Genomic DNA, 110,051 nt, shown 5'->3' with positions numbered 1-110,051 from the left:
GTTCAACGCATTGTGATGGCCGGGCATGGGCAGCAGGAGATTTTCAAGATAGGTCGCCTGCGCGGTCTTGCGATCGCGCAACAAGATATTGAAGCGCGAGACGCCGCCTTCCAAATTCACGTCGAGCAGCCGGACGTCGGCCTGCGGGTTTTCGCCGTAGGTGATCACGCGCCGATCTTCGATCTTGCCCACGAGCTCCTGCACCGTCGGATGATCGAGGCACATCACCGCAAAGCCGTAAAACGGAATATTCTCGATGAAGGCGCGAAACGCGTCCTTGATCGCGTCGAAGGTATGAAAGTGATCGAGATGCTCGGGGTCGATATTCGTCACGATCGCAATATCGGCCGGAAGCTTTAAGAAAGTGCCGTCGCTTTCGTCGGCCTCGACCACCATCCAGTCGCCGGCGCCGAGCCGCGCATTGGTGCCATAGGCGTTGATGATGCCGCCATTGATGACGGTGGGGTCCAGTCCGCCGGCGTCGAGCAGCGTCGCGACCAGAGAGGTCGTCGTCGTCTTGCCATGCGTGCCGGCGATGGCGACGCATTGCTTGAGGCGCATCAGCTCAGCAAGCATTTCCGCCCGGCGCACGACGGGCAGACGCTTCTCGCGCGCCGCCGCAAGCTCGGGATTGTCGCGCTTGATGGCGGTCGAGACGACGACCACCGCCGCCTCGCCCAAATTCTTGGCGTCATGACCGACGAAGACAGCGGCGCCCTTTTCCGAAAGCCGCTTGACGTTGGCGTTCTCGGTCGCGTCGGAGCCCTGCACCTTGTAACCGAGATTGAGCAGCACCTCGGCGATGCCGGACATGCCGATGCCGCCGATGCCGACGAAATGAATGGGGCCGAGATCGCGCGGCAGTTTCATGAGCAGCTCCGTTACGCGCGGCTTTGCGCCACGCTCAAAATAAGGTCGGCAAGTCTTTCGGCGGCGTCCGGAACGCCGACGCGCTTGGCCGCCTCGGCCCGCTGTGCGAGCGCCTCGGGCGATTCCATGAGCTCAGCCAGGCGCGCCGTCAGAAAGGCGGGCGAAAAGTCCGCCTGCCTGACCGTCTCCGCCGCGCCGGCCTGTTCGATAAAGGCGGCGTTGGCCGCCTGATCGCCGTCGAGCGAGTGCGGCAGCGGCACGAACAGCGCCGGGCGGCCAATGACCGCAAGCTCCGAGACCGTCGAGGCGCCGGAGCGCGAGATGACGAAATGCGCCTGCGCGATGCGCAAGGGGAGATCCTTGAAGAAAGGCGCGATGTCGACAGCGACGCCGGCGCTCCGGTAGATCGCCTCGACGCGGGCGATGTCTTCCGCGCGGGTCTGCTGCACGAGACGAAGGCGCGATCGAATATTATCGGGCAACGCCGCAATCGCTTCGGGCACGATATCCGCCATCACGCGCGCGCCCTGCGAGCCGCCGGTGACGAGAAGACGAAACGCGCCGTCATCGAATGACGGATAGGGGATGTTCGCGGCGTCGAGCACCGCCGGGCGGACCGGGTTGCCGGTGACGACGATCTTGCCCTGCAGCGGCGCGGGCGCAGCGAGATTGGGCAGGCCGGCGGCGATCCTGTCGACATGGCCGGCGAGGAAGCGGTTGGCCTTCCCCATAATGGCGTTCGACTCATGCAAGACCGTTGGGATCTTGAGGAAGGCCGCGGCGAGCAGCGGCGGCACGGTCGGATAGCCGCCGAAGCCGATGACCGCCCTGGGCTTCAGCGATCGAAACACTTTCGCCGCCTGCGCCGTTCCATAGGCGAGGCGCGCCACCGCTTGCGCCTTGGCGATGAACGAGCCGCCGCGCGGCGTCGCGGACGGGATGCAATGCATCGCGCGGGCCGGAAAGCTCCCGCCATAGGCGAGCGCGCGCTCGTCGGTGACAAGCTCCACGGGAACGCCGCGCGCGGCAAGCGCATGGGCGAGCGCCTCGGCTGGAAAGAGATGGCCGCCGGTGCCGCCGGCGGCGAGAAGGATCGGGCTTTCCGTCATGTCACGCAGCTGCTGGAACAGGTTGGCCGCTGGCGGCGACCTCGGTCAGGACGCGGGTGCGCGGGCGCTTACGCGTGACGGCAAGCAGAAAACCCATGCCGAGCGACAGCGAAATGAGCGACGAGCCGCCATAGGAGACGAAGGGCAAAGTCATGCCCTTCGCCGGCATGAGGTGCACGTTCACCGCCATATTGATGCAGCTTTGCAGGCCGAACAGCATGACGAGCCCGGCGGTCGCGAAGCGGCAGAACGGGTCTTCGTTACGCGCCGCGAGGAAGAGGCCGCGCACCACGATGAAGGCGAAGACGAGCGCCAGCGCGATGCAGACGAGGACGCCGAACTCCTCGCCAATCACGGCGAAGATGAAGTCGGTGTGCGAGTCCGGCAGGATGCGCTTCACCGTGCCTTCGCCCGGCCCCTTGCCGAACCACGAGCCGGCGATGAAGCTTTCGAGCGCGGTCTCGGACTGGAAATTGGCCGGCACGCCCGCGACAGGCGGCGGCGGCTCCAGAAAGGCCTCGATGCGCGCATGCACATGCGGCACGAATTTATACGCGAGCAGCGCCGCAAGCAGCGCCACGCCGCCCAATCCGACGACCCAGATCACATGCAGGCCGGCCATGAAGAACAGCGCGCCCCAGACAATTGAAACGAGCATGGTCTGGCCGAAGTCCGGCTGCAGCACGAGCGGGCCGATCGTCAACGGAAAGAGCAGCAGCGCGATGAGATTGCCGGGCACGTCCTTGCGACGCGCGCCCTCCGAAAAGGCCCAGGCGACGACGACGACGAAGGCGGGCTTCAAGAACTCCGAGGGCTGAATGCCGAAGATCCAGCGTTTGGCGCCCTTCACCTCCTGCCCGAAGAACAGCGTGCCGACGACAAGCGCCAGTGAGACGATGAAGACGACGAGCGCCGCGCGGCGCACGAGCCGCGGCGAGAGGAACGACGCGCCGATCATGACGGCGAGCGCCGGCAAAAGATAGGCCACCTGCCGGTTGACGAAGTGGAAGGTCGGCAGATGCAGACGCTCCGCCACCGGCGGGCTGCCGGCCATCGCAAAGACGAGACCCGCGATGATGAGCAGGCCGATGCCCGCAAGCAGCCATCGGTCGATCGTCCACGCCCAGTCCGAGAATGCGGTTCGCTCGGCGCGCGAAATCATTTACGTTCCTCCTCTGGCGGAGAGTTTCGTCGGCAATCCCTGAACATGCTTGCGGAACGCGTCGCCGCGCGCCTCGAAATTGGGGAACTGGTCGTAGGACGCGCAAGCCGGCGACAGCAGCACGATCGGCTCGGCGGCGTCGCCCGCGAGCGCGTCGCAGGCGGCGCGGAAAGTTGCGACGTCGAGCGTCTCGCAATGCTCATAGGGAAGAGCCCCCTCGAGCGTGCGCGCGAAATCGTCGCTCGCGGCCCCGATGAGATACGCCTTGCGGATTCTCGAGAAATAGTCGCGCAGCGGTTCGATGCCGCCTTCCTTCGGCTTGCCGCCGATAATCCAATAGATGTCGGCGAAGCTCGCGAGCGCCTTCTCTGCGGCGTCGGCGTTGGTCGCCTTGGAATCGTTGACGAAGAGCGCGCGCTCGATGCGCCCGACCTCCTCCATGCGATGCGGAAGACCGGGGTAGCTTTGCAAGCCGCGCGCGATCTCCTCGTCTTCGAGGCCGCATTCCCAGCCGGCCGCGGCCGCGAAAGCCGCGTTCTGCGCATTATGCGCGCCGCGCAACGCCCGCGCGCCGGTCAACACGCCGAGAAGCTCGGCCTCCTCCGGCGGGTGACCCTGTTCGCGGAAATAGACCTCGCCTTTCTCGGCATAGAAACCCCAATCGAGCGCGCGGGCGCCGGAGACCGGGACGACGCGCTGACCCTCGCGCGCATTGGCGGCGAGGCGCGCGCCGATCGCATGGGTGTAAGCGTCGTCGACGCCGACGAGCGCGACTTCTGCGCCCGCGACGAGTCGCTCCTTTACGGCGGCGTAATTTTCCATCGTCCCGTGCCGGTCGATGTGATCGGGCGTCAGATTGATCAGAATGCCGATCGTCGGATTGAGCGAGGGCGTGAGATCGATCTGGAAGGACGAGCACTCGATGACGTGAATGCGCTCATCCGACGGCGGCTCCAGATCGAGGATCGGCACGCCGATGTTGCCGCCGAGCTGCACGTCTCGACCCGCTTCGCGCAAGATATGCGCGATCAACGCGGTCGTGGTGGATTTGCCATTGGTGCCGGTGATGGCGACGAAAGGCGAGCCGCCGGCGTGCGCCGCCCGCTCGCGGCAAAAAAGCTCGATGTCGCCGATGATCTCTACGCGGGCGGCGAGCGCGAGCGGCACGGTCCAATGCGGCTCCGGATGGGTCAAAGGGACGCCCGGCGTCAGGATGAGCGCGGAAAAGCGCGACCAGTCGCTCTGCGAGAGATCTTCGAGCGGCACGCCCTGCGCGACGGCTTTCAGCCGCCCGGCCTCGCCGTCGTCCCAGGCGCAAACTTGGGCGCCGCCGGCGATCAGCGCCTTGGCGGTGGAAAGCCCCGAGCCGCCGAGGCCGAACAGGGCGACAGTCTTGCCCTTGAAGGTCGTGACCGGCGTCATGCTCACCTCAGCTTCAGCGTGGCGAGGCCGATGAGGGCCAGCACGAATGCGATGATCCAGAAGCGGATGACGATCTGCGGCTCCTTCCAGCCCTTCTGTTCGAAGTGATGATGGATCGGCGCCATGAGGAAGATGCGCTTGCCAGTGGTCTTGTAATAGGCGACCTGGATGATGACCGAAGCGCCCTCGAGCACGAACAGGCCGCCGACGATCGCGAGCACGAATTCCTGCTTCACGGCCACCGCCACCGTGCCGAGCAGACCGCCGAGCGCGAGCGAGCCGGTGTCGCCCATGAAGATCTGCGCCGGCGGCGCGTTGTACCAGAGGAATCCGAGCCCCGCGCCGACAAAGGCCGCGCAGACGATCGTCAATTCGCCGACGCCCGCCACGTAATTGACGCCGAGATAGTTCGAGAAAATCGAATTGCCGACGAGATAGGCGAAGATCGCGAAAGTGCCGACCGCGATCATCGACGGCACGATCGCCAATCCGTCGAGACCGTCGGTAAGATTGACGCAATTGCCGGCGGCGACGATGACGAAGGCGCCGAAAACGAGGAAAAACATTCCCAACGAGCCGATGTAGCCCTTCACCATGGGAATGGCGAGCTTCGACATATTCTCGCCGCCGACCTTGGTGAGGAAATAGCAGGCGACGCCCGCGATAAGGAATTCGAGCGCGAGGCGCGCCTTCCCGGAAAAGCCGGCGTGCGACTGTTTGGTCACTTTCAGGTAATCGTCGTAGAAGCCGATCGCGCCGAAGGACACGGTGACGAAGAGAACGATCCAGACATAGGCGTTGCTGAGCTTCGCCCAGAGCAGCGTCGCGACGATGAGGCCGGAGAGGATCATGAGCCCGCCCATCGTCGGCGTGCCCTTCTTGGTCACGAGATGCGATTGCGGCCCATCGGTGCGGATCGGCTGTCCCTTCCCCTGCCGCACGCGCAGCGCCGCTATGGTCTCAGGCGCAAAGAAGAAGACGCAAAAAAGCGCGGTCGCCGCCGCCATGGCGGCGCGGAAGGTGATGTAGCGGAAGACGTTGAGCGGACTGAAATAGGGTGACAGTTCCGCAAGCAGCGTGAGCATAGATCTTACTTCCTCAGCTGGCCGTCTCGGCCGCGAATTTCTCTTTCAACGCCGCGACGATTCGCGAGATGCGCGACCCGTTGGAGCCTTTGACCATGACGACGTCGCCCGGCCGAATTGCGGCGACCGCCGCCTCCTCCAGTTCGAGCGGCGTGGCGCGATGGGCGCCGCGAAGCCGCTCCGGCGCCGCGTAATACAGCCGCGACATCAACGGGCCCGCCGTGAACAACAGATCGACCTTGGCGCGTTCAACATCTTCGGCGAGGCCGGCGTGCAGTTCGCCCGCCTGCGGGCCAAGCTCCAACATGTCGCCCAGCACGGCGATGCGGCGGCCGCCCGGGCTCGGCGTCGTCGAGCACAGCAGATCGAGCGCCGCGCGCATGGAGGTCGGATTGGCGTTATAGCTTTCATCGATGAGGGTGAAGACGCCGTCGCCCGTATCGAGCGTCTCGCGCTGTCCGCGGCCCGCCGTCGGCGTGAATTCCACGAAGGCCTCGGCGGCCTTTGCGACGTCGATGTCGAAGGCGACCGCAACGAGCAGAGCGGCGAGCGAATTCAGCGCCACATGCTTGCCAGGGGCGCCGATGCGATAGACGAGTCTGTTGCCGAGAATATCAGCGGTGATTTCATACGCGTCGCCGACGCTCCTGTAATCGAGGAGCCGCGCCTGCGCGCCTTCGGATTCGCCGAAATCGAAGATATGGCCGGCATAGGGAGACGCCGCCTCGGCGAGCCGCGCATAATGGTCGTCGTCGCGGTTGATGATGGCGACGCCGCCCTCGAGCCCAGTGAAAATTTCCGCCTTCGCGTCGGCGATGCCTTCGACGGAATCGAAGAATTCGAGATGGACGGGCGCGACGCGCGTAATCACGGCCACATGCGGGCGCACCTGGGCGACGAGGCCGGCGATTTCGCCCGCATGGTTCATGCCCAGTTCGAACACGCCGTAGCGCGTCGAGGCCGGCATGCGCGCAAGAGTCAGTGGCACGCCCCACTGATTATTATAGGAGGCGACAGAGGCATGGGCGCCGCCGAAACGCGACAGCATGAGGCGCGTCATGTCTTTTGTGGAGGTCTTTCCGACCGAGCCGGTGATGGCGGCGATGAAAGCGGCGGTGCGGTCGCGCGCGCGCATGCCGAGGAATTCGAGCGAGCGCTGCACGTCCTTCACGACGAAGAGCGGTCCGACGCCGGCGAGATCCAGCGCATGCGCTTCGTCGATGACGGCGGCGGCGGCGCCCTTCTCGAAGGCTGCGCGCACGAACTCATGGCCGTCGCGCGCCTCGCCGCGAATGGCGACGAATAGATCGCCCGGCTGCAGCGTGCGCGTGTCGATCGAGACGCCCGTCGCCTCGCGCGCCAGCGCGCCGCTGACGCGGGCCTGAAGGGCGCCGACCAGCGCGAGTCCCGACCAAAGGGGTTCCTGCCTCATGAACCATGCTCCTGCAGCGCCTTTACGACCGCCTCGTGATCTGAAAAGGGCAATATGCGATTGCCGACAATCTGGCCAGTCTCGTGGCCCTTGCCGGCGACGACAAGCGCGTCCCCGGCGCAAAGATCGGCGACGGCTCTGGAAATGGCCTCGCCCCGGTCGGCAATTTCGATGATCTTCGCCGGCCCTGCGCCGCGCGCGCCCGCGATGATTTCGGCGCGGATCGCCCCCGGCTCCTCGCTGCGCGGATTATCGTCCGTGACGATGGCGACATCGGCGCCGCGCGCGGCGATCTCGCCCATCAGCGGCCGCTTGCCCTTGTCGCGATCACCGCCGCAGCCGAAGACGACGATGAGCCGCCCGGGCGCCAGGGGACGCACTGTCGCGAGCACCTTTTCCAACGCGTCGGGCTTGTGGGCGTAATCGACGAAGACGGGCGCGCCATGGCGCGCGCCAATGAGTTCGAGACGACCCGGCGCGCCTTTGAGACCTCCGAGCGTCGCGAAGACACGGTCCGGCGCGTCGCCCGCGGCGATGGCGAGACCGGCGGCGACGAGCGCATTGGCGACCTGAAAGGCGCCCGCGAGCGGAAGCTCGACTTTATACGCCGTCCCTGCGTGGGCGAGCGTCAGGCCCGTCGCAAGCGCGCTCGGCCACGCCTCCTTCAAAACGATCGCCTCGCCCTTCCTGCCGACGCTGAAGATTTGCAATCCGCGCGCTTGGCAGACGGAGGCGACGCGCGCGGCGATATCGGCGTCGGCGTCGATGACCGCCGTCTGGTTCGGCTGCAGCAGCGTGTCGAAGAGACGCATCTTCGCCGCGAAATAGTCTTCCATGTCGCGGTGGTGATCGAGATGGTCGCGCGAGAAATTGGTGAAGCCCGCCACGGTCAGGCGCACCCCGTCGAGCCGCCGTTGATCGATGCCGAGCGACGAGGCCTCCATGGCGACATGCGTGACTCCGCGCCTGGCGAGTTCGTCGAGGATCTTATGGAGCTCCACGGGCCCCGGCGTGGTCAGCGCGCCGTAATGGGCGCCTTTCGAATCCACGACGCCCACTGTCCCGAGAGAGGCGGCCTCGTGGCCGAGCGTCGCCCAGATCTGACGCAGAAAGGCGACGACGGAAGTCTTGCCGCTGGTGCCGGTGACGGCGACGATTGTTTGCGGCTGGCGCGGATAGAAGCGCGCCGCCGCCTGTGCGAGCGCCGCGCGCACGTCGGCGACGACGAGGAGCGGCAGCGGGCAATCGGCTTCGCGCTGCGCAATAACAACGACGGCGCCGCGCGCCCTGGCGTCCTCTACATAAGAAAGACCATCCCCGGCGTGGCCGGGGATCGCGAAAAAGGCAAAGCTCTCGTCAACGGCGCGGCTGTCCGCCGTGAGGCCGGCGATCTCGAGCTCCGCAAGGGCGGGGTCGAGGTCGTCTCGGGCGAGGAGCTGATCGAGACGCATCAGTGGCCATGGCCTCCGGTCGCAGGGACATTGGCCATGCCATAGCCGAGTTTGGCCAGCAGCGGGAAGGGCAGATGCGGCGGCTCGAAGCGCGGCGTGAGCCCCAGGATCGGGCCGACGCGCTCGATAATCTGTCCCGTAACATGGCCCGAATTATAGGCGGCCGTCGCATAGCCGCCGGTCTCGGGCAGGCCCTGCGGCTCGTCCATGATGGTCAGGAACAGATATTTCGGCTTGTCGGCCGGCGAGACCGCCATGAAGGTCGTGAACAGGCGGTTCTTGGAATAATGGCCGCCGATCACCTTTTCCGCCGTGCCCGTCTTGCCGCCCACGTAATAGCCGTTGACGTCGACCCTCTTCGCGGTGCCAATCTCGGCGTTGAGCCGCATGAGATAGCGCATGGCTTCGCTCGTCTCGGGCTTGATAACCTGAACGGCGTCCTTCATCGCCTCTTCGGGCGTGCGCTTCAGAAAGGTCGGGGTGATGAGATAACCGCCGTTCATCAGGGCGCCGACGGCCATCATCGCCTGCAGCGGCGCGACGGCGAGTCCATGGCCGAAAGCGATCGTCATCGTATTCAGCTCGCCCCAGTTTCTGGGCACGATCGGCTCGGCGCTCTCCGGCAATTCGGTGCGCATGCGCGTGAGCTGCCCCATCTTGCGCAGAAAGGCCTTATGCTTCTCCACGCCCTGCCCCATCGCCATGCGCGCGGTGCCGACGTTGGAGGAATAGGTAAAAACCTCGGGCACCGTGAGCGCGCGGTTCTGCGCGTGATAATCGTGGATCTTGAAGCGCCCGAAGGACAGCGCGCCCCGCGCGTCGAGGCGCGAGTTCAGATTGACCTTGCCCGAGTCGAGCGCCATGGCGATGGTCAGCGCCTTGAATGTCGAGCCCATCTCGTAGACGCCGACATTCATGCGGTTGATGTGGATCGGATCGAGCGCCTCGGTCGGCTTATTGGGATCGTAATCCGGATAGGAGGCGAGCGCGACCAATTCGCCCGTATTGACGTCCATGATCGCGGCGGCGCCGGCCTTGGCCTTGAAATGCTCGACGCCCTTGACGACTTCGTCGCGGAGCGCATGCGTCGCCCGGATGTCGAGAGACAGGGTCACCGGCTGAAGGTCGTCCGGCGTCCCGCCGAAACCGAGATTGTGCAGATCGGCGAGGCCCTGCCCGTCGATATACTTCTCGATGCCGGCGATGCCCTGGTTGTCGACATTGGCGAAGCCCAGCACATGGGCCCCGATCGGACCGTTGGGATAGACGCGCTTGTTTTCGGCGATCAGGCCAACGCCCGGAAGCCCCAGATGGAACACCTCGTCGCGCTGGTGGGGCGAGACTTCGCGCTTCACCCAGACGAAGCCCTTTTTCGAGCCGAGACGTTCGCGCAGCTCCTTGGAATCCACATCGGGCAGGACGGCGGTGAGCAGCTCCGTCGCTTCGTCCTTGTCGACGAGTCGGCGCGGCTCGGCGAAGACCGACATGACCTTGACGTCGCTCGCCAGCACTTCGCCGTTGCGGTCGAGAATGTCCGGGCGCGAGGCTGCGACGGCCTCAGCGGCGGCGCGGCGGGTCGTCGCCGGCTCCGGCTTGAAGCCGAGATAGACGAGCTTGGCGCCGATGACGCCGTAAAGCGCCAAAAAGCCCAGCGCCGCGAGCCGCATGCGCGGCGCGCTCGAGTCGAGGCTCGTCGTAAAGACGCGTCGGATCATCGCCCGCCATTTCGACGGCTTTTCCGCCGCACGGGCCGAGGGCGTCTCCGGCTCCGGCATAGGCGAGGGCTCTGTCATGGCTTTTTCGGCTCCTGGCTCGAAGCGGATGGGCCGGCGCTCGGCGCCTTGGCGGCGGTGACTTTCGGCGTCGCGCTTTTTGCTCTCGCCGGTTCGGATTTCGGCGTCGTCGTCGGCGCGGCGGGAACCGCGGACGGCGTCGCCGAGGCGCTGAGGCCAATCTCGCTGAGCTTGGCTCCGATCGAGTCCGTGCGCGCCTTTTGCGGCAACGCTTGCGCCGGGACGAGCTGCGTCACCTGGAGCGGCTTCATCTCGGGCAGATACTGATCCGCCAGCGGCTGCAGCCGTTCGGGCCGGGTCATATAGGCCCAATCCGCCCGCAATACGGCGATCGCGTCGCGCTCCGCCTTGATTTCGATCTTGGTCTTGGCGATTTGCTCCGCGCGGTAGCTCGTCTGATATTTGATCGAATAGGCGTAAACCGCCGAGCCGACGAGCGCGGTGATCGCGAGGATGTTGAGGAGCCGCAGCATTCAGGCTTTTCCCTTGTCGCGCGCCGGGAGGCGGGCGAGCCGCATGAGTTGGTCGCTTAAGGGCAGCGGCGGCGCGGCGGTGCGCGTCGCATGGCGCAGCTTGGCGGAGCGGGCGCGCGGGTTGGCGGCGATCTCCTCGCGCGCGGGCGCTATCGGCTGGCGCCCTTCGCATATGAAGCTCGCGGGCGGCGGCGCGGCCTCGCCGGGAAGACGGCGGGAGCCGGTCTCGCCGCGTCCGCAACGCGCGGCGAGAAACTGCTTCACGATCCGGTCTTCGAGCGAGTGGAAGGTGACGACGGCGAGGCGCCCGCCTTCGATCAGAACCCGCTCGGCCGCGGCGAGGCCGTCGAGCAATTGGCCAAGCTCGTCGTTGACGGCGATGCGCAGCGCCTGAAAGCTTTTCGTCGCGGGATGAATGTCGCCGGGCCGGCCGGGCGCGACACGCGCAATCAGCTCGGCGAGCGGTTTGGTCGTAAGGAAGGGCGCGAGCTTGCGGTCATGTGCGATGGCGCGGGCGATGCGGCGCGCGGCGCGCTCCTCGCCGTAGAAATAGAAGATGTCGGCGAGAGTCTCTTCGTCGGCCTCATTGACGAGGTCGGCCGCGCTCGAGCCTGTCCCTTCCATGCGCATGTCGAGCGGCCCGTCGCCGCGAAACGAGAAGCCGCGTTCAGCCTCGTCGAACTGCATCGAGGAGACGCCGATGTCGAAGACGACGCCGTCGAGCGGCGAGAACCCTTGCGCGGCGGCGACCCTCTCGAGCTCCGAGAAACGCGCCTCGACGAGCGTCAAGCGACCGCCCGAGGCTTGGACGAGATCGGCGCCGGCGGCGATCGCGGTCGGATCGCGATCGAGCGCCAGCACTTTCGTGTCGTCCGCGGCGAGAATGGCGCGCGTGTACCCGCCGGCGCCGAAGGTCGCGTCCAGATAGCGGCCGCCCGCACGCGGGCGCAGCGCCGCAACCGCCTCAGCGAGCAAGACCGGAACATGCCGGACCACGCCGCTCTGCGCCGGGTCGAGATCCGCGCTGTTGTCGCCGCCCATCGCCCTCATCCTCGCATTCGCCGTCGCCGCCCGCCCGAGGCGCCGCGCCGCGGCCGGGCTATCCTCGGCCCGTCTGGCGGTGGGGGTGCGTCGCGGCGAAATCGTCTGGCGGGCCATGTTTGTTCTAAGCAAAGGGCTCAAGCGGCGGCGCGCCGCAGCGCCTGCCTGAGACGCCGAAAGCCATTAAGCTTTGTTAGTCTTAAGGGAGGGTTTACGCAGGAGCGCCGCGCGCGTCGAACCCAAGACAAAAAAGCAAAAGCCAGCCGGCCTGTAAGCCGGGTTCTGTATGGCGCGCGCCCGGTTTCCCGAGAACGCGCGTGACGGCCATTCCTCTGGGACGGTCGTCGCCGACCGCCTCGAGCAACCAACCCGGACGACATCCCGGAGACGGGTTGAAAACCTCGAAAGAGGCTTTCGGTCGTCCCTATTCGGTTTTGCTCCCGGCGGGGCTTGCCATGCCCTGAGCGTTGCCGTTCAGGCGGTGCGCTCTTACCGCACCCTTTCACCCTTACCGGGCGCGAGGCCCGGCGGTTTGCTTTCTGTGGCGCTTTCCCTGGGGTCGCCCCCGCCGGACGTTATCCGGCGCCGTGTCTCCGTGGAGCCCGGACTTTCCTCTGCATGACGCAGCGGCCGTCCGGCCGACTGGCTTTGATCAGGGATAGGGAGCCCGGCGCGGAAGGTCAAGGCGGCGCACGCTCTCTCCTGTCCGGAAGTTGATGTCGCGCGAAGCGCGATGACCGGGTAATGTGACGCGTTCGCTTTTTCAACGGAGACCTTTCGGATGACCGGACCATTGCGCATCTTCGCAGGCGTCATGCTCGCCGCCCTGCTCCTGGCTGACGCCGCGGCTTACGCGGTTCCGCTGGCGGCGCCCCCGGCGACGGGTCCGGCGGCGACCTTGGCGCGCGGCGGGTTTTATGGCGGCGTCGGCCGTCCGGTCGCAGGCTACCGTGGCGGCTATTATCGGCCGGGCGGCTATTACCGTGGCGGCTACTATGCCGGCTGGCGACGCCCCGCCTATGGTTGGGCCCCTGGCGGCGCGATCGCCGCGGGCGCGGCGATCGGCGTGCTGAGCGCCGCCGCGGCGGCGTCCTATGCGACCTCCGCCGCGCCGGCGGACGGTCTATGCTGGTTTTACACGGACGCAACCTACAGCGCCGGCTTCTGGGATGCCTGCCCCTAGCTCTGCATGAAGCGCGGCAGACGGAGCGGGCCCGCCCCTTTCCATGTCAGCCGCGTCGATTCCCGCAGGCGATCGGAAGCCATTGCGCCGCCGGCAAGGCCCAGGGTGAAGGCGAGATAGGCGAGCAGCATGCCGCCGGTCGAGAACAAGAGCTCCCAACCGGGGGTAAACCGCTTGGGCGTCGCGCCGTAATCAACGACGGCTGCGACCCCCGCCATCGCCGCGGAGTCGCGCAGCAGCGTCGGAAGCGAGCGCGGCGGATTGAACGCGAGCCAGGCCTCGAAGGGGGCGGCCCAGAAGATTGCCGAACCGAGATGCGTGAGAAACCCCACGAGCGTATGCCGACCCGTCGGCAGCTCGACATTGGCCGCCGCATCGCCGTTGAGCCAGTGACTCGTGGCGTTGATCGGCTGCAAGGCCCCCTTCCCCTGCATTTTTGCAAGCGCCATGAGCGCGGCGGATGAGACAAGCGCGGCGACGACCCCCGTCACCACGGCCGACTGGCCGATCCTCGGCACATTGCTGTCTTTTGCTTTGTTCATCTGAACCTCCGGGGCGCCTTCTGTGGCAGATGCAACCGCGCGCGGCGGGCTTCGTTCCGCCGCTTCCGGCGCGTCCCGTTATGCTTTAAGCCCGCCTCATGAGCGTGGCGGAGGATCAATCGACAGGCGCCCGGGTGGTCGATGTGCTGGCGCCCGTCGCCGTTGACGCGCCCTATTCCTATCTGGCTCCGCCCGCCCTCGCGCTTGCGCCTGGCGACAGCGTCAAAATCCCCCTGGGCGCCCGCGAAGCCTATGGCGTCGTCTGGTCTGTGGCCGAGACGCCCGCGCCAGCGCATGCAAATCTCAAGACTGTCGCGGCCCGGCTCGACCGGCCGCCGCTGCCGCAGAGGCTGCGCGACTTCATCGACTGGCTGGCGCGCTACACGCTGACGCCGCGCGGCATGGCGCTGCGGCTCGCAACGCGCGCGGCGGAAGAGGCCGCGCCAGAGGCGCTGCGAACGCTCTACCGCGCAACCGGCCAGGCCCCCGAACGTCTTACCCCGACCCGCGCGCGCGTGCTGGCGGCGGCCGAGGGCGGCATGGCGTTTTCGAAGAAGGCCCTCGCGGAAGCCGCCGGCTGCGGCCCGACCGTGATTGACGCGCTCGTCGACGACGGCGCGCTTGTCGCAATGACGGCGCCGCCGGACCCCGTGGCGGGGGCGCTCGATCCGGCCTATTCCCCGCCCAGTCTCGAACCCGCCCAGTTCGACGCCGCAAAAGCGCTGGTCTCCGCCGTGCGGGCGAAGGCCTACGCGCCCTTCCTGCTCGAGGGCGTCACCGGCTCGGGAAAGACCGAGGTCTATTTCGAGGCCATCGCCGCGGCGCTTGAAGACGGCGGGCAGGCGCTGGTGATGATGCCGGAGATCGCTCTCACCGCGCAATTTCTCGAACGCTTCGCCGCGCGCTTCGGCGAAAAGCCAGCCGAATGGCATTCGGGCGTGAGCGCAAGAAAACGCGCCCGTATCTGGCGCGCGGCCGCGACGGGCGAACTCAGCGTCGTCGCGGGCGCGCGCTCCGCCCTGTTTCTACCCTTCTGCAATCTGCGGCTCATCGTCGTCGATGAGGAACATGAAGCGGCTTATAAGCAGGACGATGGCGTCTGCTACCACGCCCGCGACATGGCCGTCGTGCGCGCGCGTTTCGAGCACGCCGCCATCGTGCTTGCTTCGGCGACACCTTCCATCGAGACGCGCGTCAACGCAGAAAGCGGACGCTATCGCCATCTGCGCCTGCACGCCCGCGCCGGCGCGCGTCCCATGCCGCTGCTCGAGCCGATCGACATGCGGCGCGAAGGGCCGTCGCGGGGCCGCTGGATTGCGCCGCGGCTTGCATCCGCGGTTGCCGAAACGATTGCGCGCGGCGAGCAGACGTTGCTCTTTCTCAATCGCCGCGGCTATGCGCCGCTCACGCTCTGCCGCGACTGCGGGCATCGCTTCCGTTGCCGGCAATGCGACGCCTGGCTCGTCGAGCATCGGTTCCGCCGCGCGCTCGTCTGCCACCATTGCGGCCATGTCGAAAGACGGCCGGACACATGCCCCGAGTGTCACGCGACGGACTCGCTCGCCGCCTGCGGTCCCGGCGTCGAGCGTCTCGCCGAAGAAGCCGCGACGCTTTTTCCCGACGCGCGCGTTCTGGTTCTTTCGTCGGATTTTCCAGGCGGGGCGGAGCGGCTGCGGCGTGAACTCGATGACATCGCCAAGGGCGCCTTCGACATCGTCATCGGGACGCAGCTTGTCGCCAAAGGCCATAATTTTCCGCAGCTCACCCTCGTCGGCGTCGTGGACGCGGATCTGGGTCTGGGCAGCGGCGATCCGCGCGCCGCCGAGCGGACTTTCCAGTTGCTCAATCAGGTGACAGGGCGCGCCGGGCGCGGCGACAAGCCGGGGCGCGCGCTGATTCAGACGTTCCAGCCCGAGCATCCGGTCATCGCCGCCTTGCTCTCGGGCGACGCTGAAAAGTTCTACGCGCAGGAAATCGCCCTACGCCGCCGCGCGGGCCTGCCGCCCTACGGGCGCCTCGCCGCGCTCATCGTTTCCGCAAAGGACGCTGCGACGGCCGAAGCGCACGCCCGCGCGCTGGCGCGCGCCGCCCATGATTTGCCGCCAGCGCCGCGTTATCGCGTCGCCGCGCCGGGCAGCCTGCCGGAGGCGGAGGACATCCTGCTGCTCGGCCCCGCGGAAGCGCCGATTGCGCTCATTCGCGGGCGGTTTCGTTACCGACTGCTGGTCAAGGCGCCGCGTAGCGCCGACGTACAGAGCTTCCTGCGCGATCTGATCGACGCGGCGCCGAAGCCGCGCGGCGGCGTGCGCGTGCAGATCGACGTCGACCCCCAGACGTTCCTGTAGCTCATAATAACTTCAGCTTAACAATAAGATTAACTACAAACCGTCGGATGAGCGCCGGCAAGCGTCAACCACAGCAACCGCAGCTTGATCGGAGTCGTTCGGATATGTTACCGAAGTCTTAATTTATTGTGTGAGGGCTCCGAGCCGTGCGTATTTTCCGGTTTTCCAAGAGCGTCGGCCTTGTCGCCGCCTTCACCCTCCTCCTCGCCAGCGCGCCTGCAAGCGCGGATTTTCTCGACGACCTCTTCGGCGGCGGCGAAAGCGCCGCGCCGCCCCCGGCTCCTGTGCGCGCGAGGCCCCAGCGGAAAGCGCGCGAGGGCTTCTCCATCCGTTCCCTCGACGAGCGCAAGTCTGCGCGCGTCGCGAAGGATAAGAAGGACGAGGACGAAGACGCCGGGCATGGGCCCTATGTTGCGGGATCGCGCCCTGTCAGGGCCGCGCTTTGCGCCTCGCCCGGCGCCGCGAAAGTCGACAACGCGACCGCCTATCTGCGGGACGAAACGCTGCGCGCCGGCGACAGCGTCGTGACCGACGGCGCGATCGTCGTCTTCAAGGGGAACCGCGGATGTCCGCATGGCGCATCCGACTTCGTCTCCGTCGCACGCGCCGATCTGCCCAAAGTAAAACGCAACGCTTTGGCTGCTCTGGAACAGAGCATGCGGTCGCCACAGCGCAGTTTCAGCATCGAGGACGACCAGCCGAAGGTCGCGGGCCACGATCTGCACTGACGCGAAGCGGCGTTCTCCTTCAGTTTACTCGCCTCGTAACGTGCAGTCCTGCGCCGCCTTGCCCTCGGCTTCCGCCTCGGCCGTCTGCCCCTTTCTCTCCTTCTCCTTCGTCTTGCGCAGGGTCGCCTTGTTCTTCGCCGGGCTTTCCTGTTTCGTAGCGCCTGCCTCGTGCAGAGCGATGGCAATCGCCTGCCGCGAGTTCTTGACCTTCGCGCCGGAGCCGGCCGTTTTGAGCTCGCCATGCTTATACTCGTGCATGACGCGGTGGATGGTTTCCTTCTGATCTTTGCTTTCTCTTGGCATGACGAGCGCCTCCAGACCGTGGTGGTCCAGAAATGGCGCGCCGCGGCGCCATGTGAAGCGGCCGGCCGAAGGCGTTGAATCCAGCGGCCGGCGTCGCGCCATGACAAAAATATCCGTCGCTGCGACGCTTCGCTCGACGCGGCCGCGCTCTACCATCACATTCGACGCCTCCGCTTCAAGGAGCGCACCGCCATGGCTGACCCGCGACATCTGGACCGCCTAGAACCGGGAGTCCGCCGCGACCTCGCGGGAAAACTCGACTATGCCCGCTACCTGCAGCTCGACCAGCTCCTGAGCGCGCAGCAACCGCTTTCCTCTCCCCCACACCACGACGAAATGCTGTTTATCATTCAGCATCAGGTCGCCGAGCTGTGGTTCAAGCTCATGCTGCACGAATTGCGCGCCGCCCGCGCGCATATTCGCCACGACGACATCGAGCCCTGCGAGAAGATCCTTTCCCGCGTGAAGGCGACGCAAAAGCAGTTATTCGAACAGTGGTCGGTGCTCGAAACCCTCACCCCCAGCGAATATGTGCAGTTCAGACATTTGCTGGGACCGGCCTCGGGTCTCCAGTCGCGCCAGTTTCGCCTGGTCGAATTCATACTAGGCAATAAGCAGGGCGATATTCTGCAACTCTACGCGCACGACGAAACGTCGCTTATCGAGCTCCGCGCGGAGCTCGAGTCTCCCAGCCTCTATGACGAATTTCTATGTTATCTCCACAGATCGGGGCACGAGGTGCCGAGCGCCAGCATCGCGCGCGATTGGACCAAGCCTCATGAACGAAGCGACGACCTCGTCAAGGTTTTCCAGCGCATCTACGCCGAACCGAGCGCCTATTGGAAAGAATACGCCCTGTGCGAGAAGCTCGTCGACATCGACGAGCATCACCAGCTCTGGCGCTTCCGCCATATGAAGACCGTCGAGCGGATCATCGGCTACAAGCCGGGCACCGGCGGCTCGTCCGGCGTCGCATTCTTGAAAAAAATCGTGGATCTGACTTTCTTTCCCGAGCTTCTCGACGTCAGAACCGCAATCGGAGCGCCGCCATGAAGCCGATCGAGGCGGCCGTCCGCGCACTCGGAGACCGAACATTCGAGGAGCAGGATCTCCGCCGTCATATCGATCCTTTGTTCTCCCGGGTCTTGCACGGAAGGCCGTCTATTTATCTCGCTAACCATTCGCTCGGGCGTCCGCTCGACCGAACGGAAGACGACGTCGAGGAGGGCCTTGGTCTCTGGTACGCCGATCTGGACGCCGCCTGGAATGGATGGGAGGCGGAAATGCTTCGTTTCCGGTCGCGCGTCGCGGACTTGATTCATGCGGCGGGCGCCCACTGCATCGTTCCCAAGACGAGCGCGGGCCAGGGATTGCGCGCTGTCTTGAACCGCCGTGACAAACCCCTGCGGGTGATCGCGTCACGCAGCGAATTCGCTTCGATCGACGTAATTCTCAAAGCCTACCGGGCCCACGGGCGCCTCGCCGTTCATTGGGTCAGCCCGAGCGAAGGACGCCTCTACCGCGCCGAGGATTTCTTGGACGCCTTGCAAAGCGAAGCTGATCTGCTCGTCCTGTCCCTGGTGTTTTTCGACACCGGACAGCTTCTCGATAATGTCGAAACGATTATCGACGCCGCAAGAGAGCGGCGCGTCGAAGTCCTTCTCGACCTCTATCACGCCGCTGGGGCCCTGCCCGTCGACGTCGCCGGTCTTGGCGTCGACTACGCCATCGGCGGCTCGTATAAATATCTGCGGGGCGGACCTGGCGCCGCATGGCTCTATGTCCATCCACGCCGCCTCGACGAAGCGCCGAGGACGCTCGATACGGGGTGGTTCGCATCGGCGACGGCGTCAAGCTTCGAGCGGACTGACACGGTGCGATTCGCACAAGGCGCAAACGGCTGGCTCGAATCGACGCCTGCAATCCTGCCCTTTTATCAGGCGCGGGCGGGGCTGGAATTTACGCTCGCGATGGGAGTCGCGCGCCTGCGCGCCTATTCATTAGCGCAGCAGAAGCTCTTTAACGCTGAACTCAATGACCGCGGCGTCGCCTGCTTTGCGCCACAAAGCCCGCGAGGCGCCTTTGTCGCAGTTCCCCATAATGATGCAACGGCCGCAATCGAACGTCTTGCCGCCGAGGGCGTGGTCGCCGACGCTCGGGAAGGCTTGCTGCGTTTCTGCCCCGACATATTGACGTCGTCACACGAACTCTGCGAGGCGGCGCAACGTATTGCGCGTGTGGTGCGACGTTGAGGAAAGGCGGCGCAGACGATGAAATCAAGTAACATTGCTCTGGGCGAGCGGCGCTGACGCTGACGCCTGTCCCGGTAAAAGAAGGGAGTCGCACGATGAAAACCCAGCCGCAGATCGATTTTCAAGGCATGGATCCCTCCGAGAGCTTCCGGCAGCAAATCGTCAGCCATATCGAGCGGCTCGAAGACCGCTATGGGCGAATGACCTCCTGCCGCGTGGTGGTCAAGGCGCCAGGCGGCCATCATCGGACCGGCGGCCTTTATGAAATAAACATCTACCTCAGCCTGCCTGACGAACGCGAGGTCGCCGTCGAGCGCACGCCGCATCAAGACGAACGCTTTCAGCGCTTCGAATTCGCTCTCGGCGACGCCTTCGACCGGGCAGTGCGCCAACTGCAAGATCAAGTCGCACGCATGCGCGGAAAGGTGAAGCAACACGACGAACCGCTGACGGGCGTGGTCAGACGGCTGATGCGCGAAGAAGGTTACGGATTTCTGGAAAGCGCGGACGGCCGAGAAATTTATTTCCATCGCAACAGCGTCCAGGAGCCTGGCTTCGACCATCTTGAGCCTGGCGTTCGCGTGGGATTCAAGGAGGAAGAGGGAGATGAAGGCCCGCAAGCAAGCCGCGTGTCTCCCCTAGGCGAGCACAGTCCAGAGTAGCTTGACGGCGGGGGCGCCGATCGGGGCGCCTCTCATTATCCTTGTGCGCGCGTTAATACGCTGTCATCCCGCCATCGACTGTCAGCACAGTCCCCGTGATGAACGACGCGTCATCTGATAGAAGAAAAACTGCCGCCTTCGAAATCTCTCCGGCTTCTGCGTATCGCCCCAGCGGATATTTCGCCAAGCGGCGGGCCTGGGCCTCTGGCGTGAGATCGCTCCCGAGCAGCGCCGCTCCCATGCGCGTCGAACCAATCGTGCCCGGCGCAATCGCATTCACACGGATGCCTGATCGAGCGTAATCGATCGCCATCTGGCGGCTGAGAGCGATAATCGCCCCTTTCGAAGCGCAATAGGCCGCCATGTTGGGAACGCCCACCAAACCAGCGATGGACGCGATATTGACAATGGCGCCTCGCCCGCGCGCCTGCATCGAGGGAAGGATCGCCCTGCAGGCATAGAACACACCGTCCAGATTGACGTCCATCACGCGGCGCCATAGTCCGTCATCCGTGTCATGGACGGCCCCGAGAACGGCGACGCCGGCATTATTGACAAGCCCCTCTATAGGACCGAGCGCATCCTCGATTTGCTTCTTAGCGTCCGAAAGCTCCCCACACTTTGAAACGTCCGCGCCGACGCCGAGGGACCGGCCTCCCGCCGCCCGAAGCGCTTGCGCTTCTCGCTCCGCACATGCGCCATCTATGTCAACGATGGCGACCGTGGCGCCCTCGCGCATGAGATCACGCGCAATAGCGAGCCCAAGCCCCGACGCGCCGCCTGTAACCATTACGACTCTGTCGGACAATCCTTTCGTCACGCGCTGCCTTTCGCGAATTCTCTTAAGCTAGATTCGTTAGGTTCGGCTGGCCTGCCCTGAGCCGCGCGAGCTGGATGAAATAAGTGGGATTGAGAAACAGCTCGTCCATTTCTGCAAGCTGGTCGATCGTGAGCCCGCTGCGAACGAGCGCATTCAAATACTGAAAACCATCCTTGGCCCCATAACCCACATGGTGCGCCCCGAGGACGCGTCTGCTGTCGCCATCCAGAATAAGCTTCTGAAAGCCTGACATATGCGGCCGCGCCATTGCGTATAGCATGGTTCGATCGCTTGCCGGCAAGCCGATGTTCAGACCGTCGGGGTTGTCCGGCGGCAGCTTCATAACCACGACGTTCTTGAATTTCTCGCGCGCATCTTCCTCTCCGAGGCCAAGCCAGCTCACCTCGTAATGGGTATGTAAAAAGTCGGGCCAGTCGCGCGGCCGGTAACTGACCTTCTCGCCCATGACCGCGCGCGCCGCATAGGCTCCGCTCTTGCGCGCCTTGAACATCTCCATGGGCGAGCCGATGAGATCGCCCGCAGCAAAAACGCCCGGCGCAGACGTTTGCAGAGCCTCGTCGACAATCACAGCGCCCTTCGCGTCGATCTCGACCCCTAAAGCCTCGACCGCCATTCGTGAGCGCGGTCGCTCGCCGAGCGCATGAAAGACAAAATCCGTCTCGATCTCGATCGGTCCATCCGGCGTCGCGGCGACCACTCGGGCGACACGACGCGCGCTGTCGCCCACAATCTCGACGACATCGGCGCCTTCAATGATCTCGATCCCCTGCTGCAGCATACGCTCGAGGGCGTAGGCGCGCGTCTCCCGATCGGGGATCATATCGAGCGGCCTATTGCGCACCAGCATGATGACGCGGCGGCCCGTCGCATTGAAGAAACAGCCATATTCAACCGCAGTCTTGCCGCCGCCGATCACGACGACGGTTGCGCCTGGTTCGCGATCGAGCGTCTCAACGAGGGTCGCATAATTATGTACGCCGACGAGTTCGCTTCCCGGCGCCTCGAGGGGCGCCGCCTCGGCCCCGAGCGTCAAAACGAGATGTCTGGCTCGAAAGATCTCGCCGCCCGCCTCGACCGTATGTCGATCGAGGATGCGCGCAGGCGCATTGAGGAGGAATTCGATATCGAGCTGCTCCTTGCTTTGATAATTCATCACTGCGTGCGGGCCCGTGCGACCCTTGCGGAACAGGTCGACGACCTCCTTGATCGAGGTCAGCTTTTCGCGCAAATCCGGAAACCACAATTCCCCGGAAAAGCTGCGCGCCAACATCAGCTCAGCTGCGCAGTCTGAAAACACATGATGAGGCACGCAAGCACTATGCGGGCACGCACCCCCGAGAAACGGCCAGCAGTCAATGACGAGCTGGCGCCCGCCCATTGCACGCAAATAGGCGGAGCCAAATCGCCCCGCAGCGCCTCCCCCAATGAAAATCGCATCGAGCGGGCGGGGATCTTCGTCCTTTATGTTTCTGATCGGGCCAACCGCTTGAGGACAGGCAAGCGCGCGTTCGATTTTTTCCTTCCACTGAGCAACCGACAGGGCGTCCGCACGATTCCGCCCTGGCTCAGCCATGAGACCCTCCATCCTCAGAGACCAAGCCGAACGCGGCTGAGCAGCAAGACCAGTTCCGCCTGGCGCGCGCATCCGGTCTTCTCCAAAACCACGCGGAGCTGAGAGCGGACCGTATTGAGAGACACGTTTCCAATAGCGGCCAGCTCATCCAGCGTGGCTCCGGCGGCCAAACCATGCGCGACGCGCGCCTCCTTCGGCGTGAGACGGAAGAGCGTTATGAGCAGCTCGACCGGCGGCGTCCTCGCCTCCTGGAGCGGAGAAAACAGCACGAGCGCGACGCCGGCCGCGAACACGTCCCGGGCCATGCCCGTGACGGGAACGACATTCACAACCATGAGGCCATTCGCCTCCGAGCGGGCCGGAAACGCGCACGCAGCGCCAGGATTGGTCGACGTGACATCCGCAAGCGCCTTTCTCAGCAAGGCGTCGGCTGTCTTGTCTTTCAATCCCAACTGGTCCTTCGCGCGCAGCTGCACGAAGTCCGACAGAGCTTCGGCGAGATGGTTTACTGCGAGCGCGCGACGCTGGCGATCGACGACCGCCGCAGGCAAACCGATGACAGCAAGCGTCTCGCTCGCGACACGCGCCCGCTCCCACTGCAGACGACTCGCGACGAGCGCGCTACGCGCCAAATGGGGATGAAGTTCATTCAGGCGCCGCAAGGTCGACGGCTCGACCGGGCCGCGCGCATAATCGCGCTCGAGCCCAAGCGTCACATTCGCGCCCGAGGCCACGGGCAGGAGCGTCGCCGCGCCCCAGCCATATCCCCGCGGTCGGAGAAAATCGCGATAGATGGGGTCTGCGTCGAGTTCGTCTTGAGAAAACAGCTCCCTTTCTCCAACAAATCCATTTTGCCGCGCGGCGCGAATTCGCGCCCGTCTGCGTCCGCGGCCGACCCAGCCTCCCGCGACATATTCAGCAACGAGTTCCTTTAGGCCTTCAGACGCCATCCAGCGCAGGCCCTCGGAATTTGGATAATAAAGCGCGCCTCCTCTGGCGCCGGCGACATCCGAAAGGCTGTCGAGAACTTTCGTCCATAGCGCCGGCTCAAAAGCGCTCTCGTAAATGAGAGCCAGCAAGTCCTCATCCATAAAGCCTCGTTGAGGGTTACCTCAGAAGCCGCATCCGATCCTAATATGTCCTTCCGCCAAACGTCAAAGGGTCGCGTCCTTGATTGAAGCTGGAACGCTGGCCTTAGCAATTAGAAAGGCAGCCAGATGCAATCCTTTTCTCTTGATCGCTACAATTGCTTCGAGTTCCAACATGGCGGCTGGACGCGCGCCGTCTTCAAGCGCGGCGCAGGCCCTGCGGTCATCGTCATCCATGAACTGCCCGGTCTTCATCCGCTCGTCGTCCGTTTCGGCGATCGCCTCGTCGACACCGGGTTTACATGTTATCTGCCAAGCCTGTTCGGCCACCCCGGACGGCCCGTTTCGTCTGCATATGCGCTTTCTTCCTTCGCCTCGACGCTGTGCTTGCGGCGGGAATTCTCTTTTTGGGCCGCGGATCGCTCGAGCCCGATCGTCGATTGGCTGCGCGCGCTGGCTCGTAAGGCGCATGAGGATTGCGGGGGAAACGGAGTCGGCGCAATCGGCATGTGTCTGACGGGGAACTTCGCCCTCGCCATGACGACCGAACCCAGTGTTGTGGCGCCTGTTCTCGCCGAGCCCTCGCTGCCGCTTCCGCTCGGCGCCGCGCGCCGCGCGGCCCTTGGAGCTTCGCCCGAAGAAATTGCTTGCGTCAAAAAGAGGCTCGCTAATGAGGACCTCTCCATTCTCGGCCTGCGCTTTAAGGATGACCCTTACGTTCCGCAAGAAAGATTCGACGCGCTTCGTCGAACCTTCGGCGATCGCTTCGAAGCGATTGAACTCGACCCGCAAAGCGCAAACCAAGATGCGCCAAAGCCCGCCCACTCCGTTCTCACAATCCATCTGCGCGACGACGATCCCCGCGGCGAGACGCGAATGGCCGAGGCTCGGGTCATTGAATTTTTCAAAGAACGCCTAGGTCAAAGCGCGGTCTAGGCACGAAAGACCGCCGTTCGCTTCACCCATTTGGATGATGATGGTCATGGGTCTAAGCAACTAATCTCAGATAGTGGCGCATCGCCAACGCATTGCCACGCAAACGCTTGCCAGGTTGTGTGGAACTCGGGGAAGATTCAGGACGTTCATCATAGATATTACGTGTCACAGGGGGGCCGGTCAGCTCAAGCGCAAAAAAGAAATTGAAAGGGGAGAGCATGAAGATCGCCGGGAAAGACATTCTCATACCAACCAGCATGGTCGGCAACTACCCGAACCCGCGCTGGTGGGACGCCTCTTTTGCGCGCTATTTCGCGGGAGATCGCGAGCCGCCGGATTCCTTGAGCCGCGAAGCTCTCGAAGACGCCATTGGCTCCATTGCGCTCGATCAGGAACGCGCCGGCCTGGATATCGTCTCAGACGGACGTATCCACGGCGACAACTATGCTGACACGGCGGTCTACCATTATTTCAGGCGACTGGGCTACGACCTGCGCGGCGGCCATCTCGGCTTCCCGATCTACAGCCGTCTGCATACGGGAACGATCGAGCATGAGATCAAGCGCCGCGGCGCGATCATGGTCGAACAGGCGCGGGCGCTGAAACGCGCGACAACCAAGCCAACCAAGGTGCAATACACGGGCGTCCAGGTTTTGGCGCAATGCACGAACGATCTCCATTACAAGAGTTCTCGTGACCGCGCGCTCGCCATTGCGAAGGCGATAAACGAAGATATCCGCGAAGTCGACGCGCTTGGCGTGGATTTCATACAGCTCGATGAGTTCACTTGGCCTTATTTCTTTGAGGACTGGGCGATCGAGGCCTTCAATACGGCCGTCGACGGCGTCAAGAACGCGCGCATCGTGGTGCATGTCTGCTGGGGAAATTGGGGCGGGACGCCAGCCTATTATCCCGACGAGACCGGCAAGCCTGGCGAAATCTATGATCTGGCCAAGCGCAAGACAGACGCCAGGGCCCCGGCCGCGACGCGCTCGATCGTGCCGAAGGCCTATGAAGCGCGCTTCGACGTCCTCAATCTCGAGAACTGCGGCCGCCGGGTCGACGACATGTCCGGCCTCGACGCATTCAAAGAGTTTCCCTTGCCCGACAATGTGGATTTCTGGGCGGGCGTCATCGACGTGAAAAGCACCATCACCGAGACGGCGGCGCAGGTGGCCGACCGGATCAACGCGCTCCTCAAAGTCATACCCGCCGACCGGCTCGGCGTTACGACAGACTGCGGCCTCATCCTCTTGCAACGCTATATTGCGCAGGACAAGCTTCACGCTTTAGTGGAGGGCGTCAAGCTTGTGCGCGAGCAGGCAGGACGCGCCGTCGCCGCGGAGTAGCCAAGATTTGGCGCGTCGCCAGGCGACGCGCCTCTCACGCGGGAACGCCGGCATGCCTGTCTATACGATCGCTTGCCCCGATTGCGGAAACGTCTCCCCGACCTTGGTTCTGGCGGGATGCCAAATGCCGAGCGAATGGGTTTGCGGCGCCTGCGGCGGAAGACGCGCGCAACTTGACGCCTCCAAGCTTGTCCAGGCGCATCCGTGGGAAGAGGGACATGGCGCGAACTGCCTCTGCTGCGCCTCGCCCGCCCCTTACGTTTGCTCCGCCGTCGATTGAATCGGCGTCCGCCGAGAACGATCGAGAATGCATCAAGAATGAAGACGCAGCTTTACGATTACATCATCATCGGCGCAGGATCGGCTGGATGCGTCTTGGCGAGCAGGTTGAGCGAAGACCCTGCGGCTAAAGTTCTCCTACTGGAAGCGGGAGGCGAGTGCCGCTCGCCGATTGCGTCGACGCCGGCGCTTTATGGCGAGCTTCAAGACAGCCCGTACGACTGGGGCGACCGCACTGCGCCACAGACCGGACTGAACGGCCGACGCATCTTCTTGCCGCAAGGTCGGACGCTGGGCGGCTCGAGCGCCATAAACTACATGATTTACATTCGCGGCAACCGCTTCGACTACGACGAATGGGCCGAGCGCGGCGCGGAGGGTTGGTCTTACGAGGAGGTCTTGCCTTACTTTCTCCGTTCGGAAGGCAACAGGTGCCTCTCCGATCGCTTTCACAGCAGCGATGGTCCGTTAATCGTTTCAAGCCACAAGCCCAACCCGCTCGTGGAGCGCTATCTCCGAGCCGGCCAGGAGATCGGGCTTCCTTTCAATCCGGACTTCAACGGATGCTCACAAGATGGGTGCGGGCCGCTGCAAGCCACGCTTGCCGACGGCGCCCGTTGCAGCGTCACTGAAGCCTTTCTTTCCCCGGCGCGTCGGCGACCCAATCTCACGGTCCTCACCCATGCGCGCGCGTTGAAGATACGCCTGGAAGGCCGACGCGCGCTCGGCGTCGACTATCTGCGCCTCGGCGCTGCGGAGAGCGCTCGTGCGGCGAATGAGGTCATTCTATCCGCCGGCGCCGTGCGATCTCCGCAATTGCTCATGCTCTCCGGCATCGGACCGCGCGCCGCGCTCGAAAGCTGCGGCGTCGACGTGCGCGTCGATTTGCCCGGCGTTGGGAAAAGTTTGCAAGATCACCTCCATACGCGCGTCAGATGCGCAATTACGGCGCCGCTGACCTTTGGGGGTCTTCCCGAAGCAGAGAAGGAGACTGCAAGGCGACAATACCATAAGGACCGCAGCGGTCCGCTTGCGTCGAACTTTCTTGAAGCGGGGGCCTTCGTGAAAATCGACAGCTCGGAGACCCGACCGGAGCTTCAGCTTTTCTTTTTGGCTCAACTCGCGCCGGATTTCCCCGAAGCCGGAGCCCTCAACCGTCATGGCCTGACCTTTACTGCCTATATTAATCGTCCCCGTAGTCGTGGCGCCGTCCTGCTGGCGTCTGCTGATCCGCTCGACCGGCCCATTATCGACTTCAACTATCTGAGCGTCGCCGAGGATCTGAGGTGCGCCGTCGCCGGCGTTCGCTGCAATCTCCAGCTCCTTTACGCCAAGGCGTTCGACGATATCCGCGGCGAGGAGATCGCGCCCGGCGCTCACGCGCGAAGCGATGCAGAGATCGAAGCCTTCGTGCGCCGGACGGCTTCGACGACATGGCACCCGGCAGGCTCCTGCAAGATGGGGAAAGACGACATGTCTGTCGTCGACAGCGCGCTTCGCGTCTATGGCGTCGAAGCGCTGCGCGTCGTCGACGCGTCAGTGATGCCGACGATCGTAAGTGGGAACACGAATGCGCCCGTCATTATGATTGCCGAAAAGGCGGCTGATCTTATTAGAAGGGGGATCGTCTAATGCCCGCCTCGCCCCGGCCGATATACACCGACCCCGACAAGCGGCGGAGTCTCGATGAACTTGCCGCGATGGTCCCCAATGGGGCCACCGTTGCAATAGGCGGCGGCTTGTCATCGCGCGCGCCGATGGCGCTTCTGCGCGCGATCTTAAGGCGAGGGATCAAAGGCCTGACGGCGGTCGGGTCAGCGCATGGAATCGACATCGATCTCCTTTGCGCAGGCGGCGCACTTGCGCGCTCAATGGAAAGCTATGTGGGCTTCGAGCAGGATTTTGGATTAGCGCCAAATTTTCGTCGCGCGTGCGAGTCCGGGGCCGTCGAGGCAAGCGATTCATGTTGCTACACTCTGGTTCAGCAGCTCCGCGCCGCGATTGAAGGCCTGCCCTTCATGCCCATCCGGTCTGTTCGCGGCACAGACTTCGTAGCTCTTCATCCCGAATATAAAGTGATGACCTGCCCATTTACGGGAGACGAGTTGCTCCTGGCGCCGGCGATCGAACCCGATGTCGCGCTTATCCACGCGCAATTCGGCGACGCGGCAGGCAATCTTCTGATACAGGGGCCGCCCGTTGCCGACATTCTGTTTGCAAAGGCGTCGAAAGCAGTCGTTGCAACGGTCGAACAAATTATTCCGACAAGCGAATTACGAAGCCTGCCGGGAAAGACCGTCCCTTATTTTTATGTCGCCGCCCTCGCCGAAGTCCCAATGGGCGCTCACCCGACGGCCTGCTATCCGTTTCATGCTTATGACCGGGCTCATATGTCGCTCTATCATCATGCGGCCCGGCAGGGTCCCGCCGCCTTCAAAGCGCATTATCTGGATCTCTATGTCCACGGCGCATCGACCCACGAGGCCTATCTCGATCTCATCGGCGGCGAAACGATTTGCACTCGCCTGCAATCATGGCGTGAAGGCGAAGAGGCCTGGATGCGGCTCTATGACGAAGAGGCGCAGGCATGACGCTATACTGCACGCTCGGCGAGATGATGATAGCGGCGCTCGCGCGCACGATCACAAATGGCGAACTGGTTTTTCACGGCTTCGGCTCTCCGCTGGCCCAGCTCGCCATGCATGTGGCGAAGCGTACGCATGCACCGCAAATGGTTCTCATCGCCGGCGCAACTTATGGCGTCGATCCGCAACCGCCGTTTTTGACGCCGACCACGAACGACTGGGTCGTCGATCGCGGCGCTTCCTGCTCTCTCGACATAGAAGAGCTTTTCGATCTCGCCGCGGCGGGCCGAATGGGACGCATGTTTCTTTCGGGGCTTCAGATCGACAAATGGGGAAACTGTAATGTTACCGCGCTCGGCGGCCGACGCGTCACAATGAAACTGCCTGGCGGCGGCGGCGGCGGCAATCTCTCCTGCGACGCGCAGCATGTGACGCTGTGGACCCCGGCGCACCGCTCTCCCCCTGATGCAGAAGGACGCCGCCGCTTTCGCCTCGTGGAGCGGTGTGATTTCATTACGAGCTTCGGCCATCGCGATTCCGAGGGCCGCCCGCGGGCTGCTTACGGGCATGTGGGCCGAGGGCCGCAATTTCTCGTAACCGAGCTTGGGCTCTTCGATTTCGACGCGGAGGGCCATATGCGGCTGGCGGCGACATACCCGGACGTGTCGGCTGACGAGATTCAAGACAACACAGGCTTCGTGCTGCGGATGTCGGACAGCATTGGCGTCATTGCGCCGCCATGCCGCGCAATCGTGGAGATGATCCGCGCGATGGACCCGCTTCGGATCCACGAGAAGGAGATTCGCGAACAGGATTTGCGGCGTCGCTTCGAGATCCAAGCGCAGAAGGAGAGCGCATGAACGCCCCTGTTGAGCCGACCCGACGATCGCTGCGCGGGAGGCCGAATGTCGTTCCCCTGCCCTATCGCGGCGTCAGCGTCCAACCCTATGACGGCACGATGAGCGAGGACGCGATTATCGGGCGTTTCATGGATCGGGAGGCCTATCGCCGTACAGAATTTATCGTCTTGCGCTCCCCGCGGGGCGAGCATGCCGTCGTCGCCGTCGAATTGATCGACCGCGAGCCTCTGTTTTCGCCCATTCGACACGTGGAGGTTCTGGCGTTGCCCGAAAGCTGCGTGTTTCTGCGCGACCCGGATACGGACTGCGGGAACCCCTCTTCGCTCGCGGCGCTCGCAACTCGCATGGGGGTGGGCCCGGATCGCACCTTGATTTGCGAAGGCAAATTCGACCACGTCAATTTCATTCACCGACCCAAGCCGCTTGTTGTAACCGTCGTGGAGGTTACGCCGCCGGAGCCTCCGAAGCTCTTCGAGCTCGTGCGTCACGTCCTCAGCTACGCTGACTTGCCGCCCATTGTTCCGATCCTGGAGCGAATCGAGTTGAAGGCGCTCGTGCGGGAACGCGCGGCGCCTGCCTTTCTCGTCCCCTGCCGTTCTGGCGGGCTCGATGATCTTGGCGTCCCTGTTCATTATTTGGACGAGCGTCCCGCCGTGCGCCAAGACTGGACGCTGATCGGCTGCGCGCGCAGCCTTCAATTTCACCGCCATTATTACGGCGATGAACCGCCGCGCATTGAAATGTGTCCGCGAGCGATTGCGGGTCGGCGCGAGGAGCCGACGCTTCTAAAATGCTGTCTGCTCGAATTCGACATCGAGCGCGACGGGAGTGTCATGGTGGTTCCCTGGGGCGCCGATCTACCGATGATCGAACGCGCATTGCGCAGCCTCGCCTCTAGTGTCGACGAGGAGCGCCCTGCATGAGCGCGACCGACTCGGCATGGCGCGGCGTCTGGTCCCTCGACGCCATTGTTGACCGAAGGCTTCGGCGCCCGCGCCCAGTCGGCGTGACGATGGTCATCGACACGGGCGTGGGGCTCGCCGCCATGCGCGATATTCTCGACATCTCCGCCGCACATATCGATCACTGGAAATTCGGCTTTGGAACAACCGCGCTCATGCCGCGCGCCTGCCTTGAGGCAAAGCTCGACCTGCTGCGCGCGCATGACATTCTTGCTTATCCGGGGGGCACGCTTCTCGAGGCCGCGGTGGTGCAGGAGCATTGCCGCGTCTTCATGACGCGCGCGGCTGCGCTGGGCTTTGGCGCCGCAGAAATTTCCGAAGGCACAATCAGCTTGCCTGGCGAGCGGCGCCGCCGCATGATCGATTGCGCGCGAAACGCTGGTCTTCAACCGATTACCGAAGTTGGAAGAAAGGATCCGTCGCGCCAGCCGGAGGCCGGCGAACTTGCCGCGCAAATCATTCAGGATCTCGAATGGGGCGCTGGTTGGGTCATTGTCGAAGGCAGGGAGAGCGGTTGCGGCGTCGGCATTTATGATGAGGGCGGAGAGATCCGCGGGCCCTTCCTCGATGAAATCATGCGGCGCGTTGGCGATGCGGGCGCTCGTATCATCTGGGAGGCGCCACTGCGCGCCCAACAAGCCTATCTCGTCTGCCGGTTCGGCGCCAACGTCAGCCTCGGCAATATCCCGCCCGAGGAATGTCTCGCGCTCGAGGCGCTGCGTTGTGGGCTCCGCTATGAAACCTTCGACGCCGTTGCGCGTCGCTCTAAAGAAGCCGGGTTATGGGATCCTTCGCGGATCGAGAACGGACCCCTCGATGAAACGAGAGGCCCGGAATGAACCATGACGCACGCGTTGCGGCCTTGGAGATTGGCGAACGCCTCTTGCAGGAGCCTTCCGAGCGGTTGGTGAATACGGCGTTTGCAAGCGAGCTGACAGCGCAGACAGGCCTTGTCAGAGCGGTGGGATGGGTCGACCTCGCGCATACCTTGCGCCTGGCGAGAGATGGGGTCATTCCAGCGCCGGCGGCGCGAGAGCTTGTCGCCGCGCTGCTAGACCTGCAGGTCACGCCCGAGAGCTTCGCGCCTCGCGCGGAATTCGGCGATCTCTACACCAACCGGGAAGCCTGGCTCACCGGCAAAACGTCTTCGGCCGCATGGCTCGGCGTCGCGCGCGCGAGGCGCGAAGCGCTGACCACAGCCTTTCATCTCACGCTCTGCGACGCCTTATGCGGCCTGGGCGATGCGCTGTTGACGGGGATGTCCCGCTTGCTGTTGAAAAGCGAGCAGCGGGCGTCGCTGGTTGAAAGACTATGCTGCCCTCGCGGCATCAGCAAGAGTTGAGCTGGCTGAAGTGACGTTCAGCTTTCGGGCGGAGAGCGCCGCCCTCAGGATCGGGAGCTGCTTGTGAGCCTTGAGCCGCCGAAAGCCCTTGGCGGCTTCTTGCATGGCTGCGCCCGCCCAACGGAGAGCCATCGACGGGGATCGCCAGTATTTCACGTTCCGGCAGACGCGCCGCAACGTCCCCATCACGTTTTCGATCATGTTCGTGCACGCGAGCGATCGCCGCAGCTCAGGCGGCAGACCCAGCCTCGTGACGGTCAGCATCTCGTCGAGCCCCTCGAGGATCGAGGCGGAAACGCCTTGCCAGTCCTTTTCAAGGCGCCGGGCGAGGTTGCGCAATAGCTTCTCGGCCTTCGAGGCGTCATTCATCTCCCATGCCTGACGCAGCACCCGGCGAACGGACGCATGCATGGATTTCGGCAGCCGGTCCAGGATGTTGCGCGCCTTGTGGATCTGGCAGCGCTGAATGGCCGCCTCGCGCCCGAAGGTCGCCCGGATCGCCTTGGCGAGCGCTTTGGAGCCGTCGATGATGAACAGGCGAGGAACAGCGGGATCGAGCCCGCGCTCGACGAGATTGTCGATCAAGGCCTGCACGGTCGCTGCGTTTTCCGTCGCGCCCTCCACCAGCCCGAGCGGATGTTTGTCGCCGCTTGCGTCAACGCCGAGCGCCGCCACGAGGGTCATGTCCTCGACCATGCGCACGCCGTCGATCTGGATCACCAACAAATCCAGGGCGGAGAGGTCCCGCGCCATCCATTCCCGCAGCCGCGCCGCCGACAGCGCCACGAACCGCCGCGACGCCGCCGATTTCGACAGGCCGGACCCGTTACGCGCCGGAACGTCGCCCTCGGGCAGCCGGACCGAACGCTTGAACCTGCGCGTCGAGACATTGATCAGCATCTGGTTCATCGCCCATTTGCCAAGCCAATCCTCGGCTTGCGCCGCCTCCCAACTGGGTAGCGCCAACTCCTTGCCGTCAAATCCGCGCAGACGCGGACGGTCGATCTCCACCTTGCCGCCATGGAAACCGATCTGGCCCCTCGTCTTACCCCAGCGATGCGCCCGTCGCCCTTTGCCGCGCCCATGCCGAGGGCCGCAGGCCGCCGTCGCGTCGCTCTCCATCATCTCGGCCAGCGCCTCCATGCCCGAGACAAGGCAGAAGCTCTCGAAACTCGCCGTCATGTTGGCCAGCGCCTGCGCCTTCCAGGCGCTCGCGGGAATCGCCGTCGATGTGATAGCTTGGTTCATGGCGTTGCTTTCCTTCTGTGGAATCAGCACCCCGAGCCTACAAGCTCAAGGTCAGCAACGCCGCTCCTCCTATTTCAACATCGTTCGGGACATCGCCCTGTTGACGAGCGCCGAGACCTTCAGCGAAACGTCCTTGAGACACAAGGGCAGTTTGATGCCCGACTACACTTATCTGCAAGCGGCGCAGCCGACGACCTTCGGTCATTACTTGCAGACTTTCGCTTTTCCTGTCCTGCGCGACGTCGATCGCGTCGTAGCTCTTCATGCGCGCGCCGATCAGTGCCCGGCCGGCATCGGCAGCTCCAATGGATCGACAATTCGGCAGGATCGCTGGGCATTGGCCGCGTCATTGGGATTTCCCGCGCCGGTCCGCCACGCCCGCGACGCCATGTGGCTGCACGACCTTTCGATCGAAGCCTGTTCGATCGCCGTCGCGGCAAGCGTCAACCTCGACCGCCTCGCGGAAGATCTGATGATTTTTGCGAGCGCCGAATTTGGATTCGTCCGCCTTGCCGACCGCCATGCGCGCGCCAGCAAAATCATGCCGCAAAAACGCAACCCCTTCGCGCTCGCCTTTGTGCGCGCGACCGCCAACCGCCTCATCGGCGTTCAGACCGGGGTGAGCGCCGCCGGACGCACGCCCTCCGGCCAGATGGACAATCGCCTCTTCGTCTATGCCGCGGCGCCCGACGCCTTGACCTCGGTCGCGGAAGCCGCCCTGCTCGTCGCCGAATGTCTCAAAGACTTGACGTTCGACGCAGCGCGCGCCGGCGCTGCGCTTGCCGACCGCAGCGTCTGTGCGACCGATCTCGCGGAACGCCTCAGCGCCAAAGCCAAGATCGATTACCGGCGCGCGCATGGGATTGTTGGCGCGCTTATGAGCGGGCTCGAAGCGACGGGGCAAACGCTGGCCGAGGCGACGGTCGACGACGTTCTCGCGTCATTAGGGGCGGCCGACGTTTTTTTGGACCGGAATCATATCCAGGAGGTCGTCTTCACCGCCCTGGATCCCGCCGCCTGCGTAGCGGCGCGCACCGACTACGGATGCGCAGCGGAGACAGAAGTGGCGGCGATGGCCGAAGAGCTCAAGAGCGAGATTCGCGTAAAGCGCGACGCGCTCCAGGCGCTGCGCGGTCGTCGTGAAGAGGCGATCGACCGACTTCTCGGCGAGGCCGCCGCCTTCGTATCGGAGGCGGGATGAGCGACTGGTCATTCGGCTCGCGAGTTTACGGCGACGCCTGGGCGACGCCGCCGACGCAGGCGCTTTTCACCGACGCGGCGCGTACGCGGCGCTGGGTGGACTTGCTCGGCTTGCTCGCATCGATCGAGGCGGAGCATGGGCTCATCCCGGCGGACGCCGGGCGCGACATTGTCGCCGCCTGCGCGTCGCTCCGCATCGACGACGATTTCCTGCAAGAATGCCGTGCAGGATATGAAGCGACCGGCCACTCGACGGCAGGCTTGATCGACGCCGTCGCGCGCCGATGCTCTGCTTCCGGCGCGGAATGGTTCTATTTCGGCGCCACGGTCCAAGACATTGCCGACACCTGGCTCGTTCTTGCTCTCCGGGAGGCGCGCGCTCTCATCGTCCAAGACCTCGAGCGCTCGATCGCCGCCTGCGAAACGCTCTGCCGGCGTCATCGCGACACGGTGATGGCTGGCCGCACGCATGGGCAGCAGGGACTGCCGATTACTCTTGGCTTCAAGGTCGCAGGCTGGCTTGCAGAGCTGCGCCGCCATCGCACGCGCTTCAATGAGACGCAGGCGCGCATGAACGTCGGCCAATTATGCGGCGGCGTCGGCAGTCTGTCGGCGCTGGGCGCAACGGCGCTCTTGGTTCAGCGCGATTTTTTCGAACGCCTTGGCCTCGACGCGCCAGACCTGTCCTGGACGTCGAGCCGCGACATTTTCGTCGAATGGGCGCAGCTGCTGGCGCTTGCCGCCTCGACATCCGATCGCATCGGCCATGAAGTCTATAATCTTCAGCGCAGCGAAATCGGCGAATTGCGCGAAGCCCCGCTGGCGCAAGGCGTCGGCAGCATCACAATGCCGCACAAGCGCAATCCTGAAATCGCCGAGCATTTGGGAACGTTGGCGCGGGTCGTCCGCGCCAACGCCGGGCTGCTGAGCGAAAGTCTCGTGCACGATCACGAGCGCGACGGACGTTCGTGGAAGGTTGAATGGCACGCGATCCCGCAACTCACCATGGCGGCCGGCAAGGCGATCGCCCTGGTCGCTACGCTGCTCGAAACTGTCGAAGTGGATGCGAACCGGATGCGCGCCAATCTTCTCGCCGACGGCGGCTTCGCGCTGTCGGAAGGCGTGATGCTTGCGCTTGCGCGACGCGTCGGCAAACAGACCGCCCATCGGATTGTCCACGCGCTCTCCGCTGCGGCGCGGCGGGAGGGACGTACTTTTTCTGACGCAGTCGCACGTGACAAGGATATTCGAGCGCATCTCTCCGCAGAAGAGATTGCGCGCTTGCTCGACCCTTCGGCGCAGATCGGGCAATGTCAGGAGCTCGTCGACCGGCTTCTCCAGGAGGGAGGCGCGACGTGACGGAATGGGCTGCGAAGCTCGATGCGCTTCCGCGCCTGTCGCTCTTGGCGCAGGCCACGCCCCTGCATGCCGCGGAGCGTCTCTCCGCGGCCGTCGGCGGACCGCGTCTGTGGCTCAAGCGTGACGACCTCATTCCAACGGCGTTCGGCGGCAACAAAGTGCGCGCGCTCGATCTCGTCGTTGGCGACGCCGTGAGCCGCGGCGCCGACGCGTTGATAACGGGAGCCGGCCCCCTCTCCAACCACGTTCGCGCCGCCGCCGGGATCGCAGGGCTCGCTGGTCTCGATTGCATCGCCGTTTATTGGGGCGCCAAGCCGAGGCGCGCGGAAGGCAATTATCGACTCGCTGTGACGCTCGGCGCACAGGTTCATTTTACCGACGATCCGGATCGCGCTTCCGTCGACCGCGAGATTTCGCGCAAGGCCTTTGAAATCGACGCGCGGGGCGGCCGGCCCTATGTCGTGCCGCGCGGCGGCGCTTGCCCGCTTGCGGCGCTCGCACATGTGCTGGCGACGCAGGAGACGCTCGCGCAATGCGCGGCGCTCGGCGTTGCGCCGACCCGCGTCGTCATGGCGGTTGGCGGCTCCGCCACGCTCGCCGGTTGGCTCCTGGGAACGGCGCTCTTGGGCGCCCCCTGGCGCATCGAGGCGATAACCGTCAGCCGCCCGGCGGAGGAAGCCGCCGCGCGCGCCCATGCGCTCGCTGAAGACGCCGCGGCGCTGATCGGCGCCCGCCCGAATTTAAATGCGATCGACTGCCGCGTGCATGGCGCATTCATTGGCCCCGGCTATGGCGTCCCGTCGCCTGAAGGCGAGGAGGCGATCGCCGCTGTCGCCCGCGCCGAGGCGATCTTTCTCGACCCTGTCTACACGGGGAAGGCGATGGGGGGCTATCTCAATCTGCTGGGGGGCGGCGCCTTTGCCGACGTCGACGACGTGCTCTTTCTCCATACGGGCGGCGCGCCGGCGCTGTTCGCGTCTTTCCCGGAGCAGGCCTCATGAGCAACTGGCGAAACGCACTGTTCGCTCCGCGCTGCGTCGCAGTGGTCGGCGCTTCTGCGACGCCCGGCAAGGCCGGAACTCTTTTCTTGAAGAACCTCACGGCGCAGGAATCCGGCTTTAAGGGCCAGGTCGTCGCCATCCACCCATCGGCCCGCGAATTGCTCGGCGCGCCCGCCTATTCGCGACTCGACGCCGCGCCGACGGGCGTCGATTTGGCCGTCATCGTCACGCCGGCCGCGAGCGTGCCCGGAGTCATCGAGGATTGCGGCAAGGCGGGCGTTCCCGTCGCCGTCGTCATTACCGGCGGCTTTGCCGAAGTTGGGCCACAAGGCGCGGAATTGCAGCGTCGAACGCTCGAGGCGGCCGCGGCCCAAGGCGTGCGTCTCATCGGCCCCAATTGCTTCGGCGTCATCAGCGCCGGTTGCGGCCTCAACGCCTCCCTTTCGATTGGCCTGCCAAAGAAGGGCGGCGTATCGCTCATCACCCAGAGCGGCGCTTACGGAATGGCGGCTTATTCGCGATCTATGGATGAAGGCGTAGGATTTTCGAAAATCGTCGCGCTCGGCAACAAGGCCGACCTCAATGAGACGGACATATTGGCGTATCTGGGCGACGATCCGGAAACGACGGTCATTGCCTTGTTGCTCGAATCAATCTGCGACGGCAGGCGCCTCTTCGAAGCTCTTGCAGACATTACCAAACGCAAACCCGTCGTCGTGTTGAAAACCGGGCGTCGTCCCGCAGGGCAGCGCGCCGCCGCGAGCCACACCGCCGCGCTGTCGACGGACGCGGTCGTCGTCGAGGCGGCTTTGCGGCAAGCCGGCGCGCATGTGGTCGAGGATGGCTACGCCTTGCTGAATGTCGCCGCCGCGCTCGACTGGCAGCCGCCGCTGCGCGGGAAGAACGTCGCGGTGATCACCAACTCTGGCGGCGTCGGCGTCGAGCTGACCGATCTTCTCGAAGAGAAAGGCCTCGCCGTTCCCGCCCTCTCGCGAGAGCTGCAAGAGGCGCTTGCGCGCGAGCTGCCCCCGCATGGTTCGGCCATCAACCCGATCGACGTGACGACCGACTGGGCGCGCTTCTCACGCATGTATGGGGCGTGTGTCGCCCAATTGATGGAAAGCGACGAAGTCGACGCGGTCGTCCCCGTGCTCCTGCAGCGTTCCGCGCTGATGGAGGAAGTCAGCGCGGCGATCATCCACGCGCAAGCGACGGCGCGCGCAGGCGGCTCGCAAAAGCCGCTGCATATTTGCTGGGTGGCGCCGCGCGCGGCCGATTCCAATCGCGCTCGTCTGCTCTCCGCCGGCATTCCATGCCATCTCTGGCCAGCCGGAGCCGCGACGGCGCTCGCCGCTCTACGAACCCGACCGGCCGCCGATCTCCCGCCGCCGTTGGACGCAATCGACTCTCCCGGCGCCGTCGGACCGGACGGCTGGATCGCGACGGCGGACGCGTTTTCCCTCCTCGCGCGGCAGGGCTTTTCCGTCGCGCCTTTCGTCATGGCCGCGAGCGCGAAGCAAGCGTGCGCAGGCGCGGCGGAACTCGGCTTTCCCGTCGTCGTGAAAGCCGAGCGCGCCGGATTGACGCATAAGAGCGATCAGGGCGCGGTGCGTCTCGGCCTTTGCGATGAGGCAAGCGTCGCGCGCGTCTATGAAGATTTTTGCGCGCGGCTCGGGCCGGGTCCCGCGCTTGTGCAAAAGCAATCGCCGGCTGGCCTTGAACTCGTCGTCGGCGGCCGTCGCGACGCGTCCTTCGGGCCGCTCGTGCTTTTCGGGTTGGGCGGCGTTTGGGTGGAAGCGCTGAATGACGTGGCGCTGCGGCTCGCGCCCTTTGGGGTCGAAGAGGCGCGCGCCATGCTCGACGAATTAAAGGGCGGCAAGCTTCTCGACGGCTACAGGGGCGCGCCGCCAATCGACAGGAATGCCCTCGCGGGACTGATCTCCGAGTTGTCGCGCTGGTTCGCCGCGGCCGGCTGGGTGTCGGAATTCGACCTCAACCCGATCATCGGCGTCGGCGAAACATTCACGATCGTCGACGCGCGCATGCGCGCCGTGAGCCCCCGATAGACGATCAGGCGGCCCTGTCGTCTGCGAGGGCCGCCGGGATCGTCATCGCTTCTCCGTCGATCTCGATCCCGATTTCGAGGACCGACATCTCGTCTCTGCGATGGACTTTCACCTCGACCTTGTCCGGCTCGACCGCGACATGTTTGGAGATGGCCGCGAGCACTTCCTTATGGAGGATCGCGAGAAGGTCCTGTTTGCTCGCGGCGGTGCGCTCATGCGCGAGCAGGATCTGCAAACGCTCGCGCGCAACGGGCGCGGTGCCGCCGCGATTGAAGATACGAAACAAATTCATGCAGCCCTCCTGCCGAACAGGCGCCCAAGAATGCCCTTCCTGTCGCTTGGGATATTCATGGGCAGGTCCGCGCCGCAAAGCCTTTGGGCCGCGTCGCCATAGGCCCGGGCGGGAGCGCTGCTCGAATTATGCAGAACGACGGGGGAGCCCATGTTGGACGCGCGCAACACGTCTTCGCTTTCCGGCACGATGCCGATCAACGGAATGGACAGAATCTCGAGAACGTCATCGATGCTCAGCATTTCGCCCCGACCCGCGCGGCCCGCGTCATAACGGGTGAGCAGGAGATGCTTCTCGATGCGCCCGCCTTTCTCCGCCTGCTCGGTCTTGGCGTCGAGGAGGCCGATGATGCGATCGGAATCGCGCACCGAGGAAACCTCGGGATTGGCGACGACGATCGCGACATCGGCAAATCGCATGGCGAGAGTCGCGCCCCGCTCGATCCCAGCGGGGCTGTCGCAGAGCACCCAGTCGAATTTGTCGCGCAGCTCGCCGATCACGGCGCGCACGCCGTCTTCAGTGAGCGCGTCCTTGTCGCGCGTCTGCGAAGCCGGCAGGAGGAACAGATTGGGCAAGCGCTTGTCGCGAATGAGCGCCTGCTGCAATTTTGCGTCGCCCTGGGCGACATTGATCAGGTCATAGACCACGCGCCGCTCGGCGCCCATGACGAGATCCAGATTTCGCAGTCCGACGTCGAAATCGACGACGGCGACCTTCTTGCCCTGCTGGGCGAGCGCCGCGCCGAGCGCAGCGGTTGACGTCGTCTTTCCGACGCCGCCCTTACCCGAGGTGACCACCACGACTTTGGTCATTTCAATTATCCTCTCTCAATCCAGCCGCGCAACTTTCACGTCTTCCGAGTCGAGCCAGATCTGAACGTTCTGGCTCAACATGTCTTTGTCGATTTCGTCGGCGGTAAGGTAGACGCCTCCGACCGCGAGTAGTTCGGCCTCGAGACGGCGGCAGAAAATACGCGCGCTCATCTCGCCATAGGCGCCAGCCATCGCCCGCCCGCGCAAGGTTCCGTAAACATGGATCGACCCGCCTGCGATCACGTCGGCGCCGGAACTTACCGAGCCGATGACGATCACGTCGCCCTGCGGATGGAAAATGGTTTGGCCCGAACGCACCGGCGCATCGACGACGAGCGGCGTCACGGGGCCTTGATCGGGAGTCGCGGCGGCCGGCTTCTCCTGACCTTCGGTCGGATCGCGGGACGCGGCGAGCGCGCCGGCGATCTGCTCGAAGGCGGCGCGCTCTTCAACCGTCAGCTCAGCTTTTTTCTTGGGCTCGTCCCCATCCGGCGCCGACGCCGCGCGTCCGCCGGTCAGAATCGGCGGAAGATCATCCGCAGCCCAGCTCGGATCGACGCCGGCGATTCCCAAAATCCTGATGCCCCGCTGGGTAAGCTCTTGCAGAAGCTGGACGAGGCTGCTGCGATCGAGTTCGAGCCTGGTCACGTCGATGACGATGGGCTTCTTCGCAAAGAAGGCGGGCGAGCAGGCGAGATAGGCGTCGAGCCGGGCCATCCAGTCGGCGAGCGGGGCCTCGAGTTCAAGCGCGAGTGTCGGGTAGGAACGGCCCCGAAAGCGGATGTGGCGGGAGGCAGTCTGCGTCACGGCGAACTCGTTCAATTAATTGAGTTTTCCTTAATGCCTGCAGATGGTTAACGAAGCATTAACTTACGCCCCGCGCTTTATGAAAAATTAACGGTTGCGTTTACGTTTGCCGCAGGGGCGACGATCGTCGAGCCCTTAGGCGATGGCGGGGAATTCCGGGGTCCGGAGTTCACCGCTGCGGGGAGCGCTCTAAATCCCCTCGATCACGGGAGATGGGACCATGACCGCGTCCAAACTGAGCGCCCCGCAGACCGACGACTTTCGCGTGGAGCGTAAGGACGGCGAATGGGTCGTCACTTTCACCCCCACGGGGGCGAGATATTATTTCGGCGACGACGGCATGGAGACGCGCGCGAGCGACTCCGACGTGCCGCCCGAAGACCTGCCGATGGATTACGATCCGCTCGAGGTGGAGCGCATGGCTGCGCTCGTCGCCTATGCGGCCCGCGGCCACGCCACCTAGCCCTTCACCCGCACATATTCCCCCGGCGCGTCGCAAAGCGGCGTGAGCTTGCCGCCGCCGGGCTGCCGCGCAGGAACCTTGCGCGGCGCTTGCGCCGTAATCCACAGCAGCCAATGCGGCCACCAGGAGCCTTTGGTCTCCTTGGCGGTCGCGACCCATTGGTCGAAGCTTCCCTTCGCGGGGCCGCCGGTCAGATAGTTATACTTGCCCCTCGAGGGCGGATTGATGATGCCCGCGATATGGCCCGAGCCGCCGAGCACATAGGTCACTTCGCCGCCGAAGAACTTCGCCCCCCGAAACACCGAGCGCGCGGGCGCGATATGATCTTCCCTGGTGGCGATCTCATAGACGGGGATCTTCACCTGGCGCAGATTGAGACGCACGCCGTCGATCACCATCTCGCCCCGCGCCAGCCGGTTCTCGAGATAGCAGCTGCGCATGTAGAAGGAGTGATTGGCGCGGGGAATGCGCGTCGAATCCGAGTTCCAGTAGAGCAGATCGAAAGCCGCGGGTTCGACGCCTTTCATGTAGTTATTCACCACATAGGTCCAGATCAGCTCATTTGGGCGCAGCATGTTGAAGGCGTTCGCCATCTTCACGCCTTCGAGATAGCCGGTCTTCGCCATCGCCTCGTCGAGCGCCGCGAGCCGCGCCTCGTCGATCAGGATCTGGAGGTCGCCCGCCTCGCTGAAGTCGACTTGCGTCGCAAAGAAGGTGACGCTGTCGATGCGGTCGTCGCCCTTGGCGGCCATATAGGCGAGCGTCAGCGCCAGCAGCGTGCCGCCGACGCAATAACCTGCCGCCGCGACCTTCCGCTCTCCTGTGGCCTTTTCGATGACGTCGAGCGCGGTGAGCACGCCTTCGTGCATATAAGCCTCGAAGCCCTTCTCGGCCTTGCTCTCGTCGGGGTTGATCCAGGAGATGATGAAGACGGTGAAGCCCTGCTCCACCGCCCAGCGCACGAAGCTTTTCTCCGCATTGAGGTCCAGCACATAGAACTTGTTGATCCACGGCGGCGTGATGAGCAGCGGGCGCGCATAAACCTCCTGGGTCGTCGGCGCATATTGGATGAGCTCCATCACGTCGTTGCGCCAGACGACCTTGCCCGGCGTCGTCGCGAGATCGACGCCGAGGCGGAATTTCGTGTCGTCGCTCTGGCGAATCTTCAGCATGCCGCCGCCGGCGCTGATGTCCTCGGCCAGCATTGTCATGCCGCGGATGAGATTTTCGCCCTTGTTCTCGATCGTGGCGCGAAGGAGTTCCGGATTGGTCGGCACGAAATTCGACGGCGACACCGCGCTCGAGATCAGCCGCGTGTAAAAGGCCGCCTTGGCGCGCGTATGAGGGTCGACCCCCTCGGCCTTCTCCACCATCTCGCCGGCCCAGCGCGACGCGTAGAGGTACGACTGCCGCAGCCAATCAAAGAACGGGTTCTGCTCCCATTCGGGCGAGTCGAATCGCTTGTCCCCCGGCTCCGGCGTCACGACCGGCGGCACGTCTTCGCCCGTGTAACGGCGCATGGTCTGGCGCCAGATCTCGCTCAGGCCGCCGTAGAGCTCCGCCTGCGCAACCGCCGCACGCTCCGGCTTCGCGAGCCAGTATTCGGCGACGACGCCGAGGGTCTTGGTGGCGTCGGCGACATTGGCGGCAAGCTCGCTGCGCGGCCCGCCGGCTTCGACATTGCCGATCGCCGCCGCCAGCGCCTTGCGGCCCTGATCGACAAGTTGGGCCATGTTCTCCGCCATGGCCTCGAAATCGACGGCCGTGAGCGGGGTCGGAATCGGGGGCGCGGCGAGCACCGTTGGCGCAGCCTTGGCCGCCCGCGATTTCGGGGCCGGCGGCTTTTCCGCATTCGCTGTCGCCGGCGGCGCCACAGACGGCGTTTGAGCCTTCTCCGTGGATTTCCGGGTCCCCTTTCGGGCCGATTTGGCCTTGCGCTCCGAACCTCCCTCGGTCTTCGGCGGGACCTTCCGCCCCTTGACCGTGGGCTCTTCGTCGCGGCTGATCGTCATGCTCTTTCCTGTCCCTTTTTCAAACCGATCGGACGTGTCGACAGTATGCCCGTACCGGCGCCCCGCGTCTTGGCCAAATCTGTTTCCGCGGTGAAAAAACCGGCTGGGCGCAACCCGGCCCCTGCCGGCGCCCGATAACGACAGGTCCTTATACGCCACAGGCTCATGACCGGAAAAGCGCCGGGAGGCGGCCACGATGTCGCGGCGGACCTGAAGGCCTCGCGCCAGCCTCTTTGCTCAAGACTGAAACGGCCGGAGACCCGCTCCTGGGCGGAGGAAGAATGTTCGAAACCACGCGCGCGCCAATCACGCTCTGCATCCTCTTGTGCCTCGCGGCCTGTGCGAAGCGGCACGACGAAATCGCCCCGGAGCTCATCGAACCCGGCGCCTATGCGCAGGCGAGTTGCCGGGACCTTGCGCGGATGCATGCGAAGACGACGCGCGCCCTCATTTTCTCCGAACTGGTCCAGGACAAGCATTACCACGACGATCGCATCCGGACCTTTGGCGCGCCGACGCTCATGGCCACGCTCTTCGATGAGGATGCGGCGCCCGAGGTCGCGCGATTAAAGGGCGACGCCCTGGCGCTCGCGGCGCGAATGCAGCGCGCCGGCTGCATCCTGCCGGTAAGATGAGCCTAAAATTGCGCAGGGCTTGCGCAGCCCTGCGAGGCGTTCAACCTGGCAAGCGTTTGTTTAGACGCGGCGCGGAAAGTCGCCGGCGCAATCCGCGTATCGGAGAGGCCAGCATGAGTATCGGAAAAGGCGCCCGAATGACCGTCATGTCCATTGAAGAATGCCAAAAGCTCGACAAGCCGCTTCGCCAGGACCTCGAAGTGCTCGACTACGAGGTGCGCAGCCTCGTCGCGCGCATTCGCAGCGAGGCCCGCGAGGCCGGCGCCGACGACGCAGTATTCGTGAAGGCGTCGACGACCGTCCTGCTGTCCATCGCAGCCGGCCTGCTCGCCCGCGCCGCTGAAGACCACCGCGCGCCCTTCGATGCGAATTCCTTCGCCGCGAGCGCCAATAGCGCCGCAATATGGGCCGCCCAACGCCGCCTTCGCTATTTCGTCGGCGGCGAGGCGTAAAAAAATTATTACACCGCGTAGTAGCGGCCGCTCATACGCTTCACGACTTCCTGCTTGTTGCGCAACGGCGACAGCGCCAGACGGCAACCGACGAGATCGCCCTGGCGCCAGACGACTCGGGCGTCATAGAGCGCCTTTTCGGCATCGTCGAAGAAATGAAACCTCAAAGGCAAACCGATCCTGCGGGCCAGTCGGACGCGCGCGCCGCCGCGCGAACGATTGACGACAAGACATTCACACAAAAAACGATCCGAAGCGTCGAGCGCCTTCCCCCAATTGAGGCGCACGCCGCGCCGCCTGTCCTGCCGCCGTTCGGCGGCGACCAAATTTGACGCCGCTCCAAGGGGAAATCCCTGCTTGCCGGGGCGTGGCGCGGCCGCCAGCTGGCGGCGGACGCCATGGGGCGCAGATTCGTCAAACATGGCGTCGCTCCTTCGCAATGGGCGGAAGCGCAGTCTTAATCCGCCGCAGGGACGCGGACAACGCCGCGAGTCGCCAGCCTGAAAGCTTCAGACAAGCCGCTCGGCGTTTAATTCCACCGGGTTACTCTCTCGGACCGACGCGATGACGATTTTTGGACTTTTCAACACCTCCATCATGGGCATGTCAGCGCAATCGAATGCGCTTTCGAATCTGTCCGAGAACATCGCCAACGTCAGCACGACTGGCTACAAGCGCGCGACGACGCAGTTCCTGACAGTCCTCAACGGCTATCAGGACGCCAATCAATTTGGCGGCGGCGTGACAACGCGCAGCCGTTACGACGTGTCGTCGCAAGCGACAATCGCCACGACGGGCAACGCCTCGGACCTCGCCATACGCGGCAAAGGCTTCTTTGTCGTATCGGACTCGGCCGGCGGCGTCTTTCTTACTCGCGCGGGGTCTTTCGCGCCAGATTCGCAGGGCCGGCTCGTCAACACCGCAGGATATTATTTGATGGCGGCGCCTACCGGCACGCAGCCGGACGCCTTGAGCAATCTGCAGGTCGTACGAATTCACAACGACCGACTCTACTCCGCTCCCTCAACCTCGGCGGTCCTCTCCGCCAATCTGCCGGCCACTTCCGCGATCGTCGCGGCCGCGGATCTGCCATCCGCCAATGCGGCCACGTCTACCTTTACAGCCAAATCGTCTTTGACGATCTACGACAACGTCGGCGCCGCCAAGGTCCTCAACGTCTACTTCGCAAAGACCGCCGCCGAAACATGGGAAATGTCGATCTATGACGCCGCCGATGCGACAAGCGGCGGCTTCCCGTACGCGAACCCCGCGCTACTCACGCAGACGCTCACCTTCGATCCGGCCAACGGTTCGATTCTGACAGGCGGGACCGCAACGATCACGCCGACTGGCGCGAGCACAATCACCGTGGATCTGAGCAACACGACCCAGCTCGGCGCTCCGTTTGTCGTTAATTATGTGAATAGCAACGGCAACGCAGCCGGCGCGGTGCGTCTCGTGAACGTGGGGTCGGACGGCGTATTGAGCTATCAGCTCGATAACGGGCAGCTGGTCTCAGCTTACACGATTCCCCTGGCCGAGGTCCGCGCCCCGACCGAGCTCTTCAATTTCACCGGCAACGTGTATGTGCCCAATCGCGACTCGGGCGAAATTTCCGTTTCGTCGCCGGGCGCCGGCGGCCGCGGCACCATCGTCGCCTCATCCCTGGAATCCTCCGCCGTCGATCTCGCAACCGAGCTTTCGGCGATGATTATCGCCCAGCGGTGCTACACGGCGAACACGCAGAGCTTCCAAACCACATCAGAGATCCTGCAGGTCCTGAACAACATCAAGTAACGGAGCGGCGCGATGTCTCTCAGCTCGGCCGGTGCGATCGCCTTGCGGTCGCTCGGCGTCGTCTCGAACCAGATCAACGTGACCTCCCGCAATATCGCGGGAGCCGGCGTGACCGGCGTCAATGTGAAGCACGCCCTTCTCGCCTCCGATGAGGCTGGCGTCGAGTTCCTCGGCGTCGGACGCGCGACCAACGTCGCGCTGTTTCGCAATCTCCTTTCAGCGAGCGCTCATGAGGAGGCGGCGACCGCCGTCTCGGATGCGCTCTCGCGGATCGATCAGGCGCTCAACCTCTCGGATTCGTCGAACAGCCGTTCCGCTTCCACGGTCATATCAAAGCTGAAAAGCGCGCTACAAGCGTATAGCGCAACGCCCCAGAACGAAACCGCCGCGGAACTCGCGATTTCCGCCGCTCGGAACGTCGTCGCGGCCCTCAATGACGCGACCGCCGCCACGCAGAAGGAGAGATTCACGGCGGACGAAGGGATCACCTCGGCGGTCTCGGAGGTCAACTCGCTTCTCGAGAAGTTCGCGACTTACAATACGGACGTCGTCGAGGGCACGGCGGCCGGCGCCGACGTGACAGACATCCTCGACCGTCGGGACGCCTTGCTGACGGAGATCTCCAAGCGAATCGGCGTCACGGCCGTGAGCCGCCCGAATAACGACGTGGTGATTTACACCGATAGCGGCGTCACCCTCTTCGAGACGACGCCCCGCAAATTGACTTTCCAGCCAACTCCCACATTGACGCCCAGCGCCAATGGCGCGGCGGTCTATGTCGACGGGGTACAGGTGACGGGCGCCGGAGCTCCCCTGGCCTTGCGTTCCGGCTCGATCGTGGGAATGGCTCAGATTCGCGACGAAATTGCGCCTCTCTATCAAAGCCAGCTGGACGAAATTGCGCGTGGTCTCGTGGTCGCCTTCGCCGAAAGGGACCAAAGCGGCGGCGGCGGGCCGGATCTTCCGGGCCTTTTCACTTATCCGGGCGCAACCCAATCCCCCGCCGCAACGCTCCTTCCCGGACTGGCTGGTCAGATCGTCCTTAATGCAAACGTCGATCCGATTCAGGGGGGCGATCTTGCGAGGCTGCGTGACGGCGGCGCCTCGGGAAATCCAGCCTATGTCTACAATACGACCGGCGCGCCCGGCTACGCCAATCGGCTCATCGAGCTCGTGAATGCCCCGTCGCAGAACCAGAACTTCGATCCTGCGGCGGGCCTGGGCCCCTCGGGTTCCGTTGAAGCGCTTGCAACCGACTCCAATGGCTGGATCGCGGGAAAACGCCAGCAGTTGGAAAGCACGACGACCTATTACGAAGCGGTCGTCTCCCAGACCACGCAGGCCCTCTCCAACGCAACCGGCGTCAATCTCGACGATCAGATGTCGCAAATGCTCGCGCTCGAAAATTCATACCAGGCCTCAGCCAAGCTGCTCGAAGCCGTTAACGCCATGTTCACCGCGCTGTTCTCGGCGCTTCGCTCCTGAGGCGACCATGCTGCTCAAGACCTCTACTTATTCCATCACAGCCTCCCTTAGGCAGACCGTCGCCCTTCTACAGAGCCAGCTGGCGAGAGGCCAAAAGGAAATAACCACCGGTCGTCACGCCGACCTCGCCATTGCGCTTGGCGTTCGCGCAAGCGAAAGTTACGCCATCAACGACATCCATGACGCCCTGGAAGCGACCCTTGGGTCGAACAGAGTTGTGTCGACGCGGCTCGATACGACGCAGGCGGCGCTTTCGGCCCTGCTTTCAGACGCACAACAAATGCGATCCTCGCTCGTCGTGACGCGGACCACCGGCGGGGAACGCGCTGCGATCATCACCCAGGCAAGCCAATCGCTGACGACCTTCATCGGCAAACTCAACAGCTCTAATGCTGACGGCTTTCTTTTCGGCGGGGTCAGCACCGACCAAGAGCCGATCGCGAATTACGTCGCCGTGCCTCCGTCTGCGGCCAAACTCGCGTTGGACGCCGCCTTCTCCGCGACTTTTGGCTTTACGCAGTCCGATCCAGCCGTGGCGTCGATTACGTCAGCGCAGATGCAAAGCTTTCTGTCCGGCCCGTTCGACGCGCTGTTTTCCGATGCAGGGTGGAAGAGCGACTGGTCCTCGGCGTCCGACGTAGTGCTCCACAGCCAGATCGGGCTCTCCGTGAGCACTGACGCGTCGATCAGCGCAAATGAACCAGCCATGCGAAAAATCGCGTCGGCATACGCCATGTTGAGCGACATCGGCGCGCAGCAGCTAAGCAATGACGCTTATAATGTTCTGGTTGAAACAGCGATGGATACGCTGGACTCGGGGATTCGAGATCTGATGAAGACCCGAGCGCGGGTCGGCGTGATGCAAAATACAGTCAAGAACGCGAGCGATACGATGGCGACTCAGAAAGACTATTTTGACGCACAGCTGCAGGATCTCGAAGCCGTTGATCCCACCGAAGCAACCACCAGGGTGAATAACCTGATGACCAGGATCGAGACCGCCTATACGCTCACTGCTCGTATTAACCAGCTCAGCCTCACCAAATATCTGTGAGGCGGCGCCCAATGTATCAGCAACGCTACGTGCAAATGGCAAGCGAGTCGTCGCAGACCGCTCGGGCGCGAGAGAAGGAGGCGCTCGAAAAGGCCGTCTTAAAGCTCACCGCCGCAAAATCGAAGGGAGCCCTCTCGCCTGAGGCGTTCGAGGCGACGGATTTCGTGCGTCGATTATGGTCAATCTTCATCTCGGATCTTTCGAACGACGAGAACGGCCTCCCGCACGATCTTCGCGCTTCGCTCATTTCCATCGGATTCTGGGTCCGCCGCGAGACCGATTTGATCGATCGCGGCGAGTCGGTCAACTTCGACGGGCTCATCGACGTCAACAAGCTCATCGCCGACGGACTGACTTAACATGAACATCTCCCTTCGCCGTGGCGAACGCATCTTCATCAATGGGGCGGTCCTCAGAGTCGACCGAAAAGTATGTCTGGAACTTCTCAACGACGTGACTTTTCTGCTCGAGAACCATGTCATGCAGGCCGAGAGCGCGACCACGCCGCTCAAGCGGCTCTACTTCGTCATCCAGGCGATGCTTATGTCGCCGAACGACTGTGAAGCTGCCCTGCAGCTTTGTCGGGAGATGTTCGTCTCTCTCAGCAGCAACGCGCTCGACCCCCGAATTATGGAAGGATTGAGAGCGGCCGTCCGGCACATAGAGGACAAAAGGATGTTTGACGCGCTCAAAGTCGTTCGCGGGCTTTTTCCCATCGAAGAACAGCTCACAACGACGGCGGAGGCGGAAAACGCTCGCGAAGTCGCTTAAGGATCCACATATGACCGTTTCCCCTGTCCAGGCGGCGACCGCCGCATCCAGCTCCTCGGTAAGCAAGGACGCAAACAAGGCGTTCGGAGACTACAAGACGTTCCTCCAGCTTCTCGTGACGGAGCTGAAGCATCAGGATCCGACAAAGCCAGTCGATCCGACGCAGACCGTCACCCAGCTCGCCACGTTTTCCTCGCTGGAGCAGGCGGTCAAGACCAATGATTTGCTTACGTCCCTTTCCCAGCAGTCCTCCCTTACCCAAGGCGCCGCTCTCATCGGACGCGTGGTCACCTCCGCGGACGGCTCCGTGACCGGTAAGGTAGCTTCCGTCACGCTCGCTGCAAACGGAATGGCCGTCAATCTTACAAGCGGCGGTCAACTGCCTCTGCAGCCAGGCGTGACGATCTCCTAGCGATGAATGAAGCGGACGCACTCGAAATCATTCATCGTACTCTCGTGACGATCTTGATGGTCTCCGGCCCCTTGGTGGGCGCCGCCATGGCCGTGGGAATCGTCGTCGCGCTTTTCCAAGCCCTCACGCAGGTTCAGGAGATGACCTTAACCTTCGTGCCCAAGATCGTGGCCATGATCGCGGTCCTCGGCCTCGCAGCCCCGTTTGTGGGTTCACAAATCAACGTGCTTGCTCAGTTCGCCTATTCGAAGGTCGAGAAGGGCTATTGAGCCGTCGCGCGATGGAGCGCATTGAATGACGGATGTCGCTGGCGCCAGCAGGCCCAAGCAAGCGGAGGGAAGTTCGAAAGACATTGGCTTCGCCATGTCGATCGTCTTCATCCTCTGCGTATTTTTTCTCCCGATTCCCGCCTTCCTGCTCGACGCGGGGCTCGCCTTTTCGATCGGCCTTTCAGTGCTGATCCTGATGGTGGCGCTCTGGATTCAAAAGCCACTCGATTTCTCCTCTTTTCCAACCGTTCTTCTCGTCGCGACGATTTTGCGTCTGTCGCTCAACATTGCGACCACGCGCCTGATCCTTTCGCACGGGTCGGAGGGCGCAACGGCCGCGGGCTACATCATCAGCGGGTTTTCCAGGCTGGTGATGAGCGGCGATTTCGTGATCGGCCTCACCGTCTTTGCGATCATCGTCACCGTGAATTTTCTGGTGATCACCAAGGGCGCCACGCGTATCGCGGAAGTGGGCGCGCGTTTCACGCTGGACGCCATTCCCGGCAAGCAGATGGCGATCGACGCCGATCTCTCGGCGGGTCTCATCGACGAACGTGAAGCGCAACTGCGTCGCCGTGAACTCGAAGAGGAAAGCGCCTTCTTCGGCTCGATGGACGGCGCGTCGAAATTCGTCCGAGGCGACGCAATCGCTGGCCTCATCATTCTCGCGGTGAATGTTTTCGGCGGAATCATCATTGGCGTCACGCGCCATGGCATGACCCTCGCGTCGGCGGCGGATGTTTACACTAAGCTGTCGGTCGGCGATGGTCTGGTCTCGCAGATACCTGCGCTGATTGTCTCGCTTTCCGCCGGCCTCCTCGTCTCGAAAGGCGGCACGAGGGGCTCCGCCGAGCAGAATATCTTGCGCCAGCTCGGCATGTATCCGCGCGCGCTTTTTGTCGCCGCTTCGCTGATGTTCATTCTCGCTCTTATCCCCGGCCTTCCGCTTGCGCCGTTTGGCGCGCTCGGCGGGGTCATGGCCTTTGTCGCTTACCTCATTCCCAAGCAGGCCGAGAAGGCGCGTCTTCTCAAGGATGAAACCGAGCGGTCGCTCGAACGGCAGGCCAAGCAGGACGCGAAGGAATCGGCGCGCGATCTCCTCCGCATCGCGCCGGTTGAACTGCTGCTCGGCAAGCAACTCTGGGCGGGGCTGCTGCCTTATCAGGCGGAACTAGGACAACGCGTGCTACGCATGCGCCGCAATTTCGCTCGCGACTACGGCTTCGTCTTTCCGGACATAAAATTGTCGGATGACCTCGACGTGCGTCCAAAACATTATCAGATTAGAATCCAGGGAGCCTTGGTCGCCACCAACGAATTGCAGCTCAAGCGTCAACTCGTCATTCTTGGGCGCGGTTCGGCGCCGGACCTTGCCGGGGAAGAAACCACCGATCCCGCCTTCGGCATGCGCGCCATGTGGATTCCGGACGCGATGATCGAAGAGGCCCGACGACTGGGCTATATGCCGATTGATCCCGTCTCCGCCCTGCTGACGCACGTTTCCGAAACCTTGCGCAATAACCTGGCGCAGCTCTTGACCTATAAGGACATGCGCGCGCTCATAGACCGGCTCGAGCCGGAATATCGCAAGCTCGTCGACGATATGGCGCCGAGCCTGATCACACAGTCGACGCTGCAAAGCGTATTGAAGCTTTTATTGGCCGAGCGCGTTTCTATTCGCAATCTCGAATTGATCCTCGAAGCCATAGCCGAAATTGCGCCCTTTGCCCGGCGGGCCGAGGCGATCGTCGAGCATGTGCGCGTGCGCCTGGGTTCGCAGATTTGCAGCGACCTCGCGGTCGAAGGCGTGCTTTGCGTCCTGCGCCTCGGACCACGCTGGGATCTGTTTTTTCATGAAAGAATGAAGCGCGACGCCAAAGGAGAAATAATCGGCTTTGACGCCGATCCGGCGCAAATCGAAAAATCTTCGCAGGAAGCCGGGGCCGCCATTCGCGAGCGCATGGAGAGAGGCGAATCCTTCATCGTTCTCACGACGCCCGAAGCCAGGCCCTATGTCCGCCTCTTGCTGAGCCGGCCGTTCCCGTCACAGGCGGTCTTGTCGCACATGGAGGTCGGCGGCGGGGTGCAGGTAAAATCCGTCGGGGCGATTTCGTGATGGATCTTGCAGTTCCCGTCTATCCAATTTTCATCCTGTTCTGTCGCGTCGGCGGTTGCCTCATGACCGCGCCGGGATTTTCGAGCGAACGCGTCCCCGTGCAGTTCCGCCTTTACATGGCTATTGCGGCGACGCTCGCCCTCGCCCCACCGCTTCTCGAGAGACATCAGTCGGCCTTCGTGGAAATTGGTCCGCAACGCCTGCTGGCGACGATCCTCGCAGAGCTTGGCGTCGGCGTCACGCTCGGCTTGCTCGCGCGCTACTATTTCTTCGCCTTTGAGACGCTCTCCACCACGGTCGCCATGACGATCGGCCTCGACAACATCTTCGGGACCGCGCTCACGGAGCAGGAGCCGACGCCGAGCCTTTCCTCCTTCGTAATTCTTGGCGCCCTCCTGCTCGTCTTCTGCGCGGATCTTCATCTCGAGCTCATTCGAGCGCTGTACCTTTCCTACGACACGACGCCCTTGTTCTCGACGCCGAGCGCGGGCGCCTTTCTTGAGGAGCTGTCGCGTATCCTGACGGAATCTCACTTGCTGGCGTTAAGAATTTGCAGTCCTTTCCTGCTATTTGGCCTCGTCGTCAATGTCGCGCTCGGCCTTCTCGCGCGCCTCACTCCCCAGCTGCAAATATATTTCGTCTCCGGTCCCCTGGCGATCTTTCTGGGAGTTTCGGCGCTCTTCGTTTTCGACTGGGATTTCTTCTCGGCGTTCGTCTCCCATTACGGCGCCTGGCTGATCAAGGGGTGAAAGTGCAGAATCGAAAGGACCGTCTCGCCCGCGCCAAGAGCATCGGCGACAAGCTGTGGCGCTTGCAGCAAATGCGCCTGTCGGCGGCCGCGCGAGAGCTTGCCGCTGTCCAGGCGAGGGAGGCCGCCGCTTTCGACTCTCTCGATCGCCTCGAACCCTCTCTGATCCTCCCTCACATCGCTGAACTTGCAAAAGCGCGCCGCGAAGCGGAGGCGGCGCTCGCCGACGCCCAGGCGCGCGCGAGAGACTATGGACGGCGCGCAAAATTGACGGGAAAGCTGCACAAGGAAGCCACTGAGCGCGCGCAGAGAGAAGAAGCCGAGGCGCTGCTTCGCTCCGCCGCAATACGCGGCGACGTCGACGTCAGTGTAGAGTAAGGCGTCATTAATAGGATAGCGGCTAGCGAAGGAGAAGGCGATGTCCATTTTCCCTGCAACCGACATCATAACCGACGTGGCGCGCGCCGCTGACCCGGAGAAGCTCAGAATCGCAACGAAGCGGCTCGAGGATATCGGGGGCCAAAAGGCTTTCGGCGTCGGCCATGCGTTCGCGCTCCTGCCTCCCGCGGCGCTCCACGCGACGTCGACAAGATCTGTTGCGACCAACGACATCGGCGCGCCGCGCCTTGGTGGGCGCTTGGAGACGCTTTCCGCCACGCAAAAATTCGAGGCGTTTCTCCTCCAGGGATGGCTGGAAAACATTCTGCCGAAATCCGGCGGCGGCGCCTATGGAACGGAGGCGGGCGCCGACATCTGGCGTTCGATGATGGCCGAGCAGATCAGTTATCAGCTTGCCCGCGCCGATGTCGCTGGACTGCGCAAGCTCATCGAAGCCGAGAACAGCCCGCTATCGAAGCCCATTTGACGAGCGACATGACGCTACCGCGGCTCACCAATGATGATAAACGTCGGCCCAACGAGAGCGCAGGCGCGCCCGAGGATGCGTTCAGCCTCTGTATCGGACGACTGCAGGACATCATCAGAGTGGAAACGGGCGTTCTAAAAGAGGGCAAGCGCCTTGACTTCGACGCGCTCAATCAGCGCAAGACGCATGCGCTGCTGGAATTCTTGCAGGTCTCGAGAACCGCCCCTCCTGACGCCGTGCGACGCGCTTCCGGCCGAATAAGGGATCTGCAAAGGCTTTTGGCGGAGAATGCGCAGCTTCTCGAGCGCCGCCTGCAGGCGACGCAGGAGATCACCAACCTGATCGTCCACCATATTCGCGAAAGCGAGTCGGACGGAACATATTCGATCCGCTCGCGGGGAGTGAAGCCGAGATGAAGCAAGCGCTGATTGTTGGCGTATGGGCCTGCGCCGTCACTCTCGGGGCCGCCTATGGCGGAGCGGCGTGGCGATCCCGCCCTGTCGCAGCCCCACAGCCGGCACATGAGGAAAAGCTTGAGAGGCGCAGGATCAGGCCGTTGACTGTGCCGATCATCGCGGATGGGGTTTTGAAAGGCTATATTTCAGCCGAATTCAGCGTGCTCGGGCCGAAGGCCGAAGGCCACGGAGAAATCGATCCCGAAAATTACTTCATGGATGAAGCGTTTCGTCTGATCTATGCCGAAAACAAAATCGACTTTACACAGATGCAGAAGACCGATCTCGCCGTCTTGACGAGTCGCATCACCGCCAACGTAAATAAGCGCACCGGCAAGAATGTTATTAAGGAAACGCTGGTGAAAAGCTTTGCGTTCATACCACGCGACGAGATGCAACACTGACTGGCGCGCGGCCTTCACCGGCCGCGCGCACAGTGTTCAGGCGACGCGGTGGACCGGCAGATAGCTTCCATTCTTGACGATCGACGCCGCGCTCGCTTCGCCTTTCAGGTGGTTTTCGATCGCCTGCGCGATTTTACGATTGGGCTCGTCGCTTCTGGGCGCGTGCGCCTCGCTCGGTCCTTCGTAGATTGCGGAAAGATCCGCAATGAAACGCTCCGTGGCTTTCAGAGCGCGATATTGCGGAATCTGGGTTAGTTCTTCGGCCATCTGGCGGCGGAGCTGGTCGAGTTGCGTCAAGGGATTCATTTAGCAGCCTCTCGTTTCCTTGCAGTCATACGCTAGCTGCCGAAGCTTTCATGAGACTTGCAGAGTTTAATACCTCATTTACTCCTCTCCACGGCGTGAAACCAGTTTCGCACATTATGGGAAACATACGCTGAGCAAGAGAACTTGAATTCTGGAACGAGTCATGCGCGCCCCGCAATTACCGAAGATCGATCCTTGGGAGACCGGCCTGAGATTGACCGGTCTGGCGCTCGCGACGAGCAGCATCGGCTTCGCCGCTCACATGATGTCCGATGACAAGGCGGAGCCACGAATCAACGGCATCGAACATCTTGCTATTTACGCGAGGCCCGCAACGCATGTGGCCTCGCGTCAGCGGGCCACGCCAGGCGTCGACTACATGCCGGTCGGCTCGACGGCAAAGAGCGATCCACGCCGAGCGCCGACAAACTATGAGATTCTCGAAGCGTCGCGCGATTGGGCGCTCGTCCGCTTGCCTCAGGGCCGCATTATGCGCGTCACGCCCGGCGGCGGCGTCCCCGGGCTCGGCGGCGTCATCGCCATCGAGCGACGTGGGGATAAATGGGCGCTTGTAACGGAAGCGGGCGTTATTCCCGCCGCCCGCTAGAAGAACAGCGCGCGAGCGCCGCATCGATCGTGGCGTTGATCTCCGCCAACGACAGCGACGGCGTATCGTCTGTCGCGGCGCCCCGGTCCGGGTGCAGGCGCCAGGCCAGGCGCCGACGCAAAGACTTCAGATCACGCGCTGAATGTCGCGCCTGCGACAAGAGTTCGGGAAACGGGTCGTCGACGGCGCGCCCTGCCGGCGCGGGCGGCTGCTCCTGCTGAAAGCGCCGGTAGGCGGCGATGACCTGTCCCGCCGCCCTTGCATTCGCCTCGAAGGGCGGAAGCGGCTCGGTAAAACCGACATGCAGCGGCGTAAAGGGCCGCTGGACTTCTTCGGAGCGTCTTTCGACTTCGATGAGGACACTGACAAACGCGACCATGACTTGCTTCGCCAACAAGAGCAAAAGCAGGATATGTCCGTCGCGCTGAAAAATTGGTTGCGTTTCGTACGGACCGTCAGCTGGCGGCGCGCAAATGCTGCGATTCGCCGGCTGGCGGCGCGACGAGGAGATAGCCAAGGAAGCGCTGAGAGTCGATTGGATCGTAACCGAGCCGCGCGCGAAGTTTTTTGCGCAGCTTGCTGATGTGGCTTTCGATGACGTTTTCTTCAACGTCATCGTCGAAGAGACCATAGACGGCGTTGAAGATCTGCGACTTCGTCAACCGGCGTCCACGATTGACGAGAAGATATTCCAGGATGCGCCGCTCCCGGCGCGGAAGGGACAAAACTTCGCCGTTGACGATTGGATCGCTGCCGTTGAAAAACACCTGGATGCCGCCCACCGTCGCACATTCCTGGCGCGCCTCGGCGCGTCGGCGGATCGCGTTCACGCGGGCCAATATCTCACGCACATGCACCGGCTTGCGGACGACGTCGTCGACGCCCGCGCTGAAAAGACCGAGAAGACGGGCGCCTGTGAGCGGCGGCGAATGAGACGCGGAATCTCTTCGCGCTCTGGACATTCGCCGATCAGAAAAGCCTCGATCGCCTGGACGTCGCCTTCGACAGCGGAAGCGACCCAATCCCGGAACTGGCCGGGGCGAAACCCCGTCGAGGCGATGCCTTCCTGACCAAATCGGCTGGCGTATCCACTCGTTACGAGATCGCGCTCATCGACGATGATGAACATGCTGTGCCTCCTGATGGGGAATGTCGAGACGCCGCGTCGAATCGGCCGGTAACCTCAGTTAAAATCCGGCGGTCCTCGGGGTCAACTGAATACTGTTAGTAGACGCGCCGATGATTTATAGTTGTTTCCCTTTCAAGACAGTCAATTGTCAACCTTTAACACTTTATTAACCTTATTTAACATCGTCGTTCAATGTAAAACTGAGGCCGTGCGCCGCCGCGACTGGCGCGGACACGACAGCGCCGGCGCTGATCTCGAGGCCAGCGCGCAAGTATGGATCGTCCTTCAACGCTTTGCGCCAACCCTTGTTGGCGAGAGCGAGGACAAAGGGCAGCGTTGCATTGTTCAACGCGAAGGTCGATGTGCGCGGCACGACGCCTGGCATATTTGTCACGCAGTAGTGCAACACGCCGTCGACAGTATAGACGGGGTCCGAATGACTCGTCGGCCGCGACGTTTCGCAACAGCCGCCCTGGTCAATCGCCACATCGACGATCACCGCGCCACGCTTCATCGTCTTCAGCATGTCTCTTGTGACGAGGATGGGCGCGCGCGCTCCGGGCGTCAGCGCCGCGCAGATGACGACGTCGGCGCGACGGATCGACTCGGCGATGGAGGTCTTCGTGGAATAGATTGTTCTAATTGCCGGGCCGAGCGTCGCGGACAGGCGGCGCAACGCGTCAGTGTTGCGGTCGGCGGCCAGAACATTCGCGCCCATGCCCATGGCGATCGCCGCGGCCTGCGCGCCGACGCTGCCGGCGCCGAGAATCAAGACCTCGGCTGGCGGCACGCCGGGCGCGCCCGAAAGCAAGACGCCCCTGCCGCCCTCTTGTCGCTCGAGGAAGCGAGCGCCCATCTGGGGCGCCAAACGCCCGGCGATCTCCGACATGGGCGCGAGCAGCGGCAGGCCGCCATTGGGCGACGTCACCGTCTCATAGGCGATGCAATGCGCGCCGCTGGCCATGAGCGCGCGGGTCAAATCCGCGCTCGCTGCAAGATGAAGGTAAGTAAAAAGGACCTGCTCGGGACGGAGTAAGCGTATTTCCTCGGGCTGCGGCTCCTTCACCTTGACGACGAGATCGGCGCGTTCGTAGAGCTCGGCGGCCGCCTCGACAAGCGTCGCGCCCGCGGCGAGATACTCTGCATCGGAGACACCGGCGCCTTCTCCAGCGCCCTTTTCCACGAATGTTTGATGGCCGGCGTGAGATAGTTCGGCGATTGAAGACGGGGTGAGTCCCACGCGAAATTCGTTGTTCTTGATCTCTCTCGGCGCGCCGACCCGCATTTGCCGCTCCCAATCGTCTTCTACGAGCCCTTCGAAACTTGTTTGCTGTCTTTATATGAAAGGGGCGGCGGCGCCGGACAAGTGCGACCGCGAAGCCGAAGCCAGCGCAATGGGAGGAGGCTCATGCCGACCATCAATACGGACAAAGTCTGCTTTATCGTCGTGAAGGCGCGGGAGCTCGAGAGCGAGGACGAAGGGATCGACGCCGACGCCTCAAACCCGACGGACGATCGTTTCGTCAGCGTTCTGACCGAGGACGCCTTCGATACGGTGCGGACGGAAATCACGTCCTTTATCGACGGCATGGACGAGGAAGAGCAAGCCGAGCTTGTCGCTCTCGCCTGGGTCGGACGCGGTGACTTTTCAGCGGACGAATGGGACGATGCGCTTGGCGAAGCGCGGGCGCGGCGCGAGGGACCGACAGCTGCTTACCTTCTGGGATTGCCCTTGCTCGCCTCCTATCTGGAAAACGGCTTGGGCGAATTTGGCGAAAGCTGCGCTCTGTACGCGGCGGACCGACAGTAAAATCTTCAAAGCCACTGGAATCGTCGTTCACGGACGCCCATATATGGAGCGGCGGACCATTGTTTCGAGGAGAATATCGATGAACCGTCGCGTTTTCGCTCTTGCTCTTTCTGTCGGCCTCGGCCTCTTCTTGGCGCCCCGGCTGGCGCTCGCCGAAAACCATGTCGGGGAGGCTATCACCCATACAAAGCAGGCTATCGAACACGGGAAAATGGGTCACGCGGATGTGCTCGTCACCCATGCCCAAGAGGCGCTGAAACACGCCAACGCCGCCGAGAAGGAAAAGGCGAACCCGCATGTCAAGGAGGGGATCACCCATCTCGACCAGGCGATCGAGCACGGCAAGATGAAGCACGCCGACGTGGCGACGACGCATGCCGAAGAGGCGCTCAAGCATCTCGAGGCGGCAGGCAAGTAACCAGCTGGAAAAGCGGCCGCAAGGCCGCTTTTTTTTACCCGCATGACAGCGCCCGCCCGATTGCTTATGTGAAGCCCTAGACAGAGGGGGCGACACATGAGGCTGCGAGAGCTTGGACGCGTCAAATCAATCGACGCTCTGTCATCGAACGCCGGCTCGGGCTTCCGCCGCGTTCTCGGGGTCTGGCAGCTCACCAGCATCGGACTCGGCGGGCTCATTGGCGTCGGCATCTTCGTGCTCACGGGCGTGGTGGCGGCGACGCAGGCCGGCCCGGCGGTGGCGCTGTCCTTCCTCATCGCGGGCGTCGCCAGCGGCGCGGCGGCGCTGTCTTACGCGGAATTCGCCGGCCTCATTCCGGCTGCGGGCAGCGCCTACACTTACGCCTACGCCGTGCTCGGCGAATTTGTCGCCTGGATCATCGGCTGGGACCTGCTCCTCGAATATGCGCTGGTCGTCGCGGTGGTCTCGATCGGCTGGTCCGCTTATTTGCAAGCGCTCCTCGCGCAACTCGGCCTCCCCCTGCCCGACTGGGCCGCCGGCGCGCCCGGGACCGGCCCCGGCCACAGATTCGACCTTCTGGCGGCCCTCGGCGCGCTCGCCGTCGCCGGGTTGCTGACGCTGCGCATCGAATGGGGCGCCCGCTTCAACGCGGCGATGGTCGTCCTCAAGGTCGCCGCCGTGATCTTCGTGATCGCCGTCGGCTTGCCCTATATCCGCGTCGAGAACTGGCGGCCGTTCATGCCCTTCGGCTTCTCTGGCGTTACGGAAGGCGCGGCGGTCGTGTTCTTTGCGGTCTTCGGCTACGACACGTTGACGACTGCGGCCGAGGAGGCGCGCCATCCGCAGCGCGACCTGCCGCGCGCCGTGCTGCTGTCGCTCGCCATATCCCTTACGCTCTACGTCGCCATGGCGCTGGTTCTGACCGGCATCGTTCGTTACGACACGCTCGATAATCCCGCGCCCGTCGTCACCGCCTTCGAATCGATCGGCCTGCCCTGGGTCGCCTTCATCGTGTCCCTTGCCGCAGTCGCCGGCATCACGAGCGTGATGCTCGCCTTTCTCCTCGGCTGCGCGCGCATCTGGTTCGCGATGAGCCGCGACGGCCTGCTGCCGGCGTGGTTTGCCGTCCTGCATCCGCGCTTTCGGACACCGCATCGGCCAACGCTGATCGCCGGGGCGGGGACGGCGGTCGTCGCCGCGCTCTATCCGATCAAGGAGGTCGCCGAACTTGTGAATATCGGCACGCTCTCCGCCTTTGTCGTCATCTGCGTGGCCGTGATCGTCCTGCGCCGCACCCGGCCCGACGCGCCGCGCAGTTTCCGCGCGCCCTTCGTGCCGGTGACGCCGCTCGTCGGAATTGGCTTTTCGCTTTGGCTCTTGTCACGCCTGCCCGCGATCGCCTGGGAACGCTTCATCATCTGGCTGGCGATCGGTTTCGCCGTCTACTTCTTCTACGGCCGGCGCCATAGCCGCCTTGCGCGCGACATGTCCGGCGCGGCGCCGCCGTCGGAATAGCCGCGGGGCGGATTATCTCATGATGCACCGCACCCCCGCATATTCGCCCTCCTTCACGCCGGCCTCGCCGGTCAGTTGCGCCATGTATTGGCTAGGCACGCCGCACATCACGCTCTCGACCTGACGCTTGATGACTGCGCGCGCCGTTTCGTCGTTGCACTGATCGCGCGCGATGGCGTTGGCGCAAATATAAATGACGATGAGCATGCCCTTCGCCTTTCTTCCCCAAACTCGTTTTCGGGAAGTTAAGGCGCAATGGGCGGCCTTGCTGCGCATCAGCCGCCAAAGACCGCGGGGATTCCGGCCAGCGGAACGGGAAAGAACGGCAAGCGTGGCGCTCAATGGGGCGACGGGTGGGGATGATGCGGGCGGTGGTGGCCGGGATGATAAGGATTGAGGTGCTTGCGCTCATGGTGCGGACACGGGCTGCGCCAATGGCGGATGCCCTTGGTGTTATGCGTCGGCGAGGTGGTGACGAAGCAGCCCGAAGCCCGGTGATGGGCGCCGTGATGGCTTTCGTGCAGAAAGGCGGCGGCGGGCGATGCGCTCACGGCGGCGGCGGCCAGAGTCGCGGCGCCAAAAAGCAGCGTCGTGGAAGAAAGCTTCTTCATGTCTGTCCTCATGTGTGCAGGTGACGGTTCACCTTCGCCTCAGCTAGGCGCCGCGCGGCCGCAGGACATCAAGCCACGCCAACAAAATCCGATGGAGCCAGGAACTCGCCTGGTTGCGCGCAAAGGGAGAGGTTTCTGCAGCAGGGCCGGCTTGGTGCGGGCGGCCGGAATCGAACCGGCACAGGCCTTGCGGCCCTACGGATTTTCTTACCCGCCACGGCTTTCGCCGCCCCGCTGACGCGGGTTTGGGGTCTGGACTATCCCTTCGCCCTAGCGCTCATCGCGCCTTAGGCGCCGCCCGTCTAGTCTCTACACCTTCCCGCCTAACGGCGGGCTTGGCTCGGGATCGCCACTTTTTCAGAGGTTTCCCCGACTTTGAGCGGTTCTACTCCGGCGGTTTCCCACTGGAGCACTCAAATTGCTTCAAGTCCGTTGCGTCTACCAGTTTCGCCACGCCCGCTTGCACGCGACGCGTCTCTTATAGGGCGCGCCCGGCGAGGCCGACAAGCTTAGATTTCAGCGTCGGATTTTCTCGCGCAAGTCCTGCGTCTTGCGGATCGGCGCCTGAAAGGACAGGCCAGTGTCCCAGGGAAAATAGATCCAGGTGTCCTGCGAGACTTCGGTGACGAAAGTGTCGACCATCGGCAGCCCCTGCGGCTTGGCGTAGACGGTCGCGAAATGCGACCGCGGCAGCATCTCCCGCACGGCCCTGGCGGTCGCGCCCGTGTCCACCAAATCATCGACGATCAGCACTTCTTCGCTTGGCCGCGACAGGATCGTCTCGGTCAGGGGCTTGAGCACCTGAATCGCGTCGCGCTCCGTCTCCTCGTGGTAGCTCGCCACGCAGACGGTCTCGATGACGCGAATGCCGAGTTCGCGGGCGATGATGCCAGCCGGCACCAGGCCGCCGCGGGTGACGGCGACAATCGCCGAGAAGCCGCCGATCGAGGCGAGCCGCCAGGCGAGGGCGCGCGCGTCCCTGTGGAACATGTCCCAGGAGACGGGGAAGGTTTTTTCCGGCAAGGCCTTCATATCTCCGCGCTCCCTTTGTCAGGCGGCTGCGAGTTTGGCAAGAAGCGCGCGCACGGCCTTGGCCGCCGCGCCGAGTCGCTCCGCGTCCCGGCTGCGCAAGACGATCTGGTTGTCGAAGCCTCTGCTGGTAAATTTCGGATAGGAGCCGATGCTGACCGCCTCATGCGCGCGGGCGATGTCCTCGAGCCCCATCGCATAGCTCCCCTCGGGGATCGCCCCCGCCTCGATCGTTTCAACGAGCACGCGCGCGCCGCCCTTAAGCTGCGGGCCAACCGTGTCCATCATCGACTGCATGATGCTCGGAACGCCCGCCATGACGATGACATTGCCGATCCAGAACCCGGGGGCCTTCGACGCCGCGTTGCGCACGAGCTCCGCGCCGCTGGGGATTCGGGCCATGCGGCGACGGGCGGGGTTGAGTTCTTCCTCGGTGAAGCGCTCGCGCAGCAACGCGATCGCGCGGGAATCTTCGCCGATCTCGACGCCGAAAGCCTTGGCGACCGCATCCGCCGTGATGTCGTCATGGGTCGGGCCAATGCCGCCCGTGGTGAAGAGATAGGTATAGCGGGTCCGGAGCGCGTTCACCGCAGCGACGATTTCGGCCTCTTCGTCCGGGACCACACGCGCCTCGCGCAGATCGACGCCGATCTCGGCCAGATAATTGGCGATGTAGCGCGTGTTGACGTCCTGGGTGCGCCCCGACAGGATTTCGTCGCCGATGACGAGAACCGCCGCCGTCGCCGGCGCGTCGCCCGTTCCGGTGTGCTTCATCTGCCCGCCTCCCTGGAGGCCATGATTATGGCGACGGCGGGCGCAAACGCCAAGTCTCGCGACGGCGCATGTGAGGCGCTCGACCCCGCCTCGCGGAAAAAATGCGTGCGCGCCGCCGGTTTAGAGCCTAACGGCGCCCGTCCGGCGCGCGCCCAAGGCGCAGCTTGATCGCCGTCCTTGCTTTGGCCGTTGAAATCACTACCTTGTCGATCAATCCCGTCCATTCCTGGCGAAAAAAGAGCCCTATGACCTTCATCGAATCCCATCTTGCTCCCGCCGGCCGCAAGAGCGGCCATATCAAGCTGCACGGGCCCGCGGATTTCGAAGGCATGCGCAAAGCCGGCCGCCTGACCGCCGAGGCGCTCGACATGCTCGTGCCCCATGTCAAGCCGGGAGTCACGACCCAGCATCTCGACGACCTCGTCTTCGACTTCGCCATCGCTCATGGCGCTTATCCCGCGCCGCTGGATTACCGGGGATATCGCAAGTCCATCTGCACCTCGATCAACCACGTCGTCTGCCACGGCGTCCCCGACGCAAAGCCGCTTCGCGACGGGGATATCGTCAATATCGACGTGACCTTCATCGTCGACGGCTGGCACGGCGACGCGAGCCGCATGTTCGCGGTGGGCGACGTCCCCCGCAAGGCGCAGCGGCTGATCGACGTGACCTATGAAGCGCTGTTGCGCGGCATCGCCGCGGTGAAGCCGGGCGCGACCACGGGCGACATTGGCGCGGCGATCCAGCAATACGCCGAGAGCGAGCGCTGCTCCATCGTGCGCGATTTCTGCGGCCACGGGCTCGGCCGGGTCTTTCACGACGAGCCGAACATTCTGCACTATGGCGCGAGGGGCCAGGGCCTGGAGCTGCGCCCCGGCATGTTCTTCACGATCGAGCCCATGATCAACCTGGGCAAGCCGCAGGTCAAAATTCTCTCCGACGGCTGGACGGCGGTGACGCGCGACCGCTCCCTCTCGGCGCAATTCGAGCACTCGATCGGCGTGACCGAGACGGGCGCGGAGATATTCACCCTCTCGCCCAAGGGACTGGACAATCCATCGGCGGCGCCGCGCGCGGCTTCATGAGGAAACGCGGCGACGGCATTCTGGATACGGCGCCGGCCGGCCTGGGGGAGGCCGCGGTCCCGCATTACCATGGCCATCGCCAACGTCTGCGCGAGCGTTTCATGGAGGCGGGCGAAGCGGCCCTGGCCGATTACGAGCTCATGGAGCTTCTTCTCTTTCGCGCCATCCCCCGCCGGGACGTGAAGCCGCTCGCCAAGGCGCTCGTCGAACGTTTCGGCTCTTTCGCCGAGGCGATCGCCGCGCGCCCGGAGCGGCTGCGCGAAATCCCGGGGTTGCCGGAGAGCGCCATTGTCGATTTGAAGGTTGCGGAAGCGGCCGCGCGGCGCCTGGCCCGCGGCGCTTTGGAAAAACGGACGGTGCTCTCCTCCTTTTCCGCGGTCATGGACTATTGCCGCACCGCCATGGCCTACGCCGAGCGGGAGCAGTTTCGCATTCTCTTTCTCGACAAGCGCAACGCCCTGATCGCCGACGAGGTTCAGGGCGTCGGCACGGTCGACCATACCCCCGTCTACCCGCGCGAGGTCGTGCGGCGCGCGCTGGAGCTCGGCGCGAGCGCGCTCATCCTTGCCCATAACCACCCCTCCGGCGACCCGACGCCCTCGGCCGCCGACATTCGTATGACCAAAGAGATCGCCGTCATCGCGCAGCCCTTCGGCATTTGCGTGCACGATCATCTGATTGTCGGCCGCAATGGACAGACGAGCTTCAAAGGGCTGAAGCTGATTTGACGCCGCTCGCCGCCCTTACGAGGAAACAGCCCTCCTTTCTGGTCACCCCGCTCATCATCGCCACCGCGCTTTTCATGGAGCAGCTCGACGGCACGGTGCTCGCCACCGCTCTGCCGGCGATGGCCTCGGATCTTCACGAAGACCCGGTGGCGCTGAAACTCGCGCTCACGTCCTATCTTCTGTCGCTCGCGGTCTTCATTCCGCTTTCGGGCTGGGTGGCCGACAAATTGGGCGCGCGCCGCGTGTTTCGCGCGGCGATCGTGGTGTTTACAGTAGGGTCCATCCTCTGCGGCTTTTCGCACTCGCTCGTCGAGATCGTCGCAGCCCGCGTCGCGCAGGGAATGGGCGGCGCAATGATGGTGCCGGTCGGTCGGCTCGTCTTGCTGCGCACGGCGCCGCGCCACGAGCTCGTGCGCGCCATGGCCTGGCTGACGATCCCCGCGCTCATCGGACCGCTGATCGGGCCGCCGCTCGGCGGCTTCCTCGCCACTTATTTCGACTGGCGTTACATCTTCTGGATCAATGTGCCGATCGGCCTGCTCGGCGTCGCGCTGACGACGCGCTTCATCCCCGACCTCAAGGAAGAAGACGTGCCCCCGCTCGACGTGACGGGCGCGGCGCTGTCCGGGATCGGCCTCTCCTGCATCGTCTTCGGCGTCACGCTGCTTGGGCGCAACTTTGCGCCGGCGCCGCTCGTCGCGGCGATCATCGGCGTCGGCGCCGCGTCTCTCCTTGCCTATCTCCGACACGCCCGGCGCGCCAAATACCCGATCATCGATCTTGCGCTGCTGCGCATCCCGACGTTTCAGGCGGCGATCTATGGCGGGTTCCTGTTTCGCATCGGCCTCGGCGCGACGCCCTTCCTGCTGCCGCTGCTGCTGCAGGTGGGCTTTGGCCTCAGCGCCTATGAGTCGGGGTTCCTGACCTTCATTTCCGCAGCGGGCGCGATGGTGATGAAAACCACGGCGCAGCCGATCTTGAAGCGCTTCGGTTTCCGTCGCGTGCTGATCGGCAATGCGCTGATCGCCGTCTGCTTCCTCGCCGCCAACGCCTTTTTCACGCTGGCCACGCCGCATTGGCTGATCATGGCGGCGCTGCTCATCGGCGGCTTCTTCCGTTCGCTGCAGTTCACGGCGCTCAACGCGATCTGCTACGCCGACGTTCCGCGCGATCCATGAGCAACGCGACGAGCTTCGCGGCCGTCGGCCAGCAATTGTCGCTCTCGACCGGCGTCGCCATCGGCGCGGCGGCGCTCGAGACGTCTCGGGCCTTGCACGATGGCGGCATGCTGCGCGCGGAGGATTTCGCGCCGGCCTTTTTCGTGGTCGCCTCCATCTCCGCCCTGTCGCTCTTCAGCTTTGTCCGGCTGTCGCCCAACGCCGGCGACGAACTGACAGGCCGCAATGCGCGCCCGCAGCAAGTCGCTCTGTCGGACTGAAACGCCGCGTCGCCGCGGAAACCAGTCGCCCCGGCGCATACGGCAAACAGTTACTTTTGCCCTTCGCGCTTTGCTTGCGCCGATTCTTCCGCGCCTTCCTGTTTGAATGGCGTGATCACCTTCAGCGTCACGAAGGTCATGGCGGCGATCGCGATTGCGACGTCGTAGGTCCCCAGCGCAACCGCGGCGCCGACCGCGCCGGTCGCCCAGAGACTCGCCGCCGTCGCCGTGCCGTGAACGGAAGCGCCGGTTTTGAGGATCGCGCCGCCGCCGATGAAGCCGATGCCCGTAACGACGCCCTCGACAATGCGGGCGATTCCCTCCGGGGAATTGACCAGCAACGCTTCGGCCGCCTGAATGAAGCCGCAGGAGGCAATCGCGACCAGCGGAAAGGTTCTCAGCCCGGCGCTTCGGTCTTCCCTTTCGCGATCCCAACCAATGGGCAAAGCGAGGATATAGGCTGCGCCTAGGGCGGCGAGATGCGGGAGAATTTGAAATCGATCCATGAGGCGCTCATTCGGTCGCCAGCCGCCCAGGGCTCAAGACAATATGGATCGCGCGGGCCGCGGAGGAAGCCATGCGCGAGCTTTGCTCCGCGGGACCTCGAGCGCGCCCTATATGCCTGATTACCTGCCAGACAGACGCGGAAGCCCGTATGCTTGAGACCGAGCGCTTCATAGCCCGCCTCCCCAAGGCCGAACTGCATCTTCACATCGAAGGCGCGCTGGAGCCCGAGATGGTCTTCGCGCTGGCCGCGCGCAATGGGGTCGCCCTGCCCTACGCCTCGGTCGAGGCCCTGCGCAGCGCCTATGACTTCGAGAATCTCGAAGCGTTTCTCGACCTCTATTATCAGGCCACGCAGGTTCTGCTGACGGCGCGCGATTTTCACGATCTCGCGGCGAGCTATCTGCGCCGCGCCCGCGACGAAAATATCCGCCACGCCGAGATCTTTTTCGATCCGCAGGCGCATCTGCGCCGCGGCGTCGCGTTTGAGGCGATCATGGAGGGATTAACGGGGGCGTTCGACGCAGCGGCAAGCGCGGGCGGCCCGACGTCGCGTCTCATCATGTGTTTTCTGCGCGATCTCGACGAAGCGGACGCCCTGGAGACCTTCGACAAGGCGCGTTCCTGGCTCGATAAGATCGCCGGCGTCGGCCTCGACTCGGCGGAAGCCGGCAATCCGCCGTCCAAATTCGCGCGGCTCTTCGAGCGCGCCCGCGCCATGGGGCTCCATGTCGTCGCGCATGCCGGCGAGGAAGGGCCGGCGGCTTATGTTGCGCAGGCGCTCGACATTCTCGAGGTCGAGCGGATCGACCATGGCGTGCACGCGATCGACGACCCCGCGCTGGTCGAACGGCTCGCCCGTCATCGCGTCCCGCTCACGATTTGCCCGCTCTCCAATATCCGGCTCCGCGTCTATCCGGACATGCGCGCTCATCCCATTCGCCGGCTGATGGCGCAAGGCGTAGTGGCGACGGTGAATTCAGACGATCCCGCCTATTTCGGCGGCTATGTGAACGCCAATTATCTGGCGGTGGCGCAGGCTTTTGCGCTCACCCCGGCGGAGATCGCGACGCTGGCGAAAAACAGTTTCGAGGCGTCCTTCCTTGCGGAAGCGGAAAAGCGACAACTGATCGCCGACGTCGAGGCTTACGCGGTCTCGACGGGCGACTGATCGCCGCGGCCGCGAAACCCCGTCGCCAGCACGTAAAGCTCGGCGGAATCGGCCCGGCTCGCCGCCGGCTTCACATGCCGCACCACGGCGAACGCGCGCTTGAGGCGCGCGAGCAACTGCCCCTCGGTGCCGCCCTGCAACACCTTGGCGACGAAAAAGCCGCCCGGCGCCAGAACGTCCATCGCAAATTCCGCGGCAAGCTCGGCGAGCGCGACGATGCGCAAATGATCCGTCTGCTTGTGACCCGTGGCGTTGGCCGCCATGTCGGACATGACGCCGTCCGCTTCGCCGCCGAGCATGGCCTTGATGACGTCCGGCGCGTCGTTGTCGTTGAAGTCCTTCACCGCAAATGTCACGCCCGGGATCGGCTCCATGTCGAGCAGATCGACGCCGACGACCTTCCCCTTGCCGTCCTTCGCCTTCACGCGGTCGGCCGCCACCTGCGACCAGCCGCCCGGGGCCGCGCCGAGATCGACGATGCGGCCGCCGGGCTTCAAGAGATGGCAGCGGTCGTCCATCTCGATGAGCTTATAGGCGGCGCGCGAGCGATAGCCCTCGCGCTTGGCGCGCGCCACATAGGGGTCGTTCAACTGGCGCTCGAGCCAGAGCGTCGAGGAAAGCGACCGCTTGCGCGCGGTCTTCACCCGCGTCTTCAGCGAGCGCCCGCCTTCGCGTCCCGACCCTTTGCCCTCGCTCATGCATGCACCTTGTCGCGCGGCGCGAACAGCCCGTCGGCCCGCTCTTCCATCTCGATCTGGCGCGCGTGATAGTCGAGCAGGGTCGAGCGGTGGCCGATTGAGACGATCGTCGTCTTCGGCAGCTGGTCCCGCAGCATGCGATAGATTTCGCCCTCGAGCTTCTCGTCGAGCGCGGAGGTCGCTTCGTCGAGGAACAGCCAATCCGGCTTGGCGAGCAGGGCGCGAGCGATGGCGACGCGTTGCTGCTCGCCGCCCGACAGCCTTTGCCCCCAGTTGTTGTTCACGTCCAGCTGGTCGACGAAAGGCGCGAGCCGCGCCGCGACGAGCGCGGCCTCTATGTCGCTGCGCACGAAATCCTCGACAGCGGCGGGATAGACGACGGCCGCGGCCAACGTCCCCATGGGGATATAGGGACGCTGCGGCGCGAGCATGAGGCTTGCGCCCTGGGGCAGCGCCACCGAGCCCGTCGCATGCGGCCAGATTCCGGCGATGGCGCGAAACAACGTCGATTTGCCCGAGCCCGAGGGGCCGGTGAGCAGCACGGATTGACCCGGCTCGAACGACAGCCTGTCGACCTGGACGATGCGGCGCCCGTCGGGCAGCGACAAGGTCAGATCGGCAAGCGCAAGCGCCTCCCCGCTCGCGCGAGAAACGACGCGGGCGCCCTCGCTTCGCGCGCGCGCGACGTCGATCGTCTCGTCGAAGGACGATAAACGATCGAGCACCGACTTGAACTGCGCCAGCGACGTGTAATAGTTGATGAAGAAGGTGAGCGCGCTTTCAACCCGCGCGAAGGAGCTGGCGGTCTGGGTCATGACGCCGAGCTGAATGCGCCCGGCGAAATAGAAGGGCGCCGTGATCACGTAAGGAATGATCGGCGACAGCTGGCCATAGGTGGCGGTGAAGATCATCAGCTGCTTGCGCTTGACGACAATCGACAGATAATTGAACACGATGCCGCGAAAGCGCTGCAACAGCGTCCCCTGTTCTGCATTTTCGCCGGAAAGCAGCGCGATCTGCTCGCTATATTCACGCAGGCGCGCCAGCGAGAAGCGGAAATCGGCCTCGCGCCGCTGTTTGTCGAAATAGAGGGTCGTCAAGCGCCGGCCGATGATATGGGTGATGACCGTGCCGAGCGTGGCGTAGGCCAGAACCACCCAGAACAGAAAGCCCGGGATATAGAAATTCGTGCCGGGAAGGGGGTAGTTTCCCGACAGCTCCCAAAGCACGAAGGAGAAGGAGACGAGCGAGCTGACCGTCGAGATCAGCAGGATGGAATAGGAGTAAATGCCATAACCCTCGTCGCCGCCATTGATGAAGCGGTTGACGTCTTCGGCGATGCGCTGGTCGGGGTTGTCGGCCGGGCCGCCCGCAAGCGTCATGCCGTAATGCGTATGTCCCCCGAGCCAGCGGGCCACGTAATGTTCGGTGAGCCAACGCCGCCAGCGAATGATGAGCATCGACTGGATGACGAACTCCATCACCGCAATGGCGACGTAAAAGAAAGCCCAGGGCGTGAATACGAAGAGCAGCTGACGCCAGAATTCGGCGGCGTTCTTCTCCTGAATGGCGTTGAACCAGTCGCGGTTGAAGAAGGAGAGGCGGACGGTGATGCCGACCTGCCCCTGGTTGATGAGCACCAGCACGACAATCATGGCGATGGCGATGGCGCTTTCGCGCGCAGCAAAGCGCGGAAAGGGCCAGACGCGCCCCTCGCCGCGATCCTGCGAATCGAAATAGAGATCGGCGATGCGCGTCATCTCAAGCACGACGGGGATGCGCGACACGGCATAGACGGCGATCGAAAAGACGGCGACGGTGACGGCCATGCTCTCAGGCGGGGCATAGGCTGCGAGAGCGCCAGGCCAGCCGCCTTCCGCCTGCACGAGCCTGATCAGACCGAAGACAATGGTTTCAGTCGAGAAGATCGCCGCGAAGATCTTCATGAAGCTCGACATCTCCGCCCCGCGCCAAGTGGTGTAGGCGCACAGCGCAGCGGCGACGGCGAGAATAAAGAGGTCGGTGTCCGCCATATGCGCGCCCGACAGCGCGGCAAGCACGGCGAAGGCGGCGACAGCCGCGCTCAGTTTTCGCATCTTTGGCCCTTTGAGGATGGCTGCGCCGACGCTGCGGGCGACGGCGCGAAAGCGCTCCCCTCACCTTTGCACGGCCGGCGACTTCTTCTCAATCATCCTCTTCGGGGATGACGGCGTCGCCGTTCACATGCGCGACGAGCACGGGAGACGCCTTAAAAGTGAGCACACGGCGCGGCGTAATTGTGGCCTCGACGCCGGTTTTTGGATTTCGACCGACGCGCTCGCGCTTTGCGCGCACATTAAATGTGCCGAATGAACGGAGTTTAACAGATTCCCCGCGCAGCAGGGCCTCGCTGATTTCCTCGAAAGTGGAATCGAGGATCTTGCGCGCTTCCGCCCGGGACAGGGTCGGGCAGCAGCTGTATACGGCCTCCCGCAGCGCGGCGCGCGTTAATGTGCTTCCGGACTCGTTCTTTCTTACCATGCGGGACAAACACGAACTCGAGGGAGCGCCGCTCTCAAGATGACCGAAGTGGACACGTTTTCACAACTCTCCAGCGACGCGGCAAAACGGATTTATGTACGCGAGCGCAACAGCTTACGGAGGCGCATACTATTCAGAAACAATGGATTTGACAAGGCCGCGGCGAAGCTTCGCCATAATAATGGCTCAGCCTCGCCTCAATTAAACAGTAAAGCTTTAGGTTAAACCGCCAGCTTTACCTTGTGCTGAGACACGGGGATCATCGTCCGGACTTTGCGGATGCGATCAACGTCGACATAGGACGAGACGAGGCCCGGCCCCTCGGACGCCTTGGCGACGACATGGCCCCACGGGTCGGCGATCAGCGAATTGCCGTATGTGAAGCGCGTCTCGTGCCCGGCCTTGTGCGCGCCGGTCTGCGCGGGCGCGCAGAGATAGGCTTGCATTTCGATGGCCCGGGCGCGGCACAGCACCTCCCAGTGGTCCTTGCCGGTCACGAGGGTGAAGGCGGCGGGAAGGGCGACAATATCGACTCCCTTGTCGGCAAGCGCCTGGAAAAGATAGGAGAAACGCAGATCGTAGCAGATGGCGCAGCCGACCCTCAGCCCGTCGCAGTCATAGGTGACGACTTCGTCGCCGGGCTTGAAGGCGGCGCTCTCATGATATTTGGCGCCATCCGGAGCGGTAATGTCGAACATATGGATCTTGCGGTAGCGCGCGACCTCCTGGCCCTCGCGGTTGAAGGCGACGGTCGTATTATGCAGGCGCTCTTCGCCCGGGATTTTTTCGAGGATCGAGCCGGCGTGGATGAACACCTTGTGTTCGCGGGCGAGCCGGCTGCACATCTCATAGGCCGGGCCGCCCGGCAGCTCCTCGGCCGCCGCCATCTTCTCGGCGCGCGAGCCGCCAATAAAGTCGAACACTTCCGGAAGGCAGATCCAGTCCGGCTTCTCCTGCTCGACTGCGCGCTCGATGAGCGCCTTTGCATTGGCGAGATTGACGGCCTTGTCGCCAATCGAGTTCATCTGAACCAGGGTGACCTTCATAACGGCTCTGCTGTTCCTCTGCCGCGCGGGCGCGCGTTCTTTCGTTTCCTGCGCACATCATACACAAGCGTCGCCGGCCGCGTATAGCCCGCGGGCGCGTGGAAAGTGACCTTACGGCGAAGGTTCTAGCGGGAAACGCCGCGGCGTAGCGCGGCGAGGCAGAATTCGACCATCTGCACGCTCGCCGGCTCGGGGCGATCGGCGCATTCCACCATCAGGCGCGGATGGCAGAAGCGGATGCACGCGGTATGCACGAGCTTGGCGGCGAGAGCAGCGTCGCCCTTCTCGAATTCGCCAGCGTCCATCCCCGCCGCGATAACGGCTTCGAACAGCGCGTCGATGCGATCGATATGCTCGTCAATTGTCGGCCAGTGCTGGTCGAGCGCGGCCTCGACCATATCGTGGAGCTTACGGTCGGCGATGTAACGATCCGCGTTCAACGACTCGATCGACACAATAAGCGCCCGCAGGCGCTCGGCGGCCGAGCCCTGCCCGAAAGCGATCCGACGCGCCGCCGCCTCGACCTCGCCCATCAGCTGCCGGGCGACTGCGACGTGAATCTCCGCCTTGGAGCCGAAGAAGCGATAGACATTGGCCGGCGACATGCGCAGTTCGCGCGCAATGTCGGCCACCGTCGTTTTCTGGAAGCCGATCTCCCGAAACAGCCGCTCGGCCGTCGCCACGATGCGCGCGCGCGTTTCCGCCTCGCGGGAGGCCGGCGCCTCGGTCACATTGCTCATTCGGCGGCCTCCTCGGCGAGCCTTTGGCCGAGCGCAACGGACTCCGCCGCGCTTGCCGGACGGGCGTCGAGATGCTTGCGGAACCAGAGGGCGTAAAGGGCAGGCAAGAATAGCACCGTCAGGAAGGTCGCGACAAACAGTCCGCCCATGATAGTCAGCGCCATGGGACCCCAAAAGGCGGAGCGCGACAGCGGGATCATCGCGAGAATGGCGGCGAGCGCCGTCAGCGCGACAGGACGAACGCGCCGCACCGTCGCGCCGATGATCGCCTCGCGGTAATTGGCGCCGTTTTCGAGGTCCTGGCGCACCTGATCCACGAGGATGATCGAATTGCGCATATCCATGCCGGAGAGCGCGAACAGGCCAAGAAGGGCAACGAAGCCGAAGGGCGCGTGAGCGAGGTTGAGCGCGAGAGACGCGCCGATCAGGCCGAGCGGCGCGCTCATCATGACGAGCGCGACGCGGGTGAAATCCTGCAGCTGGAACATGGCGATCGTCAGCATGAACAAGATCACGACCGGAAACACCACGAAGATGGAGGCGTTGCCCTTGGCCGATTCTTCGATCGCGCCGCCCATTTCGATGCGGTAGCCCGCGGGCAGGTTGTCCCGAATCCCGGCGAGCTTGGGCCAGACCCGCGTCGAAACGTCGGGCGCCTGAACGCCGTCCTTGACCCCCGAGCGTACGGTGATGGTCATATTGCGGTTACGCCGCCAAATGATCGGCTCCTCGTGCTCATAGGAGATTTTGGCGACCTGCGAGACGGTCACCGGCTTGCCGTCGCGCGAATAGACGACAAGATCGCCGAGCCGCCCGAGGTCGCCGCGCTCGCCTGGAACGGCGCGCGCGACCACGTCGATCTGATCGATGCCGTCGCGCAGCGTCGTGACGGTGACGCCGGAAATCGCCATGCGCAGACGGTTGGAGACGTCCTGCGGCGTCACGCCGAGCAGGCGGGCGCGGTCCTGGTCGATGACGAGCCGCACGCTCGGGCTCTGTTCGTTCCAGGAAAGATGCGGATCGTCGACGCCCTCGTCCTGCTCCATCACGTCGCGAATCTGATAGGCGATGGCGCGCACCTTCTGCGGATCGGGTCCGATGACGCGAAACTGCACGGCGAAGCCGACTGGCGGACCGTAGGAGAAGCGGTCGACGCGGGCCCGCGCCTGCGGCACGGCGCCGTTGGCGATCGCCGCTTCGAGCCTTTTCTTGAGGCGCTCGCGCGCCGGGATGTCCTTCGCGACGATCACCATCTCTGCGTAGGATTCATTGGGCAGCTGCGGATTGAGCCCCAGCCAGAAGCGCGGCGGCCCCTGGCCGACATAGGTCGTGTAAAAGGCGGCGTCGGGATCGTCCTTGACCAGCGCCTCGGCCTGTTTCGCCGCGTCGAGCGTCGCCCCGATCGCCGAGCCTTCGGGCATCCGCATCTGGAAGAACAGCTCCAGCCGCTCGGCATAGGGGAAGAACTGCTTCTGCACGACGACCATGCCGAATGTCGCAAGGCCGAACACGCCCGCCGTCGCGCCGATCACCAGCAGGCGATGATCCACCGCCCAGGCGATGACGGCCCGCAGGCGCGTGTAGAAAGGCGTCCGATAAATTTCGTCGGGGTCCTGGTGAGGATGGAGCTTGCCGAAATCGGGCAGGAGCTTCACGCCGAGATAAGGCGTGAACATCACCGCGACCAGCCAGGAGGCCAGGAGGGCGCTGAGCAGCACCCAGAACATCGAGCCCGTATATTCGCCGACGCCCGAGGCGGCGAAACCCACGGGCAGAAAGCCCGCCGCCGTGATCAGCGTTCCGGTGAGCATGGGAAAGGCCGTCGACTCCCAGGCGAAGGTCGCGGCTTTGACGCGAGTGTAGCCCTGCTCCATCTTCACCATCATCATCTCGACCGCAATGATGGCGTCGTCGACGAGAAGGCCGAGGGCGATGATGAGCGCGCCGAGCGAAATACGCTGCAGGTCGATGCCCATCAGATACATGAAGATGAACACGAAGGCGAGCACCAGCGGCACGGAGAGCGCGACGACAATGCCCGTCCGGAAGCCGAGCGAGACGAAGCTCACGCCGAGCACGATGACCAGCGCCTCGATGAACGAGCGGGTGAATTCGCCGACGGCCTCCTCGACGACTTTCGGCTGGTCGGCGATCTGGTCGATGTCGATGCCGATCGGCGTCTTGGCGCGAACTTCTGCGACGGCCTCCTCGACCGAAGCGCCGAATTTGAAGACATTGCCGCCCTTGGCCATCACCGCGCCGACGATGATGGCGGGCTGGCCCCGGTAGCGGGCGATGAAGGACGGCGGGTCCTCGAAGCCGGCGTAGACATTGGCGATGTCGCCGAGGCGGATAATCTTGCCGTTCGCCGGCACCGGGATGGCGGCGATGGCGTCGGACCCTTTCAGCTCCTCGGTGACCTGGACGCGGATACGGTTCGAGGACGTCTCGAAAACGCCCGCGTCGGTGACGGCGTTCTGTTTGGCGAGCGAGTCGAAGATCGCCTGCGGCTCGACGCCGAGATTGGCGATCTTCGCTTCGCTGAACTCGACGTAGATGCGGCGCATCTGCTCGCCGTAAACGTCGACTTTCATCACCTCCGGCGTCTCGATGAGACGCTGGCGCAAAACCTCGACGACCTTGTCGAGCATATTGTAGTCGGCGCCGTCGCCGGTCACGGCGTAAAGCACCGAGTCGACGTCGCCATACTCGTCGTTGATCTGCGGCCCGCGCACGCCCGCCGGAAGATCGTTCTTGATGTCGTTGAGCTTCTTGCGCAGCTGGTAGAAGAGCTGCGGGATTTCCTTGGGCGGCGTCGTGTCCTTGAACGTCACCTGCATCGCCAGGAAGCCGGGCTTGGTATAGGTCTCGATCTTGTCGAGAAAGGGCAGCGTCTGCAGTTTCTTCTCGTAAAGGTCGGCGACCTGGTCGCGCATCTCCTGCGCGGTCGCGCCCGGCCATTGCGCAGAAATATTCGCGACCTTGATGGTGAAGGACGGATCCTCGGCGCGTCCGAGCCGCAGATAGCAATAGACGCCCGCCGCGCTGATCGCGAACATCAGGAACAGCATCAGCGCCGGGCGCGAGACCGCCCACCGGGAGAGATTGAAGCTCATGCGCCCCTCCTCTCCTTACAGCGTCTCGCGCGTCATCACGCGAACCTTGCGGCCGGCCTCCAGCTTGTGAACGCCGAGCACGACGATCTGGTCGCCGGGGGCGACGCCCCCCGAGACGAGAGCCGCGTCCGAATCGAAGCGCACGAGCTTCACCGGGGCGAGCTGGAGCCGCCCGTCGACGTCGACTTTCCACACCGCCGGACCCTGGCCCTGGTTGTAGAGAGCCGAGAGCGGCACGCTCATCATCTGCTCGGCGCCGTTCGCGGCGATTGAGAGCGTGGCGCTCATGCCGAGCGCGACCGCGGAATCGGGGCTGAGGATCGCGTAACGCGCGGCGAAAGTGCGGCTCGCGGCGTCGGCGGAGGGGCTCAGCTCTCTGAGCTTGGCGCGGTAGCTTTTGGCCTTGTTCGACCAGAGCGTGAGCGTCGCCGCGCCCTTGTCGGCGAGCGGCGCGAAATCCTCCGGCAGCGCCACCGCCGCCTCCAGCTCGCCCGAATGCGCGAGGCGGATCGCGGTCTGGCCCGCCGCCACGACTTGCCCGGATTCGATCAGCGCCTGCGTCACGACGCCGTCGCCGTCCGCTCGGAGCGTCGCGTAATTGAGGGAATTGCCCGCAAGCTCCAGCGCGCGCTCGGCGCGCTGGAGACGCCCGCGCGCCTCCTGCGCCGCGGCGCGGATGCGGTCGAGCGTGGCGTCAGTCGTCCAGCCGTTCTTGCGCAGGGCGAGCGCGCGCTTCTCGTCGCCCAAGGCCTGCGCCACCACCATTTTGGCCGCCGCGTGTTCCGCCTCCGCCTGCTCCTTCTGCAACCTGAAGTCGTTCTCGTCGAGGGAAGCGAGCGGCTCGCCGGCCTTCACCTTCTGGCCGGCCTGGACAAAGCGCTTCACCACCTTGCCGGTTACGCGGAAGCCGAGATCCGATTCGACCCTGGGGCGGATCGTCGCGACGAATTCCCGCGCCTGCGACTGCGTCGCGAGGCGGGGATTCGTCACCAGGACCGGCCGGTCGTCTTGCGCGTCCCCGCTGCCTTCGCCCGATTTCCCGCAGGCGGACAGGCTAAAGCCGGCGAGCGCCGCCACGATGAGCAGGGGCGAGAAAACCGATTTGGAAAATTGGGTCATGGCCGCGCGGCGCCTCCTGCGCCAGAACGGATGCGACAACTGACGACTTTTAAAAAATATCACTCATCACAAAATGGTCAAGGCGCCGTCCAGGCAAAGTTGCGCCCATAATGGTTACCAGAAGCTTGGCGGCGTGGCGGCTTGTCGCGGCGGATTCCTTCTTCTATATGCGGCCAGCCCTTGCGGCAGAGTGGGGCAAATACAATCTTGGGATCGACAGCGCCTTTGGATCGCGCGGCGGGCTCATGGCGAGCCGCCGTCCTGAGGCGTCGAAGGGACCGCTTCGGGGTCCAGATTCGAAAGCGAAAGGAAGAACAATATGGCCAAAATTATCGGCATCGACCTTGGCACGACCAATTCCTGCGTGGCCGTCATGGAGGGGTCGACCCCAAAAGTCATTGAGAATGCGGAAGGCGCCCGCACGACCCCGTCGATCGTCGCCTTCACCGACGACGGCGAGCGCCTCGTCGGCCAGCCGGCGAAACGTCAGGCGGTGACGAATCCCGACAAGACTTTCTTCGCCATCAAGCGCCTGATCGGCCGCACCTTCGACGACCCGATGACCAAGAAGGACATCGGCCTCGTTCCCTATAAGATCATCAAGGCCAACAATGGCGACGCCTGGGTCGAGGCGGCGGGCAAGCAGTATTCGCCCTCGCAGATCTCGGCCTTCATTCTGCAGAAGATGAAGGAGACCGCGGAGGCTTTCCTCGGCCAGACCGTCACTCAGGCCGTTATCACCGTTCCGGCCTATTTCAACGACGCCCAGCGTCAGGCGACCAAGGACGCCGGCAAGATCGCGGGTCTCGAGGTTCTTCGCATCATCAACGAGCCGACGGCGGCGGCTTTGGCCTATGGCCTCGACAAGAAGCAGTCCGGCACCATCGCCGTCTACGACCTCGGCGGCGGCACGTTCGACGTCTCGATCCTCGAGATCGGCGACGGCGTCTTCGAGGTGAAGTCGACGAACGGCGACACCTTCCTGGGCGGCGAGGACTTCGACAACCGGCTCGTCGAATATCTCGCGGGCGAGTTCAAGAAGGAGCAGGGCATCGACCTGACGAAGGACAAGCTCGCGCTCCAGCGTCTCAAGGAAGCCGCCGAGAAGGCCAAGATCGAGCTTTCCTCCGCCACGCAGACCGAGATCAACCTCCCCTACATCACGGCCGACGCCACGGGTCCGAAGCATCTCACCCTCAAGCTCACCCGCGCCAAGTTCGAGGCGCTGGTCGACGATCTGATCCAGCGCACGGTCGAGCCCTGCCGCAAGGCGCTCAAGGACGCGGGCCTCTCCGCGGCCGAGATCGACGAAGTCGTGCTCGTCGGCGGCATGACCCGCATGCCGCGCGTGCAGGAAGTCGTGAAGCAGTTCTTCGGGAAGGAGCCCCACAAGGGCGTCAACCCGGACGAAGTCGTCGCCATCGGCGCCGCCGTGCAGGCGGGCGTTCTGCAGGGCGACGTCAAGGACGTGCTGCTGCTCGACGTGACCCCGCTGTCGCTCGGAATCGAGACGCTCGGCGGCGTGTTCACGCGCCTCATCGACCGCAATACGACGATCCCGACTAAGAAGAGCCAGGTGTTCTCGACCGCCGAAGACAATCAGCAGGCCGTGACCATCCGCGTCTTCCAGGGCGAGCGCGAAATGGCGGCGGACAATAAGCTACTCGGCCAGTTCGACCTGATGGGCATTCCGCCGGCCCCGCGTGGCGTGCCGCAGATCGAGGTGACCTTCGATATCGACGCGAACGGCATCGTCAACGTCACCGCGAAGGACAAGGCGACCAACAAGGAGCAGCAGATCCGCATCCAGGCTTCGGGCGGTCTGTCCGACGCGGACATCGACAAGATGGTCAAAGACGCCGAACTGCACGCCGCAGAGGACAAGGAGCGGCGCGAACTCGTCGACGCGAAGAACCACGGCGAAGCCGCGATCCACGGCGCCGAGAAGTCGCTCAGCGAGTTCGGCGACAAGGTCTCCGGCGCCGACAAGAGCGCCATCGAGGCGGCCGTCGCGGCGCTGAAGACGGCGCTCGAGGGCGACAACGCCGAGACCATCAAGGCCAAGACCAATGAGCTGGCGCAGGCCTCGATGAAACTGGGCGAGGCGATGTACAAGGCTCAGCAGGCGGGCGCCGACGCCGGCGCGGCCGAAGCTCCGAAGGACGACGTGATCGACGCCGAGTTCAAAGACGTCGGCGACGACAAGAAGTAAGCGCCAATGGCGCTGGCTTTGCATGGCCTGAAGGGCTAGCCAACAGAAGCCCGGCGTGGGAGCGCCGGGTTTCCTTGCGTTCAGGCCTTCCCCGCCGATGCACCCTTTGGATTCGACGACCTGACCATGTCCAAGCGCGACTATTACGAAGTTCTCGGCATATCGAGGACGGCCACCGAAGTTGAAATGAAGATCGCCTTTCGAAAGGCGGCGATGCAATGTCATCCCGATCGTCACCCCGGCGATACGGAGGCGGAAGCGCGTTTCAAGGAGCTGAACGAGGCCTACCAGTGCCTCTGCGATCCGCAGAAGCGCGCGGCCTATGACCGTTTCGGCCATGCGGCCTTCGACCAGGGCGGCGGCTTTGGCGGCTTCGGCGCCGGCGAGGGCTTCGGCGCCTCCATGGCTGATATTTTCGAGGATCTCTTCGGCGACGTCATGGGCCGGCGCGGCCGCTCGGGCGGGCGCGAACGCGGCTCCGACCTGCGCTACAACATGGAGATCACGCTCGAGGAGGCCTTCAACGGCAAGACCGCGTCGCTGAAAATCCCGACGTCGGCCACCTGCGAGTCCTGCGCCGGAACGGGCGCCAAGAAGGGCTCCAAGCCCAAGACCTGCACGACCTGCGCCGGCCATGGCCGCGTGCGGGCGCAACAGGGCTTCTTCGCCATCGAGCGCACCTGTCCGACTTGCCAGGGACGCGGGGAGATCATCGAGAACCCCTGCCCGTCCTGTTCCGGCTCCGGCCGCAAGACGGTCGAGCGTTCGCTCTCCGTGAATGTGCCGCCCGGCGTCGAGGACGGGACGCGCATTCGCCTCGCCGGCGAAGGCGAAGCCGGCGTGCGCGGCGGACCGCCGGGCGATCTCTACATCTTCCTCTCGGTGAAGCCGCACCCCTTTTTCCAGCGCGACGGCGCCGACCTTTACTGCCGCGTGCCGATCTCCATGGTCCGCGCCACGCTCGGCGGCGAGATCAAGGTGCACGGCATCGACGGGTCGGAGATCAAGGTGAAAGTGCCGGAGGGCGCGCAATCAGGCAAGCAGATCAAGGCCAAGGGCAAGGGCATGCCGGTGCTGCGCGGCCGCGAGCATGGCGACCTCCATGTCCAGCTTTCCGTCGAGACGCCGCAGAAGCTCACCAAGCGGCAGAAAGAGCTGCTCTTGGAGTTCGAGAAGGAATCCTCGCACGAGACGCATCCCGAGGAGCACGGTTTCTTCGCGCGGATGAAGGATTTGTTCGGAGGATAGACGCATGTCGTCGTCGATCCGAGAGACATGTCCGTTATGCGCCCGCGAACTCGGAAGCGCGCGCATCACCGAGCATCATCTCGTTCCTCGCCGCTACAAGGGCAAGGAAACGCGGCTGATGCACGCGATCTGCCACCGCAAAATCCATGCAACCTTCACCGATCAGCAGCTGCGCGACCGCTATCACAGTTTCGAGCGGCTCCTCGACCATGACGACATCCAGACGTTCGTCGCCTGGGTGCGCAACAAGCCCCCGGGTTTCTATGTGGGCACGAAGACGAGCGGGCGGCGGAGGTAGGGGCGGGCGGATGGCCAAGTCCGGCCATGACGCGCGATTTGGAGCGTTAGACCAGCCCCCCTCAAGAAACGCGTCCCCGCGTTGTCTTTAACCAGCGCCTCCCCTATTGTCGCGCCGCGGCCCCGTGAGCGGGGCCGTTTGTATAGGCTACAGAAGCCTTTTTGAGGGAAGCCGCCCTTGCCGGACCAGAAAAGCTCGCTCGCTGACAACGCCCGCTTCATCAAGCAGTGGCTCGAAAATCCGCGGCTCATCGGGGCTGTTTCTCCCTCGGGTCCGGCGCTCGCCCGGACCATGGCGAGCTTCGTCGACCTCTCCCGCGACGGACCGATCCTCGAGCTCGGTCCCGGCACCGGGCCGGTCACCAAGGCGCTCCTTGCACGCGGCGTCGCGCCCGAGCGGCTGGTGCTCGTCGAATATGAGGGGCGCTTCTGCAAAATGCTCGGCGAGCGCTATCCCGGCGTGCGGGTCGTGCAGGGCGACGCCTACAATTTGAGGAAGACGCTCGACGGCAGGATCGACGGCCGCGTCGCGACGGTCGTCTCCAGCCTGCCGCTGCTGGTGCGGCCCGAGCGCGACCGCGTAACGCTTCTGCATCAGGCTTTCGAACTGATGGGCGACGAGGGGCTCTTCATCCAGTTCACCTACGGCCTCACCAAATCGCCGATGCCCCTCCACGCCCATGACGTCAGCGGCGCTTATGTCGGCAAGGGCTCGGCCCCGATCCTCATGAACATTCCGCCCGCCCGCGTCTGGCGCTACCGCAAGGCCGGCCACGGCGGCAGGCCGTAATGAACGACAAGGCCCGCGACCGGCTGATCGTCGCCCTCGACGTCGACACGGTCGAGGCCGCGCGCGCGCTCGTCACGACGCTCGGCGACGCTGTCTCCTTCTACAAGATCGGGATGGAGCTCGCCTACGGCGGCGGGCTGGCGCTGGCGCAGGAGCTCAAAGACGCCGGCAAGCGCGTCTTCATCGACCTCAAGCTGCACGACATCGGCGCGACCGTCGAGCGCGCGACGCGCCAGATCGCGCGCATGGGCATGGATTTCCTCACTATCCACGCCTATCCGCAAACCATGGCGGCCGCCCGCGCCGGGGCGGGGGACCTAAAGCTCCTCGCCGTGACGGTGATGACGTCCTATGACGACGCGGACCTCCGGGAGGCGGGATTCGCCTTTGGCGTCGCGGATCTCGTCGCCCGCCGGGCGGCGCAGGCGAAGGCCGCGGGCGTCGACGGGCTGATTCTCTCGCCGCTGGAGCTCTCCGCGATTCGCCCGCTCGTCGGGCCACAGATGCTCCTCGTCACCCCTGGCGTGCGTCCCGCGGGCGCCGACGCCGGCGACCAGAAGCGCGTCATGACGCCCGCTCAGGCCATCGCGGCGAGCGCCAACCATATCGTGGTCGGCCGTCCGATCACCCGCGCCGCCGATCCGCGCCGGGCGGCGGAAGCGATCGTGGCGGAGATCCACGGGCTTTAGCGGCTTCCGCGCTCGCCGAAATAGGGCGGCTCCGGCGTGCAATCGGGCGTCGAGCACCTTGGCTTGTAGGCGTAGGGAATCATTGCGGCGATGAACAAGCCGACCCCCAGGGCGATGATCGCGACTTTGTAATTCATGGCGGTCTCCTCTAACGTCTCCCTGTTTCAACCAAGGGAGCGTCCTCGCGTCCGTGACAATGTCGCTGCCGGACGGGCCGCCTTTCGACCTTGCCCTACCAGACCAACGCCGACTTGCCCGAAAATCTCCAGCGCCTGCTGCCGCCGCATGCACAGGACATCTACCGCGCCGCCTTCAACAACGCCTATTTCGCCCATGAAGGCGACCCCCGGCAGGAGGAGGCGGCGCACCGGATCGCCTGGGCCGCCGTGAAACGTAGCTATGTCCGCACGCCCGAGGGGTGGCGGCTGCGCGACGACTAAAGAGCGTCGAGACCCGCTGGCCAGGGTCGCCGTGGAGTGCTAGAAGGCGCGAGCGGGCATTGATCTCTTTAGCATTCCTCGACGCACGCCATGCTCCTGACCCTCATCGCGCTCATCGCGCTCGCCGCCTGGCTCTATCTGCTGATCTTCAATTCCGGCTTCTGGCGGCTGACCGAACACGACAGCAAATTCGTTCCCGAAGGCGCGAGCGTCCCCGAGGGAACTCATGTGATCGCCATCGTCCCGGCCCGGGACGAGGCGGAAGTCATCGCAACGAGCCTCGCCTCGCTCCTGCGCCAGAATTTTCCCGGCCGCTTCGAGATCGCGCTCGTCGACGACGCCAGCACGGACGGCACGGCGGATCGGGCGCGCGCCGCCGCAAAGACCGAGGCCGCGGCGGACCGCCTCACGATCCTCTCCTCCGGTGGCCCCGCCGGGGGATGGACGGGCAAGATCGCCGCCATGCATCGCGGCTTCACTTATGTTCGCAGCCTGCCCGAGCAGCCGGACTTCGTGCTCTTCTGCGACGCCGACATCGCCTTCGAGCCGCATGTGCTCTCGCGGCTTGTCGCGGGCGCGACGGCGCGTGGGGCGGTCCTCTCCTCTCTGATGGTCAAGCTGCGCTGCGAGAGCCTCGCCGAAAAATGGTTCATCCCGGCCTTCGTCTTCTTCTTTCAAAAGCTCTACCCCTTCCGCGCGGTCAACAATCCCAAGAGCAAGGTGGCGGGCGCGGCGGGCGGCGTGATGCTCGTCCGCCCCGAGGCGCTGGCGGCCGCTGGCGGCCTGCCGGCGATCCGCGACGCGCTTATCGATGATTGCGCCTTGGGGGCGCTGATGAAGAAGCAGGGTCCGATCTGGCTTGGCCTCACCGACGACGTCTACAGCCTGCGACCCTATCCGCGCCTCAGGGACATCGAGCGGATGGTGACGCGCTCGGCCTATGCGCAGCTCAACTACTCGCCGCTGCTGCTCGCCGGCGCGGTCCTCGGCATGGCGCTCGTCTATCTCGCGCCTCCGGCCCTCGCCTTCACCGAATCGCCGACCCGGGAGATTGCGCTCGTGGCCTGGCTGATCGGCGCCCAGGCGTATATGCCCAGTCTGCGCTTTTACGGCCTGTCCCCGTTGCGCGCCTTCGCTTTGCCGGCGGTCGCGGCGTGCTATACGTGGTTTACCGCCGTCTCGGCCTGGCGGCACATCCGCGGCCGCGGCGGCGAATGGAAGGGCCGTTACCAGGCGCCTGCGTGACCGTCCGGCTCTTTGCGGCGGCGGGCGGCGCGGACTCGAGGGGCATTGGCTGCGTAAATGATCGACATTGCCGACACGAGTTCGGGCAAGACGCATCGCGACGAGAATTTCCCCGTCGCCTCGGCTCTGATCGCGCCGCAAAACCGCGCGCCGATCATGGCCTTCTATGATTTCGTGCGCGCCGCCGACGATATTTCCGACCATCCGACCCTAACCCGGCAGCAAAAGCTCGACCTGCTCGAGCGGCTCGATCTGGCGCTGATGAACCGCGGCCCCGAAGAGCCCGTCGCCACGCGTCTGCGGGACGCGTGCCGCGCCCGCCGGCTCGACCCGCAGCATGCGCGCGACCTCATCACCGCCTTCATGCGCGACGTAACCTATCTGCGCTATCGGGACTGGGACGACCTCGTTTATTACTGCCGCTATTCCGCGATGCCGGTCGGCCGCTTCGTCTGCGACGTGCATGGCGAAAAACCCGAACGCGTCTGGGCCGCGAACGACGCGCTCTGCGCCGCGCTGCAAGTCATCAATCACCTGCAGGACTGCGGCAAGGACTATCGCAATCTCGACCGCGTCTATGTCACGGCCGAATCGCTTGCCGCCCATGGGGCGCGGGTCGAGATGCTCGCGGAAGCGCGCGCGCCGGCGCCGCTTCTCGCCGCCATCCGCGACCTCAACGAAAAAACCGAGGCGTTGCTCGCGCAGGCGCGTCCCTTCGCCGATCTCATCAGCGATACGCGCCTCGCCATGGAAGTGGGCGCGATTCAAGTGCTGGCGGAAACGCTGACCGCGCGGCTGCGCGTGGCTGATCCGCTTTGCGACAAGGTGCACGCCGGCAAGCTCGGCTTCGCGTTCGCCGGCGTCCGGGGCGCGCTCGGCGCGCTGGTGCGGCGGGCCGTGCGTCCGCGCCGGGCTGCCGCGGACGCAACGTCATGACGATGGAAACCATGACCGACATCGCGCCCCTCAAGACGCAGACCGTTGCGGTCAAGAGCTCCTTCTACCTCGCGATGCGCATTCTCGAGCCGGCGCGCCGCGACGCCATGTTCGCCATCTACACGTTCTGCCGCGCCGTCGACGACATCGCCGACGACGAGGGCGACCGCGCGGCGCGGCGCGACGCGCTCGATCAATGGCGTTACGATCTCGACGAACTTTACGCGGGACGCATTCGCCCGCGCAGCGCCTTTCTCGCTGACGCGGTGCGCCGCTTCAGACTCGACCGCGCGGATTTCGAGGCGGTCATCGACGGCATGATGATGGACGTCGAGGAGGATATACGCGCGCCGAACTGGGAGACACTCGAAATCTACTGCGATCGCGTGGCGAGCGCCGTGGGCCGTCTGTCGGTGCGCGCCTTCGGGCTTGTCGAGGACAACGCCGCCGAGCTTCCGACGGGGCCGAAGCTTCTCGCCTATCATCTCGGCCGCGCGCTCCAGCTCACCAATATTCTGCGCGACCTCGACGAAGACGCCGCGCGTGGACGCCTCTATTTGCCGCGCGAAGCGCTGGAGGAAGCGGGCGTCGCCACGCATGCGCCGCATGCGGCGCTCGCCAGTCCCGCCCTCGACGCCGCCTGCGCGCCGGTGCTGCATCGCGCGCGTGAGCACTTCGAGCAGGCCGATCTCGTGATGACGGGCCTGCCGAAATCCGGCGTCAAAGCGCCCTATCTGATGGCCGCGGGCTATCGCTCGATCCTCGACCGCCTCGCCGAGCGCGGTTTCGCGCCGCCGCGCGCCCCGGTGCGCATGTCGCGCGTCAAGCTTATCGGCGCTTTGCTCAGACACGCCTTCCTGTGACCGAAACGATCCACATCATTGGCGCGGGATTGGCCGGCCTCTCCTGCGCGGTGCGTCTTGCCGACGAGGGGCGGCGCGTCGCCCTTCATGAAGCCGCCCGTATGGCGGGCGGGCGCTGCCGCTCCTATTTCGACGCGACGCTCGACCTTGTCATCGACAACGGCAATCATCTGTTGCTTTCGGGCAATAAGGCCGCGCGCGATTACGGCGCGCGCATTGGCGCAAGCGATGCGCTGGTCGGCCCCGACGAATGCGAATTCGCTTTCCTCGACTATGAAACGGGCCGACGCTGGCGGCTGCGGCCCAACGCCTCGCAAATCCCCTGGTGGATTTTCTTTGCTGACCGACGCGTGCCGGGAACGGGTCCGCTCGATTATCTCGACGCCGCCAAGCTGCTCTTCGCCAAGGATGGCGCGACCATCGGCGAGACGATGCGCTGCGACGGCGTTCTTTACGACAAGCTCTGGCGGCCGGTGATGCTCTCCGCGCTCAACACCGAACCGCGCGACGCCTCGGCGACGCTGGCGGGCGCCGTGCTGCGCGAGACGCTCGCCGCCGGCGGCGCCGCCTGCCGGCCGCTTGTCGCCAAAGCCGGGCTCGGCCACGCCTTCATCGAGCCGGCGCTGGCCAAATTGCAGGCGCAAGGCGTCGAACCCCGCTTCGGCGCGCGCCTGCGCGAGATTGTCTTTGCCGAGAATTGCGTCTCTGCGCTGCGTTTCGGCGACGCTGAAATCCCGCTCGGCGACAAGGATCGCGTCGTGCTCGCCGTCCCGCCCTGGAGCGCGACGGAACTCGTGCCGGGCCTCATGGCGCCCAATGACTATCGCGCCATTCTCAACGTTCATTTCAAGATCGCGCCGCCGCCCGGCCAGCCATTGCTCCTCGGCATGGTCGGCTCGCTGTCGGAATGGCTCTTCGCCTTCGACGACAGGCTTTCCGTGACGATCAGCGGCGCGGATCGGCTGATGGACGAGGCGCGCGAAGAACTCGCCGAAACAATCTGGACCGAGGTCGCCGCCGCGACGGGCCTGCCGCAGACGCTGCCGCCCTGGCAGATCGTGAAAGAAAAGCGCGCGACCTTCGCGGCGACGCCGGCGCAGGAGGCCCGCCGGCCGGGCGCGCAGACGGCCTGGCGCAATCTCTTCCTCGCCGGCGATTGGACGGCGACGGGACTGCCGGCGACGATCGAGGGGTCGATAAGGTCGGGTTACAGGGCGGCCGAATTGAGCGGCCGCCCTTAATGCTCATTACTGCGCCACTGTGTGGACAACGGCAGCAGCAACGCTAATTCAAAGACGCCGGACTAGCGCAGAAGCGCAGGTCACGCTCGTGAAGTTCTAAGTGCAAAGGACGGCCGAGATGGTGAAGAATTTCGATCATCTCACGATCGTCGTACGGGACGTCGAGCGCGCAAAAGCCTTCTTCGGGATTCTCGGCTTCGTGGAGACGGTCTCCACGGTCATCTCGGGCCCTCCGTTTGACAGTTACATGGGCGTGCCCGGGATAGAGGCCGAGCACGTCACCTTGGTGCTGCAAGATGCTTTGCCGCCCACCGAAATCCAACTTCTGCGTTATCGACGCCCGGAACCGCTCCCAGACCCGAATATCCGCGACCTGCACAAACTCGGCTTCAACCATGTCTGCTTCGCCGTCGACGACATCGCGGCGGAGGTGGCCAAGCTGCGGGCGGGAGGCTACTGCACGAGAAACGAAATCATGGACTTTCACTTCCGCAAACTCGTTTTTGTCGAGGGTCCGGAGGGGGTCACGATCGAGCTCGCGCAATGGCTTTAACGGGTTTCCATTAGACGCCGAATCGACGCGCGCGTCTCCCCCCTCGCGGCGCTCTACCCTCTTCTCGCGAGAGACCGCAAAAATCCCTGCGTATCGTCGCTCAAATCCTGCTCGATGGCTGGCGCCATTTTCAAGAGCATATTGGCGACAAACGCCTGATCGTTGCGCGCCTCGGCGAGCGCTTCCTGCAGCGTCGGCACGCTGTCCTCGATATGGGCGAGGAAGGCGACGCCCTTTTCCAAGGTTTCGCTCCACTTCGCCCGCGTCCAGACCGCGAGCGGATACATGATTTCCTGCACGAAGTTCGACTGCCGCGCTTTTTCGAAAAAGCGCAAGCCGGCGTTCCAGTTTTCGCGCGCCCGCATGGGAGGCGGCGGGATGTCGCCGGCAAGCATCTTATAGGCGGCGGCGCCGACATGGTCTTCGAGGCTGATGGGCGATTCATTCGCCGAGCGGAAGCCCCAGAAGGCCACGGAGCCGGGGAAGTCGGGCCCGAGACTTTCCGCCAACGCCGTTTCGACCTTCTCGACCGCGGCCTTGTCGCCTTTCAGCGCCGCGGTCATGCAGAAGGCGAAGACGGCGTCATTGCCGTAACTGGCGGCGACGCCGCCTTTGAGCTGCTGCGGCGTGAGTTTCGGGGTCACGCCGTCGGCGGGCGCCGCGACGTCGCCTGCGCGCAGCGCCGTGATGAAGGTCGTGATCTCCAGCCAGCCGAGATAATTGGCGACGAAGGCGTCGGGATCGACATAGACGATGGCGAGATTGATGAGCTTTTTGCGGCGTTGCAGTTCGGCCATATCGGTCATGCGCGTTCTCTCACTCGTCGGCCAGCATCACGCCAGTGACGCAGACGTCGCCGTCGTCGATCACGAGCTTGATGGGGGTCAGGTGGGCGCCCTGGCAGGGGCCGATGAAACATTCGCCGGTGTCGATGTCGAATTGAGCATGATGGCGGCCGCATTCGAGGAAATTGCCCTCATCGTCCATGAACCGCCCCGGATCGACGTCGAGCCGCGTCCCCTCGTGTGGACAGGCGTTTTCGAAGCCGTAGAAATTATTGCCTTTCCGCGTGATGAGAATCGGCCAGGGCGCGGTCTCGCCGCTCTCCTCCGCCTTCATCAGCACGAAGCCATGGGCCTGCGCGTCGTCGATCTCGACTGTCCGACAAATCACAAAAAGCTCGTCCATCGGTCTGCCTTTCGAACAAAGTCGAGCGCCCAAAGCCAAATCAGGCCTCGCCAGCGAAAGAGGTAGCAATCGATGCGCCAAGGCCGGCGCTTGACGCTATGGTTAAATCACTATATCCGAAACGCCGTTCGGCGCGCTGCGCCAAGCCCGAGGCGATAATCCCCGGAACCTGCCAGTGACGGACCCGCAGCATTCTTCGCAACGAGCCGCCGAGGAGCAATTCCTCAAGGCGCAGCTCGTCCGCAAAATCGACGCGCTGCTGAAGGAGCGCGGCCTGAAGCAGATCGAGGCCGCGCAACTTTTCGGCGTGAAGCAACCCGATGTCTCCAAGCTCCTGCATGGCGACTTCAGGCAATTTTCCATGGAGCGGCTCTTGCGCTTTCTCGTCGCGCTGGGACAGGACGTCGAGATCGTCGTGAAGCCCCATGCCGGCGCCGGGAAGGCTGCAACGCTTCGCATCGCCTGACACCGCGCCAAGATGATTTGAAGAAGGATGAACGATGACCGCGGCCGCGCGCATTGACACCTATGCCCCCGTTGGCGCCGAGGCGCTGGAAGCGAGCATTCAGAACGCCAAGCGGGCGCTGCTCGAGCTCGGCAAGAACGACGGCCATTGGTGCTTCGAACTCGAAGCCGACACCACCATTCCCGCCGAATATGTGCTGATGCGCCATTTCCGCGCCGAGCCGGTCGACGCCGAACTCGAAAGGAAGATCGGCGTCTATCTGCGCCGCACGCAAAGCGACCGCCACGGCGGCTGGCCGCTGTTCCAGGACGGCGACTTCAACGTCAGCGCCAGCGTCAAAGCCTATTTCGCGCTCAAGATGATCGGCGACGACGTCGACGCGCCGCACATGGCGCGCGCGCGGGCGGCGATCCTCGCGCATGGCGGGGCGGCGACGACCAATGTCTTCACCCGCTCCCTGCTGGCGCTTTATGGGGAAATTCCCTGGCGCGGCGTCCCGGTGATGCCCGTCGAAATCATGCTGCTGCCGAGATGGTTCCCTTTCCATCTCGACAAGATTTCCTATTGGGGCCGCACGGTGCTCGTGCCGCTGCTCGTGCTGATGACCCGGAAGCCGCAGGCGAAGAACCCCAAGGGCGTCCGCATCCAGGAGCTTTTCGTCACCCCGCCCGAGGAGGTGAAGGTCTGGCCGAAGGGCGAGCACCAGACCTGGCCCTGGGCGCATATCTTCGGCGAGATCGACAAACTGTTGCGGCTGCTCGAGCCTTACATGCCCAAGCGCTCGCGCGAGCTTTCCGTCGAGCTTGCAGAAAAGTGGACGACGGAGCGCCTCAACGGCGTTGACGGCCTCGGCGCCATCTTCCCGGCGATGGTGAACAGCCTGCTGATGTATGACGTGCTCGGGATCCCCGCGACGGATCAGCGGGTGAAGGACGCCCGCGAATCGATCGAGCGCCTGCTCGTCGTCAATGAGACCGAGGCCTATTGCCAGCCCTGCGTCTCGCCGGTGTGGGACACGTCGCTCGTCGCCCATGCGCTGCTCGAAATCGGCGACGAGGATGCGCGCGAACGCGCCCGTCAGGCGCTCGACTGGCTCGCGCCGTTGCAGGTGCTCGACGTGAAGGGGGATTGGGCCGTCCAGCGCCCGGACCTGCGTCCCGGCGGCTGGGCCTTTCAATACGCCAACCCCTATTATCCCGATGTCGACGACACGGCCGTCGTCGCCACCGCCATGGACCGCCTCACCGCCAATGAGAGCGCCAAGCCCTATGCCGAGCGCATCGAACGGGCGAAGGAATGGATTGTCGGCATGCAATCCAAGAACGGCGGCTGGGGCGCCTTCGACGCCGACAACGCCTACCACTATTTGAACCACATCCCCTTCGCCGATCATGGCGCTTTGCTCGATCCGCCAACGGTCGACGTCTCCGCCCGCTGCGTTTCCATGCTCGCCCAGCTGGGCGACACCGTGGAGACGAGCGACTGCCTCAAACGCGGCGTCGACTACATCGTCGAGGATCAGGAGAAGGACGGCAGCTGGTTCGGCCGCTGGGGCGCGAATTACATTTACGGGACCTGGTCGGCGCTCTGCGCGCTCAACGCCGCCGGCCTGCCGCATGAGCACGCCGCCTATCGCCGGGCGGCGAACTGGCTCGTCGCCATTCAGAATCCGGACGGCGGCTGGGGCGAGGACCTGTCGAGCTATAAGCTCGACTACAAGGGCTATGAGCCTGCCCCCTCCACGGCCTCGCAGACCGCATGGGCGCTGCTCGCCCTGATGGCCTCGGGCGACGTCGAGCATCCGGCGGTCGCGCGCGGCGTCGCCTATCTGCAGGCGACGCAGGCGGAGCATGGCCTCTGGAACGAGGCGCGCTTCACCGCGACCGGCTTCCCGCGGGTTTTCTACCTGCGCTACCACGGCTATGCGAAATTCTTCCCGCTGTGGGCGCTGGCCCGCTACCGCAATCTGGTGCGCGCGAACAGCAAGCAGGTGACCGTGGGGCTGTAAGCCCCTTGCCAGCTCGAGGCGAGGCAAGCCGAGTGGATAGGCGGGAGACCCTGCCCGCCTGTCACGAAAAGCGCGCGTCGCGCCGCCGTGCGCTCGCCAACGACGCCCCTTACCCTGGTCACCGTTGACTTTGCCTCCTGAACCGGGGGAGTAAAGGCGACGGTCACAAGCAGGGAGAGGTCCATGACGCTGGTTGAGAGCCGCCGCAGAGAGGCGGCCCGCGTCTCGGCGCCTGGTCCCATCCTCGTTCTGACCGGCATGAAGCGGGAAGCCGCCTGCGTCGCCGGCGAGGGCGTCGTCGCGATTTGCAGCGGAGCCAATGTCCCGAGGTTGCGGACCGAGCTCCATCGGCTAAAGGAGCGTCGCTTCTCCGCCGTCGTCAGTTTCGGACTCGCCGGGGGGCTGGATCATTCGCTGCGACGGGGCGACGTCGTTATCGCCGATGCGGTGATCTCCGGCCATGAACGCCATGAGACGCACGGACGCCTCTCCGACGCGATTGCGGAAGGAGCCGCCGCCAGAGGCTGCAGGACCATCCCCGGCGCCGTCGTCGGCGTCGATCAGCCGGCGATGGATCGTCACGCCAAGAAACGCCTGCGCGAGCAGGCGCAGGCCGCCGCCGTCGATATGGAATCGCATCTTGCCGCCGAATTCGCCCGCGAGCGGCGACTTCCCTTCGCCGTCGTGCGCGCGATCAGCGACCCGGCCGTGCGCGGCCTGCCGCCGCTCGCCGCGAGGGCGCTGACCCCCACGGGCGACGTCTGCAAGAAAACAGTGGCGCGCGAACTCATTCGCGCGCCCCGTCAGATCGGCGGATTGGTGATGGCGGGGTTGGATTCCCGCGCAGCCTTCGTCTCGCTAGGCCGCTGTGGACCGCTCCTCGGACCGCTTCTTCGCCTCGTGCTCGCGGATCTCTGAGAGCTTGGCGATGTTCTCGTCATAGACATATTCGGCCGGACGCTGATTCTCGAACGAGACGTCCGGCGCCATCGGGCCTTCCGTCCGCACGCCGAAGAGCGCGATCCAGGCCGCCTTCCAGGGGCGGCGCACCGAATCGGCGACCGCGCTCGGCTCGAAGCCCGAATGGACCATGCAGTCGGCGCATTTCTCGTAATTGCCGACGCCGTAGGCGTCCCAATTCGTCTCTTCCATCAGCTGCTTGAAGGTCGGCACATAGCCTTCGCCCAAAAGATAGCAGGGACGCTGCCAGCCGAAGACCGTACGCAGCGGATTGCCCCAGGGCGTGCAGAGATAGCTCTCGTTGCCCGCGAGGAAATTCATGAACAGGCCGGACTGCTGGAACTCCCAGGCCTTGCCGCCGCGGCCGCGGCGCAGAATGGCGCGGAACAGCTCTTTTGTCTTCTGGCGGTTGAGGAAGTGGGTCTGGTCCGGGGCGCGCTCATAGGCGTAGCCGGGAGAGACCGTCATGCCGTCGACGCCGAGCGCCGTGGTGTCGTCGAGGAATTTGGCGACGCGCTCCGGATCGGCCCCGGCGAAGAAAGTGCTGTTGGTGGTGACCCGGAAGCCCTTGGACTTGGCGAGCTTGATCGCCTCGACGGCGCGCTCGTAGACGCCTTCCTGGCTCACGGCGTGGTCGTGCATCTCCTTGTCGCCGTCGAGATGGATCGACCAGGTGAAATAGGGCGAGGGCTTGTACTGATCGATTTTCTTGGCGAGCAGCAACGCGTTGGTGCAGACGATCGCGAATTTGCCGCGCTGGACGATGCCCTCGACGATCTGCGGCAGCTCCTTGTGCAGCAAAGGCTCGCCGCCGGCGATGACCACGACCGGCGCGCCGCATTCGTCGACCGAGGAGAGGCATTCCTCGACTGACAGGCGCTTGTTCAAAATATGGTCGGGATAGTCGATCTTGCCGCAGCCGGCGCAGGCGAGGTTGCAGCGAAACAGCGGCTCCAGCATCAAAACCAGCGGATAGCGCTTCCGGCCCAGGAGGTGCTGCTTGACAATATAGGCGCCGATCTTCGCAACGTAACGGAAAGGTATGGACACAGCTTGTTCCTGTTTGTTGCGCGAACCTTCAAGGGGCCGCGAGACAAGAGGCGCCGGCGCGCGTCCTGCCGCGATCGTCGCGCCGACTTGGCCCTCTAACACGAAAGGCCGGAGAGGAAAACCCGGCCTGCCAGCCCCTCTCCCGCCCCGACGCCGCCGCGCCGGTCGGCTTGCGAAAAAATTGAAATGGGTCTCATTTCGGTCCCATCAGCCGGGAAAGCTTCGGGCAGCAGGGCGGCAGATCAAAGGAGCGAGCACTTTTCATGACAGTCGCCAGTCCTCCTGCGCGCCCCGAAAGCCCCGCCGCCCGCCGCTTCGTCTCTCAGCGGGCGCTCGTCGCGCCCTTGAAGCGATTCTGGACCGGGGACATCGATCTCGGCCGCGTCGGCATGGCGGTGACGCTGCCGGTGCTGGCCTGGGTCTTCTATACGACCTCCTCCGGCATGATCGACATCATGCAGAAGGAGCCGGGCGACATCGTCGGCGTCGCCGGCACGCTCGTCGCCACCACCGCCATTCTCGTCATGCTCGCCTCGACCTCCTGGTCGCTTGGCGCCGATCTCGCCGCGCTGATCGCGAGGCGCCGCATGGCGCGCGAGCGGATGATTGTGAAGACGCTAGTGACGGCGGCGGTCTTTCTGTTCGTCTTCTCGATCTCGGTCTTTTTCTCGTTCACCTACTACTACAACAATATTTTCAAGCTCAGCTCCCGCAAGATCGTCGCCGAGCTGCAGCCCATGGAGCTCGCCGCGGACGTCATCCTGCCGGCGACGAAGCAGATCGGCGCCGCCTATGTGGCGGCCTCCGCCCGGATCGTCGCCGACCCCTCTTTCAGCGCCTATCTCGGATCGCTGGACGGGCTGATCGACACGGCGCAATCGGCCGGCCCCGCGCTACGTGAGGCCATCCGAAAGAGTCAGGAGGCGCAACAGGCGATTCTCGCCAGGGCGGCGCAGCAGGCGGCGGCGGAGCTCGAGAGCGCGCAGGCGGCGAGCCGCCACTATGACGAGGCGCGGGCCGAGATCGCCGCTTTGGAAAAGACCGTCGCCAACCTCGACGCCATCATCAAGGCCAAAGAGGAGGAGATCGCCGCCCTTGCCGCCACCGCGCGTCAGGAGGAGCAACTCGCCGTCGACGCCGAGCATGGCCTCGATAACCGCGGCGCCTCCTGCGGACCGAACTGCCGGGCGCATCAGACGAAGGCGGAAGCCGCCAATCGTCGCGTTGCGACGATCCGCCAGACGCTTGCCGGCCCGATGAGCGAACGCGCCGGCGCGCTCAAGAAACGCGACGCCCTCGCGGCCCAGTCCATCGCCCTGAAGCAGAAGGCGGAGCTCGCCGCCGCCGCCGCCAAAAAGCCAATCCCCAAGGGCGAGGCGGCGCTCGATCTCGACGCCAGCTTGCGCGATCTCACCGCCCTGCGCGACCAGTTGCGGGTCGAGCCGAGCTGGGCGAAAGCGCGCGACGCCAAGCCGCTCTGCGAACCGATCCTCGCCGCGGCGCGTCAATCGAACGCCCTGCCCGCTTCCGTGCCGCGCGATTTCGCCTGCGAGCCGCAGGGGGCGGCGCGCGACCTTCTGTCGGCGCGCGACGAAACGATCGCCGCCCGCGCCGCCTTCGACGTCAAATGCAATCTCGAAGGCGGTTTGCGTGACGAGCTCAACGCCATCGTCGCCAAAATCCGCGCCGCGCCCGCTTCCGACAGAACCGCCGCGGCCGACGGCTTCAACGCCGCGAAGGGGCTCGTCGACGCCTGCATGGTCGCCGGCAAATCCGTGGGCCTGACGGACGACGACGTGCGCGAGCTGTTGAAGCGGAGCGACGCCTATCTGCGCGCGCACTCGACAGAGCGCAACAAGTTCGAACTGGCGCGCGAAGCCTTCTGGAGCTTCACGCCCGACTCCACCATGGCGATCTGCGTCGCCATGGCGCAGGACGCCTTCCTGTTCATCATGAAGTTCCTGTCCGAAATCTTCAAACGGGGCTTCGAAGCGCGCGAGCGGCGACAGTTCATGACGCCGATCGACCTGACGGACGAGGAGGAGGAGCCCGTCGAAATCCGCGCGATGAAGGCGATGCTGCGCGTCGCGCGGCCCGTTCACGGCGACATGAGCGAGATCGATCCGCAGGAGCCCTCGCTCCTGCTGCTTGCGCCGAATGTGCGCGACAATCTTCTGGCCATTCTCAACCGCCTGGTGCGCGACGAGATCGCCCATGTCGACCGCAGGGGCTGCTATGTGGTCGACAACGTCACCATCTCGCAGGTCGAGGCGCGGCTCCATGCGGCGATGAAGCCCCGCGCCCGCGCCGCGCGCTTCGGACTCGACGGCCTCGCCGGCAACCCCAGCGCCTACTACAGTGACCCCGTTCTGGCCCGCGCGCGGCGGCGGCGGCCCACGGCGTTGGAGCGATATCTCTCGCCCGAGGCGGCCTCGGCCGAAGAAGGAGCGGAGGCGACCCCTTGAAACGACCGCGGCGCGGCCTCGTCATTCGAGACGCGCGCGCTCGGATGAGTCAGTGCTGCAAGTAAGGCAGCCCCTCACGTTGAGGAGCGGCGCAGCCGGGGCCTCGAAGCAGAAGGGTGCCAGCGCGACGTCAGCGCCACCGCGACAAAGACGGACAAGCCCCGCCCCGGCGCAGCGCCAGCGTCGCCCAGCCGTCGATATCTTCGCGCTCGGCGAGGAAAAAACCCTGCGCGCGATAGGCCGAAAGGACGCCGGGGACGTCCCGCGCCAGCAGGCCTGAGACGACCAGCTCCGCATCCGGCGCGGCGGCGCCGGCGATCGACGGCGCGAGCAGCCGCAACGGCTTGGCGAGGATATTGGCGAAGATCAGATCGTAGCGCCCGGCCATGGCCGGGTGGCGCAATCCCGTCGCCACCACCGGCTGCACGAAGGCGACCGCGCCATTGCCGAGTGCGTTGGCGCGGGCGGTGGCGACGGCCACGGGATCAATGTCGCCGCAGGCGACGGTCTGACGCAGGAGCTTGGCGGCGGCGATGGCGAGCACGCCGGTGCCCGTGCCGACGTCGAGCACGCGCCGCGGCCTCCGGCGCTTGGTGATTCTGTCGAGCGCCCGCAGGCAGCCGAGCGTGGTGCCGTGATGGCCCGTGCCGAATGCCAGCGCCGCCTCGATCTCGACGCCGATGTCATTGGGCTTCAGCCGCGGGCGGTCATGCGCGCCATGCACCAGCACACGCCCGGCGCGCACCGGCTCGAGCCCGGCGAGCGACTTCTGCACCCAGTCTTCCTTGGCGATTTCGGCGAATTCAGCGCGCGCCGCGGTCTCGGCGTCGCTGACCGCCTCGATGAGCGCGCGGATATCGTCCTGGTCCGGCGCCTCGGCGAAATAGACCTCGACGGCCCAGACCGGGCCGTCGTCCACCTCGAAGGCGCCGGCGGCGGTTTCCGTGGGGTCGAACGTCTCGACGATGATGTCGGCGACGGCGCGGGCGCGGCGTTCGTCGCAGGAGAGACGCAGCACATGGCTGGCGCCATTGGGGGGGAGGCCTTCGAGCATGCCGCGCGCTTAGCATAGAGTGGCGCCGGCCGTCACCTTTTGGACCCTTTCCGCGCCTTTCCTGCGCCGCTTGCGCCCTGTATGGTCCCGCGTCGCAAGGGAGCGCCAATGACCGAGAAAGTCGCCATTTGTCTGGTTGGGCCGAAGAAAGGCGGCAAGTCGTCGCTGCTCGCCTCGCTCACCGATTGCGTGGCGCAGAGCGCTTTCGGCTATTCCCCGCGTTTGCGTCCCTCGCTGCAGGCGATCTCCCAGGCCGAATTTGCGGCCGAACCGGCCGACCTCAAACGCGCCGACCTCTTCTCGATCGACGAGGGCGACTATGAGCGCCTCAAGCACGATTTTGCGGAGGGCGGCGTCGCTACCGACACGCTCAACACTTACGAATATTATTTCCGCCTGTCGGTGAACGGCGAGGCCCCGCCGGAGGTCGTCACGCGCGGGCCGTGGCTTCTCGAGGTCGTCGACTCGGCAGGCGAGATCGCCGTGCCGCCCGACGGCGGCGCGGTCGCGATTTTGAACGACGTCAAGGCGAAACTCGCCCGCCAGCTCCTGGAATCGGAAGCGCTCGTGATTGTGCTGCCGCTGGTCCGGCTCGAAGATTCCGCCTGGACCGGCGCGCTGTCGCGGCTCATCGATCGGATGGCGCTCACGAAGGGCAGGAAGCTCAAGCGCGTGGTCGTCGTTTTTTCGCAATATGAGCGGCTGTTCACGCGGCTCGGCCCCAGCGCCTTCACCTACGCGTGCGATCCGGCGATCGCCCTGCATGTGCTGCGCAAATCGCTGCGCGCCGCGCCATGGCTCGACCGCCTGCGGGCCTTGGAGCAGCCGGGCGGCGGCGTTTCCGTGCGCTATACGGTCTGCTCCGCCTACGGCTTCACCAAACGCTTCCAGAACCCGAATATGGACCCGCATCAGCCGGGCGAGCGCCGCTTCCGCCGCGCCGGGATCGAGGGCCACCGCGCCTACAGCGAATATTGGCGCCCTTTCCTCACCGCCGAGCCGATCCTTTACGCGGCGCTCGGGCTCGACAGCGCCTTCACCTTCTCCCACGCGCAACTCGATGCACGGACGGAAGAAAAATCCGCCTTCTCAATTCTTGCTTAAGAAAACCCTCCTAATTTCTCCTATAGCGAAAAGGCTTTAGTGAGGGTTCGGGTGATGACGACGGGCGTGCCGGCGGGCGACGAGACGAACGTCCTGTGCTTCCATCGCCTGCATTACGGCAAGCTCGCGGAAGGCGACGATCGCCGCGTCCCGGCCTCCGCGGGTTATGCGATCACCCGCCGCTCCAGAGGCCTCGATCCGGCATGGGACCCCTTTCTCTCGCCCTTGCGTCTGACCGAGCTGCGCCGTTTCGAGCCTGACGCGATCGACATCGACGCGCGCGGCGACGGCTGTCTCGTGGCGCGGGCCATCGGCGCCTGCATGGCCTTCATGCGGGCGCGCTTTCGTCCCGAGGACGGCGAGCGGGGCGTCGGCCGGCTGCATCAGCAATCGGCGATCTGGCTCGGGTCGCTCGACGACTGGCGGCGCCACCCGGCGGCCTGCCTCTCCATCGCCGGCCGCGAGTTGCAGGCGCGGCCCGATCTCGTGAGCGAGAACGAAGCGGCGCGCCTCAACGACGCGCCGCTGCGCTGGCGCGTATCGGTGCCGGACGCCGCCGCCGTCCGCCGCATCCTCGAGCGCGCGCCCTGGGCCATTCCGATGATCGAGACGCTGCTCGACGGCGCCGAAAGCGGCGCGGACGCCGTTTGCGAATTCGGCGCACATGATTTTGCGCAGGAATCGGATTTTCTCACGGCCGTCGGCCTCGCGCTGCAGGCGCTGCCGCCCTCTTATCCGCGCTGGCGCGACATCAGCATCGTGTCTGGGCTGGCGACGCCGATCGGCGGCCTGTGCCTGCGCTACGCGCCCTCATGGAGCCGCAGGCTGGCGGCGGCATAGCGGTTGCCGTTCGCCGCCACGCGGACTAGCTTTGCTCCATGTTCGAAGCAAAATTTCAATCCTTCGCCGACGCCAGCTCGTCCGAGGACAGCGCCGCGCGCGTCGCCGCGCTGCGCGCCGAGCTGAAGCGCCAGAACCTCGACGGCTATCTGCTGCCGCGCGCCGACGCGCATCAGAACGAATATGTCCCGAAAAGCGCCGAGCGGCTCGCCTGGCTCACCGGCTTCACCGGTTCGGCCGGCTTCGCCGTCGTCCTCGCGAAGGAAGCGGCGATTTTCATTGACGGCCGGTACGTGATCCAGGTGCGTCACGAGATTGACGGCCGGATCTTCAAGCCCATCGACATTGCGGAGACCTCCCCCGCGCAATGGCTCTCGGCGCAGGGGCGCGAGGGCGCGCGCATCGGCTATGACCCCTGGGTGCATACGAGCGGGCAGATCGAGCGCTTCGCCAAGGCGGCGGAGGCAAAGCGCATCGAACTCGTGCCGCTGGAGCGCAATCCGATCGACGCGCTCTGGACCGATCGTCCGCCCGAGCCCGTTGGTCCCGTCTCGCTGCAACCGCAACGCTACGCCGGCGAGACGGCGGCGGCGAAGATCAAGAAGCTGCGCGGGAGCCTCAAGGGCGCCGACGCGATGCTCATGTCGGACCCCCACGCCATCTGCTGGGCCTTCAACATTCGCGGCGCCGACGTCGCGCATACGCCGATCGCGCTGTGTTTCGCGCTGCTGCCGAAAGACGGCGCGCCGCGGCTCTATATCGACGACGCCAAACTCGACGCCAGGACGCGCGCCTCCCTAGAGAAGCTCCTCTCCGTGCAGCCGCCCGCAGCGCTCATCGACGATCTGATCGACGCCGGAAAGCGCGGCGACGCCGTGCTCTTCGACGCCGCAACGGCGCCCGTGAAGCTTATCGAGGCGCTGCGCGAAGCCGGCGGCAAGCCGCGCGTCGCCGACGATCCCGCCGCTTTGCTGAAGGCCGTCAAGAACAAAGCGGAGCTCGCCGGCGCGCGCGCCGCGCATATTCGCGACGGCGCGGCGCTGACGCGCTTTCTCGCCTGGTTCGCCGAGGCTGCGCCAAAGGGCGGCCTGACCGAAATCACCGCCGCCGAGGCGCTGGAAACGTTCCGCCGCGAGACCGGCGAGTTGCGCGACATCTCCTTTCCGACGATCTCCGCCTTCGGCGAACATGCGGCGATCCCGCATTATCGCGTCACGGAAAAGAGCAATCTCAAGATCGGCAAGGGCGTCTATCTCGTCGACAGCGGCGCGCAATATCTCGACGGCACCACGGACGTCACCCGCACGGTCGTCGTCGGCCACGCCTCCAGGCAGCTGAAGGATCACTTTACCCGCGTTCTGAAAGGCCACATCGCCATTGCGCGCGCGGTTTTCCCGAAGGGCGCGTCCGGCGCGCAGCTCGACGCCTTCGCGCGCCGTCCGCTCTGGGAAGCGGGCCTCGACTTCGATCATGGCGTCGGCCATGGCGTCGGCGCCTATCTCTCCGTGCACGAGGGGCCGCAGCGCATTTCGAAGCTCGGAACGACGCCGCTGCAGCCGGGCATGATTCTCTCGAACGAGCCCGGATATTACCGCGCGGGCGAATATGGAATTCGCCTGGAAAATCTCGTCATTGTCGAGACGAGGGAGATCGCCGGCGCCGAACGTGACATGTACGGCTTCGAGACCATCACGCTCGCGCCTTTCGATCTCAACTGCGTCGACGCCAGATTGATGAGCGCGGAAGAAATCGCCTGGCTCAACGCCTATCACGCCCATGTGCGCAAGACGCTGTCGCCGCTCGTCGACGCCAGGACGCGGAGATGGCTGCGCGAGGCGACGCGGGCAATTTGACGGCTCAGCTGTCATCGAAACATCATCCGCCCGTTACATCGCGTCCATGTAACCGTCATTGAACCGCAGCCTCTCCGTCGCGAAAACGCAGCGCAGGGCGCCTAGCCTTGCGTCATGGCGTTTACGACGGATTGGTCGGCGAAGCTGACGCGCGACGCGTCATCCTTCCCGCAAACCGGCCTTCAGGGCCGATGGCTCCAACGGCTTCTCGACGCCGATCTCGCGGCGGTTCATCTCTTTTCCCGCTCGGCCCGGCCGCGTGCGATCCGCCCGGTCGCGATCGGCGTGAGCAAACTCGGCAATGGCTGGATCTACCCGATCCTGCTCGCCAGCGTCTTTTGCGGAATGGGCGTGCAGGGCTGGCGCGTGGTCGTCCTCGCCGGGATCAACGCCGCGTTGCTGCATAGTCTCTATCCGATCATCAAGCGCCGCTTTTGCCGCAAGCGTCCTTTCCATGTCGACGCGCGCCTGCCTTCGCTCTTGAAGACGCTCGACGAGCATTCCTTCCCGAGCGGACACGCCATGACAATCACCGGGGTGCTGGCGCCGATCGTCCTCGCCTGGCCGGCGATGACCGTGTCCGCCATTGTTCTGGTGCTGTCGATGGCCTGGTCGCGAGTCGCCACGGCCCATCATTATCCGAGCGACGTCGTCGCCGGCGTGGCGCTCGGCGCCGCGCTCGCCTTCCCGCTGTCGCGCTACGCGCTGGGGATTTTCTAGCGCCTTGTCACGGGGAAGGCGGATCGTCTCCCCCTCCCCCAGCGCGACGCGTCACGCCGCTCTCGGCAACGCAATCGGCGCAACCGCCGCCGCCGTGACGCGGCCCCTCGCGCCCGCGAGCGCGCCGGGCGCGAGCTCTAGTCCCAGAAAGCGCGCCCGCTCCACCGGCCCCGGCAGGGTCAGCTCCTCGGTAAACCGGCGCTCGAAGCCGAAGCGGCGATAATAGGGCGCATCGCCGACGAGCAGCACGGCGCGATGTCCGAGCGCCTCGGCGCGCGCGAGCGAGTCGCGAATCATCGCGGCGCCGAGCCCGAGCGAACGCGCATGCTCGGCGACCGCAACCGGCCCCAAGAGCAGCGCAGGGCGGCCGCCGGCAAGGATCGGCCACAGGCGAATGGTGGCGATGAGTTCGCCCTCGTCGTCCTTGGCGACGCGCGCGAGCCCCGGCGCCGGCGTGCGCCCGTCGCGCAGCCGCTCGCAGGTCTTGAGAAAGCGCGCCGGCCCGAAAGCCGAATCGAGCAGCGCGTCGCGCGCCGGAATGTCAGCGGCGGTCTCGTCAAGGATTTCAAAGGCGCGCCGCAGCGGCCGGACGGGCGCGGCGGCGACGGGGTGGGAGAAGGCAAGTTCAAAGGTCATCTGTTCCTCCTTCGAGAGGACAAGCGACCCTCGCGCCTGGCGCGTCGAACGCGCCCGCCGTACGGGACTGGTTACAGGGAGAGCGCTATTCATTCCCTCTCCCGCTTGCGGGAGAGGGGGGAGACCCGCTCAGATGATGAAGGTCTCGAGCGGCGGGAAGCCGTTGAAGCCGACCGCCGAATAGGTGGTCGTATAGGCCCCCGTCCCCTCGATCAGCACCTTCGCGCCGATCTCGAGCGACACCGGCAGGTGATAGGGCGCCTTCTCATAGAGAACGTCGACCGAATCGCAGCTCGGCCCGGCGATGACGCAGGGCGACGTCGGCGCGCCATCCGCCTTCGTGCGAATCGGATAGCGGATCATCTCGTCGATCGTCTCGGCGAGGCCGTTGAACTTGCCGATGTCGAGATAGACCCAGCGTAGTTCGCCTTCGGCTTCCGACTTCTTCGAGATCAGCACGACCTCCGCTTCGATGACGCCGGCGTTGCCGACCATGCCGCGGCCCGGCTCGATGATCGTCTCCGGAATGCGGTTGCCGAAATGCTTCGACAGCGCGCGGAAGATCGCGTTGCCGTATTGCTTCACCGCCGGCACGTTCTTCAGATATTTGGTCGGGAAGCCGCCGCCGAGATTGACCATCTGCAGCGTGATTCCGCGCTCCGCGAGGTCGCGGAAAATATCCGCCGCCGACTTCAGCGCGCCGTCCCACTTGCGCGGGTCGGTCTGCTGCGAGCCGACATGGAACGAGACGCCGTACGCCTGCAGGCCGAGGCGATGCGCATGCTCCAGCACCTGCGTCGCCATCTCGGGGACGCAACCGAACTTGCGCGACAGCGGCCATTCGGCGCCGGAGCCGTCGCAGAGAATGCGGCAGAACACCTTCGAGCCGGGCGCGGCGCGCGCGATCTTCTCGACCTCCTCGACGCAGTCGACCGCGAAGAGGCGGATGCCGAGCTCATAGGCGCGCGCGACGTCGCGCTCCTTCTTGATCGTGTTGCCGAAGGAGATGCGGTCGGGCGTCGCGCCGGCGGCGAGCGTCTGCTCGATCTCGACGACCGAGGCCGTGTCGAAGCAGGAGCCCAGAGAAGCGAGCAGCGACAGCACTTCAGGCGCCGGATTGGCCTTCACGGCGTAGAACACGCGCGTGTCGGGCAACGCCCGTGCGAAACCGAGATAGTTCTCGCGCACGACGTCGAGATCGACGACGAGGCAGGGGCCCGTGTCGCGGCCGGCGCGGCGACGTTCGGCGAGGAATTCGTGGATACGGTCGGTCATTGCGAGCATCCCCTTCGAAGGGCGCGCTGCGTGGCGCGCCAGGAACCAGTTGCTTCGGCGGATGCACGACGTCCTTCGCTCGCGCGTGGTGGAGACGCGACGAACGGCGATGCGCCAGCAATCCAGGATCGCGCCGCGCTTGCGCGCTAAACGATCCGGTGATGCGCCGTTGGCCTTTCGGGACGACGACGAACACGCGCGCAAGCGCATGTCGCTTCGATCCGATCAGCCATCGATTGGAAGGGGAATTTCCCTTTCCGCACGCCCGGCAAGAAAGACAAGCCTCTTCGGTAAGCCGACCTTTGGAGGGCCGACAGAGACCAAAAAAGCCCGGTCCGTCGTTGCTTTAAGTCGCGATCCTCCGCTGAGGGCGGAGTTCGCCGGTTCGCCTCCGGCTGCCGGTTTTTCTCGGGCGGTTGACCGGCCTCTTGTCCGGATCCCCGCCGACCGACACACGACCACAGGCACGTGCGATTTGGGCAGAACTGTAGATACGCGCTTTGCCAGCGAAGACAAGAAGTTTTTGACCGGCGTCCTGACTTTTTTGTCCTGCGTTGCAGCGAGGGCGCGGCTGGCTGTATGTGCCGTCGGAGCGTCCAGACCGTCGAGGCGCCTATGCTTGCGCAACCGGAGCGTTCTCGCTAGAGCAGCTTAAGGCGCCCGCATCAATCTGCGTGCAAATTAGGCATTCTGGTAGACGAGCATGAGCGACATCACCCGGCGACAGATGATTGGCGCCCTCGCCGCGACGGGCGCGACTCTCGTCTTGCCTGCCTACGGCCAAAGCGCGGCGGGGACGAGCCCGGCGCCGCGATTCGGTTTCGACGACGTGATCCTGCGCGCCCGCGCCCTTGCCGCGGCCCCCTTCGAGGATGCGACGCCGCGCCTGCCCGAAGGCTTTGATTCGCTCGATTTCGACTCCTGGCGAGATATCCGTTTCAAGCGCGATCACGCGCTGTTTTCGAACCTCTCGGGCGGCTTCCGGCTCGAGACGTTTCACCTGGGGTTTCTCTATCGCCGCTCCGTGACGGTGAACACGATCCGCGACGGCATCGCGGCGCCCATTCCCTATTCCACGGGGATGTTCGATTACGGGCGCCTCAAACCCGGCGCCAGCCTTGGCGTCAACACCGGCTTCGCCGGCTTTCGTCTGCATTACCCGGTCAACGACCCGCACGTGCATGACGAGGCGATCTCTTTTCTCGGGGCGAGCTATTTCCGCTTTCTGGGCCGGGACCAGCAATATGGGCTCTCGGCGCGCGCGCTCTGCGTCGAGTCGGGAACGGATCGAGAGTCCTTCCCCTTCTTTCGCGAATTCTGGATCGAGGCGCCGACGCAGGGCGGCAACCGCGCGACCATCTATGCGCTGCTCGACGGCGAAGCCGCCACGGGCGCCTATCGCTTCGACCTCACGGTCGGTCAGGAAAGCACGCTCGACGTGCAGGCGACGCTGTTTCCGCGCCGCGCCGGCGTGAAGTTCGGTCTGGCGCCGCTGACTTCCATGTATCTCACCGGCGAGAACGACCGCAGGGTGCGTGACGGATTCCGCGACGAAATCCACGATTCGGACGGCCTTCTCATCCACAATGGCTCCGAGGAGTGGCTGTGGCGCCCGCTGGGCAATCCGGCGCGCGAGCGCATGTCGCTCTTTCTCGATCGCAATCCGCGCGGCTTCGGCCTGTTGCAGCGCGACCGGACGTTCGAATCCTATCAGGATCTCGATCTCGCCTATCAGAACCGGCCAAGCTATTTCGTGGAGCCCGTCGGCGAGTGGGGCGCGGGAAGCGTCGAACTCATCGAACTGCCGACGCCGGACGAAACCAACGACAATATCGTCGCGAGCTGGACGCCGGCCGCGCCGCCTGAGCCCGGCAAGCCCTTCGCGTACGCCTATCGCATCACCGCGGGGCTCGACATGCCGCGCCTCGCGCCCAACGGCCGGGCCTTGCACACATTCGAAGCGCAGGCGCGCGCCCTTGGATCGTCCGAGCCTTACGATCCCGGCGCGAGACGTTTTCTCGTCGATTTCGCGGGGGGCGATCTCGCCTATTACGTCAACGATCCGTCTCAGGTCGAAGCGGTGGCGACATGCTCGAAAGGGCGCGTGCTGCGCGCCAGCGTCATCGCCAATCCGCATATCGAAGGGCTGCGCGCACAATTCGACGTGAGGGTGAAACCCGGCGACACCGCGGACCTACGCCTCTTCCTGCGCGCCAACGGCCGCACGCTCACCGAGACATGGACTCTCCCTTGGTCGCCGCCCTCCGCGACCTAACGGTCCTTGGAGTTCTCCCAGTCGCGCAGCCGGTTGGCGAGGAGAAAGCCGTCGGCCTCGCCGGATTCCTGCAAGAATTCCTCGGCGGCGGCGGTCAGCCTGTCGACCGTCTGGGCGTTATACTTTTTGCTCTCGGGATTGAGCTCGGCATTGGTGACGATCACCAAAATGCGCTTGGCTTCGCCGCTTTCGAGCTGGGCCTTCCAAACCTTCGCGCCGCGCGCTAGCGGATGGATGAAGTCCATGGAAACCGTTCCCTCTCACGATTGCCTGTGCGACGCATTCGCCGACAAAGCTTTGTCATAGTCAACGTCGCGGGGCTTATCAGGAAAGTCGCCAACGCGGGCTTGGCCGCGTCTACGACTGCGTCAACGCCGCTCCGATCCCAATGTGTAAAGCGCGAGAGCGGTGAGAAGCGTTGCGGCCGCCGCCCAGGAGACATATTGCGCCAGGAGGAGCGCGGCCGTGGCGGCGAGGGCCGGGAAAAGCAACGCGCGCCCGGCGGCGGCGGGGAACAAGGCCGCCCGCGCCGCCGTCTCGAAACCGGAAGCCCCCATCTGCTGCGCAACGCAGGCCATGACGAGCCCCGTCGCGGGATCAATCAAGAGACGCCGCGTTTCGACCGGCGGCGTCACGCGCGGGAAGACTTGGCCCGCGCGCGACGGATCGCGGTCGAAGACGGCCGCCTCCCATTGTCGAGGGCCGGTTCGGGTCAGGTACAGATCGAAGAGCTTCAGCCTGCCTTCGTCATCGGCGGCCGCGAGCCTGCCCCTGAAGGTGAAGCGGGCGTCCTTCACATTGCGGGACGGCAGGCGACCTTCGGGCGTTTCCTTGCTCTTCTCGATCAGCCGCGTCACATCCAAGCGCCGCGCTTCGGCCTGACGCCGTAGCAGCGTCTCGACCTCGCGGCGGAGAAGGGCGTCTGGCAACAGGCCGTCGACGAGCGGCTCGATTTGCGCGCGCGCCGCCTGCGTCCTGTAGAAATGATTGACCAGCGAGGACGGGAGGCGAGGATCGTCCGAACCCGCGCCCTCAGGGATCGGCAGGACAAGGCTGTCGTAGAGATGCGGCGCGGCCTCAATCGGGGTTTCGGGCGGCGGGAAGGCTGGCGGCGGCGAGCGACCATGATCCGGACCAGCGCCGCCGACCGCGCGCATGAAGGCGGCGTCGGTGGCGGCCTGGCCCAGCGGCGCGATCCTCTCGACGCTCATGACGACAGTCTCCTCGCGGAAAGAGACTATCCGGCCGCTCTTACGCCAACCTTGCCCTGCAAGAAATCCTAATCTGTCTTGAGGCGCGCCAGATCGAAAGCCTCGACGTCGCGCAGCAGTTCGATGAAGGCGGTGGCCCAGTAATCGGCGATGGCCTCGCCCTTTTCGGCCGTCGCCCTGGAGGCGTCGCCCATGGCGCCGGCGGGCGAGAGATCCTGCGTCATCCAGCCGAAGCCGGCCGGGCGGTCAGCGCGCAGCCAGGCGAAGTCGCGCTCGAAGTCGAGCGTCGCCGGCGGGAAGTTCTTGGCGCGAGCCATATCGACGAGGCCGGGCCGAAAGGCGAGCATCAGCGATGTTTCGATCTCGCCGCCGTGAATGCCGTGGCGTTGCTCGGCGGCTGAAAAAAGCCCGTCCGGATAGCCGAAGCGCGCCCAGGAGCAGGTCACCGCGAGCATGCCGAAACGCGCCCGCAGATCGAGCGCGACGGTGGCGAGGAGCGCCGAATTGCCTCCGTGCGAATTCATCAGCACGAGCTTTTTCACCCCCGCGCGCGCCACGCCCTCGACGATGTCGGCGAGCATGCGCGCCGCCGTGTCGAAGGTCAGCGAAAGCGTCCCGGGAAAGTCGCGATGTTCGAGCGAGACGCCGACGCTCTGCATTGGCAGAAAGACAGCGTCGAGATCCGGCGGGAGACGCAGCGCGACGCGCTCGATGGCGCCCTCCATGATCATGGCGTCGACGCCAAGCGGCAGATGCGGCCCGTGCTGCTCGACGGCGGCGATGGGCAATACGGCGATCACGCCCGACATGTCGTGGGCGCGGATGTCGCGGATCGAGAGCTCCGACCAGAAGCGCGAAGGCAGCATGCGCGATTAAAGCCCGATCGGCTCCGGACGTCAAAACGCCGACGTCATGTCGCCGCCGCGCCGCGCGCCGGGCGCGCCGCGCATGCGCTCATGCAGCGCCGATGCGAGCAGCGGGCCGAAGCGGCGCTTCTGGGCCTCGTCGAGGACGTCATAAAGCGGCTTGGCGGCGGCGGCGATCTTGTCGAGTTCGCCGCTGCGCGCCGCCATATAGTGCGCGCGTCGTTGCAGGGCGCCGATCGGGGCTGAAGGCCGCGGCCCCGCTGTTGCGCGTCTCCTCGATGCGCGCCACGCGGGCCTTGGCGGCGTCGCGAAGCGCCGTCTCCAGCGCCGGCCAGTTTGTCTCCTGCTCCGCCTTGAGCTGGAGCCCCGCCTTCAGCGCGACGATTCTCGCGTCGGCGAAGGCGGCGATGTCCTGCGCCGAAAAGCGATGCGGACGCGTGAAGGGCTCCGCTTCCGTCGCTTGCGCGAGCGGAACCGCGCCGAGCGTCGCGCAAACGAGGCCGCCGAGAAAAAATATGCGCATGCTCTATAAATCCTCTGTCAAAATCATCTCGACCAAGGGCAAAGCTAAGTCCGCCATCGGGCGAAGCGCAAGCGACGAGGCGCAGGCGCCTCCCTCTTGCCGCGCGACGGCGCCATGCAAACATGCTCTTTGTCCCGCTATGGTTTGCGCCGACAACTGAAAAGAAATGGACCCTCTCATGTCGCAGTCGTTCTCCCGCCGCGAGGCAAGCTTGCTTCTCAGCGCCGCAGCGGCGGCGCTCTTTTCGGGCGCGGCCTTTGCGGAGGACGCGAAGAAAATGGTCGTGCACAAAAGCGCAACCTGCGGCTGCTGCGGCGGCTGGTCGAAGCGCATGCGCGCGGCGGGCTTCGTCGTCGAAGAAATCATCGAGCCCGACATGAAGGCCGTGAAGGCGCGGCTCGGCGTGCCCGAGAAAATGGCTTCCTGCCACACGGCCGAGATCGACGGCTATGTGATCGAGGGCCACGTGCCGGCGCAGGCCATCGCGCAAGTGCTGAAAGAGCGCCCCAAGGCGATCGGGATCGCCGCGCCGGGCATGCCGATGGGATCGCCGGGCATGGAGATGGGCGAGCCGGAGGTTTACACGCTGTATTTGTTCGACGCTTCCGGCGCGCGCGAATTCGGCAAATGGCTCGGCGACAAGCCGGCCTGATCGCCTGCGTCCTTGATGAGGCCCAGATATCGCGCGGCCCCCGCGCCGGCGGCGCGGCCCGTGGCGAAAGCCGCCTGCAGCAGATAGCCGCCCGTCGGCGCGTCGAAGTCGAGCATTTCGCCCGCGACGAACACGCCCGGCAGTCTGGCCAGCATCAGATCGGCGTCCACTTCCTCGAAGGAGACGCCGCCGGCCGTCGAAATGGCCCGCTCCAGGCCCGCCACTCCCACGACCTTCAGCGGCGCGTTTTTGATGAGCGCCGCGAGCGCCTCCGTGTCGCGCGGCAGGCCGGCGGCGCCGGCCGCCTCGCGCAACAGGCCGATTTCCGCCTTGGAGAAGCCGGCGCGGCGCAGGAAGGTGGCGTGCGACTGCTTCGCCGGCCGGCGCGAGAGCTTGCGGACGAGGCAGGCGGGGCTCGTGTCGGGCCGCAGATCGACGCCGAGCGTGGTTTCGCCGCCTTGGGCGGCGGCGTCCCGCAGCCGCGACGAGAGCGCATAGACCGGCCCGCCTTCGAGCCCCGTGCGCGTGATCACAATGTCGCCGCGCGCCACGGCGTCGCCATGGCGCAGCAACACGGTCTTGATCGGCTGGCCCTCGAAATCGCCGCGAAAGATCGGGCTCCAGTCGATGAGCGCGCCGCTGTTGGCGGCGGCGAGCGGCGTCACCGCGACGCCGGCCGCGCTCAGGAAGCTGGTCCAGCCGCCCTCCGAGCCGAGCCGCGGCCAGGAGGCGCCGCCGAGCGCGAGCACCACCGCGTCGGCGCGGCCGACGATCTCCGCGCCGTCCGGCCCCTTGAGCCGAATAGCGTCGCCGCTTGGATCAAAGCCGAGGAAGGCGTGGCGGGTGGCGATCGTTACGCCCAATTCGGCGAGACGCGCGAGCCAGGCGCGCAGCAGCGGCGAGGCTTTGAAGCTCGCCGGAAAAACCCGCCCGCTCGAGCCCACGAAGGTCGCCTCGCCGAGCTCGGCGCAGAAATCTCTCAGTGCCTGGGGCGGAAAGGCGCGAATCAAGGGGCCGAGCCGCGTCGCCGCCGCCCCATAGCGGGAAATGAAGCGTTCGAGATTCTCGCTGTGGGTGATATTGAGGCCGCCGCGGCCGGCCATGAGGAATTTGCGCGCAGGGCTGGCCTTGTGCTCATAGATGGTCACGCGCGCGCCGGCGCGGGCGAGCGCTTCGGCCGCGAAAAGCCCGGCGGGCCCCGCGCCGATTACGGCGCAGAACGGAGCGACGGCGTCGTTAATGTGAGCGGCCTCCACTCGAGCGGCGGCGACAAAGGCGAAAGGCGGATGGCGTCGTCCCATCTCTTGTCCACGCTTCTGGTCGGCGTTTTCTTCGGCGGAACAGTTAGCACGAGCGCGCCCATGGGCAAAAGAAGACTTTGAAATGAGCATGAAGGATATGCAGCAAAAGGACGCAGCCGGCGCGCGCTTCGCCTTCACCGTGGCGGAGGGCGAGGCCGGCGCGCGGCTCGACCGCTACCTGGCCGAGCGCCCCGAGCTCGTCTCCGCGCATCTCTCGCGCAGCCGGATCAAGTCGCTGATCGAGGGGGGCCGCGTCGCCCTTCGCGGCGCCGCAATGCGCGACCCGGCGAAGAAACTCACGCCCCTCGACGAGATCGTGCTCGACGTGCCGCCCC

The 110,051-nt window shown here is 64.7% G+C and carries 112 protein-coding genes, 1 other RNA gene and 2 pseudogenes (2 of these 115 cut by a window edge); 64 read left to right on the top strand and 51 right to left on the bottom strand.

The genetic code is table 11. From position 1 onward, the window contains the following. The 11 genes from murC to rnpB all read right to left on the bottom strand — a co-directional run. Positions 1-870, bottom strand: partial view of a UDP-N-acetylmuramate--L-alanine ligase gene (gene murC / locus ACETII_RS13825; protein ID WP_363346728.1) — the 5' portion only. The gene continues 540 nt to the left of window position 1, outside the view; only the first 870 of its 1,410 coding nucleotides appear in the window; its start codon is at positions 868-870; its stop codon lies off the left edge, out of view. Between the two features lie 11 nt (positions 871-881). After that, positions 882-1,979: an undecaprenyldiphospho-muramoylpentapeptide beta-N-acetylglucosaminyltransferase gene (gene murG / locus ACETII_RS13820; protein WP_472785888.1), complete on the bottom strand. Its 1,098-nt coding sequence runs from the start codon at positions 1,977-1,979 to the stop codon at positions 882-884. 1 nt (position 1,980) lies between these two features. Continuing rightward, a complete protein-coding gene (locus ACETII_RS13815) occupies positions 1,981-3,141 on the bottom strand; it encodes an FtsW/RodA/SpoVE family cell cycle protein (protein WP_363346724.1) in 1,161 nt (386 codons plus the stop codon). Continuing rightward, on the bottom strand, positions 3,142-4,563 hold the full coding sequence (murD, locus tag ACETII_RS13810; protein WP_472788169.1) for a UDP-N-acetylmuramoyl-L-alanine--D-glutamate ligase: 1,422 nt from the start codon (positions 4,561-4,563) through the stop codon (positions 3,142-3,144). 2 nt (positions 4,564-4,565) lie between these two features. After that, on the bottom strand, positions 4,566-5,648 hold the full coding sequence (gene mraY, locus ACETII_RS13805; RefSeq protein ID WP_363346722.1) for a phospho-N-acetylmuramoyl-pentapeptide-transferase: 1,083 nt from the start codon (positions 5,646-5,648) through the stop codon (positions 4,566-4,568). Positions 5,649-5,661: 13 nt separating this feature from the next. Further along, entirely contained in the window at positions 5,662-7,080 is a 1,419-nt protein-coding gene (locus ACETII_RS13800; RefSeq protein ID WP_472785887.1) for a UDP-N-acetylmuramoylalanyl-D-glutamyl-2,6-diaminopimelate--D-alanyl-D-alanine ligase, read from the bottom strand. Continuing rightward, positions 7,077-8,531, bottom strand: coding sequence for a UDP-N-acetylmuramoyl-L-alanyl-D-glutamate--2,6-diaminopimelate ligase (locus tag ACETII_RS13795; protein WP_472785886.1), 1,455 nt, complete (start codon positions 8,529-8,531; stop codon positions 7,077-7,079). Before ACETII_RS13795 ends, ACETII_RS13800 begins: the two co-directional genes overlap by 4 nt. Next, entirely contained in the window at positions 8,531-10,324 is a 1,794-nt protein-coding gene (locus ACETII_RS13790; RefSeq protein ID WP_472785885.1) for a peptidoglycan D,D-transpeptidase FtsI family protein, read from the bottom strand. The genes ACETII_RS13795 and ACETII_RS13790 overlap by 1 nt, the downstream gene beginning before the upstream one ends. Then, positions 10,321-10,797: a cell division protein FtsL gene (gene ftsL / locus ACETII_RS13785; protein ID WP_472785884.1), complete on the bottom strand. Its 477-nt coding sequence runs from the start codon at positions 10,795-10,797 to the stop codon at positions 10,321-10,323. The genes ACETII_RS13790 and ftsL overlap by 4 nt, the downstream gene beginning before the upstream one ends. After that, positions 10,798-11,838: a 16S rRNA (cytosine(1402)-N(4))-methyltransferase RsmH gene (rsmH, locus tag ACETII_RS13780; RefSeq protein ID WP_472785883.1), complete on the bottom strand. Its 1,041-nt coding sequence runs from the start codon at positions 11,836-11,838 to the stop codon at positions 10,798-10,800. A gap of 255 nt (positions 11,839-12,093) precedes the next feature. Beyond that, positions 12,094-12,484, bottom strand: an RNA gene (rnpB, locus tag ACETII_RS13775) — RNase P RNA component class A. A 135-nt stretch (positions 12,485-12,619) separates the two neighbouring features. Between rnpB and ACETII_RS13770 the strand changes: the two genes are divergently transcribed. Beyond that, positions 12,620-13,021, top strand: a complete 402-nt coding sequence (locus tag ACETII_RS13770; protein WP_363346713.1) for a hypothetical protein — start codon at positions 12,620-12,622, stop codon at positions 13,019-13,021. On the opposite strand, the gene ACETII_RS13765 is transcribed toward ACETII_RS13770, so the two are convergent. Then, positions 13,018-13,563 carry a hypothetical protein gene (locus tag ACETII_RS13765; protein ID WP_472785882.1) on the bottom strand — a complete coding sequence of 182 codons (546 nt, stop codon included), beginning with the start codon at positions 13,561-13,563 and terminating at the stop codon, positions 13,018-13,020. The two genes, ACETII_RS13770 and ACETII_RS13765, sit on opposite strands and share 4 nt — an antisense overlap. Before the next feature lie 98 nt (positions 13,564-13,661). Between ACETII_RS13765 and ACETII_RS13760 the strand changes: the two genes are divergently transcribed. Both ACETII_RS13760 and ACETII_RS13755 read left to right on the top strand, forming a co-directional pair. After that, on the top strand, positions 13,662-15,908 hold the full coding sequence (locus ACETII_RS13760) for a primosomal protein N' (RefSeq protein WP_472785881.1): 2,247 nt from the start codon (positions 13,662-13,664) through the stop codon (positions 15,906-15,908). Between the two features lie 146 nt (positions 15,909-16,054). Continuing rightward, positions 16,055-16,636, top strand: coding sequence for a hypothetical protein (locus tag ACETII_RS13755; RefSeq protein WP_472785880.1), 582 nt, complete (start codon positions 16,055-16,057; stop codon positions 16,634-16,636). A 24-nt stretch (positions 16,637-16,660) separates the two neighbouring features. Here the strand turns inward: ACETII_RS13755 and ACETII_RS13750 are convergent, their stop codons facing one another. Beyond that, positions 16,661-17,149, bottom strand: a complete 489-nt coding sequence (locus ACETII_RS13750; protein WP_472785879.1) for a DUF6496 domain-containing protein — start codon at positions 17,147-17,149, stop codon at positions 16,661-16,663. On the opposite strand from ACETII_RS13750, the gene ACETII_RS13745 reads away from it, so the two are divergent. The 3 genes from ACETII_RS13745 to ACETII_RS13735 all read left to right on the top strand — a co-directional run bounded on the left by ACETII_RS13745 (position 17,132) and on the right by ACETII_RS13735 (position 19,853). Then, the gene (locus ACETII_RS13745) at positions 17,132-17,992 is read left to right on the top strand and encodes a tryptophan 2,3-dioxygenase (RefSeq protein ID WP_472785878.1); all 861 of its coding nucleotides are present in this window, start codon (positions 17,132-17,134) and stop codon (positions 17,990-17,992) included. The two genes, ACETII_RS13750 and ACETII_RS13745, sit on opposite strands and share 18 nt — an antisense overlap. Beyond that, a complete protein-coding gene (locus ACETII_RS13740) occupies positions 17,989-19,191 on the top strand; it encodes an aminotransferase class V-fold PLP-dependent enzyme (RefSeq protein ID WP_472785877.1) in 1,203 nt (400 codons plus the stop codon). Before ACETII_RS13745 ends, ACETII_RS13740 begins: the two co-directional genes overlap by 4 nt. Positions 19,192-19,286: 95 nt before the next feature. Beyond that, positions 19,287-19,853, top strand: a complete 567-nt coding sequence (locus ACETII_RS13735; RefSeq protein ID WP_472785876.1) for a cold shock domain-containing protein — start codon at positions 19,287-19,289, stop codon at positions 19,851-19,853. Positions 19,854-19,905: 52 nt separating this feature from the next. Here the strand turns inward: ACETII_RS13735 and ACETII_RS13730 are convergent, their stop codons facing one another. Genes ACETII_RS13730 through ACETII_RS13720 form a run of 3 tightly spaced genes read right to left on the bottom strand, consistent with a single transcriptional unit; the run spans position 19,906 to position 23,358 of the window. Continuing rightward, positions 19,906-20,673: an SDR family NAD(P)-dependent oxidoreductase gene (locus tag ACETII_RS13730; protein WP_363346699.1), complete on the bottom strand. Its 768-nt coding sequence runs from the start codon at positions 20,671-20,673 to the stop codon at positions 19,906-19,908. A 22-nt stretch (positions 20,674-20,695) separates the two neighbouring features. Continuing rightward, the gene (locus ACETII_RS13725; protein WP_472785875.1) at positions 20,696-22,267 is read right to left on the bottom strand and encodes an FAD-dependent oxidoreductase; all 1,572 of its coding nucleotides are present in this window, start codon (positions 22,265-22,267) and stop codon (positions 20,696-20,698) included. Positions 22,268-22,281: 14 nt separating this feature from the next. Beyond that, positions 22,282-23,358 carry a helix-turn-helix transcriptional regulator gene (locus ACETII_RS13720; protein ID WP_363346695.1) on the bottom strand — a complete coding sequence of 359 codons (1,077 nt, stop codon included), beginning with the start codon at positions 23,356-23,358 and terminating at the stop codon, positions 22,282-22,284. A 126-nt stretch (positions 23,359-23,484) separates the two neighbouring features. On the opposite strand from ACETII_RS13720, the gene ACETII_RS13715 reads away from it, so the two are divergent. The 8 genes from ACETII_RS13715 (at position 23,485) to ACETII_RS13680 (ending at position 31,668) form a co-directional block, all read left to right on the top strand. After that, the gene (locus ACETII_RS13715) at positions 23,485-24,291 is read left to right on the top strand and encodes a dienelactone hydrolase family protein (protein WP_472785874.1); all 807 of its coding nucleotides are present in this window, start codon (positions 23,485-23,487) and stop codon (positions 24,289-24,291) included. Between the two features lie 218 nt (positions 24,292-24,509). Further along, complete coding sequence (locus ACETII_RS13710) at positions 24,510-25,640, top strand: cobalamin-independent methionine synthase II family protein (protein WP_363346691.1); 1,131 nt, start codon at positions 24,510-24,512, stop codon at positions 25,638-25,640. A 318-nt stretch (positions 25,641-25,958) separates the two neighbouring features. Further along, positions 25,959-27,551 carry a GMC family oxidoreductase gene (locus ACETII_RS13705; RefSeq protein WP_472785873.1) on the top strand — a complete coding sequence of 531 codons (1,593 nt, stop codon included), beginning with the start codon at positions 25,959-25,961 and terminating at the stop codon, positions 27,549-27,551. After that, entirely contained in the window at positions 27,551-28,510 is a 960-nt protein-coding gene (locus ACETII_RS13700) for a CoA transferase subunit A (RefSeq protein ID WP_472785872.1), read from the top strand. The genes ACETII_RS13705 and ACETII_RS13700 overlap by 1 nt, the downstream gene beginning before the upstream one ends. Continuing rightward, positions 28,507-29,364, top strand: a complete 858-nt coding sequence (locus ACETII_RS13695; protein WP_472785871.1) for a CoA-transferase — start codon at positions 28,507-28,509, stop codon at positions 29,362-29,364. The genes ACETII_RS13700 and ACETII_RS13695 overlap by 4 nt, the downstream gene beginning before the upstream one ends. Further along, positions 29,361-30,287, top strand: a complete 927-nt coding sequence (locus tag ACETII_RS13690; RefSeq protein ID WP_472785870.1) for an XcbA family protein — start codon at positions 29,361-29,363, stop codon at positions 30,285-30,287. The genes ACETII_RS13695 and ACETII_RS13690 overlap by 4 nt, the downstream gene beginning before the upstream one ends. Then, positions 30,284-31,165 carry a phosphosulfolactate synthase gene (gene comA, locus ACETII_RS13685; RefSeq protein WP_472785869.1) on the top strand — a complete coding sequence of 294 codons (882 nt, stop codon included), beginning with the start codon at positions 30,284-30,286 and terminating at the stop codon, positions 31,163-31,165. Before ACETII_RS13690 ends, comA begins: the two co-directional genes overlap by 4 nt. Continuing rightward, positions 31,162-31,668, top strand: coding sequence for a hypothetical protein (locus ACETII_RS13680; RefSeq protein WP_472785868.1), 507 nt, complete (start codon positions 31,162-31,164; stop codon positions 31,666-31,668). The genes comA and ACETII_RS13680 overlap by 4 nt, the downstream gene beginning before the upstream one ends. On the opposite strand, the gene ACETII_RS13675 is transcribed toward ACETII_RS13680, so the two are convergent. After that, positions 31,636-32,916, bottom strand: a complete 1,281-nt coding sequence (locus tag ACETII_RS13675) for an IS256 family transposase (protein WP_472785725.1) — start codon at positions 32,914-32,916, stop codon at positions 31,636-31,638. The genes ACETII_RS13680 and ACETII_RS13675 overlap by 33 nt on opposite strands. Here ACETII_RS13675 and ACETII_RS13670 point away from each other — a divergent pair. The 4 genes from ACETII_RS13670 to ACETII_RS13655 are packed head-to-tail and all read left to right on the top strand — an operon-like array spanning position 32,915 to position 38,542. Next, entirely contained in the window at positions 32,915-34,117 is a 1,203-nt protein-coding gene (locus ACETII_RS13670) for a lyase family protein (RefSeq protein ID WP_472785867.1), read from the top strand. The two genes, ACETII_RS13675 and ACETII_RS13670, sit on opposite strands and share 2 nt — an antisense overlap. Beyond that, positions 34,114-35,475, top strand: coding sequence for a 3-sulfopropionylcysteine synthase XcbD (gene xcbD / locus ACETII_RS13665; protein ID WP_472785866.1), 1,362 nt, complete (start codon positions 34,114-34,116; stop codon positions 35,473-35,475). Before ACETII_RS13670 ends, xcbD begins: the two co-directional genes overlap by 4 nt. Further along, positions 35,472-36,476, top strand: a complete 1,005-nt coding sequence (gene xcbE / locus ACETII_RS13660; RefSeq protein WP_472785865.1) for a coenzyme M biosynthesis enzyme XcbE — start codon at positions 35,472-35,474, stop codon at positions 36,474-36,476. The genes xcbD and xcbE overlap by 4 nt, the downstream gene beginning before the upstream one ends. Then, entirely contained in the window at positions 36,473-38,542 is a 2,070-nt protein-coding gene (locus tag ACETII_RS13655) for an acetate--CoA ligase family protein (RefSeq protein WP_472785864.1), read from the top strand. The genes xcbE and ACETII_RS13655 overlap by 4 nt, the downstream gene beginning before the upstream one ends. 4 nt (positions 38,543-38,546) lie before the next feature. Here the strand turns inward: ACETII_RS13655 and minE are convergent, their stop codons facing one another. From minE to minC, 3 genes are read right to left on the bottom strand one after another with little or no spacing between them, the layout of a single operon-like run. Further along, positions 38,547-38,834: a cell division topological specificity factor MinE gene (gene minE, locus ACETII_RS13650; protein WP_363346671.1), complete on the bottom strand. Its 288-nt coding sequence runs from the start codon at positions 38,832-38,834 to the stop codon at positions 38,547-38,549. Then, on the bottom strand, positions 38,831-39,646 hold the full coding sequence (minD, locus tag ACETII_RS13645; protein ID WP_363346669.1) for a septum site-determining protein MinD: 816 nt from the start codon (positions 39,644-39,646) through the stop codon (positions 38,831-38,833). The genes minE and minD overlap by 4 nt, the downstream gene beginning before the upstream one ends. A gap of 15 nt (positions 39,647-39,661) precedes the next feature. Next, on the bottom strand, positions 39,662-40,453 hold the full coding sequence (minC, locus tag ACETII_RS13640; protein ID WP_472785863.1) for a septum site-determining protein MinC: 792 nt from the start codon (positions 40,451-40,453) through the stop codon (positions 39,662-39,664). 220 nt (positions 40,454-40,673) lie between these two features. Here minC and ACETII_RS13635 point away from each other — a divergent pair, with 220 nt between their 5' ends. Continuing rightward, positions 40,674-40,916, top strand: coding sequence for a hypothetical protein (locus ACETII_RS13635; protein ID WP_363346665.1), 243 nt, complete (start codon positions 40,674-40,676; stop codon positions 40,914-40,916). On the opposite strand, the gene ACETII_RS13630 is transcribed toward ACETII_RS13635, so the two are convergent. Continuing rightward, positions 40,913-42,928, bottom strand: coding sequence for a PHA/PHB synthase family protein (locus ACETII_RS13630; protein WP_472785862.1), 2,016 nt, complete (start codon positions 42,926-42,928; stop codon positions 40,913-40,915). The genes ACETII_RS13635 and ACETII_RS13630 overlap by 4 nt on opposite strands. A gap of 281 nt (positions 42,929-43,209) precedes the next feature. Here ACETII_RS13630 and ACETII_RS13625 point away from each other — a divergent pair, with 281 nt between their 5' ends. Together ACETII_RS13625 and ACETII_RS13620 are read left to right on the top strand one after the other, a co-directional pair. Then, complete coding sequence (locus ACETII_RS13625) at positions 43,210-43,563, top strand: hypothetical protein (protein WP_472785861.1); 354 nt, start codon at positions 43,210-43,212, stop codon at positions 43,561-43,563. A 137-nt stretch (positions 43,564-43,700) separates the two neighbouring features. Next, complete coding sequence (locus ACETII_RS13620; protein ID WP_472785860.1) at positions 43,701-44,015, top strand: hypothetical protein; 315 nt, start codon at positions 43,701-43,703, stop codon at positions 44,013-44,015. A gap of 8 nt (positions 44,016-44,023) precedes the next feature. Here the strand turns inward: ACETII_RS13620 and ACETII_RS13615 are convergent, their stop codons facing one another. Next, positions 44,024-44,437, bottom strand: coding sequence for a PilZ domain-containing protein (locus ACETII_RS13615; protein ID WP_472785859.1), 414 nt, complete (start codon positions 44,435-44,437; stop codon positions 44,024-44,026). A gap of 142 nt (positions 44,438-44,579) precedes the next feature. Here ACETII_RS13615 and ACETII_RS13610 point away from each other — a divergent pair, with 142 nt between their 5' ends. The 13 genes from ACETII_RS13610 to ACETII_RS13550 are packed head-to-tail and all read left to right on the top strand — an operon-like array spanning position 44,580 to position 54,391. Further along, entirely contained in the window at positions 44,580-45,812 is a 1,233-nt protein-coding gene (locus ACETII_RS13610) for a flagellar hook protein FlgE (RefSeq protein ID WP_363346655.1), read from the top strand. A gap of 12 nt (positions 45,813-45,824) precedes the next feature. Then, on the top strand, positions 45,825-47,297 hold the full coding sequence (flgK, locus tag ACETII_RS13605; RefSeq protein ID WP_472785858.1) for a flagellar hook-associated protein FlgK: 1,473 nt from the start codon (positions 45,825-45,827) through the stop codon (positions 47,295-47,297). Positions 47,298-47,304: 7 nt separating this feature from the next. Further along, positions 47,305-48,351 (top strand): flagellar hook-associated family protein, encoded by a 1,047-nt coding sequence (locus tag ACETII_RS13600; protein ID WP_363346651.1) that lies wholly within the window; start codon positions 47,305-47,307, stop codon positions 48,349-48,351. Positions 48,352-48,362: 11 nt separating this feature from the next. Then, positions 48,363-48,710 (top strand): flagellar biosynthesis regulator FlaF, encoded by a 348-nt coding sequence (gene flaF / locus ACETII_RS13595; protein WP_363346649.1) that lies wholly within the window; start codon positions 48,363-48,365, stop codon positions 48,708-48,710. A gap of 1 nt (position 48,711) precedes the next feature. Then, positions 48,712-49,122, top strand: a complete 411-nt coding sequence (gene flbT, locus ACETII_RS13590) for a flagellar biosynthesis repressor FlbT (protein WP_363346647.1) — start codon at positions 48,712-48,714, stop codon at positions 49,120-49,122. Between the two features lie 10 nt (positions 49,123-49,132). Beyond that, positions 49,133-49,534 carry a flagellar hook assembly protein FlgD gene (gene flgD, locus ACETII_RS13585; RefSeq protein ID WP_472785857.1) on the top strand — a complete coding sequence of 134 codons (402 nt, stop codon included), beginning with the start codon at positions 49,133-49,135 and terminating at the stop codon, positions 49,532-49,534. A gap of 2 nt (positions 49,535-49,536) precedes the next feature. Then, a complete protein-coding gene (locus ACETII_RS13580; protein ID WP_472785856.1) occupies positions 49,537-49,803 on the top strand; it encodes a flagellar biosynthetic protein FliQ in 267 nt (88 codons plus the stop codon). A 25-nt stretch (positions 49,804-49,828) separates the two neighbouring features. Further along, positions 49,829-51,919 carry a flagellar biosynthesis protein FlhA gene (gene flhA / locus ACETII_RS13575; protein ID WP_472785855.1) on the top strand — a complete coding sequence of 697 codons (2,091 nt, stop codon included), beginning with the start codon at positions 49,829-49,831 and terminating at the stop codon, positions 51,917-51,919. Further along, positions 51,919-52,668 carry a flagellar biosynthetic protein FliR gene (locus tag ACETII_RS13570; RefSeq protein WP_472785854.1) on the top strand — a complete coding sequence of 250 codons (750 nt, stop codon included), beginning with the start codon at positions 51,919-51,921 and terminating at the stop codon, positions 52,666-52,668. Before flhA ends, ACETII_RS13570 begins: the two co-directional genes overlap by 1 nt. A 2-nt stretch (positions 52,669-52,670) precedes the next feature. Further along, positions 52,671-53,045 (top strand): hypothetical protein, encoded by a 375-nt coding sequence (locus ACETII_RS13565; RefSeq protein WP_472785853.1) that lies wholly within the window; start codon positions 52,671-52,673, stop codon positions 53,043-53,045. Between the two features lie 40 nt (positions 53,046-53,085). After that, positions 53,086-53,532, top strand: coding sequence for a hypothetical protein (locus ACETII_RS13560; protein ID WP_472785852.1), 447 nt, complete (start codon positions 53,086-53,088; stop codon positions 53,530-53,532). An 8-nt stretch (positions 53,533-53,540) separates the two neighbouring features. Then, positions 53,541-53,948 carry a hypothetical protein gene (locus ACETII_RS13555; RefSeq protein ID WP_472785851.1) on the top strand — a complete coding sequence of 136 codons (408 nt, stop codon included), beginning with the start codon at positions 53,541-53,543 and terminating at the stop codon, positions 53,946-53,948. Continuing rightward, positions 53,945-54,391: a flagellar basal body-associated protein FliL gene (locus ACETII_RS13550; protein WP_472785850.1), complete on the top strand. Its 447-nt coding sequence runs from the start codon at positions 53,945-53,947 to the stop codon at positions 54,389-54,391. The genes ACETII_RS13555 and ACETII_RS13550 overlap by 4 nt, the downstream gene beginning before the upstream one ends. Positions 54,392-54,427: 36 nt before the next feature. Here ACETII_RS13550 and ACETII_RS13545 read toward each other — a convergent pair whose 3' ends face one another. Further along, positions 54,428-54,697 carry a hypothetical protein gene (locus ACETII_RS13545; RefSeq protein ID WP_363346629.1) on the bottom strand — a complete coding sequence of 90 codons (270 nt, stop codon included), beginning with the start codon at positions 54,695-54,697 and terminating at the stop codon, positions 54,428-54,430. A 163-nt stretch (positions 54,698-54,860) separates the two neighbouring features. Between ACETII_RS13545 and ACETII_RS13540 the strand changes: the two genes are divergently transcribed. Beyond that, complete coding sequence (locus tag ACETII_RS13540; RefSeq protein ID WP_472785849.1) at positions 54,861-55,304, top strand: hypothetical protein; 444 nt, start codon at positions 54,861-54,863, stop codon at positions 55,302-55,304. Here ACETII_RS13540 and ACETII_RS13535 read toward each other — a convergent pair. From ACETII_RS13535 to ald, 3 genes and pseudogenes are all read right to left on the bottom strand, one after another. Further along, on the bottom strand, positions 55,285-55,683 hold the full coding sequence (locus ACETII_RS13535; RefSeq protein ID WP_472785848.1) for a hypothetical protein: 399 nt from the start codon (positions 55,681-55,683) through the stop codon (positions 55,285-55,287). The two genes, ACETII_RS13540 and ACETII_RS13535, sit on opposite strands and share 20 nt — an antisense overlap. A 76-nt stretch (positions 55,684-55,759) precedes the next feature. Continuing rightward, positions 55,760-56,433 (bottom strand): annotated as a pseudogene (locus ACETII_RS13530) (response regulator transcription factor). 172 nt (positions 56,434-56,605) lie between these two features. Next, positions 56,606-57,718 (bottom strand): alanine dehydrogenase, encoded by a 1,113-nt coding sequence (gene ald, locus ACETII_RS13525; RefSeq protein WP_472785847.1) that lies wholly within the window; start codon positions 57,716-57,718, stop codon positions 56,606-56,608. A 123-nt stretch (positions 57,719-57,841) separates the two neighbouring features. Here ald and ACETII_RS13520 point away from each other — a divergent pair, with 123 nt between their 5' ends. The 3 genes from ACETII_RS13520 (at position 57,842) to ACETII_RS13510 (ending at position 60,176) form a co-directional block, all read left to right on the top strand. Then, a complete protein-coding gene (locus tag ACETII_RS13520) occupies positions 57,842-58,243 on the top strand; it encodes a DUF3775 domain-containing protein (protein WP_363346619.1) in 402 nt (133 codons plus the stop codon). 79 nt (positions 58,244-58,322) lie between these two features. Beyond that, complete coding sequence (gene smbP / locus ACETII_RS13515) at positions 58,323-58,661, top strand: small metal-binding protein SmbP (protein WP_363346617.1); 339 nt, start codon at positions 58,323-58,325, stop codon at positions 58,659-58,661. Between the two features lie 96 nt (positions 58,662-58,757). Further along, complete coding sequence (locus ACETII_RS13510; RefSeq protein WP_472785846.1) at positions 58,758-60,176, top strand: amino acid permease; 1,419 nt, start codon at positions 58,758-58,760, stop codon at positions 60,174-60,176. 12 nt (positions 60,177-60,188) lie between these two features. On the opposite strand, the gene ACETII_RS13505 is transcribed toward ACETII_RS13510, so the two are convergent. From ACETII_RS13505 to ACETII_RS13490, 4 genes are all read right to left on the bottom strand, one after another. Then, the gene (locus ACETII_RS13505) at positions 60,189-60,383 is read right to left on the bottom strand and encodes a hypothetical protein (RefSeq protein WP_472785845.1); all 195 of its coding nucleotides are present in this window, start codon (positions 60,381-60,383) and stop codon (positions 60,189-60,191) included. A gap of 131 nt (positions 60,384-60,514) precedes the next feature. After that, positions 60,515-60,787 (bottom strand): hypothetical protein, encoded by a 273-nt coding sequence (locus ACETII_RS13500; RefSeq protein ID WP_472785844.1) that lies wholly within the window; start codon positions 60,785-60,787, stop codon positions 60,515-60,517. Positions 60,788-61,303: 516 nt separating this feature from the next. Beyond that, positions 61,304-61,819: a xanthine phosphoribosyltransferase gene (gpt, locus tag ACETII_RS13495; protein ID WP_363346609.1), complete on the bottom strand. Its 516-nt coding sequence runs from the start codon at positions 61,817-61,819 to the stop codon at positions 61,304-61,306. Positions 61,820-61,837: 18 nt separating this feature from the next. Next, complete coding sequence (locus tag ACETII_RS13490; protein ID WP_472785843.1) at positions 61,838-62,590, bottom strand: competence/damage-inducible protein A; 753 nt, start codon at positions 62,588-62,590, stop codon at positions 61,838-61,840. Between the two features lie 245 nt (positions 62,591-62,835). On the opposite strand from ACETII_RS13490, the gene map reads away from it, so the two are divergent. The 3 genes and pseudogenes from map to ACETII_RS13475 all read left to right on the top strand — a co-directional run bounded on the left by map (position 62,836) and on the right by ACETII_RS13475 (position 65,841). After that, on the top strand, positions 62,836-63,675 hold the full coding sequence (gene map, locus ACETII_RS13485; protein ID WP_363346606.1) for a type I methionyl aminopeptidase: 840 nt from the start codon (positions 62,836-62,838) through the stop codon (positions 63,673-63,675). Further along, entirely contained in the window at positions 63,672-64,403 is a 732-nt protein-coding gene (gene radC, locus ACETII_RS13480; RefSeq protein WP_472785842.1) for a RadC family protein, read from the top strand. Before map ends, radC begins: the two co-directional genes overlap by 4 nt. 74 nt (positions 64,404-64,477) lie before the next feature. Further along, a pseudogene (locus ACETII_RS13475) lies at positions 64,478-65,841 on the top strand (MFS transporter). A gap of 50 nt (positions 65,842-65,891) precedes the next feature. On the opposite strand, the gene ACETII_RS13470 reads toward ACETII_RS13475, so the two are convergent. Continuing rightward, positions 65,892-66,347, bottom strand: coding sequence for an MgtC/SapB family protein (locus tag ACETII_RS13470; protein WP_472785841.1), 456 nt, complete (start codon positions 66,345-66,347; stop codon positions 65,892-65,894). 149 nt (positions 66,348-66,496) lie between these two features. On the opposite strand from ACETII_RS13470, the gene ACETII_RS13465 reads away from it, so the two are divergent. Continuing rightward, on the top strand, positions 66,497-67,516 hold the full coding sequence (locus tag ACETII_RS13465) for an adenosine deaminase (protein ID WP_472785840.1): 1,020 nt from the start codon (positions 66,497-66,499) through the stop codon (positions 67,514-67,516). On the opposite strand, the gene ACETII_RS13460 is transcribed toward ACETII_RS13465, so the two are convergent. The 7 genes from ACETII_RS13460 to ACETII_RS13430 all read right to left on the bottom strand — a co-directional run bounded on the left by ACETII_RS13460 (position 67,492) and on the right by ACETII_RS13430 (position 76,755). After that, on the bottom strand, positions 67,492-68,214 hold the full coding sequence (locus ACETII_RS13460; protein WP_363346596.1) for an RlmE family RNA methyltransferase: 723 nt from the start codon (positions 68,212-68,214) through the stop codon (positions 67,492-67,494). The genes ACETII_RS13465 and ACETII_RS13460 overlap by 25 nt on opposite strands. Continuing rightward, positions 68,211-70,310, bottom strand: coding sequence for an ABC transporter ATP-binding protein/permease (locus tag ACETII_RS13455; RefSeq protein WP_472785839.1), 2,100 nt, complete (start codon positions 70,308-70,310; stop codon positions 68,211-68,213). Before ACETII_RS13455 ends, ACETII_RS13460 begins: the two co-directional genes overlap by 4 nt. 88 nt (positions 70,311-70,398) lie before the next feature. Beyond that, positions 70,399-70,734, bottom strand: a complete 336-nt coding sequence (locus ACETII_RS13450) for an integration host factor subunit alpha (protein ID WP_363351312.1) — start codon at positions 70,732-70,734, stop codon at positions 70,399-70,401. 221 nt (positions 70,735-70,955) lie between these two features. After that, positions 70,956-71,780 carry a carbon-nitrogen hydrolase family protein gene (locus ACETII_RS13445; RefSeq protein ID WP_472785838.1) on the bottom strand — a complete coding sequence of 275 codons (825 nt, stop codon included), beginning with the start codon at positions 71,778-71,780 and terminating at the stop codon, positions 70,956-70,958. A 125-nt stretch (positions 71,781-71,905) separates the two neighbouring features. Then, positions 71,906-72,520 carry a TetR/AcrR family transcriptional regulator gene (locus ACETII_RS13440; protein WP_472785837.1) on the bottom strand — a complete coding sequence of 205 codons (615 nt, stop codon included), beginning with the start codon at positions 72,518-72,520 and terminating at the stop codon, positions 71,906-71,908. Beyond that, complete coding sequence (locus tag ACETII_RS13435) at positions 72,517-75,636, bottom strand: efflux RND transporter permease subunit (RefSeq protein WP_472785836.1); 3,120 nt, start codon at positions 75,634-75,636, stop codon at positions 72,517-72,519. Before ACETII_RS13435 ends, ACETII_RS13440 begins: the two co-directional genes overlap by 4 nt. Before the next feature lie 15 nt (positions 75,637-75,651). Next, the gene (locus ACETII_RS13430; protein WP_472785835.1) at positions 75,652-76,755 is read right to left on the bottom strand and encodes an efflux RND transporter periplasmic adaptor subunit; all 1,104 of its coding nucleotides are present in this window, start codon (positions 76,753-76,755) and stop codon (positions 75,652-75,654) included. A gap of 319 nt (positions 76,756-77,074) precedes the next feature. Here ACETII_RS13430 and dnaK point away from each other — a divergent pair, with 319 nt between their 5' ends. From dnaK to pyrF, 5 genes are all read left to right on the top strand, one after another. After that, the gene (gene dnaK, locus ACETII_RS13425; protein WP_472785834.1) at positions 77,075-78,967 is read left to right on the top strand and encodes a molecular chaperone DnaK; all 1,893 of its coding nucleotides are present in this window, start codon (positions 77,075-77,077) and stop codon (positions 78,965-78,967) included. A gap of 126 nt (positions 78,968-79,093) precedes the next feature. Next, on the top strand, positions 79,094-80,215 hold the full coding sequence (dnaJ, locus tag ACETII_RS13420; RefSeq protein ID WP_472785833.1) for a molecular chaperone DnaJ: 1,122 nt from the start codon (positions 79,094-79,096) through the stop codon (positions 80,213-80,215). 4 nt (positions 80,216-80,219) lie between these two features. After that, positions 80,220-80,513: an HNH endonuclease gene (locus ACETII_RS13415; RefSeq protein ID WP_472785832.1), complete on the top strand. Its 294-nt coding sequence runs from the start codon at positions 80,220-80,222 to the stop codon at positions 80,511-80,513. A 177-nt stretch (positions 80,514-80,690) separates the two neighbouring features. Continuing rightward, complete coding sequence (locus ACETII_RS13410; protein WP_363346580.1) at positions 80,691-81,302, top strand: class I SAM-dependent methyltransferase; 612 nt, start codon at positions 80,691-80,693, stop codon at positions 81,300-81,302. Further along, a complete protein-coding gene (pyrF, locus tag ACETII_RS13405; protein WP_472785831.1) occupies positions 81,302-81,991 on the top strand; it encodes an orotidine-5'-phosphate decarboxylase in 690 nt (229 codons plus the stop codon). The genes ACETII_RS13410 and pyrF overlap by 1 nt, the downstream gene beginning before the upstream one ends. Here pyrF and ACETII_RS13400 read toward each other — a convergent pair. Next, positions 81,988-82,128 (bottom strand): hypothetical protein, encoded by a 141-nt coding sequence (locus ACETII_RS13400; RefSeq protein WP_472785830.1) that lies wholly within the window; start codon positions 82,126-82,128, stop codon positions 81,988-81,990. The two genes, pyrF and ACETII_RS13400, sit on opposite strands and share 4 nt — an antisense overlap. A 90-nt stretch (positions 82,129-82,218) precedes the next feature. On the opposite strand from ACETII_RS13400, the gene ACETII_RS13395 reads away from it, so the two are divergent. From ACETII_RS13395 to ACETII_RS13370, 6 genes are all read left to right on the top strand, one after another. Beyond that, complete coding sequence (locus ACETII_RS13395) at positions 82,219-82,431, top strand: ChaB family protein (RefSeq protein WP_363346574.1); 213 nt, start codon at positions 82,219-82,221, stop codon at positions 82,429-82,431. Positions 82,432-82,521: 90 nt separating this feature from the next. Next, positions 82,522-83,676 (top strand): glycosyltransferase, encoded by a 1,155-nt coding sequence (locus ACETII_RS13390; protein WP_472785829.1) that lies wholly within the window; start codon positions 82,522-82,524, stop codon positions 83,674-83,676. A gap of 57 nt (positions 83,677-83,733) precedes the next feature. Then, complete coding sequence (gene hpnC / locus ACETII_RS13385; protein WP_472785828.1) at positions 83,734-84,612, top strand: squalene synthase HpnC; 879 nt, start codon at positions 83,734-83,736, stop codon at positions 84,610-84,612. After that, on the top strand, positions 84,609-85,475 hold the full coding sequence (gene hpnD / locus ACETII_RS13380) for a presqualene diphosphate synthase HpnD (protein WP_472785827.1): 867 nt from the start codon (positions 84,609-84,611) through the stop codon (positions 85,473-85,475). Before hpnC ends, hpnD begins: the two co-directional genes overlap by 4 nt. Beyond that, entirely contained in the window at positions 85,472-86,716 is a 1,245-nt protein-coding gene (gene hpnE, locus ACETII_RS13375) for a hydroxysqualene dehydroxylase HpnE (protein WP_472785826.1), read from the top strand. Before hpnD ends, hpnE begins: the two co-directional genes overlap by 4 nt. A 118-nt stretch (positions 86,717-86,834) precedes the next feature. Then, positions 86,835-87,269 (top strand): VOC family protein, encoded by a 435-nt coding sequence (locus ACETII_RS13370; protein WP_472785825.1) that lies wholly within the window; start codon positions 86,835-86,837, stop codon positions 87,267-87,269. A gap of 53 nt (positions 87,270-87,322) precedes the next feature. On the opposite strand, the gene ACETII_RS13365 is transcribed toward ACETII_RS13370, so the two are convergent. Then, on the bottom strand, positions 87,323-88,075 hold the full coding sequence (locus ACETII_RS13365; RefSeq protein ID WP_472785824.1) for a hypothetical protein: 753 nt from the start codon (positions 88,073-88,075) through the stop codon (positions 87,323-87,325). A 10-nt stretch (positions 88,076-88,085) separates the two neighbouring features. Next, entirely contained in the window at positions 88,086-88,457 is a 372-nt protein-coding gene (locus ACETII_RS13360; RefSeq protein ID WP_363346560.1) for a Rieske (2Fe-2S) protein, read from the bottom strand. A gap of 175 nt (positions 88,458-88,632) precedes the next feature. Between ACETII_RS13360 and ACETII_RS13355 the strand changes: the two genes are divergently transcribed. The 3 genes from ACETII_RS13355 to ACETII_RS13345 all read left to right on the top strand — a co-directional run bounded on the left by ACETII_RS13355 (position 88,633) and on the right by ACETII_RS13345 (position 91,849). Beyond that, entirely contained in the window at positions 88,633-88,923 is a 291-nt protein-coding gene (locus tag ACETII_RS13355) for a helix-turn-helix domain-containing protein (protein ID WP_472785823.1), read from the top strand. A gap of 34 nt (positions 88,924-88,957) precedes the next feature. Then, on the top strand, positions 88,958-90,931 hold the full coding sequence (shc, locus tag ACETII_RS13350; RefSeq protein WP_472785822.1) for a squalene--hopene cyclase: 1,974 nt from the start codon (positions 88,958-88,960) through the stop codon (positions 90,929-90,931). A 183-nt stretch (positions 90,932-91,114) separates the two neighbouring features. Continuing rightward, complete coding sequence (locus ACETII_RS13345) at positions 91,115-91,849, top strand: phosphorylase family protein (protein WP_363346554.1); 735 nt, start codon at positions 91,115-91,117, stop codon at positions 91,847-91,849. Here the strand turns inward: ACETII_RS13345 and hpnH are convergent. Beyond that, on the bottom strand, positions 91,790-92,941 hold the full coding sequence (gene hpnH, locus ACETII_RS13340; RefSeq protein WP_472785821.1) for an adenosyl-hopene transferase HpnH: 1,152 nt from the start codon (positions 92,939-92,941) through the stop codon (positions 91,790-91,792). The two genes, ACETII_RS13345 and hpnH, sit on opposite strands and share 60 nt — an antisense overlap. Before the next feature lie 263 nt (positions 92,942-93,204). Here hpnH and ACETII_RS13335 point away from each other — a divergent pair, with 263 nt between their 5' ends. Continuing rightward, positions 93,205-95,406 carry a hypothetical protein gene (locus tag ACETII_RS13335; protein WP_472785820.1) on the top strand — a complete coding sequence of 734 codons (2,202 nt, stop codon included), beginning with the start codon at positions 93,205-93,207 and terminating at the stop codon, positions 95,404-95,406. 130 nt (positions 95,407-95,536) lie between these two features. Here the strand turns inward: ACETII_RS13335 and ACETII_RS13330 are convergent, their stop codons facing one another. Continuing rightward, positions 95,537-96,460, bottom strand: a complete 924-nt coding sequence (locus ACETII_RS13330; RefSeq protein ID WP_472785819.1) for a 50S ribosomal protein L11 methyltransferase — start codon at positions 96,458-96,460, stop codon at positions 95,537-95,539. A 108-nt stretch (positions 96,461-96,568) separates the two neighbouring features. On the opposite strand from ACETII_RS13330, the gene ACETII_RS13325 reads away from it, so the two are divergent. From ACETII_RS13325 to ACETII_RS13310, 4 genes are all read left to right on the top strand, one after another. Further along, on the top strand, positions 96,569-97,564 hold the full coding sequence (locus ACETII_RS13325) for a hypothetical protein (protein ID WP_363346547.1): 996 nt from the start codon (positions 96,569-96,571) through the stop codon (positions 97,562-97,564). Between the two features lie 39 nt (positions 97,565-97,603). After that, positions 97,604-98,404, top strand: coding sequence for a hypothetical protein (locus tag ACETII_RS13320; protein ID WP_472785818.1), 801 nt, complete (start codon positions 97,604-97,606; stop codon positions 98,402-98,404). Between the two features lie 38 nt (positions 98,405-98,442). Continuing rightward, complete coding sequence (locus ACETII_RS13315; protein WP_472785817.1) at positions 98,443-100,257, top strand: aminopeptidase P family protein; 1,815 nt, start codon at positions 98,443-98,445, stop codon at positions 100,255-100,257. 114 nt (positions 100,258-100,371) lie between these two features. Then, complete coding sequence (locus ACETII_RS13310) at positions 100,372-100,977, top strand: phosphatase PAP2 family protein (protein WP_472785816.1); 606 nt, start codon at positions 100,372-100,374, stop codon at positions 100,975-100,977. A gap of 51 nt (positions 100,978-101,028) precedes the next feature. On the opposite strand, the gene ACETII_RS13305 is transcribed toward ACETII_RS13310, so the two are convergent. Both ACETII_RS13305 and ACETII_RS13300 read right to left on the bottom strand, forming a co-directional pair. After that, entirely contained in the window at positions 101,029-101,613 is a 585-nt protein-coding gene (locus ACETII_RS13305) for a GNAT family N-acetyltransferase (protein ID WP_472785815.1), read from the bottom strand. A 129-nt stretch (positions 101,614-101,742) separates the two neighbouring features. Continuing rightward, positions 101,743-102,888 (bottom strand): type III PLP-dependent enzyme, encoded by a 1,146-nt coding sequence (locus ACETII_RS13300; RefSeq protein ID WP_363346537.1) that lies wholly within the window; start codon positions 102,886-102,888, stop codon positions 101,743-101,745. 703 nt (positions 102,889-103,591) lie between these two features. Here ACETII_RS13300 and ACETII_RS13295 point away from each other — a divergent pair. After that, positions 103,592-105,163, top strand: a complete 1,572-nt coding sequence (locus ACETII_RS13295) for an OpgD/OpgG family glucan biosynthesis protein (protein WP_363346535.1) — start codon at positions 103,592-103,594, stop codon at positions 105,161-105,163. Here the strand turns inward: ACETII_RS13295 and ACETII_RS13290 are convergent. The 5 genes from ACETII_RS13290 to ACETII_RS13270 form a co-directional block, all read right to left on the bottom strand. Beyond that, positions 105,160-105,408, bottom strand: coding sequence for a hypothetical protein (locus ACETII_RS13290; protein WP_363346533.1), 249 nt, complete (start codon positions 105,406-105,408; stop codon positions 105,160-105,162). The two genes, ACETII_RS13295 and ACETII_RS13290, sit on opposite strands and share 4 nt — an antisense overlap. Before the next feature lie 123 nt (positions 105,409-105,531). Beyond that, positions 105,532-106,374 carry a hypothetical protein gene (locus tag ACETII_RS13285; protein ID WP_472785814.1) on the bottom strand — a complete coding sequence of 281 codons (843 nt, stop codon included), beginning with the start codon at positions 106,372-106,374 and terminating at the stop codon, positions 105,532-105,534. A gap of 68 nt (positions 106,375-106,442) precedes the next feature. Next, positions 106,443-107,240 carry a creatininase family protein gene (locus tag ACETII_RS13280; RefSeq protein WP_472785813.1) on the bottom strand — a complete coding sequence of 266 codons (798 nt, stop codon included), beginning with the start codon at positions 107,238-107,240 and terminating at the stop codon, positions 106,443-106,445. Between the two features lie 30 nt (positions 107,241-107,270). Continuing rightward, the gene (locus ACETII_RS13275) at positions 107,271-107,447 is read right to left on the bottom strand and encodes a hypothetical protein (protein ID WP_472785812.1); all 177 of its coding nucleotides are present in this window, start codon (positions 107,445-107,447) and stop codon (positions 107,271-107,273) included. Next, the gene (locus tag ACETII_RS13270; RefSeq protein WP_472785811.1) at positions 107,389-107,763 is read right to left on the bottom strand and encodes a hypothetical protein; all 375 of its coding nucleotides are present in this window, start codon (positions 107,761-107,763) and stop codon (positions 107,389-107,391) included. The genes ACETII_RS13275 and ACETII_RS13270 overlap by 59 nt, the downstream gene beginning before the upstream one ends. A gap of 178 nt (positions 107,764-107,941) precedes the next feature. Between ACETII_RS13270 and ACETII_RS13265 the strand changes: the two genes are divergently transcribed. After that, positions 107,942-108,415, top strand: coding sequence for a DUF411 domain-containing protein (locus ACETII_RS13265; protein WP_472785810.1), 474 nt, complete (start codon positions 107,942-107,944; stop codon positions 108,413-108,415). Here ACETII_RS13265 and ACETII_RS13260 read toward each other — a convergent pair. Beyond that, on the bottom strand, positions 108,343-109,716 hold the full coding sequence (locus ACETII_RS13260) for a BaiN/RdsA family NAD(P)/FAD-dependent oxidoreductase (RefSeq protein ID WP_472785809.1): 1,374 nt from the start codon (positions 109,714-109,716) through the stop codon (positions 108,343-108,345). The two genes, ACETII_RS13265 and ACETII_RS13260, sit on opposite strands and share 73 nt — an antisense overlap. Before the next feature lie 82 nt (positions 109,717-109,798). Between ACETII_RS13260 and ACETII_RS13255 the strand changes: the two genes are divergently transcribed. Then, positions 109,799-110,051, top strand: partial view of an RluA family pseudouridine synthase gene (locus tag ACETII_RS13255; RefSeq protein ID WP_363346521.1) — the start only. 770 nt of this gene lie beyond the right edge of the window; only the first 253 of its 1,023 coding nucleotides appear in the window; it begins with the start codon at positions 109,799-109,801; its stop codon lies off the right edge, out of view.

This window comes from Methylocystis sp. NC52PC (assembly GCF_055698645.1).
The sequence above is the reverse complement of the archived record's forward strand: the minus strand, read 5'-3'. Positions and strand labels throughout refer to the sequence as shown.

What these genes read in the sequence shown, in the direction of transcription:
- ACETII_RS13670 (WP_472785867.1), top strand. Translation starts at nt 32,915, where the DNA reads ATGGCGTTGCTTTCCTTCTGTGGAATCAGCACCCCGAGCCTACAAGCT.
- ACETII_RS13310 (WP_472785816.1), top strand. Translation starts at nt 100,372, where the DNA reads ATGGCGTTTACGACGGATTGGTCGGCGAAGCTGACGCGCGACGCGTCA.
- ACETII_RS13680 (WP_472785868.1), top strand. Translation starts at nt 31,162, where the DNA reads ATGAACCATGACGCACGCGTTGCGGCCTTGGAGATTGGCGAACGCCTC.
- mraY (WP_363346722.1), bottom strand. Translation starts at nt 5,648, where the DNA reads ATGCTCACGCTGCTTGCGGAACTGTCACCCTATTTCAGTCCGCTCAAC.
- ACETII_RS13750 (WP_472785879.1), bottom strand. Translation starts at nt 17,149, where the DNA reads ATGTCGCGGGTCAGCCATGGCGGTGCGCTCCTTGAAGCGGAGGCGTCG.
- ACETII_RS13520 (WP_363346619.1), top strand. Translation starts at nt 57,842, where the DNA reads ATGCCGACCATCAATACGGACAAAGTCTGCTTTATCGTCGTGAAGGCG.
- ACETII_RS13655 (WP_472785864.1), top strand. Translation starts at nt 36,473, where the DNA reads ATGAGCAACTGGCGAAACGCACTGTTCGCTCCGCGCTGCGTCGCAGTG.
- ACETII_RS13275 (WP_472785812.1), bottom strand. Translation starts at nt 107,447, where the DNA reads ATGGCGGCGCGCAGCGGCGAACTCGACAAGATCGCCGCCGCCGCCAAG.
- ACETII_RS13500 (WP_472785844.1), bottom strand. Translation starts at nt 60,787, where the DNA reads ATGAAGAAGCTTTCTTCCACGACGCTGCTTTTTGGCGCCGCGACTCTG.
- ACETII_RS13505 (WP_472785845.1), bottom strand. Translation starts at nt 60,383, where the DNA reads ATGCTCATCGTCATTTATATTTGCGCCAACGCCATCGCGCGCGATCAG.
- ACETII_RS13535 (WP_472785848.1), bottom strand. Translation starts at nt 55,683, where the DNA reads ATGGTCGCGTTTGTCAGTGTCCTCATCGAAGTCGAAAGACGCTCCGAA.
- ACETII_RS13555 (WP_472785851.1), top strand. Translation starts at nt 53,541, where the DNA reads ATGACGCTACCGCGGCTCACCAATGATGATAAACGTCGGCCCAACGAG.
- ald (WP_472785847.1), bottom strand. Translation starts at nt 57,718, where the DNA reads ATGCGGGTCGGCGCGCCGAGAGAGATCAAGAACAACGAATTTCGCGTG.
- ACETII_RS13550 (WP_472785850.1), top strand. Translation starts at nt 53,945, where the DNA reads ATGAAGCAAGCGCTGATTGTTGGCGTATGGGCCTGCGCCGTCACTCTC.
- ACETII_RS13260 (WP_472785809.1), bottom strand. Translation starts at nt 109,716, where the DNA reads ATGGGACGACGCCATCCGCCTTTCGCCTTTGTCGCCGCCGCTCGAGTG.
- flbT (WP_363346647.1), top strand. Translation starts at nt 48,712, where the DNA reads ATGAACATCTCCCTTCGCCGTGGCGAACGCATCTTCATCAATGGGGCG.
- rsmH (WP_472785883.1), bottom strand. Translation starts at nt 11,838, where the DNA reads ATGGGCGGCGACAACAGCGCGGATCTCGACCCGGCGCAGAGCGGCGTG.
- ACETII_RS13710 (WP_363346691.1), top strand. Translation starts at nt 24,510, where the DNA reads ATGAAGATCGCCGGGAAAGACATTCTCATACCAACCAGCATGGTCGGC.
- flhA (WP_472785855.1), top strand. Translation starts at nt 49,829, where the DNA reads ATGACGGATGTCGCTGGCGCCAGCAGGCCCAAGCAAGCGGAGGGAAGT.
- ACETII_RS13325 (WP_363346547.1), top strand. Translation starts at nt 96,569, where the DNA reads ATGACCGAGAAAGTCGCCATTTGTCTGGTTGGGCCGAAGAAAGGCGGC.
- flaF (WP_363346649.1), top strand. Translation starts at nt 48,363, where the DNA reads ATGTATCAGCAACGCTACGTGCAAATGGCAAGCGAGTCGTCGCAGACC.
- ACETII_RS13435 (WP_472785836.1), bottom strand. Translation starts at nt 75,636, where the DNA reads ATGAGCTTCAATCTCTCCCGGTGGGCGGTCTCGCGCCCGGCGCTGATG.
- ACETII_RS13470 (WP_472785841.1), bottom strand. Translation starts at nt 66,347, where the DNA reads ATGGATCGATTTCAAATTCTCCCGCATCTCGCCGCCCTAGGCGCAGCC.
- ACETII_RS13770 (WP_363346713.1), top strand. Translation starts at nt 12,620, where the DNA reads ATGACCGGACCATTGCGCATCTTCGCAGGCGTCATGCTCGCCGCCCTG.
- ACETII_RS13790 (WP_472785885.1), bottom strand. Translation starts at nt 10,324, where the DNA reads ATGACAGAGCCCTCGCCTATGCCGGAGCCGGAGACGCCCTCGGCCCGT.
- ACETII_RS13390 (WP_472785829.1), top strand. Translation starts at nt 82,522, where the DNA reads ATGCTCCTGACCCTCATCGCGCTCATCGCGCTCGCCGCCTGGCTCTAT.
- smbP (WP_363346617.1), top strand. Translation starts at nt 58,323, where the DNA reads ATGAACCGTCGCGTTTTCGCTCTTGCTCTTTCTGTCGGCCTCGGCCTC.
- ACETII_RS13290 (WP_363346533.1), bottom strand. Translation starts at nt 105,408, where the DNA reads ATGGACTTCATCCATCCGCTAGCGCGCGGCGCGAAGGTTTGGAAGGCC.
- ACETII_RS13720 (WP_363346695.1), bottom strand. Translation starts at nt 23,358, where the DNA reads ATGGATGAGGACTTGCTGGCTCTCATTTACGAGAGCGCTTTTGAGCCG.
- ACETII_RS13700 (WP_472785872.1), top strand. Translation starts at nt 27,551, where the DNA reads ATGCCCGCCTCGCCCCGGCCGATATACACCGACCCCGACAAGCGGCGG.
- ACETII_RS13635 (WP_363346665.1), top strand. Translation starts at nt 40,674, where the DNA reads ATGACCGCGTCCAAACTGAGCGCCCCGCAGACCGACGACTTTCGCGTG.
- flgK (WP_472785858.1), top strand. Translation starts at nt 45,825, where the DNA reads ATGTCTCTCAGCTCGGCCGGTGCGATCGCCTTGCGGTCGCTCGGCGTC.
- ACETII_RS13675 (WP_472785725.1), bottom strand. Translation starts at nt 32,916, where the DNA reads ATGAACCAAGCTATCACATCGACGGCGATTCCCGCGAGCGCCTGGAAG.
- ACETII_RS13765 (WP_472785882.1), bottom strand. Translation starts at nt 13,563, where the DNA reads ATGAACAAAGCAAAAGACAGCAATGTGCCGAGGATCGGCCAGTCGGCC.
- map (WP_363346606.1), top strand. Translation starts at nt 62,836, where the DNA reads ATGACCTTCATCGAATCCCATCTTGCTCCCGCCGGCCGCAAGAGCGGC.
- dnaJ (WP_472785833.1), top strand. Translation starts at nt 79,094, where the DNA reads ATGTCCAAGCGCGACTATTACGAAGTTCTCGGCATATCGAGGACGGCC.
- ACETII_RS13490 (WP_472785843.1), bottom strand. Translation starts at nt 62,590, where the DNA reads ATGAAGCACACCGGAACGGGCGACGCGCCGGCGACGGCGGCGGTTCTC.
- ACETII_RS13740 (WP_472785877.1), top strand. Translation starts at nt 17,989, where the DNA reads ATGAAGCCGATCGAGGCGGCCGTCCGCGCACTCGGAGACCGAACATTC.
- ACETII_RS13285 (WP_472785814.1), bottom strand. Translation starts at nt 106,374, where the DNA reads ATGAGCGTCGAGAGGATCGCGCCGCTGGGCCAGGCCGCCACCGACGCC.
- ACETII_RS13455 (WP_472785839.1), bottom strand. Translation starts at nt 70,310, where the DNA reads ATGCGAAAACTGAGCGCGGCTGTCGCCGCCTTCGCCGTGCTTGCCGCG.
- minE (WP_363346671.1), bottom strand. Translation starts at nt 38,834, where the DNA reads ATGAATTTGTTTCGTATCTTCAATCGCGGCGGCACCGCGCCCGTTGCG.
- ACETII_RS13330 (WP_472785819.1), bottom strand. Translation starts at nt 96,460, where the DNA reads ATGCTCGAAGGCCTCCCCCCCAATGGCGCCAGCCATGTGCTGCGTCTC.
- ACETII_RS13745 (WP_472785878.1), top strand. Translation starts at nt 17,132, where the DNA reads ATGGCTGACCCGCGACATCTGGACCGCCTAGAACCGGGAGTCCGCCGC.
- ACETII_RS13610 (WP_363346655.1), top strand. Translation starts at nt 44,580, where the DNA reads ATGACGATTTTTGGACTTTTCAACACCTCCATCATGGGCATGTCAGCG.
- ACETII_RS13795 (WP_472785886.1), bottom strand. Translation starts at nt 8,531, where the DNA reads ATGCGTCTCGATCAGCTCCTCGCCCGAGACGACCTCGACCCCGCCCTT.
- ACETII_RS13545 (WP_363346629.1), bottom strand. Translation starts at nt 54,697, where the DNA reads ATGAATCCCTTGACGCAACTCGACCAGCTCCGCCGCCAGATGGCCGAA.
- gpt (WP_363346609.1), bottom strand. Translation starts at nt 61,819, where the DNA reads ATGAAGGCCTTGCCGGAAAAAACCTTCCCCGTCTCCTGGGACATGTTC.
- pyrF (WP_472785831.1), top strand. Translation starts at nt 81,302, where the DNA reads ATGAACGACAAGGCCCGCGACCGGCTGATCGTCGCCCTCGACGTCGAC.
- ACETII_RS13365 (WP_472785824.1), bottom strand. Translation starts at nt 88,075, where the DNA reads ATGACCGATATGGCCGAACTGCAACGCCGCAAAAAGCTCATCAATCTC.
- minD (WP_363346669.1), bottom strand. Translation starts at nt 39,646, where the DNA reads ATGACCAAAGTCGTGGTGGTCACCTCGGGTAAGGGCGGCGTCGGAAAG.
- ACETII_RS13335 (WP_472785820.1), top strand. Translation starts at nt 93,205, where the DNA reads ATGACAGTCGCCAGTCCTCCTGCGCGCCCCGAAAGCCCCGCCGCCCGC.
- ACETII_RS13440 (WP_472785837.1), bottom strand. Translation starts at nt 72,520, where the DNA reads ATGAGCAATGTGACCGAGGCGCCGGCCTCCCGCGAGGCGGAAACGCGC.
- dnaK (WP_472785834.1), top strand. Translation starts at nt 77,075, where the DNA reads ATGGCCAAAATTATCGGCATCGACCTTGGCACGACCAATTCCTGCGTG.
- ACETII_RS13695 (WP_472785871.1), top strand. Translation starts at nt 28,507, where the DNA reads ATGACGCTATACTGCACGCTCGGCGAGATGATGATAGCGGCGCTCGCG.
- ACETII_RS13540 (WP_472785849.1), top strand. Translation starts at nt 54,861, where the DNA reads ATGCGCGCCCCGCAATTACCGAAGATCGATCCTTGGGAGACCGGCCTG.
- ACETII_RS13715 (WP_472785874.1), top strand. Translation starts at nt 23,485, where the DNA reads ATGCAATCCTTTTCTCTTGATCGCTACAATTGCTTCGAGTTCCAACAT.
- ACETII_RS13690 (WP_472785870.1), top strand. Translation starts at nt 29,361, where the DNA reads ATGAACGCCCCTGTTGAGCCGACCCGACGATCGCTGCGCGGGAGGCCG.
- hpnD (WP_472785827.1), top strand. Translation starts at nt 84,609, where the DNA reads ATGACGATGGAAACCATGACCGACATCGCGCCCCTCAAGACGCAGACC.
- ACETII_RS13270 (WP_472785811.1), bottom strand. Translation starts at nt 107,763, where the DNA reads ATGCGCATATTTTTTCTCGGCGGCCTCGTTTGCGCGACGCTCGGCGCG.
- ACETII_RS13295 (WP_363346535.1), top strand. Translation starts at nt 103,592, where the DNA reads ATGAGCGACATCACCCGGCGACAGATGATTGGCGCCCTCGCCGCGACG.
- ACETII_RS13460 (WP_363346596.1), bottom strand. Translation starts at nt 68,214, where the DNA reads ATGAGCGAGGGCAAAGGGTCGGGACGCGAAGGCGGGCGCTCGCTGAAG.
- ACETII_RS13600 (WP_363346651.1), top strand. Translation starts at nt 47,305, where the DNA reads ATGCTGCTCAAGACCTCTACTTATTCCATCACAGCCTCCCTTAGGCAG.
- ACETII_RS13630 (WP_472785862.1), bottom strand. Translation starts at nt 42,928, where the DNA reads ATGACGATCAGCCGCGACGAAGAGCCCACGGTCAAGGGGCGGAAGGTC.
- ACETII_RS13445 (WP_472785838.1), bottom strand. Translation starts at nt 71,780, where the DNA reads ATGAAGGTCACCCTGGTTCAGATGAACTCGATTGGCGACAAGGCCGTC.
- ACETII_RS13705 (WP_472785873.1), top strand. Translation starts at nt 25,959, where the DNA reads ATGAAGACGCAGCTTTACGATTACATCATCATCGGCGCAGGATCGGCT.
- ftsL (WP_472785884.1), bottom strand. Translation starts at nt 10,797, where the DNA reads ATGCTGCGGCTCCTCAACATCCTCGCGATCACCGCGCTCGTCGGCTCG.
- ACETII_RS13300 (WP_363346537.1), bottom strand. Translation starts at nt 102,888, where the DNA reads ATGACCGACCGTATCCACGAATTCCTCGCCGAACGTCGCCGCGCCGGC.
- shc (WP_472785822.1), top strand. Translation starts at nt 88,958, where the DNA reads ATGACCGCGGCCGCGCGCATTGACACCTATGCCCCCGTTGGCGCCGAG.
- comA (WP_472785869.1), top strand. Translation starts at nt 30,284, where the DNA reads ATGAGCGCGACCGACTCGGCATGGCGCGGCGTCTGGTCCCTCGACGCC.
- ACETII_RS13570 (WP_472785854.1), top strand. Translation starts at nt 51,919, where the DNA reads ATGGATCTTGCAGTTCCCGTCTATCCAATTTTCATCCTGTTCTGTCGC.
- ACETII_RS13370 (WP_472785825.1), top strand. Translation starts at nt 86,835, where the DNA reads ATGGTGAAGAATTTCGATCATCTCACGATCGTCGTACGGGACGTCGAG.
- ACETII_RS13620 (WP_472785860.1), top strand. Translation starts at nt 43,701, where the DNA reads ATGACCGTCATGTCCATTGAAGAATGCCAAAAGCTCGACAAGCCGCTT.
- ACETII_RS13725 (WP_472785875.1), bottom strand. Translation starts at nt 22,267, where the DNA reads ATGGCTGAGCCAGGGCGGAATCGTGCGGACGCCCTGTCGGTTGCTCAG.
- ACETII_RS13450 (WP_363351312.1), bottom strand. Translation starts at nt 70,734, where the DNA reads ATGGTAAGAAAGAACGAGTCCGGAAGCACATTAACGCGCGCCGCGCTG.
- ACETII_RS13265 (WP_472785810.1), top strand. Translation starts at nt 107,942, where the DNA reads ATGTCGCAGTCGTTCTCCCGCCGCGAGGCAAGCTTGCTTCTCAGCGCC.
- ACETII_RS13305 (WP_472785815.1), bottom strand. Translation starts at nt 101,613, where the DNA reads ATGACCTTTGAACTTGCCTTCTCCCACCCCGTCGCCGCCGCGCCCGTC.
- ACETII_RS13580 (WP_472785856.1), top strand. Translation starts at nt 49,537, where the DNA reads ATGAATGAAGCGGACGCACTCGAAATCATTCATCGTACTCTCGTGACG.
- flgD (WP_472785857.1), top strand. Translation starts at nt 49,133, where the DNA reads ATGACCGTTTCCCCTGTCCAGGCGGCGACCGCCGCATCCAGCTCCTCG.
- ACETII_RS13625 (WP_472785861.1), top strand. Translation starts at nt 43,210, where the DNA reads ATGTTCGAAACCACGCGCGCGCCAATCACGCTCTGCATCCTCTTGTGC.
- xcbD (WP_472785866.1), top strand. Translation starts at nt 34,114, where the DNA reads ATGAGCGACTGGTCATTCGGCTCGCGAGTTTACGGCGACGCCTGGGCG.
- murD (WP_472788169.1), bottom strand. Translation starts at nt 4,563, where the DNA reads ATGACGCCGGTCACGACCTTCAAGGGCAAGACTGTCGCCCTGTTCGGC.
- hpnC (WP_472785828.1), top strand. Translation starts at nt 83,734, where the DNA reads ATGATCGACATTGCCGACACGAGTTCGGGCAAGACGCATCGCGACGAG.
- murG (WP_472785888.1), bottom strand. Translation starts at nt 1,979, where the DNA reads ATGACGGAAAGCCCGATCCTTCTCGCCGCCGGCGGCACCGGCGGCCAT.
- ACETII_RS13800 (WP_472785887.1), bottom strand. Translation starts at nt 7,080, where the DNA reads ATGAGGCAGGAACCCCTTTGGTCGGGACTCGCGCTGGTCGGCGCCCTT.
- ACETII_RS13430 (WP_472785835.1), bottom strand. Translation starts at nt 76,755, where the DNA reads ATGACCCAATTTTCCAAATCGGTTTTCTCGCCCCTGCTCATCGTGGCG.
- ACETII_RS13760 (WP_472785881.1), top strand. Translation starts at nt 13,662, where the DNA reads ATGAGCGTGGCGGAGGATCAATCGACAGGCGCCCGGGTGGTCGATGTG.
- ACETII_RS13415 (WP_472785832.1), top strand. Translation starts at nt 80,220, where the DNA reads ATGTCGTCGTCGATCCGAGAGACATGTCCGTTATGCGCCCGCGAACTC.
- ACETII_RS13510 (WP_472785846.1), top strand. Translation starts at nt 58,758, where the DNA reads ATGAGGCTGCGAGAGCTTGGACGCGTCAAATCAATCGACGCTCTGTCA.
- ACETII_RS13400 (WP_472785830.1), bottom strand. Translation starts at nt 82,128, where the DNA reads ATGAATTACAAAGTCGCGATCATCGCCCTGGGGGTCGGCTTGTTCATC.
- ACETII_RS13815 (WP_363346724.1), bottom strand. Translation starts at nt 3,141, where the DNA reads ATGATTTCGCGCGCCGAGCGAACCGCATTCTCGGACTGGGCGTGGACG.
- ACETII_RS13345 (WP_363346554.1), top strand. Translation starts at nt 91,115, where the DNA reads ATGACGCTGGTTGAGAGCCGCCGCAGAGAGGCGGCCCGCGTCTCGGCG.
- ACETII_RS13560 (WP_472785852.1), top strand. Translation starts at nt 53,086, where the DNA reads ATGTCCATTTTCCCTGCAACCGACATCATAACCGACGTGGCGCGCGCC.
- ACETII_RS13735 (WP_472785876.1), top strand. Translation starts at nt 19,287, where the DNA reads ATGAAAACCCAGCCGCAGATCGATTTTCAAGGCATGGATCCCTCCGAG.
- ACETII_RS13615 (WP_472785859.1), bottom strand. Translation starts at nt 44,437, where the DNA reads ATGTTTGACGAATCTGCGCCCCATGGCGTCCGCCGCCAGCTGGCGGCC.
- radC (WP_472785842.1), top strand. Translation starts at nt 63,672, where the DNA reads ATGAGGAAACGCGGCGACGGCATTCTGGATACGGCGCCGGCCGGCCTG.
- ACETII_RS13360 (WP_363346560.1), bottom strand. Translation starts at nt 88,457, where the DNA reads ATGGACGAGCTTTTTGTGATTTGTCGGACAGTCGAGATCGACGACGCG.
- ACETII_RS13465 (WP_472785840.1), top strand. Translation starts at nt 66,497, where the DNA reads ATGCTTGAGACCGAGCGCTTCATAGCCCGCCTCCCCAAGGCCGAACTG.
- ACETII_RS13315 (WP_472785817.1), top strand. Translation starts at nt 98,443, where the DNA reads ATGTTCGAAGCAAAATTTCAATCCTTCGCCGACGCCAGCTCGTCCGAG.
- ACETII_RS13280 (WP_472785813.1), bottom strand. Translation starts at nt 107,240, where the DNA reads ATGCTGCCTTCGCGCTTCTGGTCGGAGCTCTCGATCCGCGACATCCGC.